Raw genomic sequence first — 115,343 nt, 5'->3', positions numbered from 1 at the left:
AAGGGGTATACAGGGTGCCCTTTACCAAAGGCAACAAATGATGATCACGACCGGTCATAAAGCACTGGCAGACTGCCGGGCTGGCCCCCACCAGGAACATCACCAGTGGAGTCAGACGAATAAAGTTGCGGATCAGGCCCATATAACGATGGCTACGATAATCCTGCAAGCTCAGCACTTTCAGTGCCTCGTCCTGTTCCTGCTGTTGTAAGGCCTCGAACAGATGGTCCGGGAAAGACAGGTTGTAGTGCACCCCTGAAATCGTCTGCATGCGGCGACCATAACGCACGCCCAAACCATGACGATACAAGGTTTTAAACAGACCGATATTCGAGCTGCCATACTGCGCCAGCGGAATGCTGTCATCGCGGCTATCCAGCATGCAGGGCATCGACAAAGGCCAGAGCTTTTCATCATTTTCTAGATGACGATGCACAATCGCATGAATATCGCTGAGGTAATCCAGTGCTTTTTTAATACTGTCCTGTGGCGGAGTAATAAACTCCATCAACGCTTCAGAATAGTCTGTGGTGATATGTGGATGAGTCAAGGCTGAACCCAAGGCACGAGGATGCGCTGCCTGTGACAGGAAACCATCACTTTGCATACGCAAGCTTTCACGCTCGATACCACGCAGCATGCCTTTGATGAGTGACGACTCGACCCAGGTCGGTAATACATTTTGGGAAGTCGATTCAGGTTGACTCATTACAATCTCGCTTAAGGGGGCTAAATTATTAAATTAAAATCATCGGTTTAATCAGTATAACGTGATTTCGTGCCGGCATATGACAGGCTGCCTAGTTTTCAGGCAAACCATTGATTTTTAATTTGGCAAATTTTTAACACAAACTTCCTCTATAAGACATGGAAAATTTGTGATTTTATTAACGAATAGATGCTAATGAATTGTAAATATTATGAATTATCAAGATATTTTAGACTTTTGGTTTCATGCGGACAGCCAGCCCTTATGGTTTAGCCAAAGTCATGAATTCGACCAAAGTATTGCGCAGCAGTTCATGAGCACCCATCAGCAGGCAGCCCAGGCTGAACTTTGGGGCTGGCGTAAAACAGCAGAAGGTCGGCTGGCCGAAATTATTGTGCTAGATCAATTTTCACGAAATTTATTCCGTGATTCTCCCCCAGCTTTTGCCCAAGACAGTCTGGCACTGGCCTTGGCTCAGGAAACCATCAGCCTGAATCTAGATCAACAGCTCAGTCCGGAACAGCGTGCCTTTCTGTATATGCCATTTATGCACAGCGAATCCAAACTGATTCATGAATTCGCCTTAAAACTGTTTCAGCGTCTGGGCAATCCGACCAATCTGGAATTCGAGAAAAAGCATAAAGTCATTATTGACCGCTTTGGACGTTACCCGCATCGGAACCAAATCCTGGGTCGTGAATCGACCAATGAAGAACTTACTTTCCTGACCCAGCCCGATAGCAGTTTTTAAGATTTTTTAAGACCGGCTGTCTGAACTGGATCATTGCATCAGGAGATCGAACATGAAAAACATGCTACTGGGATTGAGTATGATTGCTGCCATCAGCCTGACTGGCTGTGCAACCACACCCTCAAAGCCCTTAACATTTGATCAGTTAGGTCGCTACAGTACCACTCCCCTCAATAGCAACACTTACCGTATCAGCTTTCAGGCCCGTCCCAATATGAGCTTTGGCACAGCTGAAGAAATTACCCTGCTCAAAGCCGCACAGACTACCGTACAAAATGGTTTTCAATTCTTCAGGGTACTGAATGATCCAAGTAACCGCACCCAGCAACCTCCACGGCAAGCCATCGTCTATCCGGCGCCAAGCTTTTATCCTTACGGGTATTACCGCCGATATCCGGGATTCTGGCCAGACCCATTCTATGACCGTCCTTATACCGTGACTCTGGATCCTGCCCAGGTGGCTTATACCATTGAATGCTTCAAGGCCAATCAGGCGCCTCAAGATGCCTTTGATGCCCGCTTGATTTTACAGTCACTTGGGGCTAAATATGGTTTAAGTCCATCCGGTGCAGTGCTGCAACCGCAACCGGCCAATCCCTCCTGACAGGATGATCTATGCAGACAGAGCGTATCTCCCCGAGCTTACAACGCAGTAAACGTTTCGCGACCATCGCCCTGGTGGTCGCCGTACTGATCTGGTTGGCATTGATGGTTGCAGCCAAACTGCTACCCGAATATGTCTGGCTCATTCATATTCTGATGCTCTCGGCAGAAGCGGGTGTGGTCGGTGGTCTGGCGGATTGGTATGCGATTACCGTACTGTTTCGTAACCCTTTTGGCAGATTGCCTATTCCCAAGTTTTTACGTGACCATACCGAAATCATTCCACGTAACAAGGCCCGTATTGCAGAGTCGATGGGCCGTTTTGTGCAGGAAAATTTTCTTTCTCCGCAAATTGTACAGCGCAGTCTGGACAGTACCGACCTGAGTCTGGCTGCAGGACGCTGGCTGGCCAATCCACAAAACAATGCCCAAGTGACTCAGGTCATTCAACAGACGGTGCCTAAAATCTTTGAATTTGTGGGACAGGAACAGATTGCCGGATTTATCCAGAGCAACAGCGTGCAATGGGTCAAAAATACCCAGATCAATACCCTGGCCAGCGAAATGCTGCATGCCGTTCTGGACAATGATTTCCATCAGGATGTACTACAGCGCGGACTGGATGTGGTGCATGCCTGGATGACCTCACATCCTGAACAAACCCGCGAGCTGACCCGTAACCTGTTTAAGGAAATGGGTGTGTGGAAACTGGCCAAAGGCGCCAGCTGGATCGGGATTGACGTGCAGCAACGCAGTATTGATTCCGTGATCGGGCGGGTTGAAGCCATGCTGGCCGATCCAGATCATCCATGGCGACTTAAAATTGAGAGCATGGGACATAGCTGGATGTTACAGCTGGCGGATAATGACAGTGAAGCCAGCCAGCGTCTGAATGAAACCAAAGATGCCTTACTGGATAGCCCACAAGTGCTGAATTTTATCAGCGGTGCGGTGGTGATTTTATGTGATGCGATCAAGGCTGACTTGCAAAAACCGGATTCGGGGATTGCGGAAAATCTTAGAATTGCCATCCAGCAGGTCGGAGAAAATATTATCTCGAATGCCTCGGTACGTGAGCTGCTGAATAAACGTCTCAGCGGAATCGCGGTTGACCTGAGTGACCAGTATAGTGAAAAAGTGATTCGTTTTATCAGCGAGCGCATTCACGAATGGGATTCAAGCGAGATGATCGACAAGATTGAAAATGAAGTCGGCGGCGACCTGCATATGATCCGGGTCAATGGAGTCGTGGTCGGTGCCTGTATCGGTCTGGTACTTGGGATTATCCGGGCGGCGGTAGAGCATTTAATTTAAAGGTGACGCTATTCGTCCCATACATCCCGACTTTTAAAATATCCAAGAATTGACTCCAGCCAGATCAAATTTAAGATTTAAAAAATGATCATTTGGGTGGCTGAGATCCGGACATATCGACCAATAGCCCAGTGAATTTACGTACAAAAGGCAATAAGGTCACTACAATCGGAAAAGCAATCGCCCAGGAAATCATCCAGTTATGAAACCAGAGTGCCATAAATCCATCAATCCAGCCGAGATTACGCAGCATATTGATCATGGAAATAATGCCACTCATCAGGCAGGACAGGATAAAAGGCACAATAATCAATGCCCATTTTGCAGGAAGTTTAGGAATATGACCGATAATGGTCGGACGTTGTGATGCAGCCACGACATGCTCTTTTTACTGTTTTCAGATGACTAATATAAGCCAAATTCTATACGGTGGAGCATTGTTTTTTTCATCTGAATCATAGAGCTTAAACTGGTCTTATTTTCATGGGATTAATCCGTTGATTTTCCCTTTCTTTAGTCAAAAACTTCTGATGAAGTGATCCTCTACTTTTGATTCCCTAGAAATGCTTTTACCTAAACAGCCTGAAATTTGCTATATTTGCTGTTTTTCTGCGATCTCTATTTTCGACTGATTATGAATACGGCAATACAAGCAGCTCTCGATCATGCAGTGCACACTTTACAGGCACAAGGCGTACTCCCATCTGACTGGAACAATACAAGTAATTTGACGCGTACCAAAGACCGAAGCCATGGTGACTTTGCGTCGAATATTGCCATGATCGCGTCGAAAGCTGCGGGTATGAAGCCACGTGATTTAGCGGAAAAAATTCTTGTTGCCCTGCCTGAAGTGGCGGATATCAGCAAGGCAGAAATTGCCGGTCCTGGTTTTATTAACTTCTTCCTGAATGCCGACCAGCGTTTTGCAGTCCTCGATCAAATTCAGGCACAACAGGCGACTTATGGTCGTACCCAGGTCAATGCGGACAAACGTATTCAGGTTGAATTCGTGTCTGCCAACCCGACCTCTAGCCTGCATGTGGGCCATGGTCGTGGTGCTGCGTATGGTATGACGGTTGCGAACTTGCTTGAAGCGACCGGTGCCAAAGTAGATCGCGAATACTATGTCAACGATGCTGGCCGTCAAATGGACATTCTGGCGACTTCGACTTATCTGCGCTACTTAGAATTAACCGGTCAGGAACTGGTATTCCCGAAAAATGCCTACCAGGGCGACTACGTAAAAGAAATCGCACAAAGCATTATTGATCAGGATGGCGATGCGTATGTACGTCCTGTGGCTGACGTGTATAAAGACGTGCCTGAAGATGTACAGTTTGCAGCTGAATTAGATGCAGATGGCAATAAAGTCGTATTGTCTGGCGATAAAGAAAAACACATCGATGGTTTGATCTTTAACTCACAAGCGTTAATTGGCACAGGCTACCGCGTATTCTTGCAAGCCGCGCTTAAAGCGATTCTGGATGATATTAAAGATGACCTGGGCGAGTTTGGTGTAACCTTCAATCAATGGTTCAGCGAAGAATCATTGACAGACAAAATTGAAGAAGCCTTACAGACCTTGGATCAGCGTGGTTTCCTGTATGAACTGGATGGCAACATCTGGTTTAAATCCACTGCATTCGGCGATGAAAAAGACCGTGTGGTGAAACGCCGTAATGGCCAGACCACTTACTTCGCGTCTGACATCGCTTACCACCTGAACAAGTTACAGCGTGGCTATACCGATATTATTGATATCTGGGGTTCAGATCACCACGGTTATATCGCACGTGTAAAAGCAGCGATTGATGCGCTGGGCTATGACTCGAAAAAATTAACGGTTCTTCTGGTTCAGTTCGTCAGCCTATGGCGTGGCGGCGAGATGGTACAAATGTCATCCCGTTCAGGCCAGTTTGTGACCTTGCGTGATCTGCGTAAAGAAGTCGGCAATGATGCCGCTCGTTTCTACTACGTAATGCGTAAGTCTGAACAGCACATCGACTTTGATCTGGATCTTGCTGTGTCACAAAGCAAGGACAATGCCGTGTATTACATCCAGTATGCACATGCCCGTATCTGCCGTATGTTAGAAAAAGCAGCTTCTACCAATGTCAACTTTGATGCTACAGCGGCACGTAATTTGGCGGCTAAGCTGGAGCTTGATGCTGAAACTGAAATCCTGGCCAAGCTGGCTGCCTACCCAGAAATTCTGGTACGTGCTGCAAACAGCTATGAGCCGCATCAAATCGGTAACTACCTGAAAGAGCTAGCAGCATTGTTCCACGGCTGGTACAACGACAATAAAGTACTCGGTGATGATGCTGAATTGACGCAAGCGCGCTTATTGTTATCAGTAAACGTACGTCAGGTACTGCGTAACGGTTTAGAACTTTTAGGTGTGTCTGCTCCTGAATCAATGTAAAGCTCTGCTTTTACATTGATGCAAGAAGGTAAATAGTCAAAACACTGTTTTGCATGCTCGCAAGACGAGAGCTATGCTCGCAAGACGAGAGCTATGCTCGAAGTGAGCATGCAAACAACTTGGCATGTTTAGAGTTTAGCTTGAGAACATGCCACGTATTGCCATTTATCTGCTGAGCAGACATTTTGTAACTTTAGCTATGTGCTTGAAGATACAGATAAATTAAAATTCTGTGTGATTTGTGATCTAGAGGATGACTTTTGTATCCTGATCACATAGGATGAAGTGATAGTAGGGCATAACTGCTGTTATGCCTTTTCTATATGTCCCGATTAATAAGAGGAAAATCCCAAGTGTTTGGAAAAACGCAGCGCGGTGTATCTGAAAGACCGAATAAGCCTAAAAAGCCACTTATTCCAACCTGGCTCGGCACACTCGTGATCATTTTAATCGTGTTAAGTTTTTTAATGGCACTGATGCTCTGGAAGCCATGGGAACCAGTTAAACCGAAAACTCAAACAAGTGCTGAATCTGTCCAAGAAGAAGATACCAATAAAGATTACCGTTTTTATGATCTCTTGCCACAGCAACAAGTGACGCCAATTCCTGAACAGGCCGTCCCTGAAAACAAAAATCAGGATACGGTAGTGATTGTAGAAGCACCTCGACCTGAAGTGGCTACACCTGAGGCGACGACAACTGAGCCTGGCTTAGAAGCCAGCGAAGCGCCTGTTGCCGCTCCGGCCAGTTATATTCTGCAAGTTCGCAGCTTTGATGATCCAGATCAAGCCGATGCCCGCCGTGCCGAAATTATTCTCAATGGTTTATCTGCCGATGTGGTACGCAGTGTAGAAAATGGCAAAGTCTGGTATCGCGTGGTTTCAGGCCCATATGATTCTGCCGAAGTTGCGATTATCGCGCAGCAAACCTTGCAGAATAGCGGGATTGATTCCATCGTCGTGAAAAGATAAATTTCTAGAAATAAAAAAGCGCCTGATGGCGCTTTTTTATTTCTTTTTAGCTCCTCCCTTTTAAAAGGGAGTCTGGGAGGGATTAGCTAAAAATTAAATCCATCTTTAGAAAGGGGGAAGTTCCCTCTCCTTCTAGGAGGTGAGAAGCACTGCTTCGCAAGGAAGAGGTTATTTTAAAAGCCCCTCCACCTAGCCTCCTCCCAAAGGGAGGAGGAATAGTATTACAGCGTATGCCCCAGCGCTTCACCCATATTCACCAAAGAGTTGGCCTTGAATGCAGCATCCCACTGCATTTTATTTTCTTCAAATAAAATCACTGCAGTTGAACCGAGATAGAAACGACCCAGTTCTGCCCCTTTTTCCAGGAACAGATCATGCTGATTAAGTTCGATTCGTCCTGAAGGCTTCACTTTGCCAGTTGCCACGGTTTCAATACCCGCCACAATCATCGCGCCGACCAATACCACCGCCATACGGCCGATTTCAGTATCAAACAGGCAGACCATACGTTCGTTGCGTGCAAACAGGCCTGGAATGTTTTCTGCGGTCACCTGGTTTACCGAGAACAGCTCGCCTGGAACATATAGCGTTTCAGTTAATGTTCCGGCAAATGGCATATGCACCCGATGATAATCACGTGGCGACAAATATACGGTCGCGAATTCACCATTTTTGAATGGCTCAGCCAGTTGCGGATCAGCAATCAGGGCTTCAACGGTAAATTTCTGGCCTTTGGCCTGAAACACATCGCCATTTTCAATTTTACCCAGCTGGGAAATCGCACCATCTGCAGGCGAAACAATGCTCGTAGCATCTGGATCAACCGCACGGATACCTTCTTTTAGGGCACGCGTAAAAAACTCATTAAATGATTTGAATTTCAGGGCATTGGCCTGTTCAGCAATCGACATATCAATGCCATACTGCGCCTTAAAGGCAGTAATTGCAGCAGTTTTGATAATCGGGTTTTCGCTGGCGGCAATTTTACCCACCACCCGAGACAAGCGATGTTGCGGTACTAATCGTTGAGCTTTAATAAAAAACTGTTGTTTTAAACGTGATGTGATGCTCAAGATGGCAGCTCCCCTGTAGCGATTGGACTATCGAGGCGGTTGCCCCATTCACTCCACGCACCATCATAGGCTCGAATTTTCCAGCCCAGTAAACGACCCAGAATATAGGCCAAACCTGAGCGGTGATGGGACTGGCAGTACACCACAACGGGTTGATTCAAATCAAAGCCCAGTTGTTCCAGACGCTGCTGAGTACGTGGTAAAGGCTGTAATTTTAAATGATTTTCGCGATTAAGGGCAGTACTCCATTCAAAATGACGTGCTCCCGGAATGTGACCGCCGCGTCGAGCCGCTAAACGTAGGCCAGTATATTCATCTTGCGTGCGGCAATCCCAAATTTGAACCTGTTGATTTTCAACCTGTTGGCGCAGTTCATCATAGCCAATCTGAAAATTCGTCTGATGCTCGAGATTAACCTGCAATACGTCCTGCACTGGTGCAAATTGTTCCTGACTGGAAGAAGTCGGCAAACCGGCACCGAGCCAGGCATGAATCCCGCCATTCAACAGACTGGTATTTTCAAAGCCCAGACAATGCAGGTTCCAGAGCAAACGCCCTGCCCATGCCCCGCCCTCATCATCATAAGCCACCACATGATGCTCAGGAGAAATATTCAGATAATCAATGAGAGCCTGCAAGCCATCCGCGTCCGGCAACAGTCCCATTGCCGTTTCTTCCTGACGCACCAGAAGTTTAGGCTTTAAATGCAAGGCATGCGGAATATGCAGCTGCTCATACACAGAGGCACGGCTCAGGTCGACAATACGAAGTTTTTCATGACCCAAATAGGGAACTAAATCTTCTGCCTCAATCAGCAGGCCAAAATTAAAAGCTGCAGCGGTCATCGTTATCATGGCTATTATTGGTCAAATCCTGTTGATCTTAGCACAGCTGGTTTTTACACTGATGTGCTTTCTTTGCAGATGATTAGCAAGATTTTAGCTAAACCCTGGTCTTAAATAAGCTTGCATAAAAAAACCGCCTCTATATAGAAACGGTTCTTAAAAATTATGAATTTTTCAAACTGACTTAAGCAGGTTCATTGATCTCAAAAACCTGACGCAAATAGGCCAAGAACGTATCATTATCGGTCATGGTTTTGCCCGGACTATCCGAGATTTTGGCTACTGACTGACGGTTACATTCCACCAGTTTCAGCACAATATTGAGTGGGGTTTGCCCCATATCATTGGTCAGATTGGTGCCAATGCCGAAACTGACCTGAAAACGGTCTTTAAAGTACTGATGCAATTTCCAGGCTTTTTCCAGATTCAGGCCATCACTAAAAGTCAGCATCTTGGTTTTGCTGTCTATTTTCAGCTTTTTATAATGCGCATAGGCCTTGTCACCCCATTCATAAGGGTCGCCACTATCATGACGCAAGCCATCAAACAGCTTAGCAAAGTACAGGTCAAAGTCGCGCAAGAAAGCATCCATCCCAACCACATCGGTTAAGGCAATGCCCAAGTCACCACGATATTCCTGTACCCAGCTTTCTAGTGCAGATTTCTGGAAATTACGCAGACGTACGTCCAGAGCCTGAAAAGCTTGCAGGAATTCATGCGCCATGGTACCAATCGGGGTAATACCCAGCTCTTTGGCTAACAGTACATTACTGGTCCCACGGAACACATGCGGTGCGGCTTTGTGAAATTCTTCGACCACATGCTTTTGCCAATCGAAACTGTAACGGCGACGCGTACCAAAATCTGACACCAAAAATGGTGGATCATTGGGGTTTTGCGCAGCATCATACTGTTTTAATAGCTCGATTTTGGCTTTTAAACGGTGTTCGCCTTCAGCCAACACTTCAGGCGTGCGAATGCGGCTGAAATACAGTTCATTGACAATAGCGAGAACGAATATCTCAAACATCATCGCCTGAACCATCGGGCCTTCCACCACAATATCCAGACGGCCTTGACTGTCGATACTGGCCTTGATGAAACGGCGCTTGAGCTGGAACAGTTCCAGATAATCGACAAAGTCGCTTTTGATAAAACGTAAGCTTCTTAAATATTGCAGTTCATCTTCTTTGAATTTGAGCTGACACAGCAGGTCCAGTTGATGATTCAGGTCATCCAGAATATCCGTCAGTGGATAGACTGTATCTTCCAGATTACGACAACGGAAATGGTAGACACTATGCGTTTGCGGAAACTTGTGTAAGACCACTTGTAACATGGTGAATTTGTACAAGTCAGTATCTAACAGAGAATGGATAATTGGAGCCATAACTAAGGGAATATCGCTGTGCTTATCTCTGCATTAAAGCATAAAAAGTCGTGCAATAATGCAGGATTTACGTACAGCTGGCTGTATTTGCGACAAAAGTATCAGAAGCATAACCCGGTTTATTTCTGTGATTTGAACTGAGCTTTTTCCTGTTCCTGAATCAGTTTCTGCAACTGTTTTTCCTGACCAATGACCTTAGCAAATTCGGCTGTGGTCTTTTGTCCGTTTTTTTGCGCCTGGGCATCACAATCCACCTGACGCAGCTGCTTGGCAATTGCAAATTCCATTTTAAACAAGGCTCCCATCAAGGCTGTATTGCCTCGATTATCTCGAGCACAGCGGTCGGCACCATGTTTAAGCAAGCTGGCGACAATATCCTGATGGCCATAATAAGTCGCCATCATCAGTGGTGTATAACCGTCTTTATTGCGTACATCGACCGGAAAGCCGTGTTTTAAAAATTCATGAATGACTTCGCTATTGCCAATTTTAGCCGCAGCAAAGAACAGGTCGGCCAATTCCTGTTGTGAGTTCATCTGAACATTGTCCACGCTTTTAGCGGGGGAGATATCCTTCGCGACAGTCGCGTTTGCGAATGCGGAACCTATCGTGAGAATACTGGCTAAAAACACAGATGACATAACTTTCATGATGAACTCCAGCAGAAATCGAAGGGAAATTTAAGTCTTGAAAAACTGAATTATCCTGAGATGAGATGAAAAACGGAGTGCCTGTAAAACTCCCCTAGGGTGCAGGAAAGGTTTGGAGTATTACAGGACTTTTTGGAGGTGATGCGCTATGCCCTAGTCACCAGTTCCTCAAGACCAATCGGGATTAGTCTTTTAATTTTGCAGCTTTGGCTTTAACAGTCGCGAGATTACCGTTTACCGCCTTGGTCATACGTGTACCGTAGTCTGTATCTGCCTTGTAGAAATAAGACAACATGATGTGCTTGGTTTCTGAATCTTTCACTACACCTAAGTCAGCAGCAAGGTTCATGATCAGGTCATCTTTCTCTTTGACCGTGTATGAACGGTACAGCTCACCTGCCTGCTTGAAGTTCTGCTCTTTCACGCCAATTTGCTGTACATGACCAGATAATAGTGTTTGTACCGCACGTGCTTTTTCAGTGGCAGCTTTTGGCTCTTTACGGCTTGGCTCATAGTTCACATCCGATTCACGCTCAGAGATATTCATGTAGCCATCTTGGTTATTGTTATTCACATTCACCACTGGACGGTTCACTGGAATTTGCTGGTGATTCGCGCCTAAACGGTACATTTGGGTATCTGAATAAGAGAAGATACGGCCTTGCAGCAGACGGTCTTCTGATGGCTCGATACCTGGAACCAGGTTACCTGGCGCAAATGCCGACTGTTCAGTTTCGTTGAAGAAGTTCTTCGGCATACGGTTCAGCGTCAAAGTACCCACTTTGGTTTCTGGCACCAGCTCAGTTGGCCAGATTTTAGTTGGATCTAACGGATCAAAATCAAAGCTGTTTAGATCTTTAGGATCAATCACCTGGATATACAGATCCCATTTCGGGAAATTACCTGCATAGATGTTGTTATAGAGATCATTGGTCAAGTGATTGAAATCTTTACCTTGCTGTTCAGCCGCTTCTTTCACGTTCAGGCCCTTCACGCCTTGTTTAGAGCGGAAGTTGAATTTCACGTATTTGTATTCGCCCTTGTCGTTATACAGTTTGTAAGCGTGAACACCAAAACCGTCCTGTTCGCGGTAGCTGGTTGGAACACCTTGCTTGCCGTAAACATAAGTCAGCATATTGGTTGCCCATGGCTGGCTCGACAGGAAGTCAAACACGCGGTTAGCATCTTGAACATTCGTTACTGGACTTGGCTTCATCGCATGAATGAAGTCCGGGAATTTGATCGCATCACGGATAAAGAATACTGGTGTCTGGTTACCGACTAAGTCCCAGTTGCCTTCCTGAGTATAGAATTTCACTGCAAAACCGTGCGGATCTCGTAGGGTTTCGGGTGAACCCTTACCGTGAATTACGGTAGAAAAACGCAGGAAAACTGGAGTTTTAGTCCCTGCTTTGAACAATGAAGCAAGGGTAAGATCAGACAGGTCTTTGGTTGCAACGAATTCACCATATGCCCCAGTACCACGCGCATGTACGACACGCTCAGGAATACGCTCTCGACCAAAACGTTGTAATTTTTGTACCAGTTGAACATCCTGAAGGAGTACAGAACCATTTGGACCCGCAGTGATCGAGTTCTGGTTATCACCGACTGGCGCGCCATTGTCTTTTGTTAAAGGAGCAGCTTGTATAGCTGTGACAGTTGCAAGCATTGCAACCAGTAATGAACGCTTAAACATTTCTAAATCTCTCAATTTATTACCTTTCCTGCATGAGCTAAGATACGCCAACACAATAAATAGATAAAACAGATTATTTTTATTAATTCAATCGCTTTAATAAATTTATAAAAATTAATCAATTGATTTTCATATATTTAAAGCTCATAAAAACGGCATCTAATACTGCTCCAGATTTTATTCTTGCTACAATCACCTCCATCTATCGTTATCAGTCCATATGTAAAATGCGTGCCTTATTACAAAGAGTTTTAGAAGCTAAAGTTGTGGTCGAGGGTGAAACCACCGGGGAAATTGAAAAAGGAATTCTGGTTTTTCTAGGTTTAGGTAAAGATGACAATCTGGAAAAAGGCAAAAAGCTGATTGATAAGATATTGAAATACCGCTTCTTTGATGATGAACAGGGTAAAATGGGCTGGAACGTTGCCCAGGCCGACGGTGGTTTATTGCTGGTTTCACAATTTACCTTGATGGCACAGACCCACAAGGGTTTACGTCCAGACTTTGGCCCCGCTATGCCGCCTGCCGAGGCTAAAGCACTTTATGAGCAGCTGGTAGAATATGCCCAAAGCCAGTTTGAACATGTGCAAACCGGTATTTTTGCCGCCGACATGAAAGTGCATCTGGTCAATGATGGGCCGGTGACGTTTAATCTGGAAGTTGAATGATTCAGTAAAAAAGCCCTCGAATTGAGGACTTTTTCTTTTAAAAAATCTTTCATCCTTTCACCCCTCTTTGTGTTTCTCCCAAAGGGAGAAAGAAAAGGTTGGATGAAAGATTTTTAACTTATTTACCAGTTTTTTCTTTAATAAACTGACGTACCATTTTCACTTTTTCTTTGACTGGCTTTGGCAGTTTTGGTGGAATCATCTTCGCCACCTGGTTAAACCAGACCAGCAAACCGAAGTCACCTTCCATTTTGATGGTGCCACTTTGCATGCCGGTCATAAATGCGGTCGGATCACCTTTAATTAAAGTCTTTACGCCCTGCTCACTGTCAGCAAACTGCAAAACAAAATCTGCTTTTTCAGCATCACCAGAAACGGTATCGATATGACCGTTATCCACAATAATCTGACGTGCCATACCTTCATCCGTACCAATCTGGATACGGAATTGACGCCCATGTACCAGTTCAATGAATTTTGGGCTGGTACGTGCCAACTGCTTCATACGTAAAGCTAAACCTGCGACCAGTAAGTCCAGCGGATCTGTACTCATATCAATAAGAGGAAGTTTTAACACAGGAATGGACGACAGTTTCATGGAGGATGCCTATTCTAATTGTACGAAAATTGACAAATATCCTAGCATAGTTCTGGGCTAGGTGGATTATGCAGTTTGTATCATATTTCCAAACTGAAAAATGCACCCGTGGGTGCATTTTTTTCATTACAACTTGTAGAATTAACGGCTTGAAAGCTGCTGCTGGTCGTCTTCATACACTGGCGTATGTTCGATGCAACGGCGTTTTGCCAAAGCACGCTCAGCACGACGATCTTCACGCAACAACAGGCCAGTCACCACCATCATGACCGCAGTTAACGCGCTCAGATAACTATACGTCATTGGTAGCTCAAACCAAGTTTGAGTTCCTACACGAATCACCTCGATCAGGCCCCATACCAGCATCCCGGCCGCCATAAAGCTTAACCAGCGACGATAAGGCGAGAAGAACACAGCAAGCACAGCTACAGCGACTAAACTGAAGCCCACAATCGTTGCTAAATGCGCTGTTACCATATAACCCCCTCCATCCAGATAGATAGTTCCCGCTTGATATTGCAACGCTTCTATCTATTGAATTTCGTTAAATCAATAAAATGAAATCTGTTGATTTGTATCTCTATGCCTGCATTATGCTGAGTTTTTTGCATAAAAAAAGTCCTGTCATCCAGCCTAACGACATACTTTGTCGCGATATTATATTGTCATTACATTTTTTGCTTTTCACATTTTTGTGGATCAATGACTGCGCCAATGTTGGCGTGTCATTACAAAATTATCAGTAGTTTTTTTAAGTGAAAAAATTATTTTTCCGTTTAAGATGATCGATGTTTTTGTAGCCACATTTCAGCTATTCCTTATATCACTCAGATCATAAGCAATAAAAAACGCGACCCGGAGGTCGCGTTTAAAATCAATCAAAGCCTGTATTTATGCACGGTTCAGGTCTTTATCATGTACACCGAGCAGATAAAGCACACCGTCCAGACCGACGCTAGAAATCGCCTGATTGGCATTTTGGCGTACTAGCGGCTTGGCACGGAAAGCCACACCGAGTCCTGCAATCGAGAGCATTGGTAAGTCATTGGCGCCATCACCGACTGCAATGGTTTGTTCCAGGGAAATTCCCATCTCCTGGGCGATTTCACCGAGCAAGAGTGCTTTGCGTGCGCCATCGACGATATGGCCTTTGACTTCACCAGTGACCACGCCATCCTGCACATCGAGCGCATTGGCATGCACTTCATCAATATCCAGTTTAGTTTGCAGATATTCCGCAAAATACTGAAAACCGCCAGAAAGAATTGCAGTACGGTAACCTAGTGCTTTTAAAGTCGAAATCAGGCGTTCAGCTCCTTCGGTAATCGTCAGGCGCTCGGCAATTTTCGGAAGTACCGAAGCGTCCATGCCTTTTAACAAGGCGACACGTGCACGGAAGCTTTGCTGGAAGTCCAGCTCGCCTTGCATAGCACGTTCGGTAATTTCTGCGACCTGTTCACCAACACCGGCTTCAATTGCCAGTTCGTCAATAACTTCCTGCTCGATCAGGGTTGAGTCCATATCGAAGCAAACCAGACGACGGTTACGGCGATAGGCATTGTCTTCTTGTACCGCGACATCGACATTCAGTTCATTCGACAGGCTGAGGCAGGCCGCGCGCATGGCAGCTGCATCTAGCATCTGTCCGCTTAAACCGAACTGGACACAGGCACGTTTTGGCCCGCTGCTCTGGCCATCTAAAACGGGGCGACCAGACAGACGGGTCACGGTTTCAATATTAAAACCCTGGCCTGACACAATCTGGGTCACGGCTTGTAGATGAGAGGCATTTAATTCAGGGGCCAATGCCGTTACGATATAACGTGTGCGTCCACCCTCTTTGACCCACTGATCATATTCAGTCGCAGAGATCGGTTTAAAGCGCACAGTTAACCCAATATCATGTGCTAGAATCAGGATCTCCTTCATGGCTAATGCTGTCGCTGTCTGGTCTTCAGAGGCTACAACAATACCTAAGGTTAACTGATTATGAATAACCGCTTGCCCTACATCTAAAATCTGTAGGGAATGGGCGGACAAAACCTGCATTAATCGTGTAAATTGATTAGGCTGGTCAGGTCCTAAGAATGATATAAGAATGATTTCTCGCATGAATTGACTCGGGTCTGAGCTACAACTATTGTTAGAATCATAATCGAAATTGAACAGAATTGCCTTGGAAGTTTACGTTGAATGCGCCTAGACAAGGGCTATTTGCTAGCCTATTGATTGTAAGTTTTGCTCTGCATACCTTTTTACTGGTATTGGCAACCACTCACCAACTGAATGAAAACCGTGCCAATCAGGGTCAGCTGATCACCAGTCAACTGGTGACAGACAGCCTGTCTGAGCTTGAACCGCCCAACCGCGTTTCTCTGGCTTTGCTGGCAAATCGTTATGCCACCAATCCAAGTGTCGCTTCCATTCGGATTCTAGATGCGAAAGCTCAGGTTTTAGCCACTGGCGGACTGACCAAAACTCGCGAGGGTGAAGTTTTTGTCCGTGATGCGCTGCAAAACGAGAAAAAAGTCGGTGTGATTGAAATCACCCTGATTGAACCAAGTATTGGTGAAATTTTGCGGACACAATGGCTGGCGATTCTGTTCTCGTTCATCATTCATGCTCTGCTCTGGGTCGCTTATCGTGCCGTGGCACGTCCAAGCCGCACCGAATATCTGGCGCGTATCAATAATGAATCGCGGCTGAAATTCGAGATTCAGACCCTGACCCAGACATTGGAACAAGAAAAGCATAATGCAGCACTGGCGATTGCCCAAGCCCAACAGGCAGTGAAAAACAAAACCAAAGAAAAAGAACATAAACCGGCAGTACTGGAGAGCGATAGCCTGAGCTTAAACATCCAGTTCTATGATCCAAAACAATTACTGGATAGCGTGAATAAAACCGTTTCGGTGCCTTATTTCAATCTCTGTCAGATTTTCCTGAATAAAGCCACTGAACTCTGTGTGCAACGCTATAAGTTGAACAGTTCTGATATTTGTACCGTACATAAATTTGATGAAAAAGGTGCCACCATCAGTATCGCGGCAGACAAACCGAATGCCTTGGCTTGCCTGACTATGATCAATGCCGTGTTCCAGCTGCTTTCGGAAGTGCTGTATAAACGCTATCGTGAAGAAAAACGTTTTGTGCTACAAACCCGCAGCGCGATTGCCTCTAAAGTCGAGGAGATGCAGCTTAGCTCGGTACAGGCCGCTGAGCGTCTGACTCAACATCTGGTCGCGAAAGAAAGTGCCTTACATGTACCGAACACCTTGCTGAAAGATGTGAGTGATCACTTCCAGTTGGTGAGCATGCCGAATCCAACCAATGTCCTGACCCGTCATGCTTTTGTGGTGAATGGAATGGATGCTGAAAGCGCCGAGCTGGCACAGACTTTTAGAACCGAAATTCTAAAATCTAAACAGTCCAAAGCCTCATAAATATCCCTGAATGTTTCAATTAAAAAAGCCGGATCTAACATCCGGCTTTTTTATGGATATAAAACAAATACGCCAGCGTATCTTGGACTACCCTTTAAATTTTTAACTGTTTTTGTTCCAGCAGATATTGCTGGGCATTATAAGGCTGGGCCGGATCCTGACAGGGGACTTTATGCCACTGACCATCGGCATCTAACTCCCATGCATTTTGACAATCTTTTAAATAGCTGATCAGGCCATCTTTATAAATCCGTTTTTTCAGCGCTGGATCCAGCACCGGGAAACAGGTTTCGACCCTGGAAAACAGGTTGCGCCCCATCCAGTCAGCACTGGCACAATACAGTTTCTTGGCACCGCCATGCTCAAAATAATAGACCCGGGTATGTTCCAGGAAACGTCCTACGATTGAACGTACCCGAATGTTTTCCGACATACCGGTGACTTGTGGAATCAGGCAGCAGATTGAACGTACAATGAGGTCAATTTTCACCCCGGCCTGCGAAGCCTGATATAAGGCAGCAATTAATTGCGGTTCGGTAAGTGCATTCACTTTGATGATGATATGGGCGGCTTTGCCGGCCAAGGCAAATGCCTTTTCCTGGTCAATCAGTTTTAGCAGTTCGCTATGCAGGGTAAACGGCGCATGCAGCAAGGCTTTCAGTTTGGCCATTTTCCCCATACCGGTCAGTTCCTGGAACATGCGGTGCACATCTTCACAGATATCCGGCTGTGTGGTCATCAGGCCATAATCGGTGTACATGCGGGCATTACCGGCATGATAGTTTCCGGTACCCAGATGCGCATAACGCAGTAATTCCTGATTTTCACGCCGGACGATCAGAATCATTTTGGCATGGGTTTTATACCCCACGATGCCATAGACCACGACCGCGCCGGCTTCTTGCAGGATATTGGCTACCATAATATTAGATTCTTCATCGAAACGCGCCCGCAGTTCAATTACGGCCGTGACTTCCTTGCCATTCCGTGCGGCTTCTGCCAGCACCTGAACAATTTCCGAGTCCGGACCACTACGGTACAGCGTCTGCTTGATCGCCAGCACCGCCGGATCCTTAGCCGCTTCGCGCAGTAAAGTAATCACAGGCTGAAATGAATCAAAAGGATGATGCAGCAGCACATCCTGCGCCTTCAAAATTTCAAAAATACTTTTCTGTTTGCGGAAAATTTTCGGAATGACCGGACTAAAATGCGGATACTTTAATTCCGGACGCTCAAAGCTGGTACTCAGGCGGGACAAATTGATCGGTCCATCAATCCGGTACAGTTCCTGTTCCGTCAGATCAAATTCATCTAGCAAATAGTCGATGATGTTCTGTGGAGAGTCATTTTCAATTTCCAGACGTACTGCACGACCAAAGCGGCGCGATGACAATTCGTCTTTTAAGGCCACTGCCAGATCGTCAACATCTTCCGACAATACCAGATCGGCATTGCGGGTAACCCGAAAGGCATAACATCCGGTCGCTTTCATGCCGGGAAACAAATCACTGATATGCTGCTGGATGATCGCAGTCAGAAATATCTGGGTGGTATTGTTTCCGGTGACGTCTTCCGGAATTTTAATCAGGCATGGCAAGGAACGTGGTGCTGGCACAATCGCCATCTCGATTTCACGGCCAAAGGCATCTTTACCTTCCAAGCTGATAATAAAGTTCAGACTTTTATTGACCAAACGTGGAAAAGGATGTGAAGGATCCAGACTGATCGGGGTCAGTACCGGTTGCACTTCTTTGGCAAAAAAGGCTGCAATCCAGGCCTTGTGTTTTTCCAGAAGATCCTGGTATTGAAGAAACTGAATCCCCTGTGCCTGAAGTTCAGGCAAAATCGCATGCTTCAGCACCTCATACTGTTTGTTCACTGTGGCATGAATGGACTGGGACAGTTCTTGTAGAATCAGCTCGGTGGGTACAGCATCAGGCGTCCGGGTAGTCGCATTCAAGTCTTGCTGTTTCATCAGCCCGGCAATCCTGATTTCAAAAAACTCATCCAGGTTACGGGAAAAAATAATCAGGAAGTTTAAGCGCTCTAAAATCGGTAAATTCGGATCGAGTGCTTGTGCCAAGACACGACGCTGAAATTTAAATAAGGAAAGTTCCCGATTAAAATAGGTCGCTGACGAATGCTGAAATTGTTCCATGCCCTCTCAATGCTGCTGATTACAGTCTGTTGTTTCACATCATTGAGGGGCGATCTTAGGCAGACTTCATGACACTTATGTTACAAAGCTCGATAAATCCATATAAATTAGGGTGTGTTGACACTTTTAGCTTAAAAAAATAGCGAAGTAGTAAAATCAAATCGCCAAACACAATTTTACTATTCGCTATGCCTCGTACCATGCTGACAGATCAACACTGGCAAAAGTTGAAAGTTATTCTGCGTAATTTATCCATTCACCACAACTCAAATTTACGCAATTTTATTGAAGCTATTCTCTATAGAATTAGAACAGGCTGTCCGTGGCGAGATATTCCTTCCTGTTTTGGTCATTCAAACTCTATTTTCAAACGTTTTAATCGTTGGTCAAGCAGCGGTAAGTTACTTAGATTATTCAAATTACTAGCCTCATGCCCCGATATGGAGTGGATTTTTATTGATGGCTCTCATGTACGTGCTCATCAACATTCTGCCGGCATAGCGAATCAATCTATTTCTAAAAGTGTAGGAGGAAATTCCTCAAAAATACATTTGATTCTTGATGCATATGGCAATCCTATTGATTTCATGATTACCGATGGAACCACACATGATGTTAAAGTTGCACCTGATTTAATATCAACATTAGATTTAAAAGAGACAAAAGTGTGATGCGCAGATAAAGGCTATGATTCAGAACCACTGCGTGAACAGATCAGGAAAACAGGAACTAAAGCGAATATACCAAAGAAAACGAATAGCCAATCGAACAATGACCATATGGACTGGTATTTATATAAAATCAGGCATTTAGTTGAAAATATGTTTTGTAGATTAAAGCAATTTAGAGGAATAGCTACTCGATATGACAAGCTCAAAAGAAATTATCAAAGTTCTGTTGCTTTAGCCTGTATATTTTTATGGCTACCTTTATAGGGTTAATTATGAACAGTAAATGTCAACAGACCCTAATATTCTAACTTTTTCACACTATAAAAAAATCATACTCTGGTTCGTTGTGTGCTGTCATCAAACTGCAATTAGGTGTCTGTTTTTTCAGTTTGTCTGGCAGCCCAATAAGTGGCTAAAGCTGGCCCTGAAATATTATGCCACAGACTGAAAATGGCGCTTGGCAAAGCCGTCATTGGAGATGCTGCAAAATGGGTCGCCGCCAAGGCCACACCCAGACCAGAATTCTGCATCCCGACTTCAATAGATACTGCACGACAGTCTATTTCTGCCAAGTGAAATATGCGACTGGCCCAATAACCCAGTAAATAGCCCATACCATTGTGTAAGGCCACGATCCCTAAAATCATTAAACCGGACTCCAGAATCTGGGCTTTGCTGCCGGCAATAATCGCCGCGACAATTGCCACAATTGCAATCACAGAAATCAAGGGCATTACCTGAATATAGGCCGTGACTTTTTGCTTGAGTAGCGCCCGTACGATTAAGCCCAGAATAATCGGGAATAATACCACCTGTAAGATCGACACCAGCATCGACCAAGCATTGATCTCAATCCACTGACTGGCCAATACATAGAAAATGGCCGGAGTTAAAATGGGCGCCAGTAAAGTCGAAACTGAAGTACAAGCAACAGACAAGGCGGTATTGCCCTTGGCCATATAGGTAATCACATTGGATGCAGTTCCGCTCGGACAGCAACCTACCAATATCACCCCGATCGCAATCTCTGGCGGTAGTTGAAACAATTTGCACAACAGATAAGCTAAGCCAGGCATCACCACAAACTGGGCGACCACGCCAATCGCTACTGCTTTCGGACTTTGCAGGACACTTTTAAAATCTCCCACGGTCATGGTCATGCCCATGCCAAACATAATGATGCCCAACATCCACGGAATATAAGCCCGTAACCAGACAAAAACTTCAGGGACCATCAAGGCAATGCCGGAAAAAAGTACGACCCATAAAGCAAAGGTTTTTTGGACAAATTGGCTAAACTGGAGCAAGGCTGACATGGGTTTCATCCAGATGACATTAAGGGAGAAAAAGTAAGATAAAACAGGCACCCGTTGACGCCTGAATTTTTATATTTAAATATAAATAAGATCAAAGGAATATTTAAGTTCTATCCCTATTCAGCTTTAAGCTGCTTGAACAATATCTTTCACATAGATACGTTTTACGCCATGCGACAGCATATCCTGCCAGGCATGTTGCAAGGAACCATTCAGGTCAATGCCCTTGGTGGCATCGGCAATCACATAGGTCTTAAAGCCCAGTTTGCAGGCATCGATTGCAGTCCAGGCCACACAAAAGTCCGTAGCAATCCCGACCACAAATACGGTATCAATCCCACGTTCACGCAGATAACCAGCAAGACCGGTAGTGGTTTTCTGGTCGGCTTCCATAAAGGCCGAGTAACTGTCGATCTGGGAATGAAAGCCCTTGCGAATGATGAGTTGTGCTTGCGGTAAATTTAAATCCGGATGCAGTTCGGCATCGCGTGTCCCTTGCACGCAATGCTTTGGCCATAAAACCTGACTGCCATAATCCAGCTGAATGCTGTCATAGGCTGCTTTGCCGGGATGGTTGTCTGCAAAAGAGATATGGTTGTCCGGATGCCAGTCTTGGGTCAGGATAATATGCTTAAAATGCTGCCCCAATAGATTAATATTTGGAATAATCTGGTCAGCATTGGCTACAGCCAGATTGCCTCCCGGGGTAAATCCTCTCTGTACATCCACGACCAGTAAAGCGACATTATTCTGCATCTGTTTTCATCCATTGAAATCTCGATTTATGCCCAAGCATAGCGCAAAATATCCCAGAATTTTTAGCCCTGCTGCTAAAAATGGTATGACTGTGCATTCTGAGCATCCTTATATGAGCAGATCAAGAGACCCCTTATTTTTTGATAAATATGAGATGAGTTCCGAGCTAGATCTCTGCAAAAAAAAATAAGTTTTAAGATAAAGTGATGAGCCTTTCTAATTAGAAAACAGTATATTTAATTCTTAAATTCTGAAAATAAAAAAGCCTGCAAAAGCAGGCTTTTTAAAATCTTGGAACATTACACTTTAGTGCGGTTCACCAGGAACAGCATACATAATGCAGAGATGATGATACATGGGATCGCAGCGCTAATGACTCCCGCAGCACCAAAACCTGCTGTCAATAACTGACCGGCAATGACTGGACCCAGCATGGCACCGATACGGCCAACTGCAGACGCAACACCAACACCAGTACCACGCACTTCAGTCGGATACACGATACTACCGAAGGCATACAGTACGCCCTGACAGCCAATCACGAAGGCACCGGCCAATGCGGCTGCCATATACATCTGGTTCAGCGAGCTTGCCCCATTCAGCGCCAGTAGACCTGCCAAAATACCACCGTACATCAACAGGATCACATAGGCTTTCTTCCAGCGGTCGGTCAGCATACCCAAAATAATCGTACCAATCGTCGCTGTAACCATGAAGTAGAACTGTGCGGTTGAACCATCCTTACGTGTGAAGCCAAGTTCCATAAACAATGATGGCAGCCAGCTCAACATGATGTAAACCACCATCAAGGTAAAGAAGTAGCTCACCCAGATACACAGCGTACGCAACAGGTTGTCCGAATTAAACAGGCCCTTGAATGAACCCTGCGGTGCAACAGCAAGTTCTGCTGCCGTTTTGTTCTGTGCTTTCAGGTATTCCTTCGATTCAGGCAAAAATAGCATCATTAGCGGAATGGCAAAAATCGGTAACAGACCACCGAGATAGAAAACATTTTTCCAGTTGGCACCAAATTCCGTCGCAGCAATCAAAGACAAAATCGCTGCACCGACTGGCATGCCGCAGTACATCAAGCCGACTGCACGACCACGATTTTGTGGAGAGACAGCTTCAGAGGCGAGTGTGATCAGAATCGGCATCGCGCCACCTAGCCATGCTCCAGCCAGGAAACGCACTGCCAGCAAGCTGTTAAAGCTATTGACCCAAACCGTACATAAGGTAAATACAGCAAACACTGCTGTCGACCAGATTAAGACTTTCTTACGGCCAATACGGTCCGCAAATCGCCCACCAACCAGTGCACCCGGTAATAAACCCAGAATCCCTGCACTAAAAAACACACCCAACTGGGAACTATCGAGACCAAAATGCTCACGAATACCTGCAGCAGCAATTCCGGCTGCCTGAATATCTAAGCCTTCAATCACCGCAATCAGAAAACAGATCGCGACCGTGACGATAGCATGCTTATTGTCTGATTTTTCCATTGGATTATCCTTGTTCAATCAGCGTTACAAAAGACAGCCATCATCTATGAGCCTGATTGCAGAAATAACTATCAATAAGTTGAACGTTTTGCTTGGATATTCCAAAAGGGGCTGAAGTAGAGGAATTGAAGATGCTGACTGATAAAGTCGCAAAAACACTTAATCAAAACACCATAAAGTTCAAGACTTAGAGTTTAAAGCTTATACATCAAGTTAAAAAATTAACCGATAAGAAAAAAAATCCTCAATTTATTGATATTTAAAAAAGATTAGTCTTAGTCGTTTTTGGCTTTATTTGTATTGGTACGAGAGTGCGATCAAGATGTACGAGATCTCAATTTATCCAATATAACTATTAATCCAAAATCAAAAGGCATAAAAATGGCAGTTTTCAGCTGATCTTTTTGCACAAGCCTTATCATTATTGGGTTAATTTGGGGCAATATCTTCTTTTATCTAGACTGAAGACATAACTTTGGTCTCAGGATTTTGCTTTATAAATCATCTTATTTATTACTTGATTGTTTCCAAAAGGCTTTGTATAAAGAATTCAGTAGCTTTTACTAAAGCATATTGTTCTTATGCGTTTGATCAGTCATAATTTGCATAAGCAATATTCAATTCAATGCAAATCTATTGAATTTGCTATAAATCAAAATACAAATCCATCCCAATTTATGTTTTCTCATTCCTTTCGGATGGACAAATAGGATAGTTTTTTAAAATGACTCAGCAAGCACAGACCATTCAAGGTTCCATAGTCGCAATCGTCACCCCTATGTTTGAAGATGGCAGCGTAGATTGGAAGGGTCTCGAGAAGCTGGTTGAATGGCACATTGCAGAGGGCACCAACAGTATTGTCGCCGTTGGAACAACAGGCGAAGCCTCTACTCTCAGCATGAGTGAACACACCCAGGTGATCAAAGAAATCATTCGTGTGGCCAACAAACGTATTCCTATTATTGCCGGCACAGGTGCGAACTCGACCCGTGAAGCGATCGAACTGACCCGCGAAGCCAAAGAGCTAGGGGCAGATGCCGCTTTACTGGTAACGCCATATTATAACAAACCGACTCAGGAAGGCTTGTATCAGCATTATAAAGCTATTGCTGAAGCTGTTGACCTGCCACAGATTCTTTATAATGTTCCAGGCCGTACCGGTGTGGATATGGCCAATGAAACCGTGATTCGCCTGGCGGATATTCCACAAATTATCGGTATTAAAGATGCGACTGGCGATGTACCGCGCGGTGCTGAACTGCTACAAGGTCTTGTAGGCAAAGACATGACTGTTTATTCGGGTGATGATGCCACTGCATATCAGCTGATCGGTCATGGTGCCAAAGGCAATATCTCAGTGACGGCGAACGTGGCTCCGAAAGCTATGAGCGAAGTGTGTGCTGCCGCCATTGCCGGTGATGCAACCACAGCTGAACAGTTAAATGCTCAGGTTGCAAATTTACACAATATTTTATTTTGCGAATCGAACCCAATTCCTGTGAAATGGGCACTCCATGACATGGGCTTAATTGGTACGGGTATTCGCCTTCCATTAACACCACTTGCAGAACAATATCGCGCTCCGCTTCATGAAGCACTGGTCGAAGCGGGCGTTATTAAATAAAAGAGCACAAGATTATGCAATTACGTTTAGGACTTAGCCTTACACTTTCAGTATTCAGTTTGGCAGGTTGTAGTTCAATGGCCTTTAATAACGGCACTTTAGACTATAAAGAGACTACTACCCTGGAAGCTTTACAATATCCTGAAGGCGCCATGGTTCGTCCTGCAACGCCATTGTATCCTGCTCCAACAGTTGATCCGCTTGCAATTGAACATGCACCGAAGCTTGAAAACCAGCGTGGCAACCGTTTTGCCTTGCCACGCCCACAAGCCCAGACTGAAAACTCAAATACAGCTGATCTAACCGAAACCAATACAGTGGGTCAACCACAGTTGGTCACTGACGGAAATCTTAATCCGCTGCTTAAAATTGAGGGAAATTCTGCTACAATTTGGCAATATACACTTGCCACCCTCAGCAGTCTGAATCATAGCATCGTTGCGCAGAGCAAAAATCGTTACGAAGTCACGATTAAGGTCGACCAGCAGACCTATGTATTAAGATTATCTTCTGTCGGTTCGAGTAATAACCTCGCTGTGTTCAATGCCGATAACAGTTTTGCCGACCGTGAAAAAGCTGCAGAACTGCTCAACCAGATTTACCAAAATTGGCCAGCCTAGACATTTCTAGGCATTTTTTTTTGTAAAAGGTTCCCTCATGTTAAAACAAACCTTGCTCTATACTGGTAAAGCGAAATCTGTCTACACCACAGACAGTTCAGACCATCTGATTTTAGTCTTTCGCGATGATGCCTCAGCATTCAATGGCGAAAAAATTGAGCAACTAGATCGTAAAGGCAAGGTGAACAACCGTTTTAACGCCTTCATCATGGAAAAACTGGCAGAAGCGGGAATTGAGACCCACTTTGAAAAGCTACTGACTCCAAATGAAGTGCTGGTGAAAAAACTGGATATGATCCCGGTTGAATGTGTGATCCGTAACTATGCAGCAGGTTCTTTATGCCGCCGCCTGGGTGTGGAAGAAGGCAAGGAACTGACTCCTCCAACATTTGAATTGTTCTTTAAAGATGATGCGCTTGGCGATCCAATGGTCAATGAATCACAAGCCATTGCTTTAGGTTGGGCGACTGCTGAACAATTGGCGAAAATGAAAGAGTTGACTTACCAAGTGAATGACGTGCTTAAAGCATTGTTTGACGCAGGTAACATGATTCTAGTCGATTTCAAACTTGAATTCGGTGTGTTCCACGACCGTATCGTACTGGGTGATGAATTCTCTCCAGATGGTTGCCGTCTATGGGATAAAGACACCAAGAAAAAACTAGATAAAGACCGTTTCCGTCAAGGTTTAGGCGGCGTGGTTGAAGCCTATGAAGAAGTGGCTGGCCGTTTAGGTATCAACCTGGACAACATCTAATCTGGAAATGCGCAGATTCGAAAAAACCGAGCTTTTTAGCTCGGTTTTTTTATTTCCGGTTTTTAATCGGAAAAATAAATTTTTATTATTAAAATGATCGTTTTTACATCAAAAACTATCTGCATTAATATTATCTCATACCAGGCAAATCAGTGAATTGATGCACTTAGCTCCATATTTGCCGACCAGATTTTTCCTCTACCCTCTAGGATGTTATCTCCCTCAAAAAACATCCTACTTTCAGCCCAATTCACCTTGAATTGGGCTTTTTTTACTCTGTTCAATTAGTTGAGATACCCAGCTTTATTGCTGCTGTTGTTGCTGTTGCCAACGGCGTTGCTGTAAACGCTCCCCTTCAACTTCACGTTTATTACGTGCTGATTCATACAGTTTGGTATTTTTCAGTTCTGGCGGCATATATTCTTGCAGCACAAAATGCTCAGGATAATTATGCGGATACAGATAATCCACGCCATAGCCCTGTTCTTTCATCAGTTTGGTCGGTGCATTCCTTAAGTGCAAAGGCACTGGCAGATTTGAGGTTTTATCTGCGAGTTCCATCGCCTTGTTAATCGCCAGATAGGTACTATTACTTTTGGCACTGGTCGCTAGATAAACCGCACATTGTCCCAAAATAATCCTGCATTCCGGCATGCCTACGGCTTGCACAGAACGGAAACATTCACCAGCCAACAGTAAAGCATTTGGATTAGAGTTGCCGATATCTTCAGATGCGGCAATCAGCATACGCCGTGCAATAAACACCGGATCTTCACCACCTTTGAGCATGCGTGCCATCCAGTACAGGGCTGCATCTGGATCACTGCCGCGAATGGATTTGATAAAGGCCGAGACCAGATCATAGTGCTGCTCACCGGACTTGTCATAACGGGCGATATTCTGCTGTGCGACTTTCACCACGACTGCATTGGTGATGATATTTTCCATATCCGCTTCAAAGGTACTGGCGATCAGATCCAGTAAATTTAGTGCCTTGCGGGCATCTCCTGCCGCGAACTGGATCAGGGCATCAAATTCTTCAATCAGGATATGTCTTTCTTGCAGGAAAGAGTCATTTTGCAAGGCTTGTGTCAATAAGGTCTGAATCGATTCAGCACTCAATACATTCAGGCTATACACCTGACAACGTGACAATAAGGCACTATTCACTTCAAAAGACGGGTTTTCCGTGGTGGCGCCAATTAAGGTAATTTTCCCTTTCTCGACCGCATTTAACAGCGCGTCTTGCTGGGATTTATTAAAACGGTGAATTTCATCAATAAACACCACTGGCGTCAGCAAATCGCCACCTTCGGCAATGATTTCACGCAGCTCTTTCACGCCGGTATTCAGGGCAGACAAGCTGATAAAAGGCCGGTCTACCGCTTGAGCCAGCAGTAAGGCAATGGTGGTTTTTCCAACTCCGGGAGGTCCCCAGAAAATAATCGAAGGCAGATGCCCCTGATCAATCATCTGGCGTAAGGGCGCATGTTCTCCCAGCAAATGTTCCTGCCCGATAATCTGTGTAAGGTCGCGTGGCCGTAAGCGTTCTGGAAGCGGGATATGACTATCTGACATGTTATTATTGGCTCAAACTAAATTCTGATCTCATTCTAACACCAGCAGTTTTGATTCCAAGAATGCAAACATCAAGCATAAAAAATTAATTTATGTAGATATCCTCTATTTTTTTAATTCTGAATGAATTAATCTCTATAAAACCGAATAATTTGAACATGATTAATTGTGAATTAATTACAGTGTAATTTTCATATTGTTTATTCTAATTAAAAGAAACTTATCTCGCCCCTTGGGCACTTTTGGGTTGTAGTGGTGAATGCATGAAGCATGATAAATTTGAACAGGGAGCTCTGAGTCGGTCTAAGCCACTGACCTCATCATCACTGATTGCACCCCACGTTCACTTGTCTGAATCGGTTTTATTAAAAAATCTGATCGATGCCTTACCGCAACCCTTGTGGGTCAGCAACAAAAAACATCTGCAATATTTTAACGATGCCTTGACTGATTATCTTGGCATGAACCTGAATGAACAGGGCCATCTGCAATGGCAGAGTTTTATTCATACCGAGGACTTGCAGCTATTTTTAGCGCAGTGGCATGCTGCGCTGGATCAGCATCAGAATTTTGAAACCCAGTGCCGGATTAAACGCAATGATAGCCATTATCGCATGTGTAGCCTGGCGGTAAAATTTCATCATGAAGTTGACCATTTGCTGCAATGGGCAGTTTCCCTGACCGATGTGCATGATTATTTTGAAATCCAGCAGCAACTTTCTCAAATTGTTTCCACTCAGGAAAATATGCTGGATGCCAGTGCAGACTGCATTAACATTATCAGTCCTGAAGGCGAGATTCGGCATAGTAACCAGTCTGGCTGTCTGGCACAAGCAAGTGAGACCGCAGGACAAAATCAAGACCGTTCATTGTGCTGGTTAAATCGCTTAACCCCTGAAGCCCGAAAATCTGGGCAACGTGCTCTGAAACAGGCTGCCCAAGGCTTAAACAGTCGTTTTTCCAGCAAAGTTCAGATTAAAGATCAACCAATCCAATATTGGGATCATCTGCTCACCCCGATTCTGGATCAGCACAATATTACCCAAAATATTCTCTGTGTATCACGCAATATTAGTCAGCAAAAAATTGCAGAAACACGTTTAAAAGAAGTGATTAAACGGGATGAACTCACCGGCCTGTATAATCGCAGTACCTTCTATAAAACCTTTAAACAGGTACTGTTAAAGGCCAAACAACAACAGACCATAGCGGGTTTACTGCTGATCGATCTGGACTATTTCCGGCATATCAATGACACCTTGGGCCATATTGCTGGTGATCATCTGCTACATGTCTTAGGCAAACGCTTCCAGACCTGTTTCGGTCCGAATACCATCATCGCCCGTTTGGGTGGCGATGAATTTGCTGTGCTGGTGAAAAATCTGGAAAGTGAAGAACAGCTGCTGGCAACGGCGCAAATGGCCTATGCCCAGCTGGATCAGCCCATCAATTATGTCGGCAATAGCATCAGCAGTGCCATGAGTATTGGCTGTGCCATCTATCCACGTGATGCCTTAAATACTTCTAATTTGCTGAAATGTGCTGATATCGCCTTAAACGACCTGAAAAATAGTGGTCGTGGTGGCATCCGCATGTTCAATCAGGAAATGTGCGGTTCACTGGAAAATATGACCAAGCAGCTGACTCTGGCACGCAAAATTATTCTCGCCGATCAGATCATTCCCTATTACCAACCTAAAGTACGTCTTTCTGATGGTGCAGTGATTGGTTTCGAAGCACTATTACGCTGGCAAGATCAGAATCAGAACATTCAGTTACCTTCCGAAATTTTTGCTGCCTTTCAGGACTATGAGCTGGCCTCACGCATCAGTGAGACCATGCAACTGAAAGTCTTTGCAGATATGAGTCGCTGGCAGGCGCAAGGTCTGGATCTGTTACCGATTTCCATCAATGCTGCACCGGTCGAATTCCTGCGCGATGACTATGCCGAAAAACTGTTGGCACGCCTGTCCAACTTTGATATTCCCGCACATAAAGTTGAACTAGAAATTACCGAGCAGAGCCTATCCGAACATGGTGCCAATTATGTGGTTCGCGCCCTGAACCTGCTGAAACAGGCCGGAATCCAGATTTCACTAGATGACTTTGGCACTGGACATTCTTCGCTGACCCGCTTGCAAGACTATCCGGTCGATTGCATCAAGATTGACCGCAACTTTGTAGAACGCATGAACAGTGACCCGTCCGCCTTGGCCATTGTCAAAGCCATTACCCAGATTGGCTCTAGTATTGCACTGGATATTCTAGTGGAAGGGATCGAGAATACAGAACAGCTGGACACCCTGATCCATTGTGACTGTCAGATTGGACAGGGATTTTATTTCTATCGTCCGATGGCCGGTGCTTCGGCCCAGGCCCTACTCCATCCAGCAGATCAATAAACGAATCACTCAGGCAGATTTAACGCACCCAGCGTACGATATAGTCTTCGATGTCATCTTCATGAATATCGGCTTCACTCAGGCAGCGCCCTGCTGCCGACTTGCGTGCCTGAATCACACTTTCCCGTGAACCGCTAATCAGATAATGCCAAGATGGCAGGCTTTTACCCTGCTCTACCCGACGATAGGCACAACTCGAAGGCAACCAGTGAATCGTTTCCAGCTTCTCTGGCGTGAGCTGAATACAGTCCGGCACATATTGCAGGCGATCCGGATAATTGGAACAACGCGCAGTGCTACAATCCAGTAATTTGCAGGCCACTTTGGTATATGCGACTTCCTGAGTATCTTCATCTTCCAGTTTAATCAGACAACATAATCCGCAACCATCACATAAGGCCTCCCACTCGACTTGCGTCAGTTTAGCAAGTGAATAGTTTTTCCAGAATTCGGGACGTAAAGTATCGCTCATGATCAGGCCGGCACATTCAAAAATCAGCTTATTATAGCAGCCCGAACCCTGCAGACCTACCGCCTCAAATTCTTATTACTATCACGTAAACTATTGTTAAATCATAGACAGTTCATCAACAAAACACTAACAGTCGCTGGAATAGTTTATTTCTATACTAAATTTGAAAATAAAAACACATGGAGAATATATATGTTTCGCTGGGCTATTATTTTTGCTGTTATTGCATTAATTGCGAGTCTACTTGGTTTCGGTGGCGTCGCAGGCTTGTCTAAGGATTTTGCAATTATCTTGTTGGTAATTGCGGTGATTCTTGCGATCGTTGGTTTTCTTTCGCGCGGCAAGGTCTAGATTTACGCTAGACCTGTTCAAAGCAAGTGTTAGCTTTCAAAAAAACAAGAGCCTTCTGGCTCTTGTTTTTTTTATGGGTATTTTTAATGATCTGTTTTGATCAAAAATACTTCTTTTAAGATGAACTTAGGGCTTTAAATGACGTGGTCTAAAACCTGCCACCAGCAAGGCTGCAACATACGCTACCACACCGACAACACATAAGATCAATACTTCTACCACACGCATCCATTGTGATACATCTGCGTTATACCAACTCAGGGCATAGGCCAGAGCTGCAATCATCACCACATTGGCAAACATGAATTGCAGGAAGATTTTTTTCCAGTGCGCCCCAAAACGGAAAATATCACGCTTATGCAGATAATAATAAAGCAGACCAGCATTGACCATCGCTGAACCTGTCGAGGCCAGCGCAAGGGCCATATGCTCCGCTTCCCAGTCAATCAGCTTGAACAAGCCGATAAAGATCACGTTCAGAATCGCATTGGCTGCCACAGCCATCAGACCGATACGCACCGGGGTTCTGGTATCCTGCTTTGCATAAAAACCGGGTGCAAAGACTTTAATCAACATAAAGGCAATCACACCACCGCTCATACATTGCAGTGCCAAAGCCGTCATCTGGGTATCTTCAAAGGTGAACTGGCCACGTTCAAACAGAGCCTGAATAATCGGAGTCGACAGCATAAACAGCGCAATACTGGCGGGTAGGCCAGCCATCACAATGACTTTAGCTGCCCAGTCCATCATGCCACGGAATTTTTCCGGATTCTGTTCAGTATGTCGTGCTGATAACGACGGCAGAATCACGGTACCAATTGCAACACCAATGAGTCCTAGTGGCAATTCGGTCATACGCTCGGCACTATACAACCAAGACACCGAACCATCCTGCATGAATGAGGCCCAAATGGTATTTAATAGCAGGTTAATTTGCGTGACAGATACACCAAATAATGCCGGCAGCATCAACTTCATGATGCGATCTACGCCTTCATGCTTGAAGTCAATTTTCGGTGGAATCAGCAGATTTTTACGCCACAATTCAGGAATTTGGATCGCCAGCTGTAAAATACCGGCAATGATCACAGCCCAGCCCAGCGCCATAATCGGCTCGGCCATATAAGGCGTAAGCCAGAGCGCCCCGGCAATCATCGCCACATTCAGCAAGACCGGCGCAAATGCCGGGGTACTAAAAGAGCCATAACTGTTCAGAATACTGCTGGCAAAAGCCGTCAGTGACATGAACAGCAAATAAGGAATGGTCAGGCGGAACATGTCGGTCGCCAGAGCGAACTTTTCAGGATCGCTATGGAAACCGGGCGCATAGATATACATAATCAATGGCGCAGCAATGATCGCGACCATGGTCAGCGTGGTCATGACCGTGGCCAGACAGCCAAACACCCGGCTAATCAGGATCTGGACTTCGGTATGCGTGCGACTGGTTTTATATTCAGTCAGTACCGGAATAAATGCCTGTGAAAATGCGCCTTCGGCAAATAAACGCCTGAAAAAGTTTGGAATACGAAATGCGACTACGAAGGTATCGAAGTCTTTACCAGCACCAAAGACATTCAGTAAAACAATATCTCGAACCAATCCCAGTACGCGTGACAACATGGTCATCGCACTGACAATGACGGTCGAACGCCAAAGCGCCATCCTCTTCACCTAATGTATAAATTTGTGGTTATTGTAATGAAACTTTTGTCAGAAGTTCATTGCTTAATTTCATCGCTCAAGCGAGCTTGAGGTATTTTTATAATGCTGTAACTGTGTACGAAAATCAGCCCAGTTAAAATATGGTCCCGGATCGGTCTTGCGGCCCGGTGCAATATCCGAATGTCCGGCAATATGCTGCTGAATCTTAGAATAATGCTGTTGCAGACAGGCCGTGACTTTTACTAATACCTGATATTGTTCAGTTTCAAAAGGCAAATCGTCACTGCCTTCCAGCTCAATCCCGATCGAATAATCATTACATTCTTTTTTGCCCAAATAGCTCGAGCGGCCGGCATGCCAGGCACGATCATTAAAATTGACAAATTGCAGCACTTCGCCAGATCGTAAAATTAGCAGATGGGTCGACACCTGCATCCCTTCAATGGTTTGAAAATAAGGATGTACGGACCAGTCCAGCTGATTCTGAAAAAACTGTTCAATATAACCACCGCCAAACTGTGAAGGTGGCAGGCTGATATTGTGAATCACCAGCAATTGAATCTCGGTCTGTTCTGGCCGCTGATTAAAATTGGGAGACGGGATTTGACGTGCACCGATTAGTTGCCCGTCCTTGACCTGAAACTCAGCTGCCTGTTGCATAAAACCGTTCTCCCCAAAAATAAAATCTGCAAGATCAGCATTGCAGCCGGCTTCATGCTAAAACTTTCAAGGAGAAATCTCAATTCATCCCAGCAAACTGGATGAAAAATCGCTCATCTTTTATGTAACGGTGCTAAGATAAGGCGCAATTTTCACGGCTTAAAAAAGATACGGAAATACTCATGCGCATATCTCAAGCTTTGCTAGACCAGTCCATTCAGATCAATATTCAACAAGCACTTTCAGAAGATATCGGTGATGGTGATATTACTGCCCTGCTGACCCCTGAAGATGAACAGGCCACTGCCACTATCATTAGCCGTGAAGACATGGTTTTGGCCGGCCAGCCTTGGGTAAATGCCTTGATTCAGGCCTATGATCCAAGTATTGAAGTGATCTGGCTGAAAAATGATGGCGATCATGTTCAAGCCAATCAAGCATTTTTAAAACTGGCCGGATCTGCACGTAGCTTACTCACCGTGGAGCGCCCTGCGCTAAACTTTGTCCAGACGCTGTCTGCGGTTGCGACTAAAACCGCCCACTATGTCAAAGAGCTGCAAGGTTTAAACACCAAATTATTAGATACTCGTAAAACGCTTCCGGGTCTGCGTATCGCACAAAAATATGCCGTGGCCATTGGCGGTGGCCAGAATCACCGTTTGGGCCTGTTTGATGCCTTCTTGATTAAAGAAAATCATATTATGGCAGCGGGTGGCATTGCGCAGGCGATTGCCAAGGCCCATCAAATTGCACCGGGTAAGCCTGTCGAAGTTGAAGTGGAAACCTGGGATGAGCTGAATCAGGCACTCGAAGCCCATGCTGATATTGTGATGCTGGATAATTTCAGTCAGCAGCAGATGATCGACGCGGTGCAACATGTGGCCGGTCGCTGCAAACTGGAAGCCTCAGGTAATATCACCATTGATAATTTACGTGAAGTCGCGAGTACCGGAGTAGATTATATTTCCATGGGCGTGCTGACCAAAGATCTCAAAGCCATTGATCTGTCGATGCGTTTCAATGCTTAAGCCTAGATGGGATAGATGACCGTAGAGGGTGCGAAGCACCCTTTTTTTATTTTTAGAAATTTTTTTTGCGTATATTTTGCTCAATTTTCTATTTTAGACCTTAATCATCATCGTCATCCCGATTACCTCGGTGATCGCGGTCATCATCGTCACCATCACGGTCGTTATATCTTCCGTTATCCTCATCACGATCCTGATTTAACACTGAACGCTCGTCATCTTCACGATTATTGCCCCAGTCACAGGCAGTTAATCCAAACACGCCCAGCAATGAAATTGCACAAAGCCACTGTTTCATGTCGCATTCCTCATTGTGTTCTCATCTGATCCAATATCGATGCAAAACCGGTTCAGATATAGCCGATTCATGTCGACTTTTTGTCAGGAAGTTTTGTAATGTAGTTTTTGAATACAGGTGCAGAGTGAAATTTCAGGCATAAAAAAACGCATCCAGAGATGCGTTTATTAACATGGGATGGATTACCAGCCTAGAGCTTCTTGCTGTTTTTTTACCAGTTCCTGAATGCCTTTCTCGGCCATTTCCAGCATGGCATTCGATTGTGCACGGGTAAATGGCTTATCTTCAGCAGTACCTTGAATTTCAATAAATTCACCAGCCTGAGTCATCACCACGTTCAAATCGGTTTGACAGTTTGAATCTTCTTCATAGCAAAGATCCAGTAATACTTCATCTTTAAAAATACCGACAGAAACCGCAGCCACCAAACCTTTTAATGGATCATGTTTGATTTTTTTTCTTTCCAGCAAGACGTTCATCGCATCAACCAAAGCCACCGCAGCACCCGTAATCGCTGCAGTACGGGTACCGCCATCAGCCTGAATCACGTCACAGTCGATAGTAATGGTATTTTCACCCAGCTTTTTCAGATCGACCATTGAGCGCAAGCTACGACCAATCAGACGCTGAATTTCCTGAGTACGGCCACTCTGTTTGCCACGTGCCGCTTCACGGTCACTACGGGTATGAGTTGAACGTGGCAACATGCCATATTCAGCCGTTACCCAGCCCTGGCCCTGACCTTTGAGGAAACGCGGTACAGAACTATCCACACTGGCAGTGCACAGTACTTTGGTATGACCAAATTCAACCAATACAGAGCCTTCCGCATAACGTGTATAGTTACGGGTAATTTTCACTTCACGTAATTGATCTAATGCTCGTTGGTCGATACGCATAATAAGTCCTGTATGGGTTCAAAATAATTGCGGCTCAGTATAGCAGAAGCCTTTGCCAAGATTAGGCAGCCGGGCGATTCATTTACAAAATCAATGCATCAGCTCGCTACGAGTTGTCGAAATTCTGCCGATCTGTGGCACTACGATTTAATTTAATTTTTGCTAGACTAAAACTCTCTATAAGGGAAGCCGGTGATAGGAAACCCATTTATGTCCTTACGTGAAGATCGCAAGCAGCAAAGTCATCAGGCGTTACTCGATGCGACACTGGCATTCAGCAGTCAGGGCCGCGCTTTCAGCACGATCAGCCTACGTGAAGTTGCGAATGCAGTCGGACTGGTGCCGACGGCATTCTATCGGCATTTTCAGGATATGAACCAGTTGGGTCTGGAATTGCTGGATCAGGTTGCGATTCATATCAAGGGCGTACTCAATCAGCTGGGACAGGCTTATTTGTATCAGCCGAATACCCGAACCCACACCGGGCTGGAACTATTTTTTCAGGCCGTCGAATACCATCCTGAACCCTGGATTTTTTTGTGGCAGAACGTTGGGGCGGTTCGGACGTGCTCCGTGCCGGTATTGAACGGGAAATTCGTTTTCTGGCTGAAGATGTGATGCATGAACTGGCCAAGATGCAATCGACCCGACATATTCAGGCGCCACAGGACTTGCAGGCTCTGGCACAGATGCTGATTGAACTGTCCCTGAACTGGGCCATGGGCTGGATTCATCTGCAGCATCAAGCTGATCCAGAGCTGCGCCGCACACAATCCACTGCCTTTAAAACCCAAAGCATATTGCAGATGCAACTGTTGCTGCATGGCATTTTGCACTGGTACCGGAGACCTACCGAAACAGTTGAAACCGTAAGCCCTGTGCTCAATGAAGCGGTCACTCCTCCGGCCTAAATAAAAAAACCTGCATCATGATGCAGGTTTTTTTAGTGATCGTCAGTTCAGACTTATTTGGCTTTACGCTCTTTTTCGATCAGGTAATTCACCACCTGAATGACTTTGGCATCATTACCTTGCACAATATATTTACCATTCACGGTCACTGCCGGAACACCACTGAGCTGATACTGAGCAGCCAGATTTTTAGCTTGGGCAATTTTCGAAGTGATCGGGAAAGATTTATAAGTGCTGTTAAATTTCGCTTCAGAAATACCATAGCGGGTATAGAACTTGGCCAATTGCGCCTGTTCTAAAATTGGACGTTGCTTGTCATGAATATCATGGAATAATTGTAAATGTGCTTTTTGACGCACACCCAATGCTTCAGACACATAATAAGCACGCGCTGCCTGTTCCCAGAGTGGATTCATTGCAGCAGGTGTACGTACGAAACGTACATCTTTTGGTAATTTTTTCAACCAGCCCTGCATATGGGGTTCAAGCGCGAAACAGTGACCACAGCCGTACCAGAAGAATTCACGTACCTCAATTCTGCCCGGTTTTTCGACTTTGACTGGTTTTGCAACCACCTGATAGTCCTGACCTGCCACAAAATTGGCCATAGCATTGCCTGAAAAGGCCAAAACAGATGCGGCAACAGCGCCTAAAAGGAATTTTTTCATTCGGATTATCGTCCTCTAAATCATTATGCTTAGTTTATGTGTTCACTATAAATCAATTATGCCGGTTTCGTTTTCATTCTGTGAACTTTTTTGCTGCTTTTATCGCTTTTTCTGCCAGAATCGCTACACTAAACCATCGGACTGATTTTCAAGGTTTTAAATCAGTTTCTCTGGCCATTCGGCACATACATATTTTTAGCTAATCACGACTGATTGAGGTGACACCGATGTCGCAATTGAATGTTGATCCACAAGAAATTGCCAAGTTTGAAGCATTTGCAGCTATATGGTGGGATCAGCATTCCGAGTTCCGCCCCTTGCACATGATTAATCCACTGCGTTTAAACTGGATTGATGAACATGCCGGAGGCCTGAACGGCAAAAAAGTGCTGGATGTCGGCTGTGGTGGCGGTATTCTGGCCGAAAGCATGGCGCGTCGCGGTGCCGATGTGCTCGGGATTGATATGGGTGCAGCGCCTCTGAACGTAGCACGCATCCATGCCGAACAGGAAGGTGTGAACAATATTGAATATCGTCAGGTGCCGGTTGAGCAACTGGCAGAGGAACAGGCTGGCCAATATGACATCGTGACCTGCATGGAAATGCTAGAGCATGTACCAGACCCGGCATCGATTATTCAGGCCTGTCACAAGCTGGTCAAGCCAGGTGGTCATGTATTCTTCTCGACCATTAACCGCAATCCGAAGTCCTATTTATTTGCCATTATTGGGGCAGAATATGTCTTGCGCATGCTGGCCAAAGGCACCCATGATTACAGCAAATTTATCAAGCCGTCCGAACTGGCACATGACATTCGCAACTCGGGTTTAAAGCTTAAAGACATGACCGGTCTGCACTATAATCCGCTGACCAAGCGTTATTGGCTGGCACCGAATGTTGATGTGAACTATATGGTCTATACCGTGAAAGATAGCGCAGCAGAGACCACAGCATGAAAGCCGTTTTATTTGACCTCGATGGTACCCTGATTGATACCGCTGCCGATTTTATCCGGATTATCCAGCAGATGTGCCATGAAGAAGGCCGTGCACTGGTTGAACCCGAGCTGATTCGTACCCAGGTCTCCGAAGGCGCTCGCGCTATGGTGAAACTGGTTTATCCGGAACTGCAACTGGAAGATCCGGTCTTTCTGCAACACCGTCAGCGCTTTCTGGACATGTATGGCGCAGATATTGCGGTCGATACCGATCTGTTTGATGGCATGTATCCATTACTTGAACAGCTAGAGGAAAATGACATTCCTTGGGGGATTGTGACCAATAAACCGCGCTGGCTCAGTGAGGCTTTACTGCAAGCACTGAATCTGAGTGAACGCTGTGCGGTACTGGTGTGCCCTGAAGATGTCACCCGCACCAAACCTGATCCTGAACCGATGTATCTGGCAGCCAAGCAACTGAATCTTGCCGCAGAAGACTGTATCTATGTCGGAGATCATCCACGAGATATTGATGCCGGCCGTCATGCCCAGATGCCGACCATTCTGGCTGCCTATGGTTATTTGCCGTTGCAATACAAAGACGATTTAAATGCCTGGCAGGCCGACCATATCGTGCATACTGTGGCAGAATTACATCAATTGATTCAGACACTAGTACTGAAGCAGCATACTGCGGTATCTTGAACGCTTAACACTAAATAATAAGAAGTGAGGAGGTAGATAATGAAATATTCAGCATATCAACCTCGCCCCGATCTGCTCAAGGATCGTATCATCCTGATCACAGGTGCGGGCGATGGCATTGGACGTGCAGCAGCAATCAGTTATGCCTTGCATGGCGCAACTGTGGTGCTGCATGGGCGTACCTTAAACAAACTCGAAGTCATTTATGATGAAATTGAAAGTTTGGGTGCGCCGCAACCTGCCATCTTGCCGCTACAACTATCGAGTGCGTCAGAACGTGATTATGAGCTTTTGCTCGATACGCTAGACCGTCAGTTTGGTCGTCTGGACGGCATTCTGCACAATGCCGGCATTTTAGGCGAACGGGTTCCCTTGGCGGATTATCCGGTCAATGTCTGGGATGATGTGATGGCGGTCAATCTGCGTGCACCCTTTGTCATGACCCAAGCGCTGTTACCGTTATTATCCAAATCCGAACATGCTTCTGTGGTTTTTGCCAGCTCAGGTGTAGGCCGCGAAGCCCGCGAACGCTGGGGTGCGTATTCGGTTTCTAAAATTGCTATTGAAGCGGTAAGCCAGTTATTTGCCAAAGAGCAGGTACATCCAAATATCCGTTATAACTGCATCAATCCCGGGGCAACGCGGACTGCCATGCGCGCCAAGGCCTATCCGAATGAAGATCCGAAAACCCTGCCTACCCCCGATTCAATCATGCCGGCTTATCTATATTTGATGGGTAATGACAGCCTGCATATGAATGGCCAGAGTATTGATGCACAGGATTAAATTATTCTGTCTGTCATTCAGGGAGCAATCGCTCCCTTTTTATTTCATTTTTAGTCATATTCAGCGCATAAATCTTAAGTAAGTTCACCCCGCTCGCATTGAGTTTCATTAAAATAACAGCATACTAAGCCCCACTATATTTCACTCGAGTGCATCATGACTGAATTAAACAATATTACGGTGACCCATTTAGACGATGGCATGGTGTCGCTGCTGATTGATCAACAGCCTATTTCAGAGAAATACGGCACCAAGTTTGAAGCCAGTATCGTGGATGACATCAAAGCACTCGAAAATGCTCAGAAACTCAAATTGTTCGAGCAATTTGTATTTTCACATCAGGATCTGAATTTTGAACATGCCTATTATTATGTGACTGGCATTGAAAAATTAGACGACAGTTATCGTCTGGCCAAGCATTTTGTTTATCGCATTAAAATTGAAGGTCAGCCAGAAATCGAACATGTCATCAGCAATCAGGGCAAAGCCATGACGGCCGAGGATGTACGTGCCTTTATTCAGGCGCATGTGCAGAAATCACTCAACGATTATACTGACCTGAACTACGCTTATTAAAAGTCGGGTCATTGAATAATCTTGGGCACTTTTCGATAAAGTGCCCTTTTTTTCTTAAAATCCTGCAAAAAATAACAGTAAATCGGATTTACATATTAAATATATAAAATTATACGGTTTTCCAAATTAAACTGATTGGACTATGCTTTCTTGAATCACAGATAGATCAAATCAGGAGCGCAGCATGGCTGACCAAAAACGTAAAATTGAAACAATTCACCGGATTGAACAGTTGCAGTTATCTGAAGCATTGATTGTGGCACTCGATGACGCCCTACAAGCTGAATCCGTAGCTGACGCGATTCAGTCCTTACAAGGTTTGGCAGAGCAATGGAATTAATCTCAAACTAAACCGGCAAAATTCTTTGTCGTTTCATTAAATCATGAACTTTTTTCTCGCTGACTCAATGCTGTTTTTTTGAGCTAAATCATCGATTTTCGCTTGCATGTTGACCCTTGCTTTGATGAGATAAGGACATGGCTCGGTAGGCTACTTTATAGAAGTGATGCCGTCGCATATAGTCATGTAAAAACATGACATCATCATAATATCTCTGCATTTGTTATAAAAATTGTGCCTGTTCTTCACAGTTTCTCTGCAATTTTTCCGTACATTAGGTGCTGTAGAAGATGAACAATTTAATGAGGGTTCAACATGAAAAAGGTTTTGGTGGCACTGGCAATTTCTTGCAGTACATTCATGCTGAGCAATGTCGTCATCGCTGCCCCTCATTTCAATGATGAATCCCGTATGGATTCACGTCATGGTTATGACAAGAAGAAAGCCCGTGAGTTCCGAGAGGAAGATCAGCAGGATAACCGCCGTATGCGTGAAGAACGTGGGGTGAAACGCCTGCAACAGTTACGCTGGCAGCCGGGTTATGTGATGCCACAGCATTATCGTGGCAATGGCTATAAAGTTGAATACAAAGACCATCGCCTGCCTCGACCTGACCGCAAGCAGCAATGGTATAAAGTCAATAATGACTACATTCTGGTGGATTCTGAAAACAACAGCATTATCCGCATCGTGGGTGACTAGTTCATAAGCGCATTCAAATTTAATCTTCTTTAAGGCCCAACCATGTTTGGGCTTTTCTATTTTACTGGCTGAATTTTTTTATCCGCAAATCTTGCGGCTTATCCAGCTTTTAGACTGCATGACTTATCTACTAAATTTCTTCATGAATTTAACAATTTAACTAAATTGTACTCACGCTTTCTATGTACTTGTTCGCTAATTTAGTCTCATCGAAATTAGATATACATCTTAAGGTGAGAGCCATGAAAAAAGTCTTAACTACAATCGCGTTATCTCTAAGTGCTTTGTTAGCTACTTCTGCAATGGCAGCACCACAGCATGACTCGCGTTATGACCATAATCCGCATAAACCGGCGCCACACTGGAATGCCAAAGACAGCAAGAAATGGAATGACGACCGTCGCTGGAATGATGACCGCCGTCATAACAACCGTATGGTCAATCCAAGCCGTGACTGGCGCGTAGGCCAAACTCTACCACGTCAATATGACAACAACCGTTTTGAAGTCAGTGATCGCGAAGCACGCCGTTTGCCAAATACCGGTCGTTTCCAGCAATGGTACAAGGTCAACAATGACTACGTTCTGGTCAATGAGCGTACCAACAAAATTGTACGAATCATTAACTAAGCTTTCTCCATTACTGCTCGTCTTGCAGACACCTGAAGTCCCCTTCAGGTGTTTTTTTATATCTGCACTTCCACTTGCATTTTTTTTCATTAGAATCAAAGCTGGATCTTCAATCATTGAAATGGGCACAGCATGACTTCAGCAGAAACGTCACAAAGCACAACTTTGCAATATGTGCACTGGTTTCGCCATTCTGCGCCTTATATCAATGCGCACCGCAATAAAACCTTTGTAATCATGTTTGATGGCGAAGCCGTCTTAAATGATAACTTTCAGCATATTATTCACGATATTGCTTTATTACATTCTTTGGGCATTCGGCTGATTCTGGTACATGGTGCACGTCCGCAAATTAACCAGAATCTGGCTCAAAGCCAGATTACGACGCCTTTTTACCAGCAGCGTCGGGTCACCACACGTGAATCTTTAAGCTGCGTGATGAATGCCGTCGGTTCGATCCGCCTACAAATTGAAGCACTGCTGTCTATGGGACTGGCCAATTCGCCGATGTATGGCGCCCGGATTGATACCGTTTCAGGGAATTTTGTCACCGCCAAGCCGTATGGCATCCGCGATGGTATCGATTTTCAGTTGACCGGTGAAGTGCGCGCGGTTGATACCGATGCGATTCAGCGCCATCTGGACAGTCATAATATTGTGGTGCTTGGCCCGACCGGTTATTCCACTACCGGAGAAGTTTTTAATCTGCTGGCTGAAGAAGTTGCTACCAAAACTGCGATTCGCCTTAAGGCAGATAAACTGATTTTTCTCGGTAAGCAGCATGGTCTGATGGACAGTAACGGCCAACTCAAACGCGAAGTGACACCGCAACAACTGGATGATTTTATTCCGGTCGAACAAGATGCGCTTGAAAGAGGACTACAATTGAAAGCCGCACAGGAAGCCTCAATGAACGGCGTACATCGGGTGCATCTGATTTCTTATGCCTATGATGGTGCCCTGCTGGAAGAGCTGTTCACCCGGGATGGTTCCGGAACTCTGGTCACCGACGCGCATTATGAAGAAGTGCGGATGGCCGATATTCAGGATGTCGGTGGCCTGATCGGTTTGCTGCGTCCACTGGAAGAAGAAGGCATTCTGGTCTATCGTTCGCGTGAACGCCTAGAAAATGAAATCAACCAGTTTGCCGTAATCGAACGGGACGGCATGATTCTGGCCTGTGCCGCCCTCTACCCGATTCCGACGACAGGGGATGAATTGCGTTCTGCAGAAATTGCCTGTGTTGCGGTACATCCCAGTTATCGCAAGTCTAATCGGGGTAGCCAGATCCTGCATTATCTAGAAGAAAAAGCCAAAAGCATGCAGATTCAGCAACTGTTTATTTTAACTACCCGCACCGCGCACTGGTTTCTAGAACAAGGCTTTGAACCGGCTTCAGTCGATGACCTGCCGGATGCCCGTCAGGCATTTTACAATTATCAACGTAATTCAATTGTTTGCAAAAAGTCACTTTAAAGTGGCTTTTTCTTTCAGTGCTTTAGCTTAATTTTAGATAAAGATATCTGGCAATCTCGCTTTAAATTTTAAAATTCTATTACTCGTTTTTAGCTAAACATATCAATAGATTAGATTTAAAAAAATAACTATAAATTTCATAGATTTGATTAATTTAAATATTAAATCTTCATTTTTATATAAATCACTTTTCTGCATAAGTTTTGCGCTTTTTTATTTATCTTTTTTCTTCATTAGAAATTCCTGAATAGTTATTTTTTTAGAAAAACAAAAACGATTAGCGTGTGTCTAAGTTTTCATTCACTAGCTTTTCACTTTCGGGAGTTTTGATTCATGCGCCAATCTCATGTTCAGTTTTTAACAAAGATTGCGGTACTCGGTACCGCGATGGCTGGTGTCATGATGCTTTCAGGCTGCTCGAAAAAAGAAGAGACCATTACCCTGAATATCGGTTTCCAAAAATACGGCATATTACCTATTTTAAAAGAACACGGCACGCTGGAAACCAGCTTAAAACAGCAAGGGGTCAATGTGAAATGGGTAGAATTTCCGGCCGGCCCACAACTGCTTGAGGGCCTGAATGTTGGCAGCGTCTCTTTTGGTGAAGCCGGTGAAGCACCGCCAATTTTTGCCCAGGCGGCCAACTCAAATCTGGTCTATGTGGCCAATCAGCCGCAAGCGCCTAAGGCAGAAGCCTTAATTGTACCGAAAGATTCGCCGATTCAGTCTATTCAAGATCTGAAAGGCAAACGGGTAGCCCTGAACAAAGGTTCAAACGTGCATTACTTACTATTAAAAGTTCTGGAAGCCAACCAGCTTGGCCTTGATGATATCGAAGTGATCTATTTACCACCTTCCGATGCACGTGCTGCATTTGAACGTGGTGCAGTCGATGCTTGGGTGATCTGGGATCCGTTCTTTGCAGCTGCTGAACATCAAATTGGTGCGCGTGTCATTGCCAGCGGTGAAAATGTGGTGAGCAATCATCAGTTCTATCTGGCAGATCGCAAGTTCGCAGAAAGCCATCCTCAGGTGGTACAGGCGGTGGTCAACGAACTGAATCTGACCACGGACTGGGTGGCAAAAAATCAGGACGCTGCCGCTCAGCTCCTGCAAAAACCGACAGGTCTGGCCGTCGATGTCTTGAAAACCTCTATTTCACGCATGGGCTTTGGCGTTAAACCTCTCAGCACTGACGTGATTCAAAAACAGCAACAAGTCGCCGATGCATTTTATGCGCAGCAGCTGATTCCACAAAAGCTGAATATTGATGCAGCAATTATTAAATAACAGCAGAATAATTTGAGAATAAAGATGAGTCATATAAAAACAGTTTCTTATATCAGCTTAGCGCTATTGAGCTTTAGTCTGACTGGCTGCCAGAAACAGGAACCACAGCAAACGGCTGCCGCAGAAACCACGTCAGCGCAACAAGTTAAAACCATTGCGATTGGCTTTCAGAAATCAGCCTTAAATCTGCTGGTGGCACGTGATGAAAAGCTGTTAGAACAACAATTTCCCAATGCCAAAATTGAATGGAAAGAGTTTCCGGCAGGCCCACAAATGCTGGAAGCCTTAGCAGTCGGTGCAGTGGATTATGGCTATGTGGGAAATACTCCGCCTATTTTTGCACAGGCGGCAGACAAAGCCCTGAGCTACGTGGCCTTTGAAAAAGTGGCGGGAAATTCTTTGGCCGTGGTCGTGCCGAAAGACAGTGCCATTCAAAATATTCAACAATTGAAAGGAAAACGGATCGCGGTGCAGAAAGGTTCAAGTGCCCATGAACTTCTGGCCAAAACCCTGGAAAAAGCCGGATTAAGCTGGTCAGAGATTCAAGCCGTCTGGCTTCCCCCTGCGGATGCACGTGCTGCTTTTGACAAAAAAGCCATTGATGCCTGGGCAATCTGGGATCCCTTCCTGGGTGCAGCCGAGTTCGACAGCAAGGTTAAGGTGCTGATTGAATCTAGTGACTTTCCACAAACCTACTCCTTTTATATCGGCAATCCCGAATTTATTCAGAAGCATCCGGATAGCCCCGGGAAGTTTATCCAGGCTTTAAATGCATCTGACCAGTGGATTCTTAAAAACCAGGCTGTAGCTCTAGATATTTATCAGAAAAGTACCGGTCTGAAACCGGATGTAGCGAAGATTGCATTTGAGCGTCGTCTTAAACCTTCGCCGGTACAACCATTAACGACGGAAGTGATCAAAGCTCAACAGAATATTGCCGATCTCTTCCAGCAGGTTCAACTGATTCCCAAAACCATCAGCGTCCAGCAACAGATCTGGTCGCCAGCGGCCACACATTGATGAGCAAACAAGATCATTTAATTTAAGGAATATTACATGAAAATTTTCTGGTTTATCCCCACTCATGGCGACAGTCGTTACTTAGGCACCAGCAAGGGCGCACGTGTTGTAGATCATACCTACATGAAGCAGATTGCCGTTGCGGTAGATAACTTAGGTTATGAAGGTGTCCTGATTCCGACTGGCCGTTCTTGTGAAGATCCATGGTTAACTGCAGCCAGCCTGATTGATGCGACCAAAAAATTAAAATTCCTGGTGGCATTGCGTCCAGGCGTGACCACGCCGGCACTGGCTGCACGTATGGCCGCGACCTTTGACCGCTTGTCTAATGGCCGAGTACTGCTGAATCTGGTGACTGGCGGTGACGAGCAGGAGCTAAAAGGTGATGGCGTCTATGAAGATCACACAACCCGTTATAAAACGGCGACCGAATACACCACCATCTGGCGTGAAATTTTAAAACGCTCACATACCGGTGAAAGCTTTAGTTTCCATGGCGAACGCTTAAGTGTCGATGATGCAAAATTGCTGTATCCACCCATTCAGCAGCCGCATCCGCCTTTATGGTTTGGTGGCTCATCGGATGATGCCATTGAGCTGGCCACGGATCAGGTCGATACTTACTTGACCTGGGGCGAGCCACCGGCAGCAGTCAAAGAAAAAATTGCAGTGGTAAAAGCCAAGGCTGCAGCTAAAGGTCGTGAACTGAATTACGGGATCCGTTTACACGTGATCGTACGCGAAACCAATGAGCAGGCCTGGGCGGCGGCTGAAGAACTGATTCAATATGTGGATGATGCCACTATCGCTGCAGCCCAAGCCAAGTTCAAATCCATGGACTCGGTCGGTCAGCGCCGTATGGCAGAACTGCACAATGGCGATCGCAGCAAACTCGAAGTTTCTCCAAACCTCTGGGCAGGTGTGGGTCTGGTTCGTGGTGGTGCAGGTACGGCACTGGTCGGCGATCCGGAAACTGTCGCTGCACGTATCCAGGAATATGCCGATCTGGGGATCAGCACCTTTATTTTCTCAGGCTATCCACATCTGGAAGAATCCATCCGTTTTGCAGAACTGGTATTCCCTTTACTTCCACTGGAAACCCAGCAAAAACTCACTCAACCAAACTTGACCGGTCCATTTGGTGAAATCGTGGCGAACAACTACACACCGGACGAGAACAAGCAGGCTGAGAAAATTAAGGAGTCTGCTTAATGTCAAAAGTCGTTTCCGTTGAAACCCTGACCCCAAAGCAGGTTTCACGTGGAACAATTCTGGGGCAGCATCTGCTGCCCTGGCTGGTTCCAATTTTCTTGATTGCAGTTTGGCAAATTGCCTCTAGCACAGGCCTGCTGGAAAGCCGGATTCTGCCTGCACCGAGTGCCGTGGTTTTAGCCTTCTGGAATTTATTGCTCAGCGGTGAACTGTGGACGCATGTGCAAGTCAGTGCAGGACGTGCCATCAGCGGATTATTGGTAGGTGGTGGTTTGGGCCTATTGCTGGGTCTGTTAAATGGTTCATCCAAAACTGCCTCTACCCTGCTCGACACCACCTTGCAGATGATCCGCAATATTCCTGCACTGGCACTCATTCCCCTAGTCATCTTATGGTTCGGGATTGATGAATCTGCCAAATTGTTTCTGGTGGCGATTGGGGTATTTTTCCCGATTTATATCAATACCTATCATGGGATTCGTTCCGTCGATCCGCAATTGATCGAGATGGGCAAAAGCTATGGCTTAACTCGCTGGCAACTGTATAAAGAAATTATTCTGCCGGGTGCGATGCCGTCAATTCTGGTCGGACTGCGTTTTTCTCTAGGTCTGGTCTGGGTATTGTTAATCGTGGCCGAAACCATTTCCGCCCAGTCTGGTATTGGTTATATGACCATGAATGCACGTGAATTTTTGCAAACTGACGTGGTTCTGGTAGGTATTTTATTGTATGCCCTGCTCGGCAAACTGGCCGATGTTCTGGCCGTGGCCTTAGAGCGATTCCTGCTGCGCTGGCATGCCGGCTATCAAAAATAAAGAATAAATGAGGAGCATGTGATGACTGATCTCAGTTTAGGGCGTCATGCCAATGACCCGATTGTGCCACTGGACCAACCTGCGGCAGAGATCAATCCTGCTGCAGTGATCGGTGCCGAAATTATCATTGAACAGCTGCACAAGTTTTACGGTTCGGTCAAGGTTCTGGAAGATCTGGACCTGCATATCCAGCCGGGTGAATTTCTGGCAATTGTTGGTCGCAGCGGTTGTGGTAAAAGTACCTTATTGCGCCTGATTGCCGATCTGGAACAGCAAAGCTACGGCGAAATCAAGTTTAAGTCAGCCCGGCATATTCGCGAAGGCATTACTACCGATGATATCCGGGTGATGTTTCAGGACCCTCGCCTGCTGCCCTGGCGCAGCATCGAACAGAATGTTCAACTCGGTTTACCGAAGGAGCAGCATGCCAAAGCTTCGCAAATGCTGGAAAAGGTCGGACTCAAAGAAAAAGCTGGACTGTGGCCTTCACAGCTTTCTGGAGGACAACGGCAACGTACCGCCTTGGCGCGGGCATTATCGCATCAGCCGCGTATTCTACTGCTGGATGAACCGCTCGGCGCCCTGGATGCCCTGACACGTCTGGAAATGCAGAACCTGATTGAACGTCTCTGGACCGAGCAAGGCTTTACCGCCATTCTGGTCACGCATGATGTCAGTGAAGCAGTGCAATTGGCAGACCGGATTATCTTGCTGGACAAAGGCCATATTGCCAAAGAATTTAAGGTCAATTTGTCACGTCCCCGGCAAAAAAGTGTGACATTTGCAGAACTAGAACAGCAGGTCTTGCAGGCAGTTTTAGCGACCTGAATACCCAATCCAACCCAAAATCGCGCATGGTTTTGGGTCTTATTCTTATAAAAATACATTTATCTCAATAAGAGAACATTTTTATCAGATTCATTTCAGTATTATTCCTCTCTTGCATTGATGAAGAAAAAAATGAATAAATGAAGTATTTTCAGAAACTTGAATTTTTCTCTTGGTGTAAATGCATTTAGCCTGTTTTAAATATTGATCTAGAGAATAAATCATCATTATTCAAAAAATTAGCCTGTGACTGTGTGCACAAATCTGATGATTTGCCGTACAATTGAGGATTCCCTTTTTCATTGTTTTTTATATTTGCTAATGGAACAAAAAAGAGTACTCAAAAACGCAATCAGCTGCTAAATGCTGCACTAGACGTATTTTCCCTATATGGTTTTAATGGGGCAAGTCTGGATGAAATCGCACAAATTGCAGAAATGCATAAGTCGAATATTTTCTATTATTATGAAAATAAAGAAGCCCTGTATGTTGAGGTGTTAACCACCGTTCTACAAAAATGGTTGGCGCCTTTACAAACCCTTGAAGCTGAACTTGAACCTGAAGAAGCGATCACCAATTATTTGATGCAAAAAATTGAAGTGTCACGTACCCAGCCTAAAGCATCCCGTTTATTTGCTTTGGAGGTAATTCAAGGTGCACCGCATATTCTGGAAATTTTAAAAGGTCCGCTGAAAAAACTGGTCAAGCGTAAAGCCAAAGTGATTTCCAACTGGCAGGAGCAAGGCAAGATTTCTGCAGATATTGATCCTGAGTTACTGATTCTGAATATTTGGGCGATTACCCAGAACTATGCAGACTTTGCCACTCAAATGGAAATGGTCACGGGTAAAACCTTGCGTAACCGCAGCATGCAGCAACGCATTATCCAGCATACGGTTCACATGATGTTATACGGCGTGATTCCACGTACGGATAAATAAGCAAGCGCTTCTGATTGGCACACGACCATAGCTACTATGGTCGCCGAGCAAACTTAACCTTCCTATTTATTTTACCATTTGATATAAATCTAATAATTTTTTCGCACCTAGCAACAGATTTTCTTCCCAATCCAGATGCGCAGTCTCATTGGCTCCATCACTAATGTATTTCACTGAAATCAGCCGAACGCCCAGCTTTTTACAGACTTTGGCCAAGGCATAGCCTTCCATATCGACCAAATTACACGTCACTTTTGAAATACCGGTTTCAAAGCTGTCGCCTGTGCCACAAATCCCTTTCGGTAAATGGTCAAAGAAAGAATCCAACTCAATCGCACCCGGGAAATGTTGATCCATCGGGGTCATGCCGACCTCAAAGCCGAGGGGCGACACATCCATATCACGCTGTACAAATTGCGTGACTTCGACCAGTTCATGCGCATTGAAATGCGAACTCCCCGCGCTACCCAAATTCAGCAAGGTGCTGCAACCGGTGTTCTGAATTACCTCAAAGGCTTTAAAGGCCGCGTTGACTTTGCCAATCCCGCTGTAATGCACCTGAACGCCTTCTGCTTCAAACAAGCCTTTGGATTCATTGGATAGAGCCATGATGAGCGCCAGATCGGACATTCGAAACACCTGATATCAAGAAAAACCCTGACATTAGAAAACAAAACCGGCTGAATGAAAAGCACCAGTGCTCTGATCAGACATGATCAATGTGTACAAAAACAAAACTGCTCAATTCTAAGGAAGATGAATTTTCAAGAAAAATATTGCATAAAAACACAACAGCAAGACGAAAGCGCGAGATTATGGCAATATATAGCCTCTCGATATTTCTAAGCACTTGATTTGCCCATGCAGCTGCTCCGTCTAAATGCTTTAGCCTCTCATTCTGAATTACCCAAAACTGCCGTGACCATCGGTAATTTTGACGGCGTGCATTTAGGCCATCAGGCGATGATCCGTCAGCTGCAACAGGTGGCCAAAGCACAGGGGTTAAAATCTGTAGTGATGATTTTCGAGCCGCAACCGCTTGAATACTTTCAGGGTTATGAGGCCCCACCGCGTATTTCATCATTGCGTGAAAAAGTTGAATACCTGACTGAGCTGGGTGTGGACTATATCGCGGTGGCGAAATTTGACCATACTTTTCGCAGCCTGACTGCAGAAGCTTTTGCCGACATTTTAAAAGAAAAACTGAATGCTCGGCATCTGGTCTTAGGCGATGATTTTCACTTTGGTAAAAACCGCCAAGGCAACAGCGAATTCCTGCGCAATTACGGCTTTGAAGTGACCAATTTAAATACCATTGCTCTAGATGGTGAACGGGTCAGTTCCACCCGGATTCGCCAGACCTTGCAAGCTGGTGATTTAGCCTTGGCCGCACAATTGCTGGGTCGTCCTTATAGCATTACCGGACGAGTGCAATATGGTGATCAGATTGGTCGAACTATTGATTTCCCGACCATTAATGTACGGCTTAACCGTCATAAGCCCTGCCTCAAGGGAATTTATGGGGTTGAAGTCATTTGCGAAACCCTATCCTTAAAAGACAAGGTAAAAGCCGATTCTGCAGCGCAAACAGGCATTGCAGGTTATGACCCCACTGCTCTGTTTGGGGCAGGTCATGTCGGCACACGTCCAGCCATCAAACAAGCACATCCAGAGTGGCGATTAGAAGTACATTTTCCAGATGTTTCTGCTAATCTGTATGGCCTGTTGATGCGGGTGACGTTCTTAAACTATTTACATGGCGAAAAGGACTATCCTTCGCTTGAAGCGCTAAAAGCCGGAATTGATGATGATGTCGAGAAACTGCTTGAGTTTCGTCGAAATCACCCCACATTTCCCTTTTAATATCCCATATTTTTATTGTAAAACGTGTCAGTGACATAACTGATTAGATTGGAAGACGACTTGCATGAGCGATAAGCAAACTCCTGAAAATGCAGTGGACTATAAAGCCACGCTAAACCTCCCAGGTACTGACTTTGCAATGAAAGCAAACTTGGCAGTACGTGAAGCGAAATGGTTAGAAGAGTGGTATGCCGACAACATTTATCAGCAGATTCGTGAATCGCGTATTGGCAAGAAAAAATACGTGCTTCATGACGGCCCTCCTTATGCCAATGGTCAAATCCATTTGGGTCATGCAGTCAATAAAGTACTCAAAGACATCATCATCAAAAGCCGTGTCATGGATGGTTTTGATGCGCCATATGTACCAGGCTGGGACTGTCACGGTTTGCCAATCGAACTCAAAGTCGAAGAAAAAGTCGGTAAAGTCGGCGTAAAAGTTGATGCTTCAACTTTCCGTAAAGCGTGTCGTGAATATGCGTACACTCAAGTTGAGCTTCAAAAGAAAGACTTCGTACGTATGGGTGTGTTCGGTGATTGGGACAATCCTTACCTAACGATGAACTTCAAACAGGAAGCCGACATCGTACGTTCATTGGGTGCAATCGCGAAAGCAGGTCATATCGAGCCAGGTCTGAAACCGGTGAACTGGTGTCTGGACTGTGGTTCATCATTGGCGGAAGCTGAAGTTGAATATGAAGATAAAAAATCGGATGCAATTGATGTAGGTTTCACTGTTGTTGATTTAGCTGATTTGTCTACTCGTTTAGGCGTAGACGTTGCTGATCGTACCGACATCGTGATCTGGACTACCACGCCTTGGACCATGCCTGCCAACCAGGCGGTTGCATTACATGCTGAGCTTGAATACCAACTGGTGAAAGCAACAGCCGAAGATAAAGCTGCACAAAACTTCATTTTGGCGAAATCATTGGTTGAGTCTGCAACTCAGCGTTATGGTTTCACAGCATTTGAAGTCCTTGCTGAATTCACAGGTTCTAAACTTGAAAATCTAGTGCTTCAACACCCTTTAATTAGCGACCGCCAAGTGCCAGTGATTTTGGGTGAACACGTCACCGATGCGAGCGGTACAGGTGCAGTACATACCGCACCGGGCCACGGTGTGGATGACTATAAAGTTGGTTTACAGTACAACTTAAAAGTAGAAAACCCAGTCGGCGGTAATGGTGTGTATTTACCAACATCACCAATCTTCCCGGGCGAGCACATCTACAAAGCCAATCCAAAAATCATTACAGCATTGACTGAAGCGACCAAGCTTTGGGCACACGTGGTGATCAAGCATAGCTACCCGCATTGCTGGCGCCATAAAACCCCGATTATCTTCCGTGCGACCCCACAATGGTTCATCAGCATGGATGCCAAAGGTCTGCGTCAAAATGCACTGAATGCGATTGAAAACGATATCAGCTTTGTACCGGACTGGGGTAAAAACCGTATCCAGGCGATGATTGAAGGTCGTCCGGACTGGTGTATTTCACGTCAACGTACTTGGGGTGTGCCAATTCCGTTCTTCGTACACAAAGACACCAATGAATTGCATCCGCGTACGCCTGAACTGATCGAAGAAGTTGCCAAACTGATCGAGCAAGAAGGCATTGATGGCTGGTACAACCGTGATGCCTCTGAGTTTATCGGTGCGGATGCTGAGCAATATAATGCAGTTCGTGACACCTTAGATGTCTGGTTTGACTCTGGTACAACGCACTATGCGGTACTGCGTGAACGTGAAGAACTGACTGATCCTGCTGATTTGTACCTTGAAGGTTCAGACCAGCACCGTGGCTGGTTCCAGTCGTCGTTATTGACCTCGATTGCGATTAACGAACGTGCGCCATATAAAGGTCTATTGACTCACGGTTTCGTCGTGGATGAAAAAGGCCGCAAGATGTCCAAGTCGATCGGTAACGTGATCACGCCGCAAGACATCATTAAAGATATGGGTGCGGATGGTTTACGTTTCTGGATCGCCTCTGCGGATTACCGTTATGAAATGACCGCGGGTAAAGAAATTTTTAGCCGTGCCTCTGACGGTTATCGTCGTATCCGTAACACGCTTCGTTTCTTGCTTGCTAACCTGAATGGCTTCAAACCATCAACAGATGCGCTTCCTGTAGATCAATTGATCGCGCTGGATCAATACATTCTGCAACGTGCATCTGAAGTGCAAGAAACCATTAAGAAAGCATACGAAGATATGAACTTCCATATCGTAACGACTGCTCTGACTAATTTCTGTATCAATGACTTGGGTGGTTTCTACTTAGACATCATCAAAGACCGTCAATACACCACGAAAGCGGATTCGCAAGCACGTCATTCTGCACAAACTGCGTTGTATCACTTGGTACAAGCATTCGTGCGTTGGATGTCACCAATCCTGAGCTTCACTGCACAAGAAGCTTGGCCGTTAATTCCTGAGCAATCAGAGAAATACGTGTTCACGGCTGAATGGTATGATATTCCTGTGGCTTCAACTGCAAATGTAGTATCTGAAGCTGAATGGCAAACGCTCATTGCCGTGAAATCTGCAGTAAACAAATTCATTGAAACTGCACGTACCGCGAAAACTGTCGGTTCTAACTTGTCTGCCAAAGTTGAACTTTGGGCAAATGCCGAATTAAAAGCAGTGCTAGATAAGTTAAGTGATGAGCTTCGTTTCGTACTGATCACATCACAAGTGATCGTCAATGAGTTTGATGCAGCACAAGGTGAAGCATCTGATCTTGAAGGCTTGAATGTGAAAGTTTCAGCAGCTGATGGCGAAAAATGCGTACGTTGCTGGCATGTATTACCAGATGTAAATACACATTCTGCACATCCTGGTCTATGCGGTCGTTGTATCATCAACCTTCCTACAGGCCAAGGCGAAGAGAGAAAATATGCCTAATACCCACACCAAAAAGGGCTTATTCCAGTTCTATCCACATAATTTATGGTGGGTTGGACTGGCCATTCTGGCGATCATTCTGGATCAATGGACCAAATGGATTGCAGTGACAAATCTGAACTATGCAGATCCTGTTCCTGTGCTGCCCTTTTTAAATTGGACACTGCTACATAACTATGGCGCTGCCTTTAGTTTCCTGTCCGATGCCGGTGGTTGGCAACGCTATTTCTTTACTTCACTGGCAGGTTTAGTGTCTGTAATCTTTGTGTTTTGGCTGATGCGCATGCCAAAAGACATGAAAATTTTACCATTGGCGATTGCCCTGATTCTGGGTGGTGCCATCGGTAATTTAATCGACCGGGTCAGCCTCGGCTATGTAGTCGATTTTATTCATGTGTATTACCAGAACAGCCACTTCCCTGCGTTCAATATCGCAGATAGTGCTATTACTGTAGGCACTATTCTGATGCTGATTGATACCTTTTTCTTAGAAAAACATCGAATTCAACGGGCGCAAGCACAACATGACTGATTTTATTCATCCTAACGAAGAAACCCGGGTTGCAGACGGTTCTAAAGTCGAGCTGCACTTTTCTGTCGCAATCGAAAATGGCGTGGAAATTGACAATACCCGTAGCCGTGAAGAACCGGTCAGCCTGGTGATTGGTGATGGCAATTTACTGCCTGGTTTTGAAAAAGCACTGTTTGGTTTACGTGCCGGTGACCGTCGTACGGTGAGCCTGCCGCCAGAAGATGCTTTTGGTCCATGGAATCCAGAAAACATCCAGAAATTTGATACGGTGAAGTTCGGAGAACGTCCGATCGAAGGTCACATGATCGAGTTTGAAGATAAAGCCAAAGCCACCTTGTATGGTGTGGTGAGATCGGTGAATGATGACATCACTGAAGTAGACTTTAACCATCCATTGGCAGGCAAAAACATCACTTTTGAAGTGGAAATCTTTAAAGTGACACCTGCGGGTCAGCAAGGCATTAAACTGATGTAAGACATCAGCTAATTAACTGATTTTAAAAAAGCTCCTTCGGGAGCTTTTTTATATTCCGGATACAAATCATCTCTAGTCACCTTCCTGAAATCTGATTAATTTAATTTGATGATCAGACCCGAAGAAAGGATGAAACATGAAAATTTATATTGTGGTTGGGAGTGTGCGTGAGGGACGTACCGCGATTAAAGTGGCGCACTGGGTACTGCAGGAAATTAAAAGTTATGCCTTTAGCACTTTAGAAACTGAAATTGTCGATCTAAAAGAATGGGATCTTCCGCTATTTTCTGGTGCCCATCCGCCATTGACCGGGATTTATGATCAGCCCAAACAACAAGACTGGGCAGATAAAATTGCGCTCGGCGATGCCTTTATTTTTGTCACGCCTGAATACAATCATGGCTATAGCCCTGCCCTGAAAAATGCCCTGGATTATCTCGGCAAGGAATGGCAAGGCAAGCCGGCAGCTTATATTGGTTATGGCGCGACCAATGGCTCACGTTCGATTGACCAGATTCGTCAAGTCGGCACTCAACTTGGACTGGTGGATACCAATGCCGTGATCGAAATCCGTGACATCTTTGCACGCAACAAAGATTATTCCTTCCAAGGCAATGAATTTGATAATAAAAACTTAAAAGCTGTGGTGGATAGACTGATTCAATATGTCAGTGCTTAATGACTGGACGACAGTCCTGTACGTTTTAGCCTACATGCAGCGCAGAGTTTGGCCGCTATGCGGTCGTTTTATGCGAGGCTATAGTCAGTACATAGACAGACAGGAAGTCTGCTCAGCGATACGACAACAATAAAAAGCGCTAATCAACAGGACGTTGACAGATTAGACAGGAGTCAGATCTGAGAAGCAAATCCAGAAAAGCCTCTACAGGATGTTGAGGCTTTTCTGTTTAAACTTTAGATTTAACGTGACTACTGATCTGGATGCATCAGACATCAACCTTAAACCCGAGATCAACATCACAGGCGGCTTGTCCTCCTCGAATCCCCCAATTTTCCAATGCACTTTCTCTCAGATGAATCAAAATATGATCTGCAGGAATACCGATTTCCCCGAGACTTTTGACCATCTGCTGATACAAATTGCGCTTGGTCTCCAGACAGCGTCCAGCAAAACAGTCAATACTGATCAAGGTAAAATATTCAGGCTGAGCTAAATGACTCATATACTGAAAACGATGCGCTTCATGCACGACCAGACGAATATTACGATCATATTCAGGTAGCTGAAAGGCAGTTTTCACACAATGAAATACGCTGTTAAGCAATTGTTCCTCAACTGCTTGAGGATATTGTTGGCGAACTTCAATTTAAATCGTAGGCATAGGAGTTTCCTTTTTATTATTTTATCGACATTTTTATTTATATCAGTTGATGCATATCAAAAGAGTATTCTCTCGCTAACATACAGCAAAATCACCATCCCTATTTGTAATTTGATCGGATGATCATTTTAAAACAGTATTTTTGAATTTATCTTTTTAAAATTTGGCTGTCGGCTTTGACCTACAATCTATGCAGCCAAACTGCCCTATTGCGCTGTATCGCTTCAGGCTATATTCAGATCATACCAAGACAGGAAGTCTTGTAAGAAAAATAAAAAATTCACGTAGCAGGATGCTGATCGGTATAACAGATATTATACCTTTAACAGAATATGAAAAGGCCTTCACAGGATGTAGAGGCCTTTTTCTTTCATGTCAGCATCAGCTTAAAAATCCTTTCATTCAGAGGGTCAGCTCATGCTGCGTTATTCCACCTTTCAATAACTCATTTTCAGATAAGCATCCTAAAAGCAGAGGATTAAGATGCTGTCATTTTTAACAAACCGGCTTGCGAACCATCTTGAATCACCCACAGTGAACCATCCTGTGCCTGAGCAACCCCGCGAATCCGCTCCTTCATATCCAGACGCTGGACTTCTTTCACTGGAGTCTGGGTCGTATCCACAATCACAATCGCCTTGGAAGACAGACCGGTCGCAATCGCTTTATTTTTCCATTTCGGGAAGACATTAGCCGTATAAAACATTAAATCTGAAGGAGAAATTACCGGAGTCCAATCCAGTGCCGGGGCCTCAAATTCAGGTCGGGTACTGTGGTCAGGAATCGGCTTGCCATCATAATGATCGCCATTGGACACTAACGGATAACCATAATTTTTAGCTTTGACAATCTTGTTCAGTTCATCGCCGCCTTTTGGTCCCATTTCGATCACCCAAAGCTGCCCTTTCGGATCAAAAGCCATGCCTAGAGGATTACGATGTCCAAGACTCCAGACCTGCTGGGCAATTTTACCCTGATTCATAAACGGATTATCGGCAGGGATTGAGCCATCATCATTCAGGCGAATAATTTTACCGGCGTTGGATTGCATATCCTGTGCAGGGTTGAATTGCTGACGTTCTCCTGAACTGATCCATAACTTACCATCCGACCCGAATACAATCCGATGGGCATAATGTCCCTGGCCTGAAAATTTCGGCACTTGCGTCCAGATCCGTTCAATTTGTGTGAGTTGAGGAGTGGCTTGATTTAAGTTTAATTTACCCCGGATCACCACTGCACCATATCCGCCTTGGCCTTGTTCAGCATAGCTCAGATATACCCACCGATTCTTTGCAAAATCAGGATGTAAAGCAACTTCGCCTAAGCCACCCTGGCCTCCATATGCGACTTGAGGTATGCCTTTAACTTCAATTTTTTTCTTGGTTTTTGGATCAAAGAGCTGCAATTTTCCTTTGCGCTCAGTAATTAATAGTCGGCCATCCTTTAAAGTAGTAATCGCCCACGGCTCATTAAATTGAGCAACCTGTTCAACCTTATATTTTTGCAAGTTAGAAGAGACTGCATCCGATTTGGCAGCTGATGTAGATACCTCTTGACTACTTCTAGAAGATGAATTCTCTGCATGACAGGCAGTAAATGCTAAAGCACAACAACTGAGTAGAATTTTTATTTTAAATTGCGACAACATTATCTTCTCCATACTGATTTATTGTTCAAATTAACATCAAGATACAGAATTTATAATGTAAATTCAGCAGAGAAAGGTAAATAGATACATTTTAAAAACTATAAAACGAGTTAATTTTGAAGTTTTATTTATAATTTTTGCACATAAAAAAATCCCCCTCTGCCTTGGCGGAGGGGGATTTCGAATAATGAGCTGGCGATGACTTACTCTCACATGGGTAACCCCACACTACCATCAGCGCTAAGAGGTTTCACTTCTGAGTTCGGGAAGGGATCAGGTGGTTCACTCTTGCTATGGTCGCCAGCACAACTGTTTATGACTATTTGCTTGGGTCTTATGGGCGTTGTTTTCACTTCGCTAGCCTAGCTTTCGTCAAATGAGTTATTAACAGGTATATCTGAGTTGCAGTAGTTTGTTCGTTTAGCGTAACTAAATCAAGTCACTTTGTTTAATATCGAATCAATTGATCCTCACTTCTTTCGAAGTTCGTACAACAACTGTTTGGGTGTTGTATAGTCAAGCCTCACGAGCAATTAGTATTGGTCAGCTTCACATATCACTATGCTTCCACATCCAACCTATCAACGTCGTAGTCTTCAACGGCTCTTTAGGAGACATAAAGTCTCGGGGAAATCTTATCTTGAGGTAGGCTTCCCGCTTAGATGCTTTCAGCGGTTATCCCTTCCGAACATAGCTACCCGGCGATGCCACTGGCGTGACAACCGGTACACCAGAGGTTCGTCCACTCTGGTCCTCTCGTACTAGGAGCAGATCCTCTCAAATTTCCAACGCCCACGGTAGATAGGGACCGAACTGTCTCACGACGTTCTAAACCCAGCTCGCGTACCTCTTTAAATGGCGAACAGCCATACCCTTGGGACCTGCTTCAGCCCCAGGATGAGATGAGCCGACATCGAGGTGCCAAACACCGCCGTCGATATGAACTCTTGGGCGGTATCAGCCTGTTATCCCCAGAGTACCTTTTATCCGTTGAGCGATGGCCCTTCCATACAGAACCACCGGATCACTAAGACCTACTTTCGTACCTGCTCGACTTGTGGGTCTCGCAGTTAAGCGCGCTTTTGCCTTTATACTCTACGCGTGATTTCCGACCACGCTGAGCGCACCTTCGTACTCCTCCGTTACTCTTTAGGAGGAGACCGCCCCAGTCAAACTACCCACCAGACATGGTCCTCGTCCCGGATAACGGGACAGAGTTAGAACCTCAATATTACCAGGGTGGTATTTCAAGGACGGCTCCATCGCAACTAGCGTCGCGACTTCAAAGCCTCCCACCTATCCTACACAAGTAAGATCAAAGTTCAATGTCAAGCTGCAGTAAAGGTTCACGGGGTCTTTCCGTCTAGCCGCGGGTACACCGCATCTTCACGGCGAATTCGATTTCACTGAGTCTCTGCTGGAGACAGCGCCCCCATCATTATGCCATTCGTGCAGGTCGGAACTTACCCGACAAGGAATTTCGCTACCTTAGGACCGTTATAGTTACGGCCGCCGTTTACTGGGGCTTCGATCAAGAGCTTCGCTTACGCTAACCCCATCAATTAACCTTCCAGCACCGGGCAGGCATCACACCCTATACGTCCACTTTCGTGTTTGCAGAGTGCTATGTTTTTAATAAACAGTTGCAGGGGCCTGGTTTCTGAGGCTGTCGCCCGCTCAAGGAGCAAGTCCTATCACAGACAACAGCGTACCTTCTCCCGAAGTTACGGTACCATTTTGCCTAGTTCCTTCAGCAGAGTTCTCTCAAGCGCTTTGGTCTACTCGACCTGACCACCTGTGTCGGTTTCGGGTACGATTCCTGTGTAACTGAAGCTTAGAGACTTTTCCTGGAAGCATGGTATCAGCCACTTCACTGTACAAGTACAGCTTGCTATCAGTTCTCAGCATAGAGTACCCCGGATTTGCCTAAGATACATGCCTACAACCTTCCACCTGGACAACCAACGCCAGGCTGACTTAACCTTCTCCGTCCTCTCATCGCATTACACAGAAGTATTGGAATATTAACCAATTTCCCATCGACTACGCCTCTCGGCCTCGCCTTAGGGGTCGACTCACCCAGCCCCGATTAACGTTGGACTGGAACCCTTGGTCTTTCAGCGTGCGAGTTTTTCACTCGCATTGTCGTTACTCACGTCAGCATTCGCACTTCTGATACCTCCAGCAGACTTCTCAATCCACCTTCATCGGCTTACAGAACGCTCCCCTACCACGCATAATAAATTATGCATCCGCAGCTTCGGCATATAGTTTTAGCCCCGTTACATCTTCCGCGCAGGCCGACTCGACTAGTGAGCTATTACGCTTTCTTTAAAGGGTGGCTGCTTCTAAGCCAACCTCCTAGCTGTCTATGCCTTCCCACATCGTTTCCCACTTAACTATAATTTTGGGGCCTTAGCTGGCGGTCTGGATTGTTTTCCTCTTGACTACGGACGTTAGCACCCGCAGTCTGTCTCCCGGATAGTACTCATTGGTATTCGGAGTTTGCATCGGTTTGGTAAGTCGGGATGACCCCCTAGCCGAAACAGTGCTCTACCCCCAATGGTATTCGTCCGAGGCGCTACCTAAATAGCTTTCGGGGAGAACCAGCTATCACCAAGTTTGATTAGCCTTTCACCCCTATCCACAAGTCATCCCCTGGCTTTTCAACGACAGTGGGTTCGGTCCTCCAGTTAGTGTTACCCAACCTTCAACCTGCTCATGGATAGATCACCTGGTTTCGGGTCTATACCCAGCAACTAAACGCCCTATTAAGACTCGGTTTCCCTACGGCTCCCCTATTCGGTTAACCTTGCTACTGAATATAAGTCGCTGACCCATTATACAAAAGGTACGCAGTCACCGGACTAAGCCGGCTCCCACTGCTTGTATGCATGCGGTTTCAGGATCTATTTCACTCCCCTCACAGGGGTTCTTTTCGCCTTTCCCTCACGGTACTGGTTCACTATCGGTCAGTCAGGAGTATTTAGCCTTGGAGGATGGTCCCCCCATATTCAGACAAGGTTTCACGTGCCTCGCCCTACTCGACATCATCATATAAGCCCTTTCGTGTACAGGACTATCACCGTCTACGGTCGCACTTCCCAGAGCGTTCCACTAGAACTTATATGACTTAATGGGCTCTTCCCCTTTCGCTCGCCGCTACTGAGGGAATCTCAATTGATTTCTTTTCCTAAGGGTACTGAGATGTTTCACTTCCCCTCGTTCGCCTTGCAACACTATGTATTCATGTTGCAATACCTACCTTATGGTAAGTGGGTTTCCCCATTCAGACATCTCCGGATCACAGGATATTTGCCGCCTCCCCGGAGCTTTTCGCAGGCTATCACGTCTTTCTTCGCCTCTGACTGCCAAGGCATCCACCACATGCACTTAATTACTTGACTATACAACCCCAAACAGTCGTTTATCCTTACAAGTAGGATAAGCAACAGATTGTGATGATCTCTCATCACGCTCATACAGTTGGCGTCTTGTGCACTTAAGCACTGTACAGCTTCAATTAGATTCATATACCAAAACGCTTGATTCAGTTAATTTCGCTAGAACTCATTTCCTTAATCTTCACATCACAGTAATAAATCACTGTTAGTGTTGATCTTAAAAACGAGTTTGAACAAATTATTTCAACTCAAATATATTCTGTTAATGATTTTTCCAGCCTTCGTCAGGTCAGGAAACTGTGATAAATCACAGAGATTATCAAGTGCGCGTATCATAACGCTTGTACTTGTTAATCTCTAGGATCTCATCACTTGATCGCTTAAGGACTAAACTAACAATCAACTGATTGTCTATTTATTAGCTTTTGTCTTTATACATTCCGTAGGAATGTATGGTGGAGACTAGGAGAGTCGAACTCCTGACCTCCTGCGTGCAAAGCAGGCGCTCTACCAACTAAGCTAAGTCCCCAGCTTATCAATAAGTCAATGTATCGTTCTGTTCTGTTTGCTTCAGCACTTTCATGCTGCGTTAGTCAGATTTGGTGGGTCTGACAAGACTTGAACTTGTGACCCCACGCTTATCAAGCGTGTGCTCTAACCAACTGAGCTACAGACCCTCAGATACATCGTATGAAGAACAACTTGTTGTGGATTCTTACCAATCGTCAATCTTTCGTTAAGGAGGTGATCCAGCCGCAGGTTCCCCTACGGCTACCTTGTTACGACTTCACCCCAGTCATCTGCCACACCGTGGTAAGCGTCCCCCCTAAGGTTAGACTACCTACTTCTGGTGCAACAAACTCCCATGGTGTGACGGGCGGTGTGTACAAGGCCCGGGAACGTATTCACCGCGGCATTCTGATCCGCGATTACTAGCGATTCCGACTTCATGGAGTCGAGTTGCAGACTCCAATCCGGACTACGATCGGCTTTTTGAGATTAGCATCCACTCGCGTGGTAGCAACCCTTTGTACCGACCATTGTAGCACGTGTGTAGCCCTGGTCGTAAGGGCCATGATGACTTGACGTCGTCCCCGCCTTCCTCCAGTTTGTCACTGGCAGTATCCTTAAAGTTCCCGGCTTAACCCGCTGGCAAATAAGGAAAAGGGTTGCGCTCGTTGCGGGACTTAACCCAACATCTCACGACACGAGCTGACGACAGCCATGCAGCACCTGTATGTAAGTTCCCGAAGGCACCAATCCATCTCTGAAAAGTTCTTACTATGTCAAGACCAGGTAAGGTTCTTCGCGTTGCATCGAATTAAACCACATGCTCCACCGCTTGTGCGGGCCCCCGTCAATTCATTTGAGTTTTAGTCTTGCGACCGTACTCCCCAGGCGGTCTACTTATCGCGTTAGCTGCGCCACTAAAGCCTCAAAGGCCCCAACGGCTAGTAGACATCGTTTACGGCATGGACTACCAGGGTATCTAATCCTGTTTGCTCCCCATGCTTTCGCACCTCAGTGTCAGTATTAGGCCAGATGGCTGCCTTCGCCATCGGTATTCCTCCAGATCTCTACGCATTTCACCGCTACACCTGGAATTCTACCATCCTCTCCCATACTCTAGCCAACCAGTATCGAATGCAATTCCCAAGTTAAGCTCGGGGATTTCACATTTGACTTAATTGGCCACCTACGCGCGCTTTACGCCCAGTAAATCCGATTAACGCTTGCACCCTCTGTATTACCGCGGCTGCTGGCACAGAGTTAGCCGGTGCTTATTCTGCGAGTAACGTCCACTATCCAAGAGTATTAATCTCGGTAGCCTCCTCCTCGCTTAAAGTGCTTTACAACCAAAAGGCCTTCTTCACACACGCGGCATGGCTGGATCAGGGTTCCCCCCATTGTCCAATATTCCCCACTGCTGCCTCCCGTAGGAGTCTGGGCCGTGTCTCAGTCCCAGTGTGGCGGATCATCCTCTCAGACCCGCTACAGATCGTCGCCTTGGTAGGCCTTTACCCCACCAACTAGCTAATCCGACTTAGGCTCATCTATTAGCGCAAGGCCCGAAGGTCCCCTGCTTTCTCCCGTAGGACGTATGCGGTATTAGCATCCCTTTCGAGATGTTGTCCCCCACTAATAGGCAGATTCCTAAGCATTACTCACCCGTCCGCCGCTAGGTCAGGTAGCAAGCTACCTTTCCCCGCTCGACTTGCATGTGTTAAGCCTGCCGCCAGCGTTCAATCTGAGCCATGATCAAACTCTTCAGTTTAATACTATGTAGTGCCTTAAAGGGCACCAATCTTGGCTCATCAATTTTCTGACAAATATTTCTCAAATAAACTTCGAGTAATTTCTACCATCAATCAATGAAAATAATTTCGATCGATCAACCAGTAAAAATCCACACAAGTTGTTCTTCATAATCTCTTAATGATCTTTCTAACACCTCGTCAGTGCCAGAAGCTGGACTTCGATAAACTCAACAACTCCGCCATTCTGCTTCGTTCGTTTCCGTCTATCTCGTCGGTATGGGTGCATTCTAGAGGATTTCAGAATCATTGCAACCCCCAATTCACTATATTTTTCACGTATGTCTTTTTTTTCTACAAAAATTGCTAAAAAATCGCTTTTTTATCTAATTTTTAAGCGTTTTTATGCAATAAACCCACTAAACACGTCATTTTATTTTTATAACTGAAAATTCATTTAGACCTAAAAGCTATCACAATAATCGTTAAAATAGTATTTTTAGCCTTTTAACATTGAAATCTTGTCTTTTATTTAAATTAGCACGTCAAAAGAAAACCAAAATTAATCTATCTCGCTCAGTAAGCCGATCTAAATCCTAGACTCCTTAATTTGTGAGTTATTTTTTACGTAAAAAGCTTTTATAAAAGCCTATTCTTGGGCTGCTATATAAAAGAGGTATTCATTTTTAGTTTTCGAATCCCAAAACCATGCTTAGACTACTTATATATAGAAGATAAAGTCTGTTATTTTGCATTAAGCGACTTTTTCCTGTTGTTGCTGTCCAAGCCAGTGTTGCATAACTTCTACAATTATGTCTTTCTTACCCTGATAATCCTCGGCAATAAAGAATAATTTCGCGCGTCGCGGTAACTGCTCTTCAATCAGGGAAAACAAAAAATAATGTGCGGCCAGATCAAGCTGCATAAATAAAGTATAGACAGATCTATAGAGTTGCTGTTTTTGTTCGACCGGCTGGTATTCAAATAAGAACCGTAAAATGCAATCGATCTGTTCATCAAAAATATCTTCTGTTAGATAGTGATACATCAAACCACCTCTGTTTTAATTTTTTATGTTTTGCTCTTTTTTCACAGTCAATTGAAATGAACTCATTCTTAGAGGTCATTCACCTAAGCCCAATTTGCTAGTTAATTTTAAGTTTAGTTGCTCAATGAGAAGAGTAAACATGCAGATTTATATCTTGATTACGCAATCAGAATAAATAAAAAAGGAAGAGATCTCTCCCAAAATCTCCTCCTTAGAATTGAATCTTTACCCGATCCATTATGTCATTATTATAGTTATTCGCTTTAAAGCTTTTAAAAAGAGCCTCTTGGAAAAGAGACTTTCTCAATTGTGGAGTACTATTATTTTTACTACCCTCTAGATGCTCTAAACGAATTCTCTAGATGAATAAATCCTATACATAATAAAGATGAAAAGCAAGTGATTTGGGAAAAATTAACTCTTGTTTTCATAGGGTTTTTTTTGACTTTACTTATTTGATTTTTAAATATAGAACATCAATAAAAAAAGCAGACCGAAGCCTGCTTTTATTTCAATAACTTATCCGCTTTTTAGTCAACAAAAGTGACTTTAGCGATTGCTTTTTTACTGGCCTGAACAATCAAAGTTACATTCTCTTTCACAGAATAGGTCGTATCTACAGTCTGCCAATCCACTTTCACTGCGCCACGGCCTAATGCATCTTTAGCTTGGGCTGCATTTTTGGTTAAGCCTGCTTCACGTAAAATCGAGGTAATAAAGATTTCACCACCAAACTCGCCACGCGAAATAGTGACTTCTGGCGTACCTTCAGGTAATTCACCTTCAGTAATGATATTGCCCGCACCTTTATGGGCATTGGCAGCCGCTTCTGCACCATGGAAACGCTCGACCAGCTCCAGCGCGAGAATCTTTTTGACTTCTTGAGGATTACGGCCTTCTGCCACTTCTTTTAATAGTTGCTGAATTTCTTCAATGGTTTTGAAGCTCAGCAGATCAAAATAACGCTCAATCAATGCATCCGGCATTGAGAGCACTTTCTGGTACATCGCGCCCGGTGCATCAAATACACCAATATAGTTACCTAAAGATTTAGACATCTTGTTGACGCCATCTAAACCTTCAAGGATTGGCACTGTGATACAGACTTGAGCTTCCTGGTTATAGCGACCTTGTAAGGTACGACCCATCAACAAGTTAAAGGTTTGGTCTGTACCACCTAATTCAACATCTGCTTCCAACGCAACAGAGTCATAGCCTTGTACCAATGGGTACAAAAATTCATGAATCGCGATCGGTTGTTGATTGTTATAACGCTTGGTGAAGTCATCACGCTCAAGCATACGTGCAACCGTTTGCTGTGATGCCAATTGAATTAAATCAGCCGCAGTTTTTTGTGCAAACCACTCCGAGTTAAACACCACTTTGGTTTTGTTTGGATCAAGAATTTTAAATACTTGTTCTTGATATGTTTTAGCGTTCTCTAAAACCTGTTCACGTGACAATGGCGGACGTGTAGCACTTTTTCCGGTTGGGTCACCGATCATCGCAGTATAGTCACCAATTAGGAACAACACTTCATGACCCAAGTCTTGGAATACTTTTAACTTATTAATAAGAACTGTGTGGCCCAAGTGCAAATCAGGTGCAGTCGGGTCAAAACCCGCTTTAATTTTTAATGGACGATTCAATTTTAATTTCTTGAGAAGGTCTTCTTCAGAAATAATTTCGTGGGTGCCTCGTTGAATGAGGGCAAGTTGTTCTTCAGCCGGCAGGAAATTTGACATCACAAAATCCAATACATCAGTTACTCAATTTGTGCGATATACTAACACTTTTTCAGCATATTGCAGGCTTAAGAATAACCATGACAGCGATCTATATTGGGGTAATGACCGGCACGAGCATGGATGGTGTCGATATTGTTGCTGCTTCTTTTGATCCACTCCAGCTTCATGCCACACTCACTTTGGCATTTGATCCTGACCTTCGGGATGAGCTGATGGCACTGACTTTGCCGGATGACAATGAAATTGACCGCATGGGCAAGGCTGATGTTGCACTGGCACAAATGATTGGTCATGGTATTAATGCGCTGATTGAAAAAAACAACCTAGATAAATCCAGAATTAAGGCGATTGGCTCGCATGGCCAGACTATCCGGCATCGTCCTGAACATGGTTTTACCCTGCAAATTGGTGATCCGAACATCATTACTGAAATTACCCAGATTCCGGTGATTTCAGATTTTCGTCGTCGTGATCTGGCGGCAGGTGGTCAGGGAGCGCCTTTAGTTCCGGCATTTCATCAGGATATTTTCCAGCATGACAGCATTCACCGGGTCATTTTAAATCTGGGTGGCATTGCCAATGTCAGCCTGCTGCCTGCCGGGAAGCCTGAAGAGGTATATGGTTTTGATACCGGACCGGCCAATATCCTGATGGATGCTTGGTGTTCCCGTTATACTGGCCAGCCTTTTGATGAAAATGGTAACTGGGCAGCATATGGCACCCCGATTCGCAGTTTACTCGATCGCTTGCAGTCACACGAATTCTTCTCCAAAGAACCTCCGAAAAGTACTGGTCGTGAAGATTTCAATCTGGAATGGCTAGATGAACAGATTGCCGACTGGCGCAATGACCTACAATACGATGAACTGGAAGACACTCCGGAAAATGTACAGGCGACTTTATTAAAGCTCACCACCCGAGCCATTAAAAAAGCAATTTACCGCTCTGGCATGGATACCGGACAGGTTTTTGTTTGCGGTGGTGGTGCCTACAACTCACATTTACTGGAGCAGTTGCGCTGGCGCCTGCGCAAACATGAATGGAGCGTACAGACTACCGCCGATCTGGGCCTCAGTCCGACCTGGGTAGAAGCTACTGCCTTTGCCTGGCTGGCCATGCGTTTTATGAACCAGCTGAATGGTAACTTGCCTGCAGTCACTGGTGCCGCTGGCTATCGCGTCCTCGGCACCATTACTGCTGTTTAAATTCAGCGAATTACTATTATCTTGCATGACTATAATAGCTACTCAAAAACAGTCATCACAAAAGGTCTGCATGAATGCAGACCTTTTTTCGTTTTCAATATTTTTATTGCATCATGCGTTTGGCATTTTCATTTCTAAAAGCACGCAGAATCTGCTGACCGGCACGACCTGTAGGACTTAAGCCCAAACGCTGCTGTTCCTGACGAATCGCCTGACGGGTTTTATCTCCAATCAGACCATCCACTGCACCAATATCATAGCCACGGTTTAACAGAAATTGCTGGATCTCACGACGTTCTGCACGCGAAGTTCCCGGATCATCAGTAGGCCATGTGGCCATAAATGAACCTTTACCTTGCAGGCGATCGGATAAATGTGCAATCGCCAAGGCATAACTTTCTGCCGCGTTATAGCTATAAATGGCATCAAAATTTTTAAATACCAAAAATACTGGGCCACTCGGGCCTGCAGGTGCAAGTAATCCTGCTTGAGAGGATTGTGATAAATTCCCTTGAATTAATGCCGAACCATCGGCACGTACCACCCCTTGATTGTTCCAACTACTCAAGGATTTTTTATTTCTTCGGCCTTCACCGGAAACCGACATGCCTTGAGGGATCTTGACTTCAAAACCCCAAGGCTGTCCGCTCTGCCAGCCACGCTTGCTTAAAAAGTTGGCAGTTGATGCGAGTGCATCCGGAATGCTCGAAACTAGATCACGTCGGCCATCACCATCAAAATCAACTGCAAGCTCATCATAAGTCGATGGCATAAACTGGGTATGACCAAATGCGCCTGCCCAGGAACCCTTTAATTGTTCTTCACGCACATCGCCACGCTGTAACAGTTTCATAGTGGTAAAAAACTCACCACGGAAATAACTCTGGCGACGACCTTCACAGCTCAAAGTTCCTAAAGCCTGTAATAAAGGATATTTCCCCGAAATATCACCAAAATTACTTTCGACACCCCATACCGCAACTACCGTTTCTGCAGGTATACCATAGGTGGCAGCAACACGATTGAGCACCTCACGATGTTGCTGTAATTTTTGCCGGCCGAGCTGAACCCGTTCTTCATCCACCAAACCAGACAGATAATCCCAAATTGGGGTAGAAAATTCAGGCTGGTAATTCAGGCGTTCAATCACTGAATAATCAGGGCTTAAGTTTTGGGTATAACGATCATAGGTACTGCCGCTTACACCTCTAGCAACAGCTTGACTGCGCAAATTGGCGAGACAGTTTTGAAAATTATTTTGGGAGGCATAATTCGGGATATTTGAACTAGAGGTCAAATCAGTCGGCGTGACACGTTGACCATTAATAATAAGTTCAGCCTGTGCCTGTGAAGCAGCCAAGACCACAGAACCAATAAAAAGTGCAAGCCGTTGCATAAGACCCTTGAGTATTTAGATTTTGAATTATGTTTCTACCTTAGCAGCTCATGATGAAAATTAAAGCGCCAATGCGTAAATTTAAATCCATAATTCCTACACTTTTAAATTCATTTTGTAATCTTTAAATTTAAACATGAGTTATCCACAAGCCTGATTTAAATTCAAATCAGCGGGATTTTTAAATTCAAATTCAAAACACTTGCAATCAGTTTTAAATTTAAAAATTACTGGGGATAACTTGTTTCAGGAAAAGCGACTCTCGATCATCAACATGCTCTAATTACACTAGTTTTTCTTTTAAATTCATTTAAATAATGGGCTAATATTTTTAAATTCAAAACTTTGAATTTATTTATCCAGTTTTAAATTTGAATTCATATTTTTTTGAATTTAAAAGCGCAAGTTTAAATTCAAAGTCCGATTTAAATTCGAATTTGTTTTTATGAATTTAAATTCAAAACCACTTTCCAGTTTTAAATTCAAACTTTGATTTTAGGCTTATCCACAAATGAATATGACAAAATTCAGCGGTAAATAAGATTTTATTGAATTGGTATATTTATACTCAATTGATCAGTTTATAAGCAATTGATTTAAAAACTGATCCGACCAATGGCAGGTATTTTTGAAGAGGCGCAATCATGCCTGAAAGCAGACAAATAAAAAAGCGATCACCGAAGTGATCGCTTTTTTTATCAGCAAGTTAAAGCCTAGATGGTCATATCTTCGCTCAATGCCAATGGATTCGGTAAAATTTTCGCCAGTTGGCGGCAAAGTACAGACAATTGCGCGCTGTCATTTGGCATCAGGGTAATGTGACCAATCTTGCGGCCTTCGCGCTCTGACTTATTGTAAAGATGCAAATGTGCACCTTCCAGAGCAAGTACATCTGCAGATTTCGGATGCTGACCAATGATGTTCACCAAGACAGTTGGGCGGATCACTTCAGTTGAACCTAAAGGTAAACCTGCCACGGCACGCACATGGTTTTCAAACTGCGAACATACTGCACCTTCAATCGACCAGTGACCCGAGTTATGCACACGTGGTGCCATCTCGTTGGCATATAGGCCATTGTCTGTCACAAACAACTCAAGGGTCAGCACACCGACATAGTTCAGATGATTCAGCAGGCGAGTGATGTATTCTTGTGCTACCGGCTGCAAGTCAGTACTGTCCGGTGCTGGCACAATCGAGTGCGACAGAATGCCGTCATGATGATGATTTTCCGCCAATGGCCAGGTTTTAACATCACCATCTTGGCCGCGTACTGCAATGATTGAAACTTCACGCGAGAAGGTGACAAAGCTTTCTGCAATCAGCTCACCTGCAGGGCCCAATTCTGCCCAGGCCTGATCCATCTGATCGGTCGAACGTAAAACGAATTGGCCTTTACCATCATAACCGCCACGCGAGGTTTTCAGTACGATCGGCAAGCCCAGTTCAGCTACAGCAGCCTCTAAGCTTTCCAGTGAAGTGACCGCTTTGTACGGTGCAACCGGAATAGCCAGTTCATCAAACAAGGCTTTTTCAGACAGACGATGCTGGGCAATCGCCAAAGCCTGACGCGGCGGATGCAGTTGCTTGCTTTGCGTCAGTACATCAACATCTGTAAGTGGCGTATTTTCAAACTCAAGGCTAAATACATCTGCACTATTAATAAAGTCTTGCAGACCATTTTCAGCCTGGCTCGAAATCACCGGACCCAAAGCAGCAGAAGGACAGTCTGTGCTGGCTTCAAAAAATGTACATTGAATATTTAATGGAAGTGCCGCTTGCGCCATCATACGACCCAGCTGACCGCCACCAAAAATACCGATGGTTTTATCCATAATCTGTGTCTCGACTTAAGCTTGGCCTGGAATATTGTTACTTGCCACTTTATCTGTTTGCGCTGCACGGAAATCTGCAACATTTTTTGCGATTTCTGGACGGGTCAAACCCAGAATTTGCGCGGCCATAATGGCAGCATTGGTGGCACCGGCAGGACCGATGGCCAAGGTACCCACCGCAATACCGGCTGGCATTTGCACAATAGACAGCAATGAATCAACACCGTTTAAAATCGAAGATTTCACCGGTACACCCAAAACTGGAAGATCAGTTTTCGCTGCACACATACCCGGTAAATGCGCTGCGCCACCTGCACCGGCAATAATTACATGAATACCACGATCACGCGCTTGCTCGGCATATTCAAACAGGCGGTCTGGGGTACGGTGTGCAGAAACAACTTCGGCTTCAAATGGGACACCAAGCTGCTTGAGCATATTGGCAGTGTGTTCGAGAGTTGCCCAATCTGATTGAGAACCCATGATAATACCTACGAGAGGAGTATCTTGTGCAGCAGCCGCATTCATTGCAAATTTTCCAGAGATTAAAGTGAGATAAAGATAAATCTCGACGAGAGAGCCAAGCTTGAATAGGAGTGCGTATTATAGACTGAAAATTCAGCTTCATAAAATTTAACGGTCAAAGCAAGGCTCGATTTTTCTTGTTTTTTTATCGAATTTTCAAAAACTGTAATAAAAATAGGGGAGTATCTGCAGTTACAACTATTTAAGAACTGCGGAATACAAAATAGACACATCCACACAGACATAAAGCAGCCCAGAGATAATCCAGTTTAAAGGGCTGTTTAAACATAAAAATCATAAAAGGAACAAAGACTAGTAAGGTCACGACTTCCTGGGTGATTTTCATTTGACCGACTGCCAGGCCTTGCTGCGCCAGTAATTTGGTCGCTGGAATCATCAGACTATATTCAAACAGGGCAATGGCCCAGCTGAACAAAATCGCTTGCCAGAGCGGTGCATCATGCGGCAAAAATTTTAAATGCCCATACCAGGCCAGGGTCATAAAACAGTTGGCAATTACCAGAAGAAATAAAGCCGGCAGCATTTGCATGCACTCTGCAAAAAAGTCGAACTTATTTTACGGTTTATTTGGCGAAAAGATATTGCATCGCTTTGAAATTTTCTTTGAATTTATCCGTGAAACAGGATTTAAAAAATCCCACAACAAGGCCAGAATTTTCACTATCTTTTCAGCTAAAGCCTTGCTATCGTTGCTTGCAAATTGAATAAATCATGACAACAGCACCAATATAAAGTGATGGGTCAGACAGGAACGGAGTAAAGTAGATGCATCTGCATATTTTGGGTATTTGTGGCACCTTTATGGGCTCGTTAGCGCTACTTGCACGCGATCTGGGCCACCAGGTAACAGGTTCAGACCTGAATGTGTATCCACCCATGTCGACCCAACTTGAAAATGCGGGCATCACTTTAATGCAGGGTTATGACCGCAGTCATTTACAGCCTCATCCGGATCTGGTGATCGTCGGCAATGCCATGAAGCGTGGTATTGATGCAGTCGAATATATGCTGAATGCAGGTCTGCCTTATATTTCAGGTCCGCAGTTCCTGGCTGATCATGTTCTGCAAGGTAAACACGTGCTGGGTGTCGCCGGAACACATGGTAAAACCACGACCACCACGATGCTGGCTTGGGTACTGGATCAAGCCGGTCTGGAGCCAGGTTTTCTGATTGGCGGTGTGCCATTGGGCTTTTCGGAAAGTGCGCGTCTCGGTGGTGGGAAATATTTCTGTGTCGAAGCCGATGAATACGATTCTGCTTTCTTCGACAAGCGTTCCAAGTTCGTGCATTACCATCCAAAAACCGCAATTTTAAATAACCTGGAATTTGACCATGCCGATATCTTCGATGATCTAGCCGCAATTCAAAAGCAGTTCCATCATCTAGTTCGTACCATTCCAAGTGAAGGCCGGATTATCGCGCCGATTACTGAAAGCAATATTGATGAAGTGCTGGAGCAGGGCTGCTGGACACCTGTAGTACGCACCAGTCTGGATGCCAATGAAAAAGCTAAGCTGTATGCAGAACAATTGTCAGCAGATGGTTCACATTTCAAAGTGCTGCAACAGGGCGTGGTCAAAGGCGAAGTACAATGGAATATGACTGGACAGCATTCGGTGGCCAATGCCTTGGCCACGATTGCTGCCGCTGAACATGTCGGCGTATCGATTGAAACTGCCTGTGAAGCACTATCGAATTTTGGTGGGGTGAAACGCCGTATGGAACTGTTAGGCACAGTCCGTGGTATCGAGGTTTATGATGATTTCGCCCATCATCCGACGGCGATTGATACGACCTTAGAAGGTGCGCGCAAACGTCTAGGGGAACGCAAACTCTGGGCAATTATTGAACCACGTTCCAATACCATGCGCATGGGCAGTCATAAAGATGGCTTGGCTCATTCAGCACGTCTGGCCGATGAAGTGATCTGGTATCAACCGGAAGGACTGGACTGGGATCTGCAACCGGTCATTGAGGCTGCGCCAAACAAGGCCAAAGTTGCACGCACACTGGATGACATCATTCAGACCGTGGTAGCAGAGGCAGGCGAGGGCGATGCCGTAGTAATTATGTCGAATGGTGGTTTTGGTGGTTTGCATCAGAAGCTGATTACTGTTTTACAAGCATAAAACAGATTTAAGTGAAGTGAAGAAGCCCGCCTAGCGGGCTTTTTTTAGCATATTAAAACGTTGATTGAGAAAAAGTGAACCGTTGTTCTGATCCTGCAATCCTATGATTTAAACATTGACCCAAAGAGCAGATTTATCTCTGAACCCTCCCTGATGATCTTTTGTTGCAATCTGTACACAAGACTCATTGCAGCGCCATATCACTCAAGGCACAATCGAGAAGAACACAGGTATCTATAGGCCTGAAAGCCAGATCATAAATCAGCCCATCGCTGTCACTATATAAAAGCAATCGAGGCGTTCATTATTCTCGCTGAGTCAGGTCATTCTCATTCCTCATTCCATTAGGAGATGTGTCATGACAACGATGAAAGCGATGGTCTATTACGGCGCAAATGATATCCGCTTTGAAGACCGCCCAGTTCCCACCATTTTGCATCCCAGCGATGCCATCATTAAACTGGAAAAAGTTACCATCTGCGGTACCGACTTGGGTATCTGGAAAGGTAAAAACCCGGAAATTGAGCAGGAGGCTACGCGTAAAGAGGGCAGCTTTAAGGGACGTATTTTAGGTCACGAAGGTATTGGCATTGTGGAAGAAGTTGGTTCCGCCGTGCAAAACTTTAAAAAGGGCGACCGGGTGATTATTTCCTGTGTCAGCCGCTGCGGAACCTGTGAAAACTGCCAGAAACAGCTCTATGCCCATTGTCGCAATGAAGGCGGCTGGATCATGGGTTATATGATTGATGGCACCCATGCCGAATATGTACGCACGCCCTTTGCCGATACCTCACTCTATCATTTACCCGATGGCCTGAATCAAGATGTGGCCGTATTCCTCTCAGATATCCTGCCAACTTCACATGAAATTGGGGTGCAATATGGCGATGTCAAACCAGGCGACAATGTCGCGATTGTCGGGGCAGGGCCAATCGGCATGAGTTGTCTGCTCACCGCACAGTTTTATTCACCCGCCAATATTATTATGGTGGATATGGATGATAATCGGCTGGAATTTGCCAAGACTGTCGGCGCGACGCATATCATCAACTCTGCCAAAGAAGATGCCATTCAAAAGATTCTAGAGATTACCGATGGACGCGGGGTCGACTGTGCCATTGAAGCAGTGGGGGTGGAGCCTACCTGGAATATTTGCCAGCATGTCGTGAAGGAGGGCGGGCATATTGCCAACGTCGGCGTACATGGTAAACCGGTGAGTTTTGAACTGAACAAACTCTGGATTAAAAACCTGACCATCACCACCGGCCTGGTGAATGCCAATACCACAGGGATGTTGCTGAAAACCTGCTGTTCCGGCAAATTGCCCCTAGAAAAACTGGCGACCCATCATTTTAAATTTTCCGATTTTGAAAAAGCCTATGATGTCTTTAAACATGCCTCTGATGAAAAGGCCTTAAAAGTCATGATTGACATGACCTAATCCACATCAGACAAAAAAGTCCGCCATGCGGACTTTTTATTTTCAGCTTTGATCCATCAGATCAAAAATAGGGGACATAACCACGCTGCTTATAACCTTTTGGCGATGCCAAACTGGCCTGATTTTCTTCCAGGCGATACAGTACTTTGAGGAATTCGGCAATTCCTGACTGCTGTAAGGCATGCGGATCAAATTGCTTCAAACCTAAACGTGAAAATAAAGAAGAAATTTCACTGTGTTTATGCACATATTTCATTGACCATTCCGAGAAATGGGAATGCTCTACCATCGCATCTGCAAAACGCAAGATATTGTGATGGCGGGGATCCCGACAAATGCTCTGAAATAAACTTTCCACTACTTCAGCCTGACCTTCAAGGCACTGGAAAAATTTGCCATGGGAATAATACAACACCCCATGAATCTGATGCTGAAGATTGAACTTCCGGGCAGTGGCTAAAATATCGCTCAAATCTTGTAACAACTCTTGTTCAGATTCTATGCGTTCACTAGCATAGCAAAGCTGTAGCATCATGCCATCTCCCTAGAGGGAAGAATTAAAAATACAATTTAATCAATAATTTTAAATTAAGTCGACTATTTTTTGAGCAAACATCCGTTTTTGCTTACACGGTTTTCAGTTTGCATTTCTGGATTAAACTTTTAACAATAGTCCCTAAATTATTAAACGAATATTTTCATACACCTACCGTAAGCATGAGGATCACCTGATGTTAAAAGATCTGATTTTAACCCTCGCCTTGTTATGTGTGTGTTTTGTCCTGATGATCACTTTAAATAACTGGCAATTCAGTGCTCAAACCAATTTGCTGATCAGTTCAATTTTTATTAGCTGGACGATCTTGAAATTTGTTGGGCATCGTATTTATTTTCATGCCAGTTACCTGCTGATCATGGCAATTTTAGTGATGCTGCAACAGTTTGAAGAAATTTTCTGGGCCATGACCGGCGTGATGGCAGGTTTCGGTTTATATACCCTGTTACAGGTTATATTGATTCCTGCCTTGAAAGAAAAACTGCATTTATCTTTCGGGAAATCCCCTTGGGTAGTTAAATAGCAGTTGCTGCGACATCTGCCAGACTTCGGTCACGTTTAAACATGACATCCACATAGGAACATTGTGGGATAATGGTTAAACTTTTTTCACGGGCAAAATCGACCAGTACATCCAGCATTTTCCGGGCAATACCGTGGCCACGCAGGGAATCATCGACCCAGGTATGATCGGCAATGATGACGGCATCGCCCCGCCATTGATAAGTGATCTCCGCCAGGCGACGTCCTTGATCTTCCATAAAAAATACACCACCACGTTTTGAATCTTGATATTTAATTTCCATACGAATCTAAACCTTTGTTGTCATTTTAAAATTATAAAACATCATTAAAGCGAGGCTCTCGCTCGAACACGGATTTGGCAAAAGGACATTTTGGAATAATCCTGATGCCGTGTTCACGGGCAAAATTCACAGCGGCCTCGACCAGATAATACCCGACGTGCTGTCCGCGTAGGCTGTCATCGACCCAGGTGTGTTCAATCACTAATTGATCTTCATTTACTCTGGAATAACTCATTTCTGCCAGACGTTTTTCATTTGGCTCTACAAACCATAAACCTCCAGTGTCCTGTTGCTGATGCTCGATCAACATACCGATCCTCTCCTTGTTTTTAAGCCAGACTGACATATTTTTCCCTGCTCTATTGTTAGATTTCTTTTAAAGGATTGTGAATCTGTCCTTCTGACCAATACCGCATTTTGCTGAACAGGTTTAAACTGCCGGCCGGTTCCTTTTATCAGATGTTTATGTCCAGCTCTTCTTCCACCTCTTCGGTGACGCGTCAATGGGTTTGTGTGATTGCTTTAGCCTCTGCTGCCTTTATTTTCAATACCACCGAATTTATCCCGGTGGCGCTATTAAGTGATATTGGTACCAGTTTTGCCATGTCACCGACCCAGGTCGGATGGATGCTGACAATTTATGCCTGGGTCGTGGCGCTGCTGTCTTTGCCAATGATGTTACTGACCAAAAATATTGAACGGCGCTTTCTGCTGATGGTTTTATTTGCGGTGTTTATTTTCAGTCATGTGCTGTCCTATTTTGCCTGGAGCTTTAGCATTCTGGTGCTGAGCCGGATTGGTATTGCCGTGGCGCATGCGCTGTTCTGGTCAATTACGGCGTCACTTGCTGTGCGGGTTGCGCCAAAGGGCAAAAAATTTCAGGCATTGGGCTTATTGGCTACCGGTACCGCCATGGCGATGGTCTTGGGAATTCCCTTTGGCCGGATGATCGGGGAGGCCTATGGCTGGCGCAATAGTTTTGCCTTGATCGCAGTTGTGGCAAGCGTGGTCTGCGTACTGCTGGCCAAAACCTTGCCTTTATTGCCAAGTGTTAATTCAGGTTCACTCAGCAGTTTAAAAAGCTTGCTAAAACGTCCCAGCCTGATGCTGGTCTTTGCGCTTACCGTGCTTGTGATTAGTGCGCAATTTACCGCCTATAGTTATATTGAACCCTTTGCGCTGAATATTGCGCAATTCAGCTCTGCACAGACCACCAGCTTATTGCTGATTTATGGCGGTGCGGGCCTGATCGGGTCTTATGTATTTGGCCGCTTTGCACCGCATTTTCCCCGACTCACCATTCCGCTATTTACACTCGGGCTAGGGATCTCGCTGCTGTTATTGCTGCCACTGTCTCAGGGTGTATTTCAGCTTAATAGCTTGGCGTTAATCTGGGGCATCAGCATTATTGGGTTTAGTCTGGCTCTACAAGCCAAGACCTTAAATCTGGCTTCTGATGCAACCGATGTCGCCATGGCAATTTTTTCAGGTCTGTACAATGTCGGGATTGGTGGCGGTGCCTTACTCGGCGGTCTGGTAACGGCACATATCGGATTACATAGTATTGGCTGGGTAGGAGCAATCTTGGCCAGCTTGGGTTTTCTGATCAGCTTATACCTGATTCAGCGTCCGGATTTCTTAGGTAAGAAAGCGCCTTGAAGCATGATTTTTGTAAATGAAATTGTAGTCTTAGCAAAAATCTGTCATGCTTGCTGCACATTGAGCTACCGCTCAAATAAAATTTAGTTTGAACAAGGGGAGTAGCCTCCTCCAAGCGTTTAAGAATGAAATTTCAATTTTTAAACGTGTCAGAATATCGTCATTACACTTTGCAAAAAGTCGGTATCTGAGCATCTTGAAGTCACACTTTATATAAAAAAGTGGAACAGTAAGATGTAGGCAAGACCTTGATCATGTTGTTATAGATGTTTTTCATCTGGCAACTGGTCAAGGTTTTTTTATGGCTAGTTGTCCGATGTGGAGAATTCACATGGAAACCATTGGTACACTCTGGCTGTATCTCGTCTTTTTCGCGATTGTCGCAGTCATGCTGGTAATCGATTTTGTCGGCTTTAAGCATCAGCATGGTCAGGAAGTTAAAGTCCGAACTGCTGCCTACTGGAGTATTGCCTGGGTCAGTGTCGCGACTTTATTTGGTGGCGGCTTATGGCTGTATCTGGAGCAGACCGCAGGCACGGCAATTGCTAATGCCAAGGTTATGGAATACTTTGCCGGTTATCTGCTGGAAAAATCCCTAGCGATTGATAACGTCTTTGTCTGGCTGATGATCTTCGCGGCCTTCGCCATTCCACCCGCATTGCAACGCAAGCTGCTGTTATATGGCGTACTGGGTGCGATTGTACTCAGAACCATCTTTATTTTTATTGGCGCCTGGTTTGTACAGGAATTCTCTTGGATTCTGTATATCTTCGGTGCGTTCCTGGTGTATACCGGCTTCAAATTCCTTCGTGGTCAGCATGAAGAAGACAGCAATATTGAAGATATGGCGATTCTGAAATGGCTACGTAAACATATGCGTATTACCCCGCAACTTCAGGGCGACAAATTCTTTGTCCGTCAGAATGGTTTGCTCTGGGCAACGCCGTTGTTCTTGGTCCTGATCCTGGTTGAAGCCTCTGATGTGATCTTTGCCGTCGATTCTATTCCAGCTATTTTTGCCGTCACCACCGATCCCTTTATTGTCCTTACCGCAAACCTGATGGCGATTTTAGGCCTACGCGCGATGTTCTTCCTGCTCTCGGGCGCAGCCTCAAAAATGCATTATCTGCCTTATGGTCTCGGGATCATTCTGGTCTTTATCGGCTTTAAAATGCTGATGCTGGATGTGTTCCATATGCCGATCTGGATTTCTTTGAGCTTTATTGTGATTGTCCTCACTGTGACCGCGATCTTGTCGATTCGTCATAGTAAGAGGCATAACGAAACCACCCTGTAAAAAGTAATCATCAAAAAAGCCTGCATCAGCAGGCTTTTTTTATTGTTCTATCAGGGATAATTTGGGCCATTTTTGCAAAAACTGTTTGCTCAGCATGCGTTGTTCAAACACGGCATAACTGACTAAATTCGGATTCCAACGCAGCTTTAACTCAAATAAATCTGCTAAACCGAAAGGAGCAATCAACTCCAATTCATCATCTTTTAGGCGCAGTGCCAAGGCCGTGACAGTTTCTGGCCATAATGACAGCGCATGATCAATTGAAGTTAAAGGCTCAATATTTTCATTTTGATCGGTACGATACCACTCATGTACAAAGGCTTGATTGGTCACATCCCAACGGATATCTGGAAAATACTCTTTTAACCGATCTGCAAGTTGCTGTTCTATAACGCGAGCCTGCTCATTTTCATCATAGAAAATCACATCGACCTCAGTATGATTTATTTCATATTCCCATCCATGTAAATGCGCCCAGATCACATGACGTAACACACCCGCTGCGACATAAGCGTCAGAGTGTAATTGTGCTAACTGATGCAAGAAGCGCATTAATGTGGGCTGCGCACACACGATCTGTTGAAATTGATCATAATAATTGGATGGGGTCATAGAAGAATCTGGATCGCTATTTAAATATGAATGTTCATACAAACATGGCAATTTTTTCAGCTACAATCAATCGAAAAAATTAAAAGCGTAGGTTTAAAATGTCTTCTGTAATTGCAACGACAGCGATCCGTGGTCGCTTCCTCGACATTCAGAATACAGTTGCCCAAGCACGTGATATACACGACCAAGTGCGATATGTAGAAGATGGTATAGTCATCATTCACGAAGGTAAAATCCAGTGGTTTGGTCCTTGGCAAGAAGGGCAGTCACGACTTCCTACCAACGCTGAATTACAGCACTATCCAGATCAACTGATTGTTCCCGGTTTTATCGACACCCATATTCATTTCCCGCAAACGGAAATGGTCGGGGCTTATGGTGAACAGCTGCTGGAATGGTTAAATACCTATACATTCCCCACTGAAATCCAGTTTCAAGATGCATCGTACAGCGAAAAAATTGCCGAATTTTTCGTGCAGGAATTGCTTAAAAATGGCACCACCACTGCACTGGTCTTTTGTACCGTTCATCCTGAATCCGTAGATGCTTTATTTAATGCGGCAACCATGCGCAATATGCGTCTGATCGCGGGTAAAGTCCTGATGGATCGTCATGCTCCGGAAGCACTAACAGATACAGCAGAAACAGCTTATACAGATTCTAAAGCGCTGATTGAAAAATGGCACGGACAGGGGCGGAACCTGTATGCGATTACCCCACGCTTTGCACCAACCTCAACACCTGAACAACTACAAAAAGCCGGACAGCTCAAAGCCGAATATCCGGATGTCTATGTACATACCCATTTAAGTGAAAATAAAAATGAAATTGCTTGGGTAAAAGAACTCTTTCCTGAACGTGAAAGTTATTTGGATGTTTATCATCATTATGGTTTAACCGGCAGTAAATCCGTCTTCGCGCATTGCGTGCATCTGGAAGATGAGGAGTGGGATTGTATGCATCAGACCGACTCCGCCATTGCTTTCTGTCCGACCTCAAATCTATTCCTTGGCAGTGGCTTATTTCCCCTGAAAAAAACTTGGGACAAAGGGGTCAAAGTCGGCTTAGGCACAGACATTGGAGCAGGAACATCATTTAATCAGCTGCAAACCTTGAATGAAGCCTATAAGGTGCAGCAGTTGCAGGACGAAAAACTCTCCGCTTTTGAGGCCTTGTATCATGCCACTTTAGGCGGTGCCAAAGCCTTGAGTCTGGATGATCGCCTAGGGAACTTTAATATTGGCAAAGAAGCCGACTTTGTGGTGCTGAATCTCAATGCCACTGCCTTACAGCAGTTACGCCAGAGCAGAGCTAAAAATATTGAAGATGCATTTTTTGCACTGACCATGCTTGGCGATGACCGTAATATTGCAGCCACCTATGTCTATGGAGTAGCCGTCTATGTCAAAGCAGCAGCCAGTGAATAAAGCGACAAAACCCCGCCATCGTCAATACTTGCTCCTGTCTGCAATGGCGCTGGGCTGTGTTTTTTTACTGAAACGCGATTCAGCCGCGGCTAAAAAATGATTACATTTACAGCCAGCAAAACAGGTGCATCTCTGCTAGGGATGTATTAAAATTGCGACGTATTCAGGTGTTGCAGGTCAACACCTTTTTTATTTTGCTATTTTTACTTTTTAGGTATCTACCCATGACCGTCCAAATGAGCGTAATGATTTCCGCTGAAGAAATTCAAGCTAAAGTCAAAGAGCTTGGTGCTCAAATCAATGCACACTATGCCAATAGTGACAAAGAACTTGTGCTCATCGGTTTATTACGTGGTTCAGTGATTTTTATGGCTGATTTATGTCGTGTGATTTCAAAACCGCATGAATTGGATTTCATGACTGTGTCCAGTTATGGCGATGGCACGGTATCGTCACGTGATGTAAAAATCCTGAAAGATTTAGACGGTGAAATCCGTGGTAAAGATGTGTTAGTCGTTGAAGATATTATTGATTCAGGCAACACTTTAAGCAAGGTACTTGAAATCCTGCAAACCCGTGAACCCAATTCGATTCAACTGTGTACTTTGGTAAGTAAACCATCGCGTCGTGAAATCGATTTGAAGGTCGAATTTATGGGCTTTGAGGTTGAAGATAAATTTATCGTGGGTTATGGCTTAGACTATGACCAGAAGTACCGTCACCTGCCATTTATTGGTGAAATCGGTCTTTAAAATCAGGTTAAAAAAAGTGGCATAAGCCACTTTTTTTATACTTCAAATATAGAGAAAACCGGGAACAAAAAATAACATCTCGTTTCAGGATTCAACTTTTTATGATCCTGACTTTGTTTCAAGATGATTAAACAGATGTGAAAACAAAGACATGATAAGAAGGAGTATGCATATGTGGACAATTATTGTGGCGATCGTCATTGGTTTTGTAGCAGGTCTGATTGCACGTGCCATTCATCCTGGTAATGATAAGGCAGGTTTTATTATGACTACCTTACTGGGTATTGCCGGCTCCTTATTGGCGACTTTTGGTGGCCGTATGCTCGGTCTGTATTCGGCAGATTCCGCAGCAGGTCTGATTGCTTCCGTGATTGGTGCTGTGATTATTCTGTTTATTTATAATATGGTCACCAAACGCCGTACAGTCTAAACCATTCAGATGTTTCTGAGGTTGATTTGACGACCTGAATAAAAAAGCACCGGAAAGGTGCTTTTTTATATTGAGCGACTGATAGCTTTATTTAATTTTTTTATAAATTGAATTCTTTAAAGATCTGCTCAATCTGCTCTGCCGGATAGGCACCCATCACTTTAAAACCATTGGAAAAAATAATCGCAGGTGTCCCATTCACGCCCATAGACTGAGCCAGTTTTTTATTCTGTTCAATCGGATTGGCACAAGTTTTTTTCGATTTAGGTTGAATCCCTTGAGCAATCAGATCTTCCCATGCCTGAGCTGGATTAGACTCGCAATACACCTGTTTTGAAGGAGCCACCGACTGGGGTTTTAAAGGAAGAATAAAGGTATAAATCGTCAAATCATTCAGTTTTTTCAGCTCTAACTCAAGCTTTTTACAATACGGGCAATTTGGGTCAGAAAAGATGGCAATCTGACGTTTACCCGTACCTCTTACACTTTTTACAGCATCCTGAAGCGGTAATTTTTTCCAGTCGATACTATTTTGTTTCAGCATTAAATCACGGGTCAGATTATGTTGATCCTGAATCCGCAGCATCGGACCAGCAATCAGATGCTTGGCATCTTCATTCAGATAAACCACTTGGCCCTGCATGGAACCGCTATAGATACCTTTCATCTCGGTGGTCTGAATATTTTCAATTTTTAAATTGGGACTGTTTTTTGCCAAATTAGCTTGTACCGTATCAATATTGGCAAATGCAAAGCTTGAAATGAATGTACTTAAACTAATGATCAGTGTTTTTTTTAACATGAATGTTCTACATGAATTGGATAAGAATATGCTTCGATTCTAATCGCTCTGCTTTTAAATTTCTCAAACATTTATGTTACTGTTTATACCCAGTTAAATAAGCTCATCATGTTTCACGTGGAACACAATATATAAAGTTATACTTAACTCCAATATATCTAAAACCACATCATTATTCATATTAAATAATTGTTTTATATAATTAAAATATTTTAAATGATAAACATCTTACTAATTCAACCTTGACCGATTTTCTGTATCCATTCTAAACTGCAGACACTTTCTATTTTCCTCGCTACGCCCTGACATGGATTGGCCAAGGATCAACACTATAACGGCATTTTCATGACAATAACAACCAGCTGGCGACCGTTCTTGATGGTCAGCTTGGCTTTAATGATGGGAACGATTGGCACCGCTTTGGCCAGTCCGCTTTATCCGATTTATCAACAGCTCTGGCATTTGCTGCCCAGCCAGATCAGCTACATTTTTGTCGCCTATATGTTTGGCTGCCTCTCGACCTTGTTGTTTTTGGGCAGAACCAGTAACAGCATCGGGTTTTTACGAACCCTGCAAATTGGCCTGGCCCTGATCACGCTAGGTCTCATCATTTCCGTTTTTGCTCAGAATGCACTGATCCTCTCGATTGGCCGTTTTATTATTGGGATTGCCTCGGGCCTGATGACCACTTCTGCCATGATGGGTTTAATGCATACCATCCCAGAAAGCCATAAACACACTGCACCACAACTGATTTCAATCATTACTGCAATGGGTTTTGGTTTAGGACCCTTGGTCGGTGGCGTGATTGCGCAGTTTTCCGCTGCGCCTTTGGTAATGCCATATTTGCCAATTATTCTGGGTGCCGTGCTGTGTTTGATTGGCCTATTCTGGATTAAAGCACCCAAGTTTGAGGCACAGCCCTTTAGCATGGCGCCTAAACTGCAACGACCTGAATCGCAATTTCATCTGGTATTTATGATTATTGCAGTGACAGCTTTTAGTGCCTTTGCCGCCTTTAGCCTGTTTGCGTCCCTGTCACCATCCTTTGTCCGCAATATTTTACCTTGGCATGGTCCTTTGGTCAGTGGGCTGGCCATTACCAGTATTTTAGTCGTCTCAGTGATCGTGCAGTTTATGGCCAAAGCGGTCGCAGCGTCTAAATGTCTGAATATCGGCCTGATGATGATGTGCTTGAGCCTGATCATTTTAGCACTATGCATGTATTCGAAAATCAGCCTGCTATTTTTTATCAGTGATATTTGCTTTGGAATTGGCCATGGGTTTGCCCTGATGGGTGCTTTTGCACTGATTCATCAAATGACCAGCTTAGACAACCGTGCAGCCGTCATGTCGACCTATCTGTTTATTGCCTATCTGGGCACTATTGTCCCTATCATTGCTGTGGGTTATCTGGCCGATCACTGGGGGCTGGATTTCGCTGTGATCAGCTTTTGTATCGCGATCAGTCTATTGTGTTTTGCGCTGTGGTGGGCGTATCAAAAATCTCATCGACCAGCCTAAAAAAAGCCCTCAGTTGAGTAATGCCAGTCAGTTAAGAAATTGACTGGCATTTTCTTGGGTATTTCTGTGGTTTTCCTTTCACAACTCGTGGGCAACTTCTAACCCTCCTCTCAGGCAACACATACCTCTTAGATTTCTCCAGTAAACTTTCTAGATGTTTGGGTAAATTCCCTGCGGAGTCTAAAGAGTCAAATCTTAATATATTCAGGATACCGATAGATGCAATATGAAAGCTGATTCTCAAAGGACTGACTTTTGCTCGTTGAGCCATATGTTTCATTTGTCTTCTTAGAATATTATAGGCAATGAAGACCCCCCATAATTCTTGATAAATTAAATCAGGTTGCTTGCTCCTCAAATGCTTGCCTTCCTGTAAATCACTTTTGATTTCTCGGTAACACATTTCTATTTCCCAGCGCTGGGCATAAAGCTTCGCCAAGCCTATCAGTGGATATGCCTTTGAATCCATTAATGAAGTGATATAACGTCTAATTTTCCCTGCCTGCTCAACTTCAATCAAACGCGCTTCCCAATATTCTCCTAATGATGGATTTAGCTTCCTGGCTCTAGCTGAAAGAGGCATTTTGATTTGAAAGTCATGCGGGGAATTACGTTTAATGATCTCATAGCGTAAATTATCTTTTGCTCTCATTAACCAATGACTGGCTTCTACTCGTGTTTGCCAGTCAATCAAGAAATCAGCAGAGAAATAGGCTCGATCAAACAAGGTAATACTATGCGATGGAGGACATAATCGATTTGCCAGTGTAAGTTCACCCTGATCCATGCTACCTATTTGGGCATCAATGATTTCATGGGTGCTGGTATTTACCAGGCAGGTTGCTCTCACTTGTGGATAAGGGGCTGCAGCGGTTTTACCCTTAGATGAGCCAAAGTGTTCAAAATTCTCGTCTGTATAAGGCATAGACCAAACCACCCCGTCAACAGCACATACACTAAGGCCATGAAAGTTTGAGTATTGCTGTTGGGATTCTTCAAACCAGGCTTGGCTGAGTAGAGAAAACAAGGTATTCAAGGGCTCTCGTCCTAAACGTTGTCGTGCTTGCACTGCTGCACTGGGGACACAATATTCTGTTGTACCAAACACAAGTTTTAGTTGCTCTACGACATACCCGATCGGTTGATCTCGAAATAGGGCAAGCCCAATTACCAGCCATACCACATGTTCGGCAGGTAATTTTCTTCTCCTGATAGAAGCCTTACCTGTTTGATGTAGGCTTTCTTTAATCCAGTTTAAATCAATGAGTTCACTGAAATGGCTGAGTGAAGGCAAAGAATGTTGAAGGGTGCAATCTAAATTTTCAGATAAAGTCATAAAAAAAATGAGCGTATTGGCATACACTCATTTTTACTACATTTTTCTAATGTCTGCTTAACTGACTGGCATTACTCAGTTGAGGGCTTTTTTGATGTTTTATTAAATAATTACTTTCCAATACAGAATGAACCGAAGATCTTGCCCAGCAGGTCATCTGCACTGAAATCACCAGTGATCTCACCCAATGCATTTTGCGCCAGACGTAAGGACTCCGCTACCAGTTCACCGGCGTTATACACCACCAGTTGTTCACACGCCTCAGCCAGATAGAGCTGAGTGCGCTTCATTGCATCTAAATGACGGGTACGTGCGATAAAGGTGTCTTCCTCAGGCTGAAAGCCTGCATGCGCTGTAATCGCCTCTATGAGCGCTTGAACGCCAGTTTCTTGCTTGGCAGAGACTGCAATATGCCGGAAACCATTTAAATCGCCAATCACGGCTTCAGCACCGGTCAGGTCGCATTTATTGCCAATTAGCATCAAACGTTTTGGCTCGATATGTTCGGCAAAATATTCTTGGGCGAGTTGCAGCGGATCTTCGCCCTGGCTTAAGTCATAGACCAAGAGTAATAAATCGGCCTGTTCAATTTCCTTAATCGCGCGGCGAATCCCTTCCTTTTCCACGATATCACCGGTTTCACGCAGACCAGCCGTATCGGTCAGGGTAATCGGTAAGCCATTTAAGGTAATTTTCTCATGCAGCACATCACGGGTGGTGCCAGCAATATCGGTCACAATCGCGCGTTCAATTCCGGCCAGCGCATTCAGTAGAGAGGATTTACCGGCATTCGGTTTACCTGCAATTACGACTTGCAAGCCTTCACGTAGAAGCTGTCCTTGACGTGCGGATTGCTGGACTTGAGTGACTGCACTGGATACGCCATCCAGCAGATTTAAAATCTTGCCATCTGCCAGAAAGTCGATTTCTTCTTCCGGAAAATCAATCGCGGCTTCCACATGCAGACGCAGATGAATCAGCTGCTCAAGGACTGCATTGACTTTGGTCGAGAAAGCTCCTTGCAGTGAACGCACCGCAGAACGTGCAGCCGCTTGCGAAGTTGCATCAATCAGGTCGGCAATTGCTTCAGCCTGCACCAGATCCAGCTTGCCATTTTCAAAGGCACGCATCGAGAATTCACCCGCTTTGGCTGCAGTGGCGCCCAGTTCCAGCAAACGGCCAAGCAGGGCGTTCTGAATCACCGGACCGCCATGACCTTGTAGCTCCACTACATCTTCACCGGTAAACGAGTTTGGATTCGGGAAGCAAATCGCCAGTCCTTCATCCATGACTTCACCTGCTGCATCGTAGAACTGGCGGAAACCGGCAAAACGGGCTTTAGGCAGCTCTTTTTGTGTCAGTTGCTGGGCAATTTCATAGGATTTCGGGCCTGACAGGCGAATCACCCCAACGCCGCCACGTCCTGGTGGAGTTGCAATCGCAGCAATAGTTGTGGTTCGGTTGAGCATAAAATTCACCTGCAAAGACTCAAAAGTACAGCCAAAAAAAATCCGCCTAAGATTACCATCTTAAGCGGATTTATTCAGCCTATCCGTACAACTTAGTTGACTGGAGTAACCTCATCACGTTTCGCGCGATCTTTGGCAACAGACTTGTTAATCAAAGTTTGTTGCAGAATCGTGATCAAGTTGTTGACGATCCAGTACAGAACCAAGCCTGCCGGGAAGAACAACAAGAATACGGTAAAGATAATCGGCATAAACTTGAAGACTTTTGCCTGCATTGGATCCGTCGGTTGTGGATTTAACGACTGTTGGATATACATCGTCAAGCCCATCAACAACGGCAGAATGAACCAAGGATCCATTGAAGACAAATCCTGAATCCACAGCATCCATGGCGCATGACGCAGTTCCACAGATTCCATCAATACCCAGTACAAGGCCAGGAAAATCGGCATTTGTAATAACAGTGGTAAACAGCCGGCAAGCGGATTGACCTGTTCACGTTTGTACAATGCCATCATTTCTTGAGAGAAGCGCATGCGATCTTCACCGAACTCTTCTTTCATGCGTTGCATTTCTGGCGCAATCACCCGCATTTTCGCCATAGAGCGATAGCTCTTCGACGACAATGGCCACAGGATCAGTTTCACCAGGATGGTCAACAGAATAATTGCCCAGCCCCAGTTACCCACCAGACCATGGAAGAACTCAAGACCGACAAACAGTAATTTCGCAATTGGCCATAACCAGCCATAATCAACGGTCTGGTTTAAACCCGCAGCCAAATCTTTCAGTTCTGACTGGATTTTTGGACCTGAATAGAAAGTCGCATCAATTTCAGCCACTGTACCTGCAGGCACATTGAAGGTCGGTGAGGTAAAACCAATGATGTTCATGTTATCGGTTGATTTACGTGATTCAAGCTTGGCGCTATAAGCTTCGCCATTGCCTTGAGTCAACTTCAGCTGACCTGGAACCCATGCACTGACAAAGTAGTGCTGTACCATTGCCACCCAACCACCTGTCGCTTCAGTACTGACTTTTTCTTCAACAAAGTTGTCGAATTTAAGCTTGTTGTACTGCTCGTCCGGGGTACCCCATGCACCGCCGAGGAATGTTCCCAGCGTGAAGATCCCTTGATCGGACTTGCCTGGATCTTCCGAGTTATCGCGTTTGATCTGACCGAACATCTGGCCTTGCCAGGTCTGGCCACTGCGGTTAACCACTTTGTGATTTACCACGACCGGATATTCACCTTCAGTGAAATTGAAGGTCTTAATGATCTCAATCCCGTCAGCGGTTTTAAACACTAGCGGTACAGACAATACTTTCAGGTTTTCACCATCTTTGGATTTGACTGTTTTCGCATCTGCCAGGGTATAAGCAGTTTTTTCCAGCTCATACATTGGACGGCCGTTACGGCTGCTGTCCGGTCCATTCAGACCGATCAGGCCAGACTGGGCGACATAAGTACGTTTCGCATCGCTTTCCAGCATGACGAAAGGTTCATCGCTGTCTTTGTTCTTGTCATGATTGAGTAATTCAATACGAACAATATCACCACCCTTCGGATTGATCCAAAGATGATAAAGGTCAGTTTGTACTGAAATAAGCTGCTGACTTACAGGTGCTGTGGCATCCGTGGCTTGCTGTGCTGGCACATTTGCTTGTGGCAGATCAGAGGCAACTGTAGCCGTCTGACCATTTGGCAAATCTGCAGATACGTCATGCGAAACAACAGCAGTTTCCTGCTGCGGTTTTGTTTCAGCATTTCCATAATCTTTTTGCCACGCCAAAATGAGCAAATATGCGACAACAAACATGGCTCCGAGAATTGCAATCCTGGCCCATTGTTGCATATGTATTACCCCAAGTGGTGAGAGTGATTTTGGTTCAATAAACGATCACGAAAGGGTACAGCAACGTGAAGCGTTTGAGAATCTATTTGCTGAAATGAAATAAAACGAATCGCTTTTGAGGGAACAGGATCATATCCCGAGCCCCCCCACGGATGACAACGGCAAATACGTTTAGTAGCCAGCCACACTCCACGCCCAGCGCCATGCATCTGGACTGCTTCCAAGGAATATTGAGAACAAGTTGGAATATAACGACAGCGCGGTCCAAGAAGAGGACTAATCGCAATCTGATAGAAACGGATCAACCAATGCAGTAAACGTACCATTGGCCAACTCTACTTTTGTGGGGAGGGGGCTATTTTTGAATGCTTTTTGGCGAGACGGTTAAGTTTCTGCCAGGCAAATTGTAATTGCTGGTGCAATTCTGCATTAGGCACTGCTTCAACACCCATTTTCGGCATGATTACAATGTCTAGGTCATCTAATTGCTGTTGATGCAGGCGAAAACTTTCGCGAGCAAGTCGTTTTACTCGATTTCTTTCGTGTGCACGTCGCACTTTCTTCTTGGCAACAACTAAACCCAAACGGCTATTTGGCAGTTCGGAATGTTTTGCAAGAAATAAGAAATGGGGTTGATGCACTTTAAAAAGCGCACCATCAAAGACACCTTTATAATCGGCAGCACAGCGTAATCGCAACTCTGTGCCAAAACTATAAAGTTTTGTCATAACACCCAAAATCGTCTTAGCGTAACTGATTAAACAGTTAAGCTATGACGACCTTTTGCACGACGGCGAGCTAATACTTGACGACCAGCTTTAGTAGCCATACGAGCACGGAAACCATGAACACGCTTACGCTTTAATTCAGACGGTTGGAATGTACGTTTCATATTGAAACTCCAAAAAATGATCTTTCTATGAAGGTCCGCGATTTTAGTGCTCATTGCTTGAGCTGTCAATGCAAAAGCGGTTTTCTTTTCAAATAAGATCAAAAAATATAAAGACCCTAGTTGTTCAGAGAACTGAATAAAAAATAGTTCAACTTAAGTTAATCACAAATTAAGTTATTGTTATATAAAGATATATAAGTTATTAACAACTCTATCAACAAAGTTATCCACATGTTATCCAGAGTTTAAATTTAACTTACGGTTTTGAATTTAAATTTGAAGTTTTTTGAGTTATCCACAAAAACCAGTGATCTTATAAATAAATTCAAATTTATAAATTTAAATTTATTACTATTAGGGAGCGCTTTTTCTATGGATAAGCCACTTTTTATTTATTTAAACATTAACTTATATTGTGGATAAAACTGTTTCTATTAATCTTATACTTTGTGGATAACTTTATGATATATTTTATCCACAGCTTGCGGGTAAACTTATCCACACTGGGTTTTAAATTTAATTTTATGCATGGTGATTTCTTTTTGCACAGTTTTTGTGGAAATTGCCATGACAGATGTGGATAACTTGGTTAGAATGGCGACCCGCTTTTGGTCGCGGTCATCTTTTTTGAATGAACAATGGAATGAATAGGGGATTCACATGCTTTGGACGGACTGCTTAAATCGCCTGCGACAAGAGCTCTCTGGAAATGTCTTTACAATGTGGATTCGCCCATTGGTTGCAGAAGAGCTGGAAGACAGCTTGCGTTTGTATGCACCTAATCCTTACTGGACGCGTTACATTCAAGAACATCATCTGGAACTGATCACGATTCTGGCAGAGCAATTGTCTGAAGGACGGGTACGCAAGGTCGAAATTTTGGTCGATTCACGTCCAGGGGCGATTTTATCTGCCAGTGAACAACCGGCGACTACGACGGCGGCATTGACTTCGACACCGATGCCGGTGCCGAAACCGAAGAAAGAAAAAGAAGACAGCGGCAAAAATAGCCGTAGACGTCAGTTGAATCCATTGTTTACCTTCTCGCTGTTTGTGGAAGGCCGATCTAACCAGATGGCGGCAGAAACCTGTCGCAAGGTACTGACCCAGCTGGGTGCTTCACAGCACAACCCGTTATTTTTATATGGTCCGACCGGTCTGGGTAAAACCCACTTGATGCAGGCTGTGGGCAATGCATTGTTGCAGGCCAAGCCGAATGCCCGAGTCATGTACATGACTGCAGAAAGTTTTGTGCAGGATTTTGTCAGTTCGTTGCAGCAGGGCAAAGTCGAAGAGTTTAAGAAAAACTGCCGTTCTCTGGATTTATTACTGGTTGATGATATTCACTTGCTGGCCGGTAAAGAAGCCAGTCTAGTCGAGTTTTTCTACACCTTTAACGCACTTCTGGACGAGTCCAAACAGATCATTCTGACTTCAGATCGTTATCCTAAAGAGCTAACCGAACTCGATCCACGTCTGGTTTCACGTTTTTCCTGGGGGTTGTCGGTCGGGGTTGAACCACCAGATATTGAAACCCGAATTGAAATTTTGCTGAAAAAAGCCGAAAGCAATCAGGTTGATTTACCTCGTAACTGTGCGCTGTTTATTGCCCAGCAGGTGGTGGCTAACGTGCGTGAGCTGGAAGGTGCGCTGAATAAAGTGGTAGCGATTTCACGTTTTAAAGGCACACCAATTGATCTGGATGTAGTGCGTGAATCTTTAAAAGATGTGCTGGCAATTCGTGCCCGTACCATCAGTACTGAAAACATTCAGCGTGTGGTCAGTGAATATTTCCGGATTCCATTGAAAGAACTGGTCGGTCCAAAACGCACTCGGATTTATGCCCGCCCACGTCAGCTGGCGATGGGTCTGGCACGTGAATTAACAGGCGACAGTTTTCCGGAAATTGGCATGGCTTTTGGGGGGCGTGATCACAGTACCGTGATGCATGCCTGCGAGAAAGTACAGAGCCTGCGGGAAGAAGATCCGATCTTTAACGAAGACTATAAAAACCTGCAACGTCTATTGCAAAGTTGACCTAAATCGCTCAAATTCTATTCTTGCTATGCGGCTGCTTTTGCCGCATAGTAAACCGTCAAAAAAATCACTTTTTCTATATTAATCTTCAGCTTTAGAGGAATGCACCGTGCGTTTAAAAATCGCGAAAGAAAGCTTACTGAATGTTCTCTCACATGTCGTAGGAGCGGTTGAACGTCGCCATACCTTGAATATCCTGTCTAACCTGAAAATTCAGGTGACTGCGCAAGCATTGACCGTGACCGGTTCCGACCTGGAAGTCGAACTGGTGGCGAGTACAGCACTGGCTGAAGGTGCATGTTTGCAGGAAGGTGAGACCACAGTTCCTGCACGTAAGCTGATTGATATCTGTAAGTCACTTCCTTCAGCGGCATTGGTGGATTTACATATTACTGAAGATCAGCGCTGTATCCTTAAATCGGGCAACAGCCGTTTTGTATTGGGGACATTGCCTGCTGATGATTATCCATTACTGAACACTGAAAACACCCAAGGCACGCAAGTAACGGTGACACAGCGTGAACTTAAACGCCTGTTCGAAAAAACTGCTTTTGCCATGGCAGTTCAGGATGTACGTTTTTATCTGACCGGTACTTTGTTGGAAATTGATGCCAATCAGTTGCGTGCTGTGACCACCGATGGCCACCGTTTGGCACTGTGTGAAACAGTGGCTCAATCTACTGCAACACAACCGATTCAGGCGATTGTGCCACGTAAGGCAGTTGCAGAATTACAGCGTCTGCTCAGCGTTGAAGATGAGCAATTATCTTTATTGATTGGTCGTGAACTGCTCAATGTGACCATCAATATGTCAAGCCGTGACAAGGAGCAGGCGGATATTATCGTACGTTTCACTACCAAGCTGATTGATGGTAAGTTCCCGGATTATCGCCGTGTGATTCCACGTGGTGGCGACAAAGTGGTGATGATCGCGCATGATGTGTTCAAGCAATCTTTGCAACGTGTAGCGATTTTAAGTAATGAAAAGCTGCGTGGTGTGTTTCTAAACTTCAATGCCGATTCTTTGCAACTTCGTGCGAATAACCCGGAGCAGGATGAAGCGATTGAAGATCTGGTGATTCAATATGCCGATTCACCGCTAGAAATGTCATTTAATGCGCAGTATCTGATTGAAGTACTTGGTGTGCTGGATGGCGATGATGTGTCAATGACCATGACTGAAGCCAACCAGTCTGTCTTGGTACAAGACCCGGCGCATACCGATCAGACTTATGTCGTTATGCCGATGCGTGTTTAAGCCGCGGCTGTTGATACTCATATAAGACATGCATATTACGCGTTTACATATTGAGCGTGTGCGGAATTTAAAGACGGTTGCTCTCCACGGATTGCAGCCGTTTAATGTTTTTTATGGCCAAAATGGTTCAGGTAAAACCTCGATTTTAGAGGCGATTCATTTGCTGGCTGCTGGTCGTTCTTTCCGTACCCATATTCCCAAAAATTATATCCAGCATGGCGCACAGGATGCGATTGTGTTTGCACAATCTGCGACTGAAAAAATTGGCATGCAAAAAATGGCTAGCGGGGAGCAGTTGATCAAGGTGAATGGTGATCTGGTCGCAACTCAGGGACAACTGGCCAAACTGTTACCCTTACAGCTGATTGATCCACAAAGTACCGATATCATCGATCATGGTGCCAAGCCACGGCGTCAATTGCTGGACTGGTTGATGTTCCACGTGGAACCAGAGTTTTATCATGCCTGGCAATATTATTCTCGTGCGCTGAAACAGCGAAACAGTCTGCTCAAAAGCAAACGTTTTCTGAGTCTGTCTGATGTAGAACCGTGGAACCAGATGCTAAGTGAATATGGTGAAATCCTGCACTCGCAACGTGTCGGCATCGTGGAACAATGGAAGCCATTTTTTGAAGATGATCTGAAACAGTTATTACCTGAATTGCAAGTCAGTCTGGAATACAGTCCGGGCTTTCATAGTGAAACCGGCCTGCTAAATGATCTGACCAACCAGCATGAAAAAGACTGTGACCGACGCTATACCGAATATGGCCCACATCGCGCAGATTTGCGTTTAAAGACCCCGATGGGGGATGCTGATGTGATCCTGTCGCGCGGGCAGAAAAAGCTGCTGATGATCGCACTAAAACTGTCGCAAATCGCAATGCTACATTCTTGTAATAAGGAAACTGTGGTATTATTAGATGATGTGACAGCAGAATTAGATTTAACCGCACAACAACGTTTAATTGAGCGATTGAGCCAACTTGGTAGTCAAGTTTTTATTACCACCTTAGACCATGAATCAGTACAAAAGCACTTACATGATTTGTCTATCTCATATCAGTTATTCAGTGTTGAAAACGGTACAGTTCAAGTTGTGCAATAATATTTTTTGAGTTTTACCCATCTTTGGATAGACCTATTTTTCACTAGGGAGAAACCATGAGTTCAGAAGATCAAGCTGCTTCTCAAACAGAACAAACCATTGAAAAGGCTTATGATTCCTCTAGCATCAAGGTATTACGTGGTTTAGACGCAGTCCGTAAGCGTCCGGGCATGTACATTGGTGATACAGACGATGGTACAGGCCTGCACCACATGGTGTTTGAAGTAGTCGACAACTCGATTGATGAAGCCTTGGCAGGCCACTGTGATGAAATTATAGTGACGATCCATGAAGATGAATCGGTTTCAGTTTCTGATAATGGTCGTGGTATTCCGACCGACATTCACCCTGAAGAAGGTGTGTCTGCAGCAGAGGTGATTTTAACCATTCTGCATGCCGGTGGTAAGTTCGACGACAACAGTTATAAAGTGTCTGGCGGTCTGCATGGTGTCGGTGTTTCCGTAGTCAACGCACTGTCTGAAAAACTCGAATTGACCATTCACCGTGCCGGTAAAATTCATGAACAAGAATACCGTCATGGCGATTCTCAATATCCATTAAAAGTAGTGGGCGATACCAATAGAACCGGTACTCGTGTCCGTTTCTGGCCAAGTGCCGAGACTTTTAGTCAGACCATTTTTAATGTTGATATTTTGGCGCGTCGTTTGCGTGAACTGTCGTTCCTGAACGCAGGTGTGCGTATTGTGCTGCGTGACGAACGCATTAATGCCGAGCATGTCTTTGATTATGAAGGTGGTCTGTCTGAGTTCGTTAAATATATTAACGAAGGCAAAACTCACCTGAATGATATTTTCCATTTCACTGCTGCACAGGCCGATAACGGTATTACGGTAGAAGTCGCATTGCAGTGGAATGATTCTTATCAAGAAAATGTACGTTGCTTTACCAACAACATCCCGCAAAAGGATGGTGGTACGCATTTGGCCGGTTTCCGTGCTGCGTTGACCCGTGGTTTAAACAACTACATGGACAGCGAAAATATCCTGAAAAAGGAAAAAGTTGCGGTATCGGGTGATGATGCGCGTGAAGGCCTGACTGCCATCGTGTCAGTCAAAGTACCTGATCCAAAATTCTCTTCACAGACCAAAGAAAAACTGGTGTCGAGTGAAGTGAAAACGGCTGTTGAACAGGCCATGAACAAGGCATTTTCTGAATATTTATTGGAAAATCCACAAGCAGCCAAAGCGATTGCTGGCAAGATCATTGATGCAGCACGTGCGCGTGATGCAGCGCGTAAAGCACGCGAAATGACACGTCGTAAGAGTGCGCTGGATATTGCCGGTCTTCCAGGTAAACTGGCCGATTGTCAGGAAAAAGATCCAGCTTTGTCTGAACTGTACCTGGTCGAGGGTGATTCTGCAGGTGGTTCGGCAAAGCAAGGTCGTAACCGTAAAATGCAGGCGATTTTACCGCTGAAAGGTAAGATCCTGAACGTGGAACGTGCCCGTTTTGACCGCATGATTTCCTCTGCTGAAGTCGGTACGCTGATTACCGCATTGGGCTGTGGTATTGGTCGTGAAGAATATAATCCGGACAAACTGCGTTATCACAAAATCATTATCATGACCGATGCTGACGTGGATGGTTCGCATATCCGTACCTTACTGTTGACGTTCTTCTTCCGTCAAATGCCGGAACTTGTGGAACGTGGTCATATTTATATCGCACAGCCACCATTATATAAGCTGAAAAAAGGCAAGCAGGAACAGTACATCAAGGACAATGATGCACTGGAAACTTACCTAATTTCGAATGCGATTGATGAGCTGGAACTGCATATCAGTGCAGAAGCGCCTGCGATTCGTGGTGAAGTACTGGCGAATGTGATTGCTGATTATCAGACTTCCCAGAAGAGCTTGGCACGTTTGACCCAGCGTTATCCTGCGAGTCTGCTTGATGCACTACTTTCACTGGAAGGTTTTAAGCTGGATCAGCTGGAAGACAAAACCTATGTGGAAACATGGGGTGAGAATCTGCGTGCAGCGATTGAAGCCATTCAGCCAACATTACGTCCAGAATTAACCCTGGAGCGTTTTGAAAAAGAACTGGCAGATGGTCAAAAAACTGCAAGCTGGTTGCCACGTATCACGATCTATGTACATAACTTGCCACATAGCTACCTGTTAGACTCAGTACTGTTAGGTTCAAGTGAATATGCACGTTTATTAAAGAATTCAAAGAGCTGGTTTAGTCTGCTTGAAGATGGTGCATATTTGCAAAAAGGCGATCGCAAGATTCAGGTCAGCAATTTCCATCAGGTTTGGCAACATATCTTGCAGGACTCACGTCGTGGCATGATGATCCAGCGCTATAAAGGTCTGGGCGAGATGAATGCGGAACAGTTGTGGGAAACCACCATGGATCCAGACAACCGTAACATGCTGCAAGTGACAGTTACCGATGCGATTGAAGCGGATCGTATGTTCTCTTGCTTGATGGGCGATGACGTAGAACCACGTCGTGCTTTCATTGAAGAAAATGCCTTGAATGCAGATATTGATGCATAACTCTTCAGGATAAAATCAGATATAAAAAAGCGCCTTTCGAGGCGCTTTTTTTAGACCAATTTTTTTACTCATATCCTGTGAGCTAGGCAAAATAAAGTAATTTTGGACCGATTTTTAGATATGGAACGGGTTCATTTAGGTTTTAAAAAGCCAAGTTGAGTAAGCCAAATCGACTCTAAGAAAGGGTTTATGTATAGAGATTACCAACTCGGGAGAATACCTGAAATCTGGAGTGAATCTATCGTTATAAAAATGATCTGCATCAGAACTTCTAAAATAATTTTTGAATAGGAAAGTGAGGTAGAAAGAAGTTCTTTATACGATGAGAAGTTTGCATGCAGTTAACGACACTAGGTGAAAACTGGATCAGTCAAAGTGGTATTTAAAGATGCGTGTAATAAAAACAGATCGAATACTTTAGGTGGATTCGACTAAAAAATAATAAATCGCCTATTCAGAAGATCCAATATCTCAAAAATAAATAAAAAGCTGCTAAAACTAAATTTTAAATTTTAAATAGCTTATAAGAAACTTGGTCTAATACGCTAAATAATACGTGAATAATATTGCTTCAAGCATCTAGAAAGCCTGATCAGAGATGTGGATAACTCTAAAGTTACCCATAATTTTTATGTGAATAAGATAGTATTTTTCCGCAAGCTTTAATCCACGTATTAATTCTTTATTTTAAATTCAAATTTGAAATCGATTATCTTGTGGATAAGTGTTTTTAAATTTAAAATAGCATTTTAAATTTAAAGCTAGATTTGGCGATATATTGCTAGTATGACCAGACTATTCCTTGGATTGGCTTTAAAATAAAAAATTATTATAAATTAAATACTTGTAAATATAGTGTAGTTTCTCTAATCATTACCGTGGAACATATTGTTAACTAAAAACTCAAGATGTAGCTAAACTACATAATTGATTTAATAATCAAGTGAACTTTCATTTTTATTTAAAATCATACTTTTATCGATTTTTGCTTAACTTTTTTATTTCTCATTTTTGAGTTATTTCTTGATTTCATTATTGAAAATCGGGCATTTCTTTTATTACTCGATAGAAAAGAGGGAGGGAATCGCTGAAATGATATTGATTAGGAACAAGAAAAAGAGGATTGATAAAATGACGATGAAAAATAAAAAAGCGCCTGACGGCGCTTTTTTTTAATCATATTTATGGTGTTAGAATGACTTTACGACAGTCTTCTTCCTTTTTATCAAAAATACGGTAACCTTCCGCAGCATCTTCCAGTTTCATGCGATGGGTAATAATCAGATCTGGAGACAGATCTCCATTTTCAATATGTTCTAGCAACTGCGGCAAGTAATTATGCACATGGGTTTGTCCCATTTTAAAGGTCAAACCTTTGTCAAAGGCATCACCAAACAGGAAGCCATGAATTGGACCGGCATAAACTCCAGGTACACTCACCACACCGCCGCGACGGACCGCTGCAATACATTGTCTTAGCGCTGAACCACTCGAACCTTCTAATTTCAGGTTGGTCATTACGGTTTCCAGCATGCTACCTTTGGCTTCAAAACCGACCGCATCAATGACGGCATCGACTCCACGATAACCCGTGGTATTTTGAATGATAAATTCAGCGGCATCGACTTCATCAAAATTGACCGGAATCACCCCATAGGTTTGATGTGCGAAACTCAGACGATAAGGATGGTGATCGACCATAAAAATCTGCTCGGCACCGAGCATCCGCGCACAGGCAGCAGCCAGCAGACCGACTGGGCCAGCACCATAAATCGCCACACTGGAACCTCGACCAACTTGGGCATTGTTCACTGCTTGCCAGGCGGTTGGCAGAATATCGGTCAGGAATAATACTTTTTCATCAGGCAGGGAACCCGGCACCTTAAATGGTCCGACATTGCCTTTGGGGATCCGTACATATTCAGCCTGACCACCCGGTATACCACCATACAGATGGCTAAAGCCAAATAAAGCTGCCCCTGGTGGGATCTGTTTTTTGTTGAGAATTGCACCACGGCCGGTATTGGTATTTTCACAGGCAGCCATGAGTTCATGTTCACAGAAAAAACAGTGACCGCATGCAATCACAAAGGGAATAATCACCCGGTCACCTTTTTTGACTTCGGTTACTTCAGGGCCGACTTCTTCTACAATTCCCATAAATTCATGGCCGAAAATATCACCGTCTTCAGTGGCCGGGATTTTCCCCCGGTATAAATGCAGATCTGAGCCACAGATGGCGGTGGCTGTCACCCTTAAAATAACGTCATCTGGTTCCTGAATCACTGGATCTGGAACGGATTCAACTCGTACATCCCGAGCACCATGATAGGTAAGAGCACGCATGCGGATTTCCTCTTTCTAGTTCAACATTAAACAGACTCGTATCAAGGCTGCCAAAAATTAAAAAACACTTGTATTAGAGCCTTAGGATGAAACAGCGCGCTGTAAATTAATGTATGAAATAAGGCATCCAACTGTTTAAAAAATAAACTTATATAGGGTTTGTGTAATTCATGACCTTATGTGTCGAATGAATAGAAAAGAACAGAATTAAAGAAACATCTAGACGTAGATGAAAAAATACAGGGGGGAAAATGGAAGAGAAAACATTAAAAATAGTGAATAAAAAAGAGATGAACAACGTTGGTCATTCATCTCTTATCTTAAATCTTACTAAAAGAGCTTTAGAACGTCTGTTCCAGACTTTCCAGTTCCATCATCAGTTCTAGCATTTGCTCTTCGGCTGTTTCCAGTTTGGCTTTTAGCTCGGTTTGCTCATTCATCAGTTTCAGCAAATCATTTTTACGTGATGCTTCGTATAAAGCACTGTCACCCAGCAGGTTTTCAATTTCAATCAGTCGCGGCTGTAGTTTGGCCATCTGTGCTTCGCATTTTTCAATATTCTTGCGAATCGGACGACTTAGTTCCCGCTGGCGAGCAGCTTCCTTACGTTGTGCTTCCTTGTCCAGTTTGGAAATAGTCGGTTTGACTTCGACTTGGGATTTCACCGGTTCTGCTGGCTTTTGCCCATTTTTAATCATCTCAATACGGGCTTGGCGTAACCAGTCAGCATAGGCAGTAAGATCACCATCAAACTCACGGCATTGACCATTATGTACCAGTAGTAGTTCATCACAGACGCTGGCGATGAGCTGACGTTCATGCGAAACCAGAACCACCGCACCCTGGAAATCTTGCAAAGCCATAGTCAGTGCATGACGCATATCTAAGTCTAAATGGTTGGTCGGCTCATCCAGAATCAGTACATTCGGACGCTGCCAAACAATCAGTGCTAGGGCCAAACGTGCACGTTCACCGCCTGAGAAGCTTTCGCTTGGCGTATCCATACGTTCGCCACTAAAACCGAAACTACCCAAGAAGGAGCGTAGACTGGCTTCACTGATTTTTTTATCTGCGATACGTGCTAGCTGTAACATTGGGCTGGCATTACCATCCAGTGCATCCATTTGATGCTGGGCAAAATAACCAATATTCAGTAATTCTGAATCTTTCCGCAGACCCTGAATCAGTTTTAGGTCACCGACCAGCGATTTAATCAGCGTGGATTTACCGGCACCATTCATCCCAAGCAAACCGATCCGGCTGTTTGGCGTGATCTGTAAATTTACATTGGTGACAATCAGCTTGTCGCCATAACCAATATCGGCATGTTCCAGTTGCAATAACGGCGAACTCATTTTGGTCGGTTCACGGAAACTGAAAGTAAATGGCGTATCGACATGCGCAGCAGACAGTTCCTGCATACGTTCCAGTTGCTTGATCCGGCTTTGGGCCTGTTTGGCTTTGGTCGCTTGCGCTTTAAAACGGTCAATATATTTTTGCAGATGTGCGCGGGTTTCCAGCTGCTTTTCATACGCCTGTTGCTGCTGTGCCAGACGTTCACTACGGGTACGCTCGAAAGTCGAGTAGTTGCCGGTATATAAAATCAGTTCCTGATTTTCGATATGTAAAATGTGATCGGTAATCGCATCGAGGAAATCCCGGTCATGCGAAATCAGCACCAGCGTACCTTCATAAGCCTTGAGCCAGTCTTCTAGCCAGAGAATCGCATCCAGGTCCAGATGGTTGGTCGGTTCATCGAGGAGTAGTAAATCTGAACGGCTCATCAAGGTACGCGCCAGATTCAGACGCATACGCCAGCCACCGGAAAAACTTGAAACATCCAGCTGTGATTGATGTTCAAAGAAGCCCAGACCCGCCATCAGCTGCGAGGCTTTGGCAGGAGCCGAATAACCTGAAATTTCATCAAAACGGCCATATAAATGTGCCAGTTCTGCATCATCCAGTTGATCCGGCTGATCGAGTTTTTGCTGAATATCCCAGTATTCTTCATCGCCCGACAATACGAAATCAATGGCTTTCATATTCAGTGCTTTGATTTCCTGAGCCATATGCGCCACGGTCCATACCGCAGGTCGGGTCAGCGAACCGGTGTCCGATTCCATGCCGCCGAGCAAGGCTGAAAACAGGGTTGATTTTCCAGCACCATTGACACCGGTTAGGCCAATTTTCCATCCTGGGTGTAACTGCATCGACGCTTTTTGAAATAAAACACGTCCACCGCGACGTATAGATAACTGGTCTAACTGAATCATTGAGAAATCAAAGCTAAGAAATAAGATGCGCCTATTCTAAAGGAAAGCCCTGTGAAAATGAAAAATCTTACCGATTTTGCTGAAATGAATCAGTTTTCATCTCTGTCAATTGATTTGGGATAGACGCATAAGTTGAGTAAAAGCTCTATTTTATGCATGAACAGTGGTTTATAGTTCAGGCTGATCGAGTAAAAAATACCATAGAGTCAAATAAAAATGAAAAAGGGATGTTTAATTTTGTCGGCACTGGGTCTTTTGGTGTCGACTTCAACTCAAGCCAGAGTGAATGTCTGTGTTTTTGATTTGCTGGGAAAATCTGGTGAGTCTTATAAGCTGCTGGAGGAATGGGCGCTGGCAGCAAAAGGCTGGGGTGCCGAAATTCAGCTAAACGCCTATCAGGATGAAGCCAAAGTCGATCAGGATGTCAAAGCAGGAAAATGTGATGCTTTCTATATGACTTCGATGCGTGCCCGCGCCTATAATAAATTTGCCGGATCGATTGATGCAATTGGCGGCGTGCCGAATAATGACATTGCCATGAAAGCCATCAGCTATGTGCTGGATAAACGCAATAGCAAACGCCTGATCACCCAGATTGGCAAAGAAAAATTCGAAGTAGCAGGCATCGGCCAGATTGGGCCAGCCTATATTTTTGTTCGTGATCGTACTCTAAATAAACTGGAACAGGTCAAAGGCAAGAAATTTGCTGTGCTGCATTATGACTATGCGCAAAAAATCATGGTCGACCGGATTGAAGCCGTACCGGTCATGTCGGAAATTTCCAATTTTATTCGCAAGTTTAATCAGGGCGAAGTGGATATTGTCGCTGCACCGGCTTATGCATTTAAACCACTGGAATTACAGAAAGGACTAGGCCGTCAAGGCGCAATGATTAATTTTCCGGTAATTAATGTCACTGCCGATCTGATTATTCGTCAGGAAAAGTTCCCGGCAAGCTTTGCCGCGCAATCCCGAAACTGGTTTGTAAAACAGTTACCGCGCAGCTTTGCCATGGTGAAGCGTATGGAAGCTGAGATTCCAAGCAAATATATTTTGAATCTAAGCCGTGAAGACCGCGTGGCCTATCAAAAGATTTTGCGTGATGGGCGGATCGATTTAACCCGGCAGGGGATTTATGATCAGGGCATGATGAATGTATTGAAACGCGCGCGTTGTACAGTTGAACGAACCAATTTTGAGTGTTCGATTGGTGGTGAATAAATCTGAAATCATGTATATCTTTGTAACTATATCTGGGTAAATGTAATTATAAGAAAGCAGTTTTAAATATTAAGATATTGATATTTAAATATATATTTAAAAATAATCTATGCAAATAATACTGATTTATCTTTATAGGCCAAAATGCCGGTTTTAAATGGAGTAAATGCTCTATTTTTTTTAATTAAACTTGCTTAATATTTGTCCCGTGTACGGACACTCAGCGAATAACAAGATTTCAAAGGATAACTACAATGAAAAAAACACTCTTATCATTGGCTGCATTCTCTGCATTTGGTTTTGCAAGTGCGGCGCATGCAGAAAAAGTCGATATCTGTGTGTTTGACTTACTGGGTAAATCCGGTGAGTCTTTCCAGATGGCGCAAGAATGGGCACTGGCTGCAAAAGGCTGGGGCGCAGAAATCAATCTGATTGCCCGTCAGGATGAAGCGGTTGCCGACAATGACTTCAAGGCCGGTAAATGTGATGGTGTGTTTATGACCGCCATGCGTGCCCGTCAATACAATAAATTTGCCGGTTCTATTGATGCACTGGGCGGTGCACCAAGTAATGCCATTGCCCAGCGTGCGATCAGTTTTGCTCTGGACAAACGTAATGCAGCGAAAATGGTCAGTAATATGGGCGGCAAAAAATACGAAATTGCCGGTATTTCACCGTTGGGTTCAGCATTTATTTTTGTTCGTGACAAGAATATCAATTCGATTGAAAAAGCCGCAGGGAAGAAATTCGCCGTACTCGGCTATGACGATGCCCAGAAAATCATGGTACAGCGCGTCGGTGCGCAGGCAGTGATCTCCGATGTTTCTAACTTTGTCGCCAAATTTAACAATGGTCAGGTGGATATGGTCGGTGCACCTGCTTATGCCTACAAGCCATTAGAAATCTATAAAGGTCTGGGTAATAACGGCGCAATGTTTAATTTCCCGGTACTGCATGTCACCTCTGATTTTGTGATTCGTCCGGAAAAATTCCCCGCAGGTTTTGGACAGAAATCGCGTGACTGGTTTATCAAAAACCTGCCAAAGAGCATGGGGATGATCAGCCGTCTGGAAGCGGGTATTCCGTCGAAATATAAAATGAATCTGAGCGCTGAAGATAAAACCAAGTATCAGAAAATGTTACGTGATGGCCGGATGGATATGACCAAACGCGGAATCTATGATGCCAGCATGATGTCGGTCTTAAAACGTGCACGCTGTTCTGTCGATAAGGCCAACTTTGAATGTTCAATTGCTGGCGAATAATCTGATTTTTAAAGAAAAAAGCTTAGATTGATCTAGGCTTTTTTTATGGCTGATCCAGGTCAGATCTGCCATTGTGCAGCGAATAAAATAGCTTAAGCTTGATTAACTATTAAATTCGCATGTTTTATATAAAAAACAATCACATGTGACTAAAAGTGCAATAACAAAAACAAGCGATAAGGAAATGAGGATGATCCATAGAGGATGGAAAGCACTGGCATTGGCTACGGCGACACTGGCTGTTTCAGGTCTGGCGCAAGCTAAACAGGTGATTTGCGTATTTGATCTGGTTGGTAAAAACGGTGATGTCTATAGTGTGATGAAAGACTATCAGTTGGCGGCCAAAAATTGGGGTGCAGATGTCGAACTGCGGGTGAATACCAATGAAGCGGTGGTTGCAGAAGATTTTAAAGCTGGAAAATGTGACGGCATTAGTGTGACCGGGATGCGTGGCCGTCAGTTCAATAATTTTACCGGTTCACTCGATGCTATTGGCGCGATTCCAGATCTGAATCTGGCGGTTAAAGTCATGCAGGGCTTGGCCAGTCCCACCTTCGCCAAACAAATGTTGCAAGGTAAATATGAAATTGTTGGAGTGATTCCGGTAGGTGATGCTTTTCTGTTAGTGAATGACCGCAGTATCAATACCGTTGCCAAAGCAGCAGGCAAGAAAATTGCGGTACTAAGCCATGACGAAGCACAAAAAATCATGGTACAGCAGGTCGGTGCACAAGCAGTGAGTGCCGAAATTAGCAATTTTGCCAGTATGTTTAACAATGGTCAGGTGGATATTATCGGTGCACCAGCTGCGGCATTTAAGCCTTTAGAATTACATAAGGGGTTAGGTAGTAAAGGTGCGATTGTGAATTATCCGGTATTGCAGGTTACCGGTAATATTATTATCCGTCCCGATAAATTCCCGGCCGGATATGGACAAAAATCACGTGAATGGGTCAAGAGCCAGTTACCGCGTGCCTTTGGTATTTTGGGGAAAATGAAATCAGATATTCCATCAAAATACTGGATGGATATTCCTGCGGCAGATAAACCGGGTTATCAAAAAATGATGCGGGATTCCCGAATTGACCTGACTAAACGCGGCGTTTATGACAAACGTATGATGAAATTGTTATGGCAATTCCGCTGCAAACAGAACCCGAAAAACTTTGAATGTGCCTTACAGGATGAGAACTACAAATAATCCTGATAAAATTACTCTGATTTGACTTTTAATCTGTAGAGACTGACCATATATTGAGTGTGCTATACTTAAATATGGTCTTTTCTTTTTAAAGACATTCCATTCAACAGAGGAATCCGCCATGAATGCCCAAGCGCTTGTGCTCACCGACAATGCCGCAAATAAAGTACGCCAGTTGCGTGACAGTGAAGGTAACCAAGACTTAATGCTCCGTGTCTATGTGACCGGTGGCGGCTGTTCAGGTTTCTCTTATGGCTTTAATTTTGCAGAAAGCCAGAATGAAGATGATGCAGAATTTGCCAATGGCGATGTTAAAGTCCTGGTCGATTCATTGAGTTATCAATATCTGGTCGGTTCGGTGGTAGATTATTTAGAAGGTCTGGAAGGTTCACGTTTTGTGGTACAAAACCCGAATGCGACCACGACCTGTGGTTGTGGATCTTCATTCTCGATCTAAATCCATGCACAAAAAAAAGTCCTCTCAATGAGGACTTTTTTATATCTGGAAGAACGTTTAGCTATCCAGTTTTACCGCTTCAAGCAGGTCAAAGATCACGGTAGTGACATCCTGACTCAACTCGCGGTTATTGAAAATTTCATAGGCGCTAATGGTAATGTCGGTATCGCTTGGCAACAGACGCTGTTCTTCTTCGATCAGGTCATTGATCGGTAATAAGGTCTGTTTGATTTCCAGATGCAGAATATCTTTATATTCCAGATTTTCATCGTCGAGTTCAATCAGTTGTTCATTGAAATAAGGCAGCAAAATCGAATGAAGATAGGGTTGGATGTCCTCGATATCAAAGATTTCGATATCACGGGTTTCATCAATCGTACTAATGTGGTCATTTACTTCAATTAAAATATGGTAGTAACTCACACGAATCTCCAAAGATGGCCTGAACAATGTAGCCAATCACAATAACATGAAATCAGAATAGAGTGTTTTTTTATAATACTTATACACTTAAATTAATTAGGGAATTCAAGCTGATCACTTAACGGTTATAAAGCAAGGTCTTGTCTGCAGGTCGCAGCTGGAAGTGTTGCAGATTCTGTTTACCCAGCACCGGATACATCAGTGCTTCCGGGTCATTATGGTGATACAGCCCCAAGGCATGTCCGAGTTCATGTGCCAGAGTCAGACGGAGATCATCTTCTGCATCAAACTGATAGACATGAATTTGATCACCCATAAACACGCCTTTATGAAATTCGCGGGCAGGGAAACGCTGTTGGGCTTGAATGATATTCTGCTGATGGTTTTGCAGACCATGTTGATGCATGGAAACATTCATATTAAAGGAACTTTGCTGTTCCTGAAGGTACTGAAGTTCCCGTTGAAAACTTTCCGATTTGCGCTGTAAAGCCAAAACCTCATATTCAATCTGCTCATGTTCATAAGCAGATAAATTTGGCTGACGGCGTCGTTGCTGTAAGGCCTGAAATTCACTATTCATCTGATCTCTTTGCTGGATCAGGCGTTGCTGCTGACTTTCCAGATGCTGATGGGATGCTTCCAGATTTTTGACCTGACGTTGATACTTGGCGTCATCTGCCAGCAACTGTTTTTCGACTTTCTTCAAGGCATCATAGTCTTGCTGGCGTTGATCATAGATCAGGTGAATACTCAGCCTGGCATTTTCATCATAGACCATCAAATCATCACGATTGCTTCCCTGATGCCAGATTTCGATCGCTTCCTTGCTCAGTTGAATGACCTGATCTTTACTTAGTCCAAAGCCTGAATCGACCTGATCAATCCGGAAACGTAAGCGTGTATCGAAAGGATGCGTCAAGCGATCAGCCAGCGAGTTATAGCGCAGTTGAGGATGGGTTTGGGCCTGCATATGTAGATAGGCAGACATGATCAATCCCACTACGAGCAGACAGAGCAGAAGACGCATATTTTTTATTTAAATGTCTATTTTTTAAAAATATAGCTTAATTTTAATGCCTTTCCCATGCTTATTTGCATCATCCTTCAGCTTTTGGATAAAGCCCTAATTCGGCCAAAGCCTGCTGCAAAATTTCAAGGCGGATCGCCGGATCTATACCATTTTGCATCTGCATATTGAGTGAAAATGCCACGATTTCAGCCTGCGGTGTTTCAACCCAGCCGGTGAGCCAGCCGACTTGCGGTTCCACATCCATGCCCCAACCGGATTTGACATATAGTCGATAAGCTTTCCGCTCCTGTAAAAATAACATGGCTTTGACTTGTTGCTGGACTTGAGGATCAAGGGCCAGTTGCTCTCGGGCCAACGCAGAAACAAATTGGACTTCCTGTTTTGGAGTAACTTTCAAAGGGCCTACCAACCAGAAGTTATCGACCTGTTGACCAATCTGCTGATTACCAAATTGGATGCGTTGTACTTCCTGTTGCATCAATTCAAGGCCAATGCGACGTGCCAGTTCCTGATACACGGGTACAGCAGAAGCTTGCATGGCTTCGCCGAGAGTCATGTCTTTTTCCCAGGCTGCAAAACTGCGTTTCTTGCCATCCCATTTAAAAATTTCATTGGTTGTGGCTTTGCCATGTTGCAGGCCAATCAGGGCATTGAGCATTTTAAAAGTAGAGGCGGGAACATATTCGGTATCTGCACGGCTTAAATCATTACCATAAACCTGTATCTGTTGACCACGCTGAATCACTAGAACACCCGCGCTTTGCGCCTGATCAAATAATTGGGCAATGGCTTGAGTCGATTGAGTCGAAGTGCTTTGAGATAGGAGAGATGAAACGGGCAGGCTACACGCTGTCAGGCCCAAGCAACTAAGTAAAGGCAGCAAAATCAGAATTTTCATGGGTTCAGGGTATTTTAATGTTGGATTTAACTTAAACAGCTTTTCCTGAAAATACGATCAAATTTTAGTAATTTTTATTTTATTCTTTTAAGTCGAGACATAAAAAAACCGCGCTTTCGCGCGGTTTTTTCAGTTAAAGCGACAAATTATTTTTTGTCATCTTTCACTTCAGTGAACTCAGCATCTACAACGCCGTCGTCCGCTTTTTGAGATTGACCTTCGCCGCCTTGGAATGCATTCGGGTCAAAACCTTGCGCACCGCCTTGGCCTTGAGCAGCTTCATATGCACGTTGTGTAATTGGCATGATGATATTTTGCAGCGCTTCAGTTTTCGCTTTGATTTCTTCAACGTCATTTTCTTTAGTTGCAGCTTCAAGCTCAGAAACCGCCGTTTCAACAGCAGTTTTTTCGTCAGCTGTTACTTGTTCACCAAGATCTTTCACTGCTTTTTGTGAAGAAGCAACTAAAGCATCCGCTTCGTTACGAGCTTTTGCAAGCTCTTCAAACTTACGGTCTTCTTCAGCATTTGCTTCAGCATCTTTGATCATTGCTTCGATTTCAGCATCAGACAAACCTGAGTTTGCTTTAATCTGGATCGATTGCTCTTTACCAGTGCTCTTGTCTTTCGCAGATACTTTCAAGATACCATCAGCATTGATGTCGAAAGATACTTCAATTTGTGGCACACCACGTGGCGCAGGTGGAATGTCACCTAACTGGAAGTTACCCAACAGTTTGTTTTGCTGCGCCATTTTACGTTCACCTTGGTAAACTGAAATGTCTACAGCAGGCTGGTTGTCCGCAGCAGTTGAGAATACTTGAGATTTCTTCGCAGGAATCGTGGTGTTTTTCTCGATGATTGCAGTCAACACGCCGCCCATGGTTTCAATACCAAGTGTCAACGGAGTTACGTCAAGTAGAAGTACGTCAGTTTTGTCACCTGAAAGTACCGCACCTTGAATCGCAGCACCCATGGCGACTGCTTCGTCAGGGTTTACGTCTTTACGTGGCTCTTTACCGAAGAACTCTTGAACCTTCTGTTGAACCATTGGCATACGTGATTGACCACCCACTAGGATCACGTCAGAGATGTCAGAAGTCGAAAGACCAGCATCTTTAAGCGCAATACGGCAAGGCTCAATGGTACGCGCAACCAGGTCAGCAACCAGACCTTCTAATTTTGCACGTGTTACGTTGATCACTAAGTGTTTAGGACCAGTCGCATCAGCAGTGATGTATGGAAGGTTGATTTCAGTTGCATTTGAAGATGAAAGTTCGATCTTCGCTTTCTCAGCAGCTTCTTTTAAACGCTGTAACGCCAGTGGATCTTGTTTCAGGTTAAAGTTTTGTTCTTTCTTGAACTCTTCAACCAGGAACTCGATTAACGCGTTATCGAAGTCTTCACCACCTAGGAATGTGTCACCGTTAGTCGACAATACTTCGATTTGCTGGTCACCATCAAGGTCAGCAATTTCAATGATTGAAACGTCGAAAGTACCACCACCCAAGTCATAAACCGCGATTTTACGATCGCCTTCTTTCTTGTCCATACCGAACGCAAGTGCCGCAGCAGTTGGCTCGTTGATGATACGTTTAACTTCTAAACCTGCAATTTTACCTGCATCTTTAGTTGCTTGACGTTGTGCATCGTTGAAGTAAGCAGGAACAGTAATAACAGCTTCAGTTACGGTTTCGCCCAGGTAATCTTCAGCAGTTTTCTTCATCTTTTTCAAGATTTCAGCAGAAACCTGTTGTGGCGCCAATTTTTTGTCGTTGACATCAACCCAAGCATCACCGTTGTCTGCTTTGATGATTTTGTAAGGAACTAAACCGATATCTTTTTGTACCGCTTGGTCTTCATAACGACGACCGATGAGACGTTTGATCGCGAACAATGTGTTTTTCGGATTTGTTACTGCTTGACGCTTTGCAGATTGACCTACCAGAATTTCGCCATCTTTATAGGCAATAATAGATGGAGTGGTACGTGCGCCTTCAGCGTTTTCGATTACTTTAACTTTGTCGCCTTCAAGTACTGCAACACATGAGTTTGTAGTACCTAAGTCAATACCAATGATTTTAGCCATTTGGATGTTTCCTCTAAAATTTTTTTGTGATTTACACTTGTTATCCGATATGAGAGCCGTTCGATTTTTTTCAAGTAAATTTTTTGAAAAATTTCACAAACTCCCGAAATTATTTGGCTTAAGCGCCGACCATCACCATAGCAGGACGCAATAAGCGACTGTTGAGCGTGTAGCCCTTTTGCAAAACAGTCCCAATTTCATTGGCTTTGGCATTTGGATCAATCCCGACTGCCTGGTGCAGGTCAGCATTGAAACCGTTGTTGGTGTCTACTGCCACAACCCCGAATTTCTCCAAGGTATGCAATAACGATTTAAGGGTCAGTTCAACGCCTTCACGTAATGGTGTTTGCTCTTCACCTGCAGCCACAATGGCACGCTCCAGATTGTCGACTGTTTCTAGAAGCTCTTTAGAGAACTTTTCCAGAACCGTATCTTTATGCTTTTCAGATTCACGCTGAATACGTTCAACACTTTTTTGTGCTTCATAGACTGCATTGGCGGTACGGGCTTTTTCTAACTTTAAATCACCTTCAAGCTGCGCAATCTGCTCTTGTAAAGACTCAACGGAAACTTCAGCCTGCTCGGTTTCAGCTTGAGTTTGCGCTGTATCTTGTTCCGCTTGCTCTTGCTCAAGTTGTTGAGCTTGCTCGTTTTGCTCAGTCGCCATTGATTTACTCCGTTTAAATGGGTTCTTAAACATGTACAGTCCTTAGGCCTCAGTGTTCACTGCGTTTATGCTGAACTGCCATGGTTGTGAAGTTCTTGATTACCTAAAGAAATCGGGGCAGGGTGTAAAAATTCAAGCGTCGACCCAGATTAAATTTAAGATTTATACAAAATACTGAATCCAGCGGATAGCAGAACAAGCTATTCAGAACACAACAGCAGGATAGGATGAGAATAAAATACACGGACATCAGCAGCGATGAATCCGAATTTTGAACTGAATAGATTTAATTCTCGACTAAATCTAAGAATTAAGTATTTGAAAATAAACATAAAAAATGAATAATCGTATTTTTGAATCAAATTAATAATTTTAATCCGTTTTAAGTATTGGTAAAAAAATTGCATCATACTTCTATTAACAGCGACCTTGTTCAGAGGAGAGAGCCGAACCGGGTTGCTGTTGCCCTATTTTAGAGTTGCTTTTTTCAAGCTGAGTATCCCCAAAACTCAGCTTTTTTTTTGCCTGTTTATTTATTAGACATAAAAACGATTAATATCTAAGCAATAAAGTCTTTCACAATAGATGAACTTTTGATTAATATTTATTCCAGATTCTATCGCTGTAGTTTCTTCTTATTTTGAAATGTGTTTTCGTGGCTTATCCTGTTCTCTAGATAAGCCTTTTTTTGTCCAGAATTTACCTTTTTTGAATTTGTTGGAATCAGTCGTCTCTATTTTAGCGGTTTGTAATATAAAACTTACAGCTTGGATAGTGAATGTCCGCTTCATGAGAGCAAGTTGATTCGATAGGATAATTTGTGTAGAGAACGGGATGTTCTGGTTGAATTGCTGAGAAGCATAAGCGAAGTGGAAGTTCGTTTAACATAACCCTCTGCAAAGGCCCTAAAGAAATTTTCTTTAGGGCCTTTGTCTATCTGGCAGCTACCTTTTTCATTAAAAAAGCCCAGTCTGGGCTTTTAATAGAGAGGGTGATTCAAGTCTTAGTCACGACGATCCCGTGAACGTTGTTCCTGATGGCGTCGGTTGTCATTCCAGCGTTGATTAGAACGATTTTGCTGGACTTTTTTACTGCGCTGATCTGTTGCACGTTTACGCTCCAGATCCTGACGACGCTTGCGTTCTGCTTCTGCCTGTTTTTGCCGTTGCGTCATGATATTTTTACGTTGCTGTTCATGGCGCTGCCGTTCCAGTTGGCTTTTACGTCGATCAAGCTCTAACTGTCTTTTACGATCCTGCTCCCAATTGCGACGTTGTAATTCCTGTTTACGTCGATCGAGTTCAATACGTTTGTGTTGCTGTTCATATTCCCAGCGTTGCCGCTCATAGCGACGATCTTGTTCATAATGCCGGTCCAGTTCATAGCGACGGTCATAACGCTGATCATAGCGGCCGTCATAATAGCCACCATCTTCAGGAAATGCGACGCAGCCTACAGCTAAAAATGCAGTCGCCAAAGACAGAGCTATAATTTTTCTAGCCATAGGCATCCTCCCGATTTGTAATAAAAAATATACTTAAGCTCGCAAAAGTACGTCAAAAATAACCTTTAAACGGTCAATGATATCTTTTATAAACGAGGGTAACGTATCGAGTAGAAGCTATATGTACATTGATATTAAGACTTATATAAGAATATGGTCACTGAAACACTAATCGTGTAGAAACTATGAAGAATTAAGAGAATAAGGACTAAAAATAATGACTGTGAATCCTCCGGTTCTGAAAAGTGTGATGGAAAAGGGACAAGGGACGGCAGCGCGTATGCTGGACCGCTTACCTGGCATTGCACAGGAAGCATTGGTCAAGGCTCTGGATTATCCTCATGTTTATCCTGATTTAGATCCATTGGTTAAATGCCTGATGGCCATCCAGATAAAACAGGGGCATAGCAGTTTTATTAGTGAGGATCTGGCTCATTCGCGCACATTGTTTGATGCACGTATGAAAGCCATCCGGGCTAGACCGACCGCGGTCAAATTTGTTGAAGAGCTCCGCCTTCCTCTACAGAGTGGCAGCATCTTTGCCCGGCATTATCATCCAGCTCCACAAAAGAAGTTGCCGATGGTGATTTTTTATCATGGCGGTGCATTTATGGTGGGTGGTCTGGACAGTCATGATGAATTCTGTCGCTTGCTGGCAGTACATGCCAAAGTACAGGTGCTAAGCGTGGCTTATCCGCTGACGCCAGAATTTAGCCCCTTGCAGATGGTACAGGTTTGTGAAGATGCCTTGGCTTGGGCACATCAGCATAGTAAGCAACTAAAAATCTATAAAAATCGTATTGCCGTAGCAGGGGACAGTGCGGGCGGAAATCTGGCTACTGTGGTGGCACAGCGCAGTGCAGGTAAATCTTATGCCGCACGAGCACAGCTTTTGCTTTATCCGGCGGTCGACTTTAAAAGTCGCCATCCTTCTTTTTATGCCTATAAAGATGGACTGGTACTTTCAGAGCAGGATATTGATCTGGTGACCTTCATGTATGCCCAAACCCATCAGATTGAACTGGATGATCCGCTGATTTCACCGACCTATGGTGAATTGCAGAACTTGCCACCGAGCTATGTGATTACCGCACGTCATGATGTCCTGCATGATGAAGGTTCAATCTATGCACATAAACTACGTCAGAATGGCGTGAGTGTTCATTATCATGAATATACCGATCAGGCACATGGTTTTATTAACCTGACGCCGATCTCTCGCCGTGCCAAAAAATATGTGATTGAGATCAGCAAAAACTTCCGCAAATTCTGGGATAAAAATAGTTAAATCGAAAGTATAAATAAAAAAAGGTGTTTCTCATGAAACACCTTTTTTATAGATAAGTTTTTATCAGTTCTTATACTTTGCTACTGATCTGCGCTTCAGGAAAGATCAAATTGAATTTGGGGACATAAAAGCTTTGCAGCAATTTGGCTTTGGAAAAGTCTGGAAATATATTCTCGGCATCTTGCCACTCTACTTGCGAGAGTTTGGAGAGGTGACCGCGGAACTGTGGACTAAACTGAAAACGCTGCCCTTTCCAGGCTTGCTGAATCTTCAGCATAGACGCTGGAATATGATGACTATTAATGTAGAACTGGCGTGCAGATTTGGTTTTCTTCAGCCGAATCGTCATATGCTGGTTTTGATGCTGAATCTGACACAGCACTTCCTGATCCTTTTCCTGCCATTCAAATTGCGCATGTTCTTTGGGAATGCCCCATAAATACTGACCGTGTACCACAGACTCATGGGTAGACACATAAATTTTAGGAATCGAACTGAGGCGCCGTTTACTAATTAAAGGATGATCCAGAATCAGTAACTCATCATAAGGGCCAATCGGCGAAGCGTGATAACGCACCAATAAGACTTGGACCATACGACCCAGCGGAGAAGGGGCGATCCGGAACTGTTTCGCTTGCTCAATAAAGCTGGGGGTCAGCCAATAATTCAGAATAAAACCCTCACCCTGCAAACGCCAAGGTGGAAACTGGTGGATATTTTGCTCCTGTAATAATGCATGCTTCATTCTTATTCTCTTGTCTTTAGTCGGCAGGTCACTGCATTATGAGTTATAAAAGATTAATATATAGTCAT

Annotated in this window: 102 protein-coding genes, 2 tRNA genes, 3 rRNA genes and 2 pseudogenes (1 of these 109 only partly in view); 54 read left to right on the top strand and 55 right to left on the bottom strand. The window is 44.5% G+C overall.

Annotated elements, in window-relative coordinates:
- A protein-coding gene (gene gshA, locus HGD77_RS00820; protein ID WP_005105318.1) for a glutamate--cysteine ligase crosses the window boundary here: on the bottom strand, positions 1 to 709 show its beginning. Its footprint begins 869 nt before the window's first position; only the first 709 of its 1,578 coding nucleotides appear in the window; the start codon lies at positions 707 to 709; its stop codon lies off the left edge, out of view.
- Between the two features lie 211 nt (positions 710 to 920).
- Between gshA and HGD77_RS00815 the strand changes: the two genes are divergently transcribed.
- The 3 genes from HGD77_RS00815 to HGD77_RS00805 are packed head-to-tail and all read left to right on the top strand — an operon-like array spanning position 921 to position 3,377.
- Positions 921 to 1,460 (top strand): DUF924 family protein, encoded by a 540-nt coding sequence (locus HGD77_RS00815; protein WP_168730600.1) that lies wholly within the window; start codon positions 921 to 923, stop codon positions 1,458 to 1,460.
- A gap of 52 nt (positions 1,461 to 1,512) precedes the next feature.
- Positions 1,513 to 2,064: a CC0125/CC1285 family lipoprotein gene (locus HGD77_RS00810; protein ID WP_004647203.1), complete on the top strand. Its 552-nt coding sequence runs from the start codon at positions 1,513 to 1,515 to the stop codon at positions 2,062 to 2,064.
- Between the two features lie 11 nt (positions 2,065 to 2,075).
- The gene (locus tag HGD77_RS00805; RefSeq protein ID WP_168730599.1) at positions 2,076 to 3,377 is read left to right on the top strand and encodes a DUF445 domain-containing protein; all 1,302 of its coding nucleotides are present in this window, start codon (positions 2,076 to 2,078) and stop codon (positions 3,375 to 3,377) included.
- A gap of 88 nt (positions 3,378 to 3,465) precedes the next feature.
- Here HGD77_RS00805 and HGD77_RS00800 read toward each other — a convergent pair whose 3' ends face one another.
- Positions 3,466 to 3,753 carry a DUF2798 domain-containing protein gene (locus HGD77_RS00800; protein WP_044108798.1) on the bottom strand — a complete coding sequence of 96 codons (288 nt, stop codon included), beginning with the start codon at positions 3,751 to 3,753 and terminating at the stop codon, positions 3,466 to 3,468.
- A 258-nt stretch (positions 3,754 to 4,011) separates the two neighbouring features.
- On the opposite strand from HGD77_RS00800, the gene argS reads away from it, so the two are divergent.
- A complete protein-coding gene (argS, locus tag HGD77_RS00795) occupies positions 4,012 to 5,802 on the top strand; it encodes an arginine--tRNA ligase (RefSeq protein ID WP_168730598.1) in 1,791 nt (596 codons plus the stop codon).
- Positions 5,803 to 6,155: 353 nt separating this feature from the next.
- Entirely contained in the window at positions 6,156 to 6,773 is a 618-nt protein-coding gene (locus HGD77_RS00790) for an SPOR domain-containing protein (protein WP_168730597.1), read from the top strand.
- A 221-nt stretch (positions 6,774 to 6,994) separates the two neighbouring features.
- Here the strand turns inward: HGD77_RS00790 and asd are convergent, their stop codons facing one another.
- The 5 genes from asd to HGD77_RS00765 all read right to left on the bottom strand — a co-directional run bounded on the left by asd (position 6,995) and on the right by HGD77_RS00765 (position 12,430).
- The gene (gene asd / locus HGD77_RS00785) at positions 6,995 to 7,846 is read right to left on the bottom strand and encodes an archaetidylserine decarboxylase (RefSeq protein WP_044108796.1); all 852 of its coding nucleotides are present in this window, start codon (positions 7,844 to 7,846) and stop codon (positions 6,995 to 6,997) included.
- The gene (locus tag HGD77_RS00780; RefSeq protein WP_168730596.1) at positions 7,843 to 8,691 is read right to left on the bottom strand and encodes a sulfurtransferase; all 849 of its coding nucleotides are present in this window, start codon (positions 8,689 to 8,691) and stop codon (positions 7,843 to 7,845) included. The genes asd and HGD77_RS00780 overlap by 4 nt, the downstream gene beginning before the upstream one ends.
- 184 nt (positions 8,692 to 8,875) lie before the next feature.
- Entirely contained in the window at positions 8,876 to 10,081 is a 1,206-nt protein-coding gene (gene pncB / locus HGD77_RS00775; protein WP_004729084.1) for a nicotinate phosphoribosyltransferase, read from the bottom strand.
- 119 nt (positions 10,082 to 10,200) lie between these two features.
- Positions 10,201 to 10,731 carry an ankyrin repeat domain-containing protein gene (locus tag HGD77_RS00770; protein WP_168730595.1) on the bottom strand — a complete coding sequence of 177 codons (531 nt, stop codon included), beginning with the start codon at positions 10,729 to 10,731 and terminating at the stop codon, positions 10,201 to 10,203.
- Between the two features lie 184 nt (positions 10,732 to 10,915).
- A complete protein-coding gene (locus tag HGD77_RS00765) occupies positions 10,916 to 12,430 on the bottom strand; it encodes a catalase (RefSeq protein WP_168730594.1) in 1,515 nt (504 codons plus the stop codon).
- A gap of 227 nt (positions 12,431 to 12,657) precedes the next feature.
- Here HGD77_RS00765 and dtd point away from each other — a divergent pair, with 227 nt between their 5' ends.
- On the top strand, positions 12,658 to 13,098 hold the full coding sequence (dtd, locus tag HGD77_RS00760; RefSeq protein WP_005245638.1) for a D-aminoacyl-tRNA deacylase: 441 nt from the start codon (positions 12,658 to 12,660) through the stop codon (positions 13,096 to 13,098).
- Positions 13,099 to 13,216: 118 nt separating this feature from the next.
- On the opposite strand, the gene HGD77_RS00755 is transcribed toward dtd, so the two are convergent.
- The 3 genes from HGD77_RS00755 to serB all read right to left on the bottom strand — a co-directional run bounded on the left by HGD77_RS00755 (position 13,217) and on the right by serB (position 15,808).
- Positions 13,217 to 13,696: an SCP2 sterol-binding domain-containing protein gene (locus HGD77_RS00755; protein WP_168730593.1), complete on the bottom strand. Its 480-nt coding sequence runs from the start codon at positions 13,694 to 13,696 to the stop codon at positions 13,217 to 13,219.
- Positions 13,697 to 13,837: 141 nt separating this feature from the next.
- Positions 13,838 to 14,173, bottom strand: a complete 336-nt coding sequence (gene aciT / locus HGD77_RS00750; protein WP_005094938.1) for a ciprofloxacin tolerance protein AciT — start codon at positions 14,171 to 14,173, stop codon at positions 13,838 to 13,840.
- Between the two features lie 414 nt (positions 14,174 to 14,587).
- The gene (gene serB / locus HGD77_RS00745; RefSeq protein WP_168730592.1) at positions 14,588 to 15,808 is read right to left on the bottom strand and encodes a phosphoserine phosphatase SerB; all 1,221 of its coding nucleotides are present in this window, start codon (positions 15,806 to 15,808) and stop codon (positions 14,588 to 14,590) included.
- Between the two features lie 77 nt (positions 15,809 to 15,885).
- Between serB and HGD77_RS00740 the strand changes: the two genes are divergently transcribed.
- Positions 15,886 to 17,139 (top strand): hypothetical protein, encoded by a 1,254-nt coding sequence (locus HGD77_RS00740; protein ID WP_168730591.1) that lies wholly within the window; start codon positions 15,886 to 15,888, stop codon positions 17,137 to 17,139.
- 94 nt (positions 17,140 to 17,233) lie between these two features.
- On the opposite strand, the gene ppk1 is transcribed toward HGD77_RS00740, so the two are convergent.
- A complete protein-coding gene (gene ppk1, locus HGD77_RS00735) occupies positions 17,234 to 19,297 on the bottom strand; it encodes a polyphosphate kinase 1 (RefSeq protein WP_168730590.1) in 2,064 nt (687 codons plus the stop codon).
- 188 nt (positions 19,298 to 19,485) lie between these two features.
- Between ppk1 and HGD77_RS00730 the strand changes: the two are divergent.
- Positions 19,486 to 20,251 (top strand): annotated as a pseudogene (locus HGD77_RS00730) (IS5-like element ISAba31 family transposase).
- 85 nt (positions 20,252 to 20,336) lie between these two features.
- On the opposite strand, the gene HGD77_RS00725 reads toward HGD77_RS00730, so the two are convergent.
- The 3 genes from HGD77_RS00725 to mhpT form a co-directional block, all read right to left on the bottom strand.
- Positions 20,337 to 21,284 (bottom strand): bile acid:sodium symporter family protein, encoded by a 948-nt coding sequence (locus tag HGD77_RS00725; RefSeq protein ID WP_168730589.1) that lies wholly within the window; start codon positions 21,282 to 21,284, stop codon positions 20,337 to 20,339.
- A gap of 126 nt (positions 21,285 to 21,410) precedes the next feature.
- Positions 21,411 to 22,040 (bottom strand): bifunctional nicotinamidase/pyrazinamidase, encoded by a 630-nt coding sequence (gene pncA / locus HGD77_RS00720; protein WP_168730588.1) that lies wholly within the window; start codon positions 22,038 to 22,040, stop codon positions 21,411 to 21,413.
- A gap of 299 nt (positions 22,041 to 22,339) precedes the next feature.
- The gene (mhpT, locus tag HGD77_RS00715; protein ID WP_168730587.1) at positions 22,340 to 23,545 is read right to left on the bottom strand and encodes a 3-(3-hydroxy-phenyl)propionate transporter MhpT; all 1,206 of its coding nucleotides are present in this window, start codon (positions 23,543 to 23,545) and stop codon (positions 22,340 to 22,342) included.
- 724 nt (positions 23,546 to 24,269) lie between these two features.
- Between mhpT and dapA the strand changes: the two genes are divergently transcribed.
- Genes dapA through purC form a run of 3 tightly spaced genes read left to right on the top strand, consistent with a single transcriptional unit; the run spans position 24,270 to position 26,546 of the window.
- Complete coding sequence (gene dapA / locus HGD77_RS00710; protein ID WP_004647179.1) at positions 24,270 to 25,169, top strand: 4-hydroxy-tetrahydrodipicolinate synthase; 900 nt, start codon at positions 24,270 to 24,272, stop codon at positions 25,167 to 25,169.
- 14 nt (positions 25,170 to 25,183) lie between these two features.
- Entirely contained in the window at positions 25,184 to 25,789 is a 606-nt protein-coding gene (locus HGD77_RS00705; RefSeq protein WP_004647178.1) for a hypothetical protein, read from the top strand.
- A gap of 37 nt (positions 25,790 to 25,826) precedes the next feature.
- Entirely contained in the window at positions 25,827 to 26,546 is a 720-nt protein-coding gene (purC, locus tag HGD77_RS00700; RefSeq protein WP_004281247.1) for a phosphoribosylaminoimidazolesuccinocarboxamide synthase, read from the top strand.
- A 303-nt stretch (positions 26,547 to 26,849) separates the two neighbouring features.
- Here the strand turns inward: purC and HGD77_RS00695 are convergent, their stop codons facing one another.
- Positions 26,850 to 28,124: a replication-associated recombination protein A gene (locus HGD77_RS00695; RefSeq protein ID WP_168730586.1), complete on the bottom strand. Its 1,275-nt coding sequence runs from the start codon at positions 28,122 to 28,124 to the stop codon at positions 26,850 to 26,852.
- A 263-nt stretch (positions 28,125 to 28,387) separates the two neighbouring features.
- Between HGD77_RS00695 and HGD77_RS00690 the strand changes: the two genes are divergently transcribed.
- Positions 28,388 to 30,526 carry a putative bifunctional diguanylate cyclase/phosphodiesterase gene (locus tag HGD77_RS00690; RefSeq protein ID WP_168730585.1) on the top strand — a complete coding sequence of 713 codons (2,139 nt, stop codon included), beginning with the start codon at positions 28,388 to 28,390 and terminating at the stop codon, positions 30,524 to 30,526.
- 19 nt (positions 30,527 to 30,545) lie between these two features.
- Here HGD77_RS00690 and HGD77_RS00685 read toward each other — a convergent pair whose 3' ends face one another.
- Positions 30,546 to 30,998, bottom strand: a complete 453-nt coding sequence (locus HGD77_RS00685; RefSeq protein ID WP_005094917.1) for a YcgN family cysteine cluster protein — start codon at positions 30,996 to 30,998, stop codon at positions 30,546 to 30,548.
- 192 nt (positions 30,999 to 31,190) lie between these two features.
- On the opposite strand from HGD77_RS00685, the gene HGD77_RS00680 reads away from it, so the two are divergent.
- Positions 31,191 to 31,349: a DUF1328 domain-containing protein gene (locus tag HGD77_RS00680; protein ID WP_004647174.1), complete on the top strand. Its 159-nt coding sequence runs from the start codon at positions 31,191 to 31,193 to the stop codon at positions 31,347 to 31,349.
- Between the two features lie 126 nt (positions 31,350 to 31,475).
- Here HGD77_RS00680 and murJ read toward each other — a convergent pair whose 3' ends face one another.
- The gene (gene murJ, locus HGD77_RS00675; protein ID WP_171526254.1) at positions 31,476 to 33,026 is read right to left on the bottom strand and encodes a murein biosynthesis integral membrane protein MurJ; all 1,551 of its coding nucleotides are present in this window, start codon (positions 33,024 to 33,026) and stop codon (positions 31,476 to 31,478) included.
- 60 nt (positions 33,027 to 33,086) lie between these two features.
- Positions 33,087 to 33,677, bottom strand: a complete 591-nt coding sequence (gene ampD / locus HGD77_RS00670; protein ID WP_005105301.1) for a 1,6-anhydro-N-acetylmuramyl-L-alanine amidase AmpD — start codon at positions 33,675 to 33,677, stop codon at positions 33,087 to 33,089.
- Positions 33,678 to 33,859: 182 nt separating this feature from the next.
- On the opposite strand from ampD, the gene nadC reads away from it, so the two are divergent.
- A complete protein-coding gene (gene nadC / locus HGD77_RS00665) occupies positions 33,860 to 34,705 on the top strand; it encodes a carboxylating nicotinate-nucleotide diphosphorylase (RefSeq protein WP_005105299.1) in 846 nt (281 codons plus the stop codon).
- Positions 34,706 to 34,805: 100 nt separating this feature from the next.
- On the opposite strand, the gene HGD77_RS00660 is transcribed toward nadC, so the two are convergent.
- Positions 34,806 to 35,003: a hypothetical protein gene (locus HGD77_RS00660; protein ID WP_005105298.1), complete on the bottom strand. Its 198-nt coding sequence runs from the start codon at positions 35,001 to 35,003 to the stop codon at positions 34,806 to 34,808.
- Positions 35,004 to 35,185: 182 nt separating this feature from the next.
- Complete coding sequence (gene rph / locus HGD77_RS00655) at positions 35,186 to 35,902, bottom strand: ribonuclease PH (RefSeq protein WP_004281238.1); 717 nt, start codon at positions 35,900 to 35,902, stop codon at positions 35,186 to 35,188.
- 210 nt (positions 35,903 to 36,112) lie between these two features.
- On the opposite strand from rph, the pseudogene HGD77_RS00650 reads away from it, so the two are divergent.
- Positions 36,113 to 36,813, top strand: a pseudogene (locus HGD77_RS00650) (TetR family transcriptional regulator).
- 53 nt (positions 36,814 to 36,866) lie between these two features.
- Here the strand turns inward: HGD77_RS00650 and HGD77_RS00645 are convergent.
- On the bottom strand, positions 36,867 to 37,481 hold the full coding sequence (locus tag HGD77_RS00645; protein ID WP_005094908.1) for a thiol:disulfide interchange protein DsbA/DsbL: 615 nt from the start codon (positions 37,479 to 37,481) through the stop codon (positions 36,867 to 36,869).
- Positions 37,482 to 37,708: 227 nt separating this feature from the next.
- On the opposite strand from HGD77_RS00645, the gene ubiG reads away from it, so the two are divergent.
- From ubiG to HGD77_RS00575, 14 genes are all read left to right on the top strand, one after another.
- The gene (ubiG, locus tag HGD77_RS00640) at positions 37,709 to 38,437 is read left to right on the top strand and encodes a bifunctional 2-polyprenyl-6-hydroxyphenol methylase/3-demethylubiquinol 3-O-methyltransferase UbiG (RefSeq protein ID WP_005250185.1); all 729 of its coding nucleotides are present in this window, start codon (positions 37,709 to 37,711) and stop codon (positions 38,435 to 38,437) included.
- On the top strand, positions 38,434 to 39,123 hold the full coding sequence (locus tag HGD77_RS00635; RefSeq protein WP_168730584.1) for an HAD family hydrolase: 690 nt from the start codon (positions 38,434 to 38,436) through the stop codon (positions 39,121 to 39,123). The genes ubiG and HGD77_RS00635 overlap by 4 nt, the downstream gene beginning before the upstream one ends.
- Positions 39,124 to 39,162: 39 nt before the next feature.
- Positions 39,163 to 39,909 (top strand): YciK family oxidoreductase, encoded by a 747-nt coding sequence (locus HGD77_RS00630; protein ID WP_005094903.1) that lies wholly within the window; start codon positions 39,163 to 39,165, stop codon positions 39,907 to 39,909.
- A gap of 156 nt (positions 39,910 to 40,065) precedes the next feature.
- Positions 40,066 to 40,485, top strand: a complete 420-nt coding sequence (locus HGD77_RS00625) for a hypothetical protein (protein WP_004281232.1) — start codon at positions 40,066 to 40,068, stop codon at positions 40,483 to 40,485.
- 184 nt (positions 40,486 to 40,669) lie between these two features.
- A complete protein-coding gene (locus HGD77_RS00620) occupies positions 40,670 to 40,825 on the top strand; it encodes a hypothetical protein (protein ID WP_004281231.1) in 156 nt (51 codons plus the stop codon).
- Between the two features lie 315 nt (positions 40,826 to 41,140).
- On the top strand, positions 41,141 to 41,527 hold the full coding sequence (locus tag HGD77_RS00615; protein WP_168730583.1) for an RcnB family protein: 387 nt from the start codon (positions 41,141 to 41,143) through the stop codon (positions 41,525 to 41,527).
- A gap of 242 nt (positions 41,528 to 41,769) precedes the next feature.
- Complete coding sequence (locus HGD77_RS00610; protein ID WP_005261495.1) at positions 41,770 to 42,156, top strand: RcnB family protein; 387 nt, start codon at positions 41,770 to 41,772, stop codon at positions 42,154 to 42,156.
- A gap of 132 nt (positions 42,157 to 42,288) precedes the next feature.
- Positions 42,289 to 43,632 carry an amino-acid N-acetyltransferase gene (argA, locus tag HGD77_RS00605; protein WP_004729045.1) on the top strand — a complete coding sequence of 448 codons (1,344 nt, stop codon included), beginning with the start codon at positions 42,289 to 42,291 and terminating at the stop codon, positions 43,630 to 43,632.
- Between the two features lie 333 nt (positions 43,633 to 43,965).
- The gene (locus HGD77_RS00600; RefSeq protein ID WP_168730582.1) at positions 43,966 to 44,922 is read left to right on the top strand and encodes a sulfonate ABC transporter substrate-binding protein; all 957 of its coding nucleotides are present in this window, start codon (positions 43,966 to 43,968) and stop codon (positions 44,920 to 44,922) included.
- Between the two features lie 24 nt (positions 44,923 to 44,946).
- Positions 44,947 to 45,942 carry an aliphatic sulfonate ABC transporter substrate-binding protein gene (locus tag HGD77_RS00595; protein ID WP_004647162.1) on the top strand — a complete coding sequence of 332 codons (996 nt, stop codon included), beginning with the start codon at positions 44,947 to 44,949 and terminating at the stop codon, positions 45,940 to 45,942.
- 36 nt (positions 45,943 to 45,978) lie between these two features.
- Positions 45,979 to 47,154: an FMNH2-dependent alkanesulfonate monooxygenase gene (gene ssuD, locus HGD77_RS00590; protein ID WP_168730581.1), complete on the top strand. Its 1,176-nt coding sequence runs from the start codon at positions 45,979 to 45,981 to the stop codon at positions 47,152 to 47,154.
- Positions 47,154 to 47,969, top strand: a complete 816-nt coding sequence (gene ssuC / locus HGD77_RS00585; protein WP_004647159.1) for an aliphatic sulfonate ABC transporter permease SsuC — start codon at positions 47,154 to 47,156, stop codon at positions 47,967 to 47,969. Before ssuD ends, ssuC begins: the two co-directional genes overlap by 1 nt.
- A gap of 21 nt (positions 47,970 to 47,990) precedes the next feature.
- The gene (locus tag HGD77_RS00580; RefSeq protein WP_168730580.1) at positions 47,991 to 48,797 is read left to right on the top strand and encodes an ABC transporter ATP-binding protein; all 807 of its coding nucleotides are present in this window, start codon (positions 47,991 to 47,993) and stop codon (positions 48,795 to 48,797) included.
- A 311-nt stretch (positions 48,798 to 49,108) separates the two neighbouring features.
- A complete protein-coding gene (locus tag HGD77_RS00575) occupies positions 49,109 to 49,738 on the top strand; it encodes a TetR family transcriptional regulator C-terminal domain-containing protein (protein ID WP_168730979.1) in 630 nt (209 codons plus the stop codon).
- Between the two features lie 66 nt (positions 49,739 to 49,804).
- Here HGD77_RS00575 and HGD77_RS00570 read toward each other — a convergent pair whose 3' ends face one another.
- Positions 49,805 to 50,368: a hypothetical protein gene (locus HGD77_RS00570; protein WP_005094889.1), complete on the bottom strand. Its 564-nt coding sequence runs from the start codon at positions 50,366 to 50,368 to the stop codon at positions 49,805 to 49,807.
- Between the two features lie 231 nt (positions 50,369 to 50,599).
- Between HGD77_RS00570 and ribF the strand changes: the two genes are divergently transcribed.
- The 5 genes from ribF (at position 50,600) to HGD77_RS00545 (ending at position 56,198) form a co-directional block, all read left to right on the top strand.
- Positions 50,600 to 51,601: a bifunctional riboflavin kinase/FAD synthetase gene (ribF, locus tag HGD77_RS00565; RefSeq protein WP_129717649.1), complete on the top strand. Its 1,002-nt coding sequence runs from the start codon at positions 50,600 to 50,602 to the stop codon at positions 51,599 to 51,601.
- A gap of 64 nt (positions 51,602 to 51,665) precedes the next feature.
- A complete protein-coding gene (gene ileS, locus HGD77_RS00560; RefSeq protein WP_129717647.1) occupies positions 51,666 to 54,512 on the top strand; it encodes an isoleucine--tRNA ligase in 2,847 nt (948 codons plus the stop codon).
- Positions 54,505 to 55,044 (top strand): signal peptidase II, encoded by a 540-nt coding sequence (lspA, locus tag HGD77_RS00555; protein ID WP_004281218.1) that lies wholly within the window; start codon positions 54,505 to 54,507, stop codon positions 55,042 to 55,044. Before ileS ends, lspA begins: the two co-directional genes overlap by 8 nt.
- On the top strand, positions 55,037 to 55,519 hold the full coding sequence (locus HGD77_RS00550; RefSeq protein WP_004281217.1) for an FKBP-type peptidyl-prolyl cis-trans isomerase: 483 nt from the start codon (positions 55,037 to 55,039) through the stop codon (positions 55,517 to 55,519). The genes lspA and HGD77_RS00550 overlap by 8 nt, the downstream gene beginning before the upstream one ends.
- Before the next feature lie 136 nt (positions 55,520 to 55,655).
- Positions 55,656 to 56,198: an NADPH-dependent FMN reductase gene (locus HGD77_RS00545; protein ID WP_004281216.1), complete on the top strand. Its 543-nt coding sequence runs from the start codon at positions 55,656 to 55,658 to the stop codon at positions 56,196 to 56,198.
- Positions 56,199 to 56,466: 268 nt separating this feature from the next.
- Here the strand turns inward: HGD77_RS00545 and HGD77_RS00540 are convergent, their stop codons facing one another.
- The 9 genes from HGD77_RS00540 to tyrS form a co-directional block, all read right to left on the bottom strand.
- Positions 56,467 to 56,805 (bottom strand): tautomerase family protein, encoded by a 339-nt coding sequence (locus tag HGD77_RS00540; RefSeq protein ID WP_005094882.1) that lies wholly within the window; start codon positions 56,803 to 56,805, stop codon positions 56,467 to 56,469.
- A gap of 535 nt (positions 56,806 to 57,340) precedes the next feature.
- Positions 57,341 to 58,513: a PQQ-dependent sugar dehydrogenase gene (locus tag HGD77_RS00535; RefSeq protein WP_168730579.1), complete on the bottom strand. Its 1,173-nt coding sequence runs from the start codon at positions 58,511 to 58,513 to the stop codon at positions 57,341 to 57,343.
- A 190-nt stretch (positions 58,514 to 58,703) separates the two neighbouring features.
- A 5S ribosomal RNA gene (gene rrf / locus HGD77_RS00530) occupies positions 58,704 to 58,818 on the bottom strand.
- Positions 58,819 to 59,025: 207 nt separating this feature from the next.
- Positions 59,026 to 61,920, bottom strand: a 23S ribosomal RNA gene (locus HGD77_RS00525).
- A 450-nt stretch (positions 61,921 to 62,370) separates the two neighbouring features.
- Positions 62,371 to 62,446 (bottom strand) — tRNA-Ala (locus tag HGD77_RS00520).
- 71 nt (positions 62,447 to 62,517) lie between these two features.
- Positions 62,518 to 62,594: transfer RNA gene (locus tag HGD77_RS00515), tRNA-Ile, on the bottom strand.
- A 60-nt stretch (positions 62,595 to 62,654) separates the two neighbouring features.
- Positions 62,655 to 64,192: ribosomal RNA gene (locus HGD77_RS00510) — 16S ribosomal RNA — on the bottom strand.
- Together the 16S, 23S and 5S rRNA genes with 2 tRNA genes alongside form the textbook arrangement of a ribosomal RNA operon.
- Positions 64,193 to 64,926: 734 nt before the next feature.
- On the bottom strand, positions 64,927 to 65,220 hold the full coding sequence (locus tag HGD77_RS00505) for a hypothetical protein (protein ID WP_005094878.1): 294 nt from the start codon (positions 65,218 to 65,220) through the stop codon (positions 64,927 to 64,929).
- Positions 65,221 to 65,750: 530 nt separating this feature from the next.
- Positions 65,751 to 66,965 (bottom strand): tyrosine--tRNA ligase, encoded by a 1,215-nt coding sequence (gene tyrS, locus HGD77_RS00500; protein WP_004647151.1) that lies wholly within the window; start codon positions 66,963 to 66,965, stop codon positions 65,751 to 65,753.
- Between the two features lie 80 nt (positions 66,966 to 67,045).
- Between tyrS and HGD77_RS00495 the strand changes: the two genes are divergently transcribed.
- Positions 67,046 to 68,173 (top strand): anhydro-N-acetylmuramic acid kinase, encoded by a 1,128-nt coding sequence (locus tag HGD77_RS00495; RefSeq protein WP_005094877.1) that lies wholly within the window; start codon positions 67,046 to 67,048, stop codon positions 68,171 to 68,173.
- A 103-nt stretch (positions 68,174 to 68,276) separates the two neighbouring features.
- Here the strand turns inward: HGD77_RS00495 and HGD77_RS00490 are convergent, their stop codons facing one another.
- The 4 genes from HGD77_RS00490 to HGD77_RS00475 form a co-directional block, all read right to left on the bottom strand.
- Positions 68,277 to 69,569 carry a lytic murein transglycosylase gene (locus HGD77_RS00490; protein ID WP_005094875.1) on the bottom strand — a complete coding sequence of 431 codons (1,293 nt, stop codon included), beginning with the start codon at positions 69,567 to 69,569 and terminating at the stop codon, positions 68,277 to 68,279.
- 713 nt (positions 69,570 to 70,282) lie between these two features.
- The gene (locus HGD77_RS00485) at positions 70,283 to 71,404 is read right to left on the bottom strand and encodes a 5-(carboxyamino)imidazole ribonucleotide synthase (RefSeq protein ID WP_005094872.1); all 1,122 of its coding nucleotides are present in this window, start codon (positions 71,402 to 71,404) and stop codon (positions 70,283 to 70,285) included.
- Positions 71,405 to 71,419: 15 nt separating this feature from the next.
- On the bottom strand, positions 71,420 to 71,932 hold the full coding sequence (gene purE / locus HGD77_RS00480) for a 5-(carboxyamino)imidazole ribonucleotide mutase (RefSeq protein ID WP_005094870.1): 513 nt from the start codon (positions 71,930 to 71,932) through the stop codon (positions 71,420 to 71,422).
- Between the two features lie 199 nt (positions 71,933 to 72,131).
- The gene (locus HGD77_RS00475) at positions 72,132 to 72,473 is read right to left on the bottom strand and encodes a DMT family protein (protein WP_004647146.1); all 342 of its coding nucleotides are present in this window, start codon (positions 72,471 to 72,473) and stop codon (positions 72,132 to 72,134) included.
- 4 nt (positions 72,474 to 72,477) lie between these two features.
- Between HGD77_RS00475 and HGD77_RS00470 the strand changes: the two genes are divergently transcribed.
- The 3 genes from HGD77_RS00470 to HGD77_RS00460 all read left to right on the top strand — a co-directional run bounded on the left by HGD77_RS00470 (position 72,478) and on the right by HGD77_RS00460 (position 75,521).
- Entirely contained in the window at positions 72,478 to 72,654 is a 177-nt protein-coding gene (locus HGD77_RS00470) for a hypothetical protein (protein ID WP_016806943.1), read from the top strand.
- A gap of 61 nt (positions 72,655 to 72,715) precedes the next feature.
- Positions 72,716 to 74,080, top strand: a complete 1,365-nt coding sequence (gene mpl / locus HGD77_RS00465) for a UDP-N-acetylmuramate:L-alanyl-gamma-D-glutamyl-meso-diaminopimelate ligase (RefSeq protein ID WP_004281908.1) — start codon at positions 72,716 to 72,718, stop codon at positions 74,078 to 74,080.
- Between the two features lie 358 nt (positions 74,081 to 74,438).
- Positions 74,439 to 75,521 carry a zinc-dependent alcohol dehydrogenase family protein gene (locus HGD77_RS00460; RefSeq protein ID WP_004281911.1) on the top strand — a complete coding sequence of 361 codons (1,083 nt, stop codon included), beginning with the start codon at positions 74,439 to 74,441 and terminating at the stop codon, positions 75,519 to 75,521.
- Between the two features lie 61 nt (positions 75,522 to 75,582).
- On the opposite strand, the gene HGD77_RS00455 is transcribed toward HGD77_RS00460, so the two are convergent.
- Positions 75,583 to 76,056 carry a BLUF domain-containing protein gene (locus HGD77_RS00455; protein ID WP_004281912.1) on the bottom strand — a complete coding sequence of 158 codons (474 nt, stop codon included), beginning with the start codon at positions 76,054 to 76,056 and terminating at the stop codon, positions 75,583 to 75,585.
- Between the two features lie 196 nt (positions 76,057 to 76,252).
- Here HGD77_RS00455 and HGD77_RS00450 point away from each other — a divergent pair, with 196 nt between their 5' ends.
- Positions 76,253 to 76,600: a hypothetical protein gene (locus HGD77_RS00450; protein WP_168730578.1), complete on the top strand. Its 348-nt coding sequence runs from the start codon at positions 76,253 to 76,255 to the stop codon at positions 76,598 to 76,600.
- On the opposite strand, the gene HGD77_RS00445 is transcribed toward HGD77_RS00450, so the two are convergent.
- Together HGD77_RS00445 and HGD77_RS00440 are read right to left on the bottom strand one after the other, a co-directional pair.
- Positions 76,593 to 76,883 carry a GNAT family N-acetyltransferase gene (locus HGD77_RS00445; protein WP_005108225.1) on the bottom strand — a complete coding sequence of 97 codons (291 nt, stop codon included), beginning with the start codon at positions 76,881 to 76,883 and terminating at the stop codon, positions 76,593 to 76,595. The genes HGD77_RS00450 and HGD77_RS00445 overlap by 8 nt on opposite strands.
- A gap of 31 nt (positions 76,884 to 76,914) precedes the next feature.
- Positions 76,915 to 77,193, bottom strand: a complete 279-nt coding sequence (locus HGD77_RS00440) for a GNAT family N-acetyltransferase (protein WP_005094867.1) — start codon at positions 77,191 to 77,193, stop codon at positions 76,915 to 76,917.
- A 155-nt stretch (positions 77,194 to 77,348) separates the two neighbouring features.
- Here HGD77_RS00440 and HGD77_RS00435 point away from each other — a divergent pair, with 155 nt between their 5' ends.
- Both HGD77_RS00435 and HGD77_RS00430 read left to right on the top strand, forming a co-directional pair.
- Positions 77,349 to 78,542, top strand: coding sequence for a sugar transporter (locus tag HGD77_RS00435; RefSeq protein ID WP_004281920.1), 1,194 nt, complete (start codon positions 77,349 to 77,351; stop codon positions 78,540 to 78,542).
- Positions 78,543 to 78,873: 331 nt separating this feature from the next.
- Positions 78,874 to 79,839 carry a TerC family protein gene (locus HGD77_RS00430; RefSeq protein WP_005094866.1) on the top strand — a complete coding sequence of 322 codons (966 nt, stop codon included), beginning with the start codon at positions 78,874 to 78,876 and terminating at the stop codon, positions 79,837 to 79,839.
- Between the two features lie 39 nt (positions 79,840 to 79,878).
- On the opposite strand, the gene HGD77_RS00425 is transcribed toward HGD77_RS00430, so the two are convergent.
- Positions 79,879 to 80,451 carry a nucleotidyltransferase family protein gene (locus HGD77_RS00425; protein WP_168730577.1) on the bottom strand — a complete coding sequence of 191 codons (573 nt, stop codon included), beginning with the start codon at positions 80,449 to 80,451 and terminating at the stop codon, positions 79,879 to 79,881.
- Positions 80,452 to 80,549: 98 nt separating this feature from the next.
- Here HGD77_RS00425 and guaD point away from each other — a divergent pair, with 98 nt between their 5' ends.
- The 3 genes from guaD to HGD77_RS00410 all read left to right on the top strand — a co-directional run bounded on the left by guaD (position 80,550) and on the right by HGD77_RS00410 (position 83,060).
- Positions 80,550 to 81,878: a guanine deaminase gene (guaD, locus tag HGD77_RS00420; RefSeq protein ID WP_005094862.1), complete on the top strand. Its 1,329-nt coding sequence runs from the start codon at positions 80,550 to 80,552 to the stop codon at positions 81,876 to 81,878.
- A gap of 224 nt (positions 81,879 to 82,102) precedes the next feature.
- Positions 82,103 to 82,630: a hypoxanthine phosphoribosyltransferase gene (gene hpt, locus HGD77_RS00415; RefSeq protein WP_004281925.1), complete on the top strand. Its 528-nt coding sequence runs from the start codon at positions 82,103 to 82,105 to the stop codon at positions 82,628 to 82,630.
- A 172-nt stretch (positions 82,631 to 82,802) separates the two neighbouring features.
- On the top strand, positions 82,803 to 83,060 hold the full coding sequence (locus HGD77_RS00410) for a GlsB/YeaQ/YmgE family stress response membrane protein (protein ID WP_004281926.1): 258 nt from the start codon (positions 82,803 to 82,805) through the stop codon (positions 83,058 to 83,060).
- A 100-nt stretch (positions 83,061 to 83,160) separates the two neighbouring features.
- Here the strand turns inward: HGD77_RS00410 and HGD77_RS00405 are convergent, their stop codons facing one another.
- Positions 83,161 to 83,862 (bottom strand): DsbC family protein, encoded by a 702-nt coding sequence (locus HGD77_RS00405; RefSeq protein WP_004281927.1) that lies wholly within the window; start codon positions 83,860 to 83,862, stop codon positions 83,161 to 83,163.
- Between the two features lie 378 nt (positions 83,863 to 84,240).
- Between HGD77_RS00405 and HGD77_RS00400 the strand changes: the two genes are divergently transcribed.
- Positions 84,241 to 85,386 (top strand): MFS transporter, encoded by a 1,146-nt coding sequence (locus tag HGD77_RS00400; RefSeq protein WP_005094855.1) that lies wholly within the window; start codon positions 84,241 to 84,243, stop codon positions 85,384 to 85,386.
- 31 nt (positions 85,387 to 85,417) lie between these two features.
- Here HGD77_RS00400 and HGD77_RS00395 read toward each other — a convergent pair whose 3' ends face one another.
- The 6 genes from HGD77_RS00395 to rpmH all read right to left on the bottom strand — a co-directional run bounded on the left by HGD77_RS00395 (position 85,418) and on the right by rpmH (position 90,939).
- Positions 85,418 to 86,722, bottom strand: coding sequence for an IS4 family transposase (locus HGD77_RS00395; protein ID WP_004729329.1), 1,305 nt, complete (start codon positions 86,720 to 86,722; stop codon positions 85,418 to 85,420).
- Between the two features lie 110 nt (positions 86,723 to 86,832).
- Positions 86,833 to 88,191 carry a tRNA uridine-5-carboxymethylaminomethyl(34) synthesis GTPase MnmE gene (gene mnmE / locus HGD77_RS00390; RefSeq protein ID WP_004281929.1) on the bottom strand — a complete coding sequence of 453 codons (1,359 nt, stop codon included), beginning with the start codon at positions 88,189 to 88,191 and terminating at the stop codon, positions 86,833 to 86,835.
- A gap of 92 nt (positions 88,192 to 88,283) precedes the next feature.
- Positions 88,284 to 90,047, bottom strand: coding sequence for a membrane protein insertase YidC (yidC, locus tag HGD77_RS00385; protein WP_004281930.1), 1,764 nt, complete (start codon positions 90,045 to 90,047; stop codon positions 88,284 to 88,286).
- A 5-nt stretch (positions 90,048 to 90,052) separates the two neighbouring features.
- Entirely contained in the window at positions 90,053 to 90,373 is a 321-nt protein-coding gene (yidD, locus tag HGD77_RS00380; RefSeq protein WP_004281931.1) for a membrane protein insertion efficiency factor YidD, read from the bottom strand.
- A gap of 9 nt (positions 90,374 to 90,382) precedes the next feature.
- Entirely contained in the window at positions 90,383 to 90,775 is a 393-nt protein-coding gene (rnpA, locus tag HGD77_RS00375) for a ribonuclease P protein component (protein WP_004281932.1), read from the bottom strand.
- Between the two features lie 29 nt (positions 90,776 to 90,804).
- Positions 90,805 to 90,939, bottom strand: a complete 135-nt coding sequence (gene rpmH, locus HGD77_RS00370) for a 50S ribosomal protein L34 (protein ID WP_000831329.1) — start codon at positions 90,937 to 90,939, stop codon at positions 90,805 to 90,807.
- Between the two features lie 660 nt (positions 90,940 to 91,599).
- On the opposite strand from rpmH, the gene dnaA reads away from it, so the two are divergent.
- From dnaA to gyrB, 4 genes are all read left to right on the top strand, one after another.
- The gene (gene dnaA / locus HGD77_RS00365; RefSeq protein WP_004281934.1) at positions 91,600 to 92,976 is read left to right on the top strand and encodes a chromosomal replication initiator protein DnaA; all 1,377 of its coding nucleotides are present in this window, start codon (positions 91,600 to 91,602) and stop codon (positions 92,974 to 92,976) included.
- 109 nt (positions 92,977 to 93,085) lie between these two features.
- Positions 93,086 to 94,234, top strand: a complete 1,149-nt coding sequence (gene dnaN / locus HGD77_RS00360; protein ID WP_004281935.1) for a DNA polymerase III subunit beta — start codon at positions 93,086 to 93,088, stop codon at positions 94,232 to 94,234.
- 28 nt (positions 94,235 to 94,262) lie between these two features.
- Positions 94,263 to 95,342: a DNA replication/repair protein RecF gene (gene recF / locus HGD77_RS00355; RefSeq protein WP_129717336.1), complete on the top strand. Its 1,080-nt coding sequence runs from the start codon at positions 94,263 to 94,265 to the stop codon at positions 95,340 to 95,342.
- A 56-nt stretch (positions 95,343 to 95,398) separates the two neighbouring features.
- Positions 95,399 to 97,870 carry a DNA topoisomerase (ATP-hydrolyzing) subunit B gene (gyrB, locus tag HGD77_RS00350; RefSeq protein WP_168730576.1) on the top strand — a complete coding sequence of 824 codons (2,472 nt, stop codon included), beginning with the start codon at positions 95,399 to 95,401 and terminating at the stop codon, positions 97,868 to 97,870.
- 1,182 nt (positions 97,871 to 99,052) lie between these two features.
- On the opposite strand, the gene HGD77_RS00345 is transcribed toward gyrB, so the two are convergent.
- On the bottom strand, positions 99,053 to 100,216 hold the full coding sequence (locus HGD77_RS00345) for a zinc-dependent alcohol dehydrogenase (RefSeq protein ID WP_005104957.1): 1,164 nt from the start codon (positions 100,214 to 100,216) through the stop codon (positions 99,053 to 99,055).
- Positions 100,217 to 100,557: 341 nt separating this feature from the next.
- A complete protein-coding gene (locus tag HGD77_RS00340; protein WP_004281940.1) occupies positions 100,558 to 102,489 on the bottom strand; it encodes an ATP-binding cassette domain-containing protein in 1,932 nt (643 codons plus the stop codon).
- A 216-nt stretch (positions 102,490 to 102,705) separates the two neighbouring features.
- Between HGD77_RS00340 and HGD77_RS00335 the strand changes: the two genes are divergently transcribed.
- The 4 genes from HGD77_RS00335 (at position 102,706) to erpA (ending at position 106,633) form a co-directional block, all read left to right on the top strand.
- Positions 102,706 to 103,710, top strand: coding sequence for a putative solute-binding protein (locus HGD77_RS00335; protein WP_004281941.1), 1,005 nt, complete (start codon positions 102,706 to 102,708; stop codon positions 103,708 to 103,710).
- A 254-nt stretch (positions 103,711 to 103,964) separates the two neighbouring features.
- Complete coding sequence (locus HGD77_RS00330) at positions 103,965 to 104,975, top strand: putative solute-binding protein (RefSeq protein WP_005094844.1); 1,011 nt, start codon at positions 103,965 to 103,967, stop codon at positions 104,973 to 104,975.
- A gap of 190 nt (positions 104,976 to 105,165) precedes the next feature.
- The gene (locus HGD77_RS00325; RefSeq protein WP_228722911.1) at positions 105,166 to 106,176 is read left to right on the top strand and encodes a putative solute-binding protein; all 1,011 of its coding nucleotides are present in this window, start codon (positions 105,166 to 105,168) and stop codon (positions 106,174 to 106,176) included.
- 121 nt (positions 106,177 to 106,297) lie between these two features.
- Positions 106,298 to 106,633 carry an iron-sulfur cluster insertion protein ErpA gene (gene erpA, locus HGD77_RS00320; protein ID WP_004281944.1) on the top strand — a complete coding sequence of 112 codons (336 nt, stop codon included), beginning with the start codon at positions 106,298 to 106,300 and terminating at the stop codon, positions 106,631 to 106,633.
- 57 nt (positions 106,634 to 106,690) lie between these two features.
- On the opposite strand, the gene HGD77_RS00315 is transcribed toward erpA, so the two are convergent.
- From HGD77_RS00315 to HGD77_RS00290, 6 genes are all read right to left on the bottom strand, one after another.
- Positions 106,691 to 107,068 carry a hypothetical protein gene (locus HGD77_RS00315; protein ID WP_016806936.1) on the bottom strand — a complete coding sequence of 126 codons (378 nt, stop codon included), beginning with the start codon at positions 107,066 to 107,068 and terminating at the stop codon, positions 106,691 to 106,693.
- A 106-nt stretch (positions 107,069 to 107,174) separates the two neighbouring features.
- Positions 107,175 to 108,083, bottom strand: a complete 909-nt coding sequence (locus tag HGD77_RS00310; RefSeq protein ID WP_005094835.1) for a matrixin family metalloprotease — start codon at positions 108,081 to 108,083, stop codon at positions 107,175 to 107,177.
- A gap of 70 nt (positions 108,084 to 108,153) precedes the next feature.
- Positions 108,154 to 108,984, bottom strand: coding sequence for an OXA-134 family carbapenem-hydrolyzing class D beta-lactamase (gene blaOXA / locus HGD77_RS00305; protein WP_168730575.1), 831 nt, complete (start codon positions 108,982 to 108,984; stop codon positions 108,154 to 108,156).
- A 146-nt stretch (positions 108,985 to 109,130) separates the two neighbouring features.
- Entirely contained in the window at positions 109,131 to 111,071 is a 1,941-nt protein-coding gene (gene dnaK / locus HGD77_RS00300; protein WP_004647118.1) for a molecular chaperone DnaK, read from the bottom strand.
- Between the two features lie 118 nt (positions 111,072 to 111,189).
- Complete coding sequence (grpE, locus tag HGD77_RS00295; protein ID WP_004647116.1) at positions 111,190 to 111,738, bottom strand: nucleotide exchange factor GrpE; 549 nt, start codon at positions 111,736 to 111,738, stop codon at positions 111,190 to 111,192.
- A gap of 1,003 nt (positions 111,739 to 112,741) precedes the next feature.
- A complete protein-coding gene (locus HGD77_RS00290; RefSeq protein WP_168730574.1) occupies positions 112,742 to 113,242 on the bottom strand; it encodes a hypothetical protein in 501 nt (166 codons plus the stop codon).
- A gap of 217 nt (positions 113,243 to 113,459) precedes the next feature.
- Between HGD77_RS00290 and HGD77_RS00285 the strand changes: the two genes are divergently transcribed.
- Positions 113,460 to 114,530 (top strand): alpha/beta hydrolase, encoded by a 1,071-nt coding sequence (locus HGD77_RS00285; protein ID WP_168730573.1) that lies wholly within the window; start codon positions 113,460 to 113,462, stop codon positions 114,528 to 114,530.
- 70 nt (positions 114,531 to 114,600) lie between these two features.
- Here the strand turns inward: HGD77_RS00285 and HGD77_RS00280 are convergent, their stop codons facing one another.
- On the bottom strand, positions 114,601 to 115,275 hold the full coding sequence (locus HGD77_RS00280) for an acetoacetate decarboxylase family protein (protein WP_005094830.1): 675 nt from the start codon (positions 115,273 to 115,275) through the stop codon (positions 114,601 to 114,603).
- Between the last annotated feature and the right edge of the window lie 68 nt (positions 115,276 to 115,343).

The sequence above is a fragment of the Acinetobacter sp. NEB149 genome (assembly GCF_012516415.1).
GTDB classification, from domain to species: Bacteria; Pseudomonadota; Gammaproteobacteria; order Pseudomonadales; family Moraxellaceae; genus Acinetobacter; species Acinetobacter lwoffii_V.
This window is presented reverse-complemented; position numbering and strand designations above follow the sequence as displayed.

Coding starts and splice junctions, on each gene's coding strand:
- serB (WP_168730592.1), bottom strand. CDS start 15,808: ATGCGAGAAATCATTCTTATATCATTCTTAGGACCTGACCAGCCTAAT.
- ubiG (WP_005250185.1), top strand. CDS start 37,709: ATGTCGCAATTGAATGTTGATCCACAAGAAATTGCCAAGTTTGAAGCA.
- dapA (WP_004647179.1), top strand. CDS start 24,270: ATGACTCAGCAAGCACAGACCATTCAAGGTTCCATAGTCGCAATCGTC.
- purC (WP_004281247.1), top strand. CDS start 25,827: ATGTTAAAACAAACCTTGCTCTATACTGGTAAAGCGAAATCTGTCTAC.
- pncB (WP_004729084.1), bottom strand. CDS start 10,081: ATGGCTCCAATTATCCATTCTCTGTTAGATACTGACTTGTACAAATTC.
- erpA (WP_004281944.1), top strand. CDS start 106,298: ATGAATGCCCAAGCGCTTGTGCTCACCGACAATGCCGCAAATAAAGTA.
- HGD77_RS00310 (WP_005094835.1), bottom strand. CDS start 108,083: ATGCGTCTTCTGCTCTGTCTGCTCGTAGTGGGATTGATCATGTCTGCC.
- HGD77_RS00395 (WP_004729329.1), bottom strand. CDS start 86,722: ATGACTTTATCTGAAAATTTAGATTGCACCCTTCAACATTCTTTGCCT.
- HGD77_RS00570 (WP_005094889.1), bottom strand. CDS start 50,368: ATGTCCGATCTGGCGCTCATCATGGCTCTATCCAATGAATCCAAAGGC.
- HGD77_RS00450 (WP_168730578.1), top strand. CDS start 76,253: ATGTTAAAAGATCTGATTTTAACCCTCGCCTTGTTATGTGTGTGTTTT.
- dtd (WP_005245638.1), top strand. CDS start 12,658: ATGCGTGCCTTATTACAAAGAGTTTTAGAAGCTAAAGTTGTGGTCGAG.
- tyrS (WP_004647151.1), bottom strand. CDS start 66,965: ATGTCAAATTTCCTGCCGGCTGAAGAACAACTTGCCCTCATTCAACGA.
- HGD77_RS00815 (WP_168730600.1), top strand. CDS start 921: ATGAATTATCAAGATATTTTAGACTTTTGGTTTCATGCGGACAGCCAG.
- HGD77_RS00635 (WP_168730584.1), top strand. CDS start 38,434: ATGAAAGCCGTTTTATTTGACCTCGATGGTACCCTGATTGATACCGCT.
- HGD77_RS00755 (WP_168730593.1), bottom strand. CDS start 13,696: ATGAAACTGTCGTCCATTCCTGTGTTAAAACTTCCTCTTATTGATATG.
- HGD77_RS00615 (WP_168730583.1), top strand. CDS start 41,141: ATGAAAAAGGTTTTGGTGGCACTGGCAATTTCTTGCAGTACATTCATG.
- HGD77_RS00765 (WP_168730594.1), bottom strand. CDS start 12,430: ATGTTTAAGCGTTCATTACTGGTTGCAATGCTTGCAACTGTCACAGCT.
- HGD77_RS00490 (WP_005094875.1), bottom strand. CDS start 69,569: ATGCAACGGCTTGCACTTTTTATTGGTTCTGTGGTCTTGGCTGCTTCA.
- HGD77_RS00460 (WP_004281911.1), top strand. CDS start 74,439: ATGACAACGATGAAAGCGATGGTCTATTACGGCGCAAATGATATCCGC.
- rnpA (WP_004281932.1), bottom strand. CDS start 90,775: ATGACAAAACTTTATAGTTTTGGCACAGAGTTGCGATTACGCTGTGCT.
- HGD77_RS00335 (WP_004281941.1), top strand. CDS start 102,706: ATGAAAAAGGGATGTTTAATTTTGTCGGCACTGGGTCTTTTGGTGTCG.
- lspA (WP_004281218.1), top strand. CDS start 54,505: ATGCCTAATACCCACACCAAAAAGGGCTTATTCCAGTTCTATCCACAT.
- HGD77_RS00610 (WP_005261495.1), top strand. CDS start 41,770: ATGAAAAAAGTCTTAACTACAATCGCGTTATCTCTAAGTGCTTTGTTA.
- HGD77_RS00705 (WP_004647178.1), top strand. CDS start 25,184: ATGCAATTACGTTTAGGACTTAGCCTTACACTTTCAGTATTCAGTTTG.
- ssuD (WP_168730581.1), top strand. CDS start 45,979: ATGAAAATTTTCTGGTTTATCCCCACTCATGGCGACAGTCGTTACTTA.
- HGD77_RS00280 (WP_005094830.1), bottom strand. CDS start 115,275: ATGAAGCATGCATTATTACAGGAGCAAAATATCCACCAGTTTCCACCT.
- HGD77_RS00445 (WP_005108225.1), bottom strand. CDS start 76,883: ATGGAAATTAAATATCAAGATTCAAAACGTGGTGGTGTATTTTTTATG.
- mnmE (WP_004281929.1), bottom strand. CDS start 88,191: ATGCTCAACCGAACCACAACTATTGCTGCGATTGCAACTCCACCAGGA.
- HGD77_RS00620 (WP_004281231.1), top strand. CDS start 40,670: ATGGCTGACCAAAAACGTAAAATTGAAACAATTCACCGGATTGAACAG.
- HGD77_RS00495 (WP_005094877.1), top strand. CDS start 67,046: ATGACAGCGATCTATATTGGGGTAATGACCGGCACGAGCATGGATGGT.
- HGD77_RS00435 (WP_004281920.1), top strand. CDS start 77,349: ATGTCCAGCTCTTCTTCCACCTCTTCGGTGACGCGTCAATGGGTTTGT.
- HGD77_RS00600 (WP_168730582.1), top strand. CDS start 43,966: ATGCGCCAATCTCATGTTCAGTTTTTAACAAAGATTGCGGTACTCGGT.
- HGD77_RS00660 (WP_005105298.1), bottom strand. CDS start 35,003: ATGAAACAGTGGCTTTGTGCAATTTCATTGCTGGGCGTGTTTGGATTA.
- ppk1 (WP_168730590.1), bottom strand. CDS start 19,297: ATGGAACAATTTCAGCATTCGTCAGCGACCTATTTTAATCGGGAACTT.
- nadC (WP_005105299.1), top strand. CDS start 33,860: ATGCGCATATCTCAAGCTTTGCTAGACCAGTCCATTCAGATCAATATT.
- argS (WP_168730598.1), top strand. CDS start 4,012: ATGAATACGGCAATACAAGCAGCTCTCGATCATGCAGTGCACACTTTA.
- rph (WP_004281238.1), bottom strand. CDS start 35,902: ATGCGTATCGACCAACGAGCATTAGATCAATTACGTGAAGTGAAAATT.
- HGD77_RS00290 (WP_168730574.1), bottom strand. CDS start 113,242: ATGGCTAGAAAAATTATAGCTCTGTCTTTGGCGACTGCATTTTTAGCT.
- guaD (WP_005094862.1), top strand. CDS start 80,550: ATGTCTTCTGTAATTGCAACGACAGCGATCCGTGGTCGCTTCCTCGAC.
- HGD77_RS00440 (WP_005094867.1), bottom strand. CDS start 77,193: ATGTTGATCGAGCATCAGCAACAGGACACTGGAGGTTTATGGTTTGTA.
- yidC (WP_004281930.1), bottom strand. CDS start 90,047: ATGCAACAATGGGCCAGGATTGCAATTCTCGGAGCCATGTTTGTTGTC.
- HGD77_RS00770 (WP_168730595.1), bottom strand. CDS start 10,731: ATGAAAGTTATGTCATCTGTGTTTTTAGCCAGTATTCTCACGATAGGT.
- HGD77_RS00580 (WP_168730580.1), top strand. CDS start 47,991: ATGACTGATCTCAGTTTAGGGCGTCATGCCAATGACCCGATTGTGCCA.
- hpt (WP_004281925.1), top strand. CDS start 82,103: ATGACCGTCCAAATGAGCGTAATGATTTCCGCTGAAGAAATTCAAGCT.
- aciT (WP_005094938.1), bottom strand. CDS start 14,173: ATGGTAACAGCGCATTTAGCAACGATTGTGGGCTTCAGTTTAGTCGCT.
- blaOXA (WP_168730575.1), bottom strand. CDS start 108,984: ATGAAAATTCTGATTTTGCTGCCTTTACTTAGTTGCTTGGGCCTGACA.
- HGD77_RS00345 (WP_005104957.1), bottom strand. CDS start 100,216: ATGCGTGCTCTTACCTATCATGGTGCTCGGGATGTACGAGTTGAATCC.
- HGD77_RS00430 (WP_005094866.1), top strand. CDS start 78,874: ATGGAAACCATTGGTACACTCTGGCTGTATCTCGTCTTTTTCGCGATT.
- recF (WP_129717336.1), top strand. CDS start 94,263: ATGCATATTACGCGTTTACATATTGAGCGTGTGCGGAATTTAAAGACG.
- HGD77_RS00550 (WP_004281217.1), top strand. CDS start 55,037: ATGACTGATTTTATTCATCCTAACGAAGAAACCCGGGTTGCAGACGGT.
- HGD77_RS00595 (WP_004647162.1), top strand. CDS start 44,947: ATGAGTCATATAAAAACAGTTTCTTATATCAGCTTAGCGCTATTGAGC.
- ssuC (WP_004647159.1), top strand. CDS start 47,154: ATGTCAAAAGTCGTTTCCGTTGAAACCCTGACCCCAAAGCAGGTTTCA.
- HGD77_RS00405 (WP_004281927.1), bottom strand. CDS start 83,862: ATGTTAAAAAAAACACTGATCATTAGTTTAAGTACATTCATTTCAAGC.
- HGD77_RS00645 (WP_005094908.1), bottom strand. CDS start 37,481: ATGAAAAAATTCCTTTTAGGCGCTGTTGCCGCATCTGTTTTGGCCTTT.
- HGD77_RS00695 (WP_168730586.1), bottom strand. CDS start 28,124: ATGTCAGATAGTCATATCCCGCTTCCAGAACGCTTACGGCCACGCGAC.
- rpmH (WP_000831329.1), bottom strand. CDS start 90,939: ATGAAACGTACATTCCAACCGTCTGAATTAAAGCGTAAGCGTGTTCAT.
- HGD77_RS00690 (WP_168730585.1), top strand. CDS start 28,388: ATGAAGCATGATAAATTTGAACAGGGAGCTCTGAGTCGGTCTAAGCCA.
- HGD77_RS00810 (WP_004647203.1), top strand. CDS start 1,513: ATGAAAAACATGCTACTGGGATTGAGTATGATTGCTGCCATCAGCCTG.
- HGD77_RS00725 (WP_168730589.1), bottom strand. CDS start 21,284: ATGTCAGCCTTGCTCCAGTTTAGCCAATTTGTCCAAAAAACCTTTGCT.
- dnaK (WP_004647118.1), bottom strand. CDS start 111,071: ATGGCTAAAATCATTGGTATTGACTTAGGTACTACAAACTCATGTGTT.
- HGD77_RS00505 (WP_005094878.1), bottom strand. CDS start 65,220: ATGTATCACTATCTAACAGAAGATATTTTTGATGAACAGATCGATTGC.
- HGD77_RS00630 (WP_005094903.1), top strand. CDS start 39,163: ATGAAATATTCAGCATATCAACCTCGCCCCGATCTGCTCAAGGATCGT.
- HGD77_RS00625 (WP_004281232.1), top strand. CDS start 40,066: ATGACTGAATTAAACAATATTACGGTGACCCATTTAGACGATGGCATG.
- mpl (WP_004281908.1), top strand. CDS start 72,716: ATGCATCTGCATATTTTGGGTATTTGTGGCACCTTTATGGGCTCGTTA.
- argA (WP_004729045.1), top strand. CDS start 42,289: ATGACTTCAGCAGAAACGTCACAAAGCACAACTTTGCAATATGTGCAC.
- HGD77_RS00285 (WP_168730573.1), top strand. CDS start 113,460: ATGACTGTGAATCCTCCGGTTCTGAAAAGTGTGATGGAAAAGGGACAA.
- pncA (WP_168730588.1), bottom strand. CDS start 22,040: ATGCAGAATAATGTCGCTTTACTGGTCGTGGATGTACAGAGAGGATTT.
- HGD77_RS00340 (WP_004281940.1), bottom strand. CDS start 102,489: ATGATTCAGTTAGACCAGTTATCTATACGTCGCGGTGGACGTGTTTTA.
- HGD77_RS00680 (WP_004647174.1), top strand. CDS start 31,191: ATGTTTCGCTGGGCTATTATTTTTGCTGTTATTGCATTAATTGCGAGT.
- yidD (WP_004281931.1), bottom strand. CDS start 90,373: ATGGTACGTTTACTGCATTGGTTGATCCGTTTCTATCAGATTGCGATT.
- HGD77_RS00470 (WP_016806943.1), top strand. CDS start 72,478: ATGCACTCTGCAAAAAAGTCGAACTTATTTTACGGTTTATTTGGCGAA.
- HGD77_RS00780 (WP_168730596.1), bottom strand. CDS start 8,691: ATGACCGCTGCAGCTTTTAATTTTGGCCTGCTGATTGAGGCAGAAGAT.
- HGD77_RS00535 (WP_168730579.1), bottom strand. CDS start 58,513: ATGTTGTCGCAATTTAAAATAAAAATTCTACTCAGTTGTTGTGCTTTA.
- ribF (WP_129717649.1), top strand. CDS start 50,600: ATGCAGCTGCTCCGTCTAAATGCTTTAGCCTCTCATTCTGAATTACCC.
- HGD77_RS00400 (WP_005094855.1), top strand. CDS start 84,241: ATGGTCAGCTTGGCTTTAATGATGGGAACGATTGGCACCGCTTTGGCC.
- HGD77_RS00475 (WP_004647146.1), bottom strand. CDS start 72,473: ATGCTGCCGGCTTTATTTCTTCTGGTAATTGCCAACTGTTTTATGACC.
- grpE (WP_004647116.1), bottom strand. CDS start 111,738: ATGGCGACTGAGCAAAACGAGCAAGCTCAACAACTTGAGCAAGAGCAA.
- HGD77_RS00425 (WP_168730577.1), bottom strand. CDS start 80,451: ATGACCCCATCCAATTATTATGATCAATTTCAACAGATCGTGTGTGCG.
- purE (WP_005094870.1), bottom strand. CDS start 71,932: ATGAATGCGGCTGCTGCACAAGATACTCCTCTCGTAGGTATTATCATG.
- HGD77_RS00330 (WP_005094844.1), top strand. CDS start 103,965: ATGAAAAAAACACTCTTATCATTGGCTGCATTCTCTGCATTTGGTTTT.
- ileS (WP_129717647.1), top strand. CDS start 51,666: ATGAGCGATAAGCAAACTCCTGAAAATGCAGTGGACTATAAAGCCACG.
- HGD77_RS00410 (WP_004281926.1), top strand. CDS start 82,803: ATGTGGACAATTATTGTGGCGATCGTCATTGGTTTTGTAGCAGGTCTG.
- mhpT (WP_168730587.1), bottom strand. CDS start 23,545: ATGGAAAAATCAGACAATAAGCATGCTATCGTCACGGTCGCGATCTGT.
- gyrB (WP_168730576.1), top strand. CDS start 95,399: ATGAGTTCAGAAGATCAAGCTGCTTCTCAAACAGAACAAACCATTGAA.
- HGD77_RS00325 (WP_228722911.1), top strand. CDS start 105,166: ATGATCCATAGAGGATGGAAAGCACTGGCATTGGCTACGGCGACACTG.
- HGD77_RS00455 (WP_004281912.1), bottom strand. CDS start 76,056: ATGATGCTACAGCTTTGCTATGCTAGTGAACGCATAGAATCTGAACAA.
- HGD77_RS00485 (WP_005094872.1), bottom strand. CDS start 71,404: ATGGATAAAACCATCGGTATTTTTGGTGGCGGTCAGCTGGGTCGTATG.
- HGD77_RS00805 (WP_168730599.1), top strand. CDS start 2,076: ATGCAGACAGAGCGTATCTCCCCGAGCTTACAACGCAGTAAACGTTTC.
- HGD77_RS00685 (WP_005094917.1), bottom strand. CDS start 30,998: ATGAGCGATACTTTACGTCCCGAATTCTGGAAAAACTATTCACTTGCT.
- dnaA (WP_004281934.1), top strand. CDS start 91,600: ATGCTTTGGACGGACTGCTTAAATCGCCTGCGACAAGAGCTCTCTGGA.
- ampD (WP_005105301.1), bottom strand. CDS start 33,677: ATGCAACAGGCAGCTGAGTTTCAGGTCAAGGACGGGCAACTAATCGGT.
- HGD77_RS00545 (WP_004281216.1), top strand. CDS start 55,656: ATGAAAATTTATATTGTGGTTGGGAGTGTGCGTGAGGGACGTACCGCG.